The sequence below is a fragment of the Shimazuella kribbensis DSM 45090 genome (assembly GCF_000428065.1).
Classification (GTDB): Bacteria; Bacillota; Bacilli; order Thermoactinomycetales; family Thermoactinomycetaceae; genus Shimazuella; species Shimazuella kribbensis.
This window is the reverse complement of the sequence record NZ_ATZF01000002.1, coordinates 173,014-288,356: the sequence shown is the minus strand read 5'-3', so window position 1 is coordinate 288,356 and position 115,343 is coordinate 173,014. Positions and strand designations below refer to the sequence as shown.

The following is a 115,343-nucleotide window of genomic DNA, read 5'->3' as shown; positions in this document are numbered from 1 at the left end:
GAGTAAAAAGCAATATAAATTACTCTTTACTCTGCACACATAATTCACTTAAAAGATACACAGATGAACTCAGTGATCAAACTGGATTAGTTATGGAAGTATAATCGACACTCACTAAACGAGAGCGAATTTTCCTTGATATATAAGGACTTTTGGCTTTTTATTTTTGTTTATAGCCTCATTTGATCCACATTAGATTTACGCGCTATTAAGATCCTCTATAACCCTGTTTTTTTGACTCTAATGTTTTCATGGATTTAATCCCTTCTCTCCTCTATGTTTCTATCTATCCGATATAGTTACATCAAAAATATAAAAAATTCAAAAACGAAAGAGCGAGCGAGAGAACTCCCATTTAAAGCGCTTACATCAAATGAGGCCATTCTTTTTTGCCTGTTTTTCGTCTTAAACGGATGTTTACATACTTATATCTCAGGAGTATGATTACTTCAATTTCATAAAAACAATCTTTTCCCTATATGCGCTGAATCCTTAGGGAACGGGGGAACCACTAAGTATTACTTGGGGTGAATCTCTTTTATCATTACTAAAACTTTAAAAGAGTAGGGTGACTTTCTGCATCCGAATCCGTCAGCTAACCTCGTAAGCGTCCAGAAAGGAGGGTTATTAGTTGTGCCTAAAAACCAACAGGATAGCCACCTGTTGGTTTTTTGTGTTCAAAAAATGCTTTTTCTTTAAATTTTGATTGATTTTAGGTTAATTTGAAAAATCTAGTAGTGACAGATTTTATCCAATGGAGAGAAGAATACTTCCAATTAGGAGGGTGAACATGTTAGATATCACGATGATTTTATTATTGGCTGTAGTTTTTGTTTTATTGGTTGGATTTACACGCTGGTGTAGCAAGATCGAAGATGGAGGAGAATCATCATGATTTGGTTTATTGGTGTGATCACTGTGCTTGTATTTGTATATCTTGTCTATGTCCTACTTTATCCTGAAAAATTTTAAGTGAAACGAGAATGATGGAGGTCTTGGAAAATGGGTAACGCTGTACTTCAGTTTCTCATCGTAATCCTTTTACTCATAATAATCGCTATTCCATTAAGCAAATACCTTTATCTAGCTTTTGCAAAAGAAAAAACAAAGCTGGATAGGTTCTTTTTTCCATTTGAAAAGATCATATATCGAATAGCTGGGATCAAAAATGTAGAAGAAACGAATTGGAAAAAATATGTACTATCTTTGATCGCATCGAATATAGCTTTGATCGGAATTTCCTATTTGATTTTAAGATTTCAACAGTTTTTACCGCTCAACCCGGCCAAGATTGGCAATATGGAACAAACTCTTACTTTTAATACAGTCATTAGTTTTATGACCAATACGAACTTACAAGATTATAGCGGAGAGACTGGGCTTTCTATTTTATCGCAGATGATTTTTGTCACGATGATGATGTTTACGTCTGCGGCAACGGGATTGGCTGTTGGGATTACGATTATGCGAGCGTTATCCACCAAAGGGAAGTTAATTGGGAATTTCTATCAAGACTATGTTCGAGCGAATGTGCGTGTGCTATTGCCACTATCGGTTATTGTTACCCTACTTCTAGTGGGTCTTGGGGTACCACAAACCTTAGATGCTGGAACAACGGTTACAACATTAGCAGGCAAAGTACAAAACATTGCTTTAGGTCCAGTGGCTTCGCTGGAAGCAATCAAACACATTGGAACAAATGGCGGCGGTTTCTTTGGAGTAAATTCCGCACATCCATTTGAAAATCCCAATGTACTAACAAACATCATTGAAATTTTATCCATGTGGAGTATAACAGCTGCTCTCCCTCTCACCTATGGTCGTATGGTGAAAAGCAAAAAACAAGGTTGGATTATTTTCGGGACGATGTTTGCTGTGCTTATCGTCATGCTAGGTATCGTTTATCAATCGGAACAAACAGGAAATGCAGCATTAAACAAACTAGGATTTTCTCATGAACAAGGAAGTATGGAAGGGAAAGAAGCACGATTTGGGATTGCCCAAAGTAGTCTGTTTACTGCTGTAACTACTGCTGCAACGACAGGTACGGTAAATAGCATGCATGATACCTTAACTCCAATTGGAGGGTTAGTTCCCCTTACGTTGATGATGTTCAACAATATCTTTGGCGGGGATGGGGTTGGGTTTGTCAACATGTTGATGTATGCCATTCTTGCTGTTTTCTTAGCAGGACTGATGGTAGGGAGAACACCAGAATTTTTAGGAAGGAAAATCGAACCAAAAGAGATGAAGCTCATCGTTATTGCGCTTCTGATTCATCCCTTGTTGATCTTGGGTCCATCCGCAATCGCCTTTTTGACCCATCTTGGTACGGATGCTATTAGTAATCCTGGATTTCATGGGATCACACAAGTGATTTATCAATATGCGTCATCGGCAGCGAATAATGGCTCTGGATTTGAAGGGTTAGGAGACAATACCCCCTTTTGGAATATCTCCGCTGGGATTGTAATGTTACTTGGTCGATATTTATCTATCATCGCGATGTTGGCAGTCGCTAGTTCGTTGATGAAAAAGCAACCTGTTCCAGAAACGATTGGTACTTTTCGCACGGACAATGTGACTTTTGGCGTGATTCTAATCGGAACAGTGTTGATTGTCGGAGCACTGACCTTTTTCCCAGTACTTGTATTAGGACCAATTGCAGAGTTCTTGACAATCCGATAGACAGGGAGAGATACAAACAATGGCAGCTCAAACGAGAAAACAATCGCTGTTTCAAGTCTCTATTATCAGACAAGCGATAGTGGACAGTGTAAAGAAATTAAATCCACTGATCATGATGCGAAATCCCGTGATGTTTGTGGTAGAAATCGGTACTGTTATTACCCTCCTCATGATTTTGATGCCAAAATATTTTGGTGTGCAAGATCAACTTAGTTACACCATTGCTGTGTTTATTATTTTGTTATTTACTATCTTATTTGCTAACTTTGCTGAAGCACTTGCAGAAGGGCGTGGAAAAGCCCAAGCAGACTCCTTAAAAAAGACCAAGGCAGATACCATTGCCAAACGATTGAATAGCAAAGGAGAAATCGAACAAGTTTCCTCTACTGATTTACGCAAAGGAGATGTAGTTTTAGTAGAAACAGGGGACTTAATCCCTGGAGATGGGGAGATTATCGAAGGACTGGCTTCTATCGATGAATCAGCTATTACAGGTGAATCTGCACCCGTAATCAAAGAAGCGGGAGGCGATTTTAGTTCGGTAACAGGTGGAACTAAAGTAGTGAGTGACTCCATCCAAGTAAAAATCACTGCTGATCCAGGTGAATCCTTCTTAGATAAAATGATTTCTTTGGTCGAAGGCGCATCCAGGCAAAAAACACCTAATGAACTAGCGTTAAACACTTTGCTGATTACCCTGACGTTAATTTTCTTGATGGTGGTTGTAACACTCTTACCGATTGCAGGGTATGTGGGTGTGAAACTGCAGATCGCAACACTGATTGCTTTATTGGTTTGTTTGATCCCAACGACCATTGGAGGTTTGCTATCTGCCATTGGGATCGCTGGAATGGATCGTGTTACACGATTTAATGTATTGGCCATGTCGGGGAAAGCAGTCGAAGCAGCAGGTGATATTAACACCATGATTTTAGATAAAACCGGTACGATCACCTTTGGGAACCGGATGGCGGCTCAGTTTATTCCTGTTGGGGAAGCGACAGAAGGAGAAGCACAGGAAGGTGCTGTGCTTGCTTCTTTGAAAGATGAAACACCAGAAGGGCGTTCTGTGTTGGAACTTGCAAAGGAACAGGGTTTGGTAGTTGATCCAGCTCGATATGAGCAAGCAGCGTTTATTCCTTTTGCAGCTGAGACAAGAATCAGCGGTATGGATGGGAATGGGAATTCATATCGAAAAGGCGCGGTGGATGCGGTTCAAAAGCTTGTACAAGAGCAAGGTGGACAAGTTCCAGATGATTTAAAAGCGAAAAGCGACGAGATTGCAGGGAAAGGTGGTACCCCACTTGCAGTTTCCATTGGGAACAAAATTGTAGGACTCATTTATTTGAAAGATACGGTAAAACCTGGGATGCAGGAGCGATTTGCAGAACTGAGGAAAATGGGAATCAAGACCATTATGTGTACAGGGGATAATCCCCTAACCGCAGCTACGATTGCCAAAGAAGCTGGGGTAGATGATTTTATTGCAGAAAGTAAACCAGAAGACAAAATTCGGGTAATCCGAGAAGAACAAGCGCAAGGAAAACTAGTAGCAATGACAGGCGATGGTACAAATGACGCACCTGCACTTGCCCAAGCAGATGTGGGGTTGGCTATGAATAGTGGAACCATCGCTGCGAAAGAAGCTGCCAATATGGTTGATCTTGATTCTGATCCAACCAAAATTATCGAAGTCGTATCGATTGGGAAACAATTGTTGATGACTCGTGGAGCATTGACGACATTTAGTATTGCGAATGACATTGCGAAATATTTTGCGATTCTACCAGCGATGTTTATGATCACCATCCCGCAAATGAGTGCCTTAAACTTTATGCATCTTGCATCACCAACCAGTGCTATTTTATCGGCATTGATCTTTAATGCGATCATTATTCCTATCTTGATTCCGCTCGCCATGAAAGGGATCGCATACAAACCAATGCCTGCCGTCCAGCTATTACGTCGTAATTTACTTATCTATGGCTTGGGTGGTGTCATCGCCCCATTTGTTGGTATTAAGTTGATTGACTTGTTGATCGGGTTATTTGTCTAGAGGAGGAATAGGTGAGATGAAAGCAATTCGTTTAGCAATCGTGATGGTCGTTTTGTTTGGACTTGGATATCCACTTGCAATGACAGGGGTTTCGCAAGTTCTATTCCCTAAGCAAGCAAATGGGAGTATTGTGTACAATGACAAAGGAAAAGCGGTTGGTTCCGAGTTAATTGGACAGTCTTTTACTAATTCAAAGTATTTTCATGGGCGTATATCTTCTATTCACTATGATGCAGCATCTTCTGGTACACCAAACTATGCCCCATCCAATCAAGAGATGATCAAGCGAACCGAGCAAGCAGCAAAAGAATGGCTAGCAAAAAATCCAGAGAAATCGATAGGTGATATCCCATTGGATCTCATCACAAATTCAGGCTCTGGGCTTGATCCCGATATCAGCCCTGCTGCTGCTCGTTTCCAAATTCCTGCTGTGTCAAAGGCAACGGGAGTATCTGTACAGAAATTGGAGCAATTAGTGAAGAAACATACAGAAGGTAGAGTACTTGGTATTTTTGGTGATCCTCATGTCAATGTTTTGGCATTAAACATGGATTTACAAAAATGGATGCTATCTAAGGGGAAATAAAGGGATTGGTAAACATGAGCAGTTTACAAAGTGGAAGCCATTATAAGCGATTAAGTCCAGAAGAGATCTTAGCAAAAATCGAAAAAATGCAAAGAGGCCGCCTGAAGATGTACATTGGGGCGGCCTCTGGTGTTGGGAAAACCTTTCATATGCTTCGAGATGCTCATGATTTAAAGGAGAAAGGGATCGATGTCGTAGTTGGATTAATCGAGACACATAGTCGTGAAACAACTGCGGCAGAAATCAAAGACTTAGAAATTATCCCAAAGAAAACAATCCATTATAAAGGCAAAGAACTACAAGAGCTAGATGTTGAGGGTATTCTAAAACGAAATCCGGAAGTAGTTATCGTGGATGAACTAGCACATACCAATGTCCCTGGTTCTAAAAATAAGAAAAGATATGAAGATATCGGAGAGATACTAGAAGCTGGTATTCATGTGTGGACGGCAGTAAATATCCAACATCTAGAGAGTGTTCGAGATATCGTGGAACGTATTACAGGGATTCAAGTAAACGAACGAGTTCCGGATGCCATGTTACGAGAAGCAGATGAAGTAGAAGTCATTGATGTGAGCCCTGAGACCCTTCGCGACCGAATTCAAGAAGGAAAAGTATATAGTAAAGATAAGATTGAACGAGCCTTAAATCATTTTTTTCGTCGAGGAAATTTGGTTGCCTTACAAGAGTTATCATTGAGAGAAGTAGCAGATGATATTGATTTGAGGTTAGAAAAAGAACGAACGGAACTAGGGATTGAGCAACCAACGGGAACACATGAGAAAATACTGGTTTGTATTCAATATGGGCCAAATGCGGAGAAATTGATTCGCCGAGGCTGGAGAATTGCGGATCGGTTAAATGCGGAAATATCTATTTTGCATATCTACCCGTCAAAAATGAATGATCAACAGAAAAAAGAATTGGAGAAGATGAGAAAGCTAGCAGAACAGCTTGAGGCCACCTTTATTTTGCAAGAAGCAAAATCCAGAAAGGTAGCGGAACAGATTGTGGAAGTATGTGAACAGTATCAGATTACTCAAATCATCATGGGGATGTCTGCTCGCACAAGGTGGGAAGAGATTTGGAAAGGTTCGATTATTAATGTAATTATGCAACGTTTACAGTATGTAGATGTATTAATTGTATCAGATAGATGATCATTTTTGTAACGAACAATAGATTTGAAAAGAAGTGAGAGTCATGAGCAAACTAGTAGATGGCAAAGGGGTGATACCATGCATCAGGAGCATGAAAAGGGTCATTGTTTTATTTGGCCAACCATGAGGGAAGAGGAATTGGATTGTTTAGTAAAGCGATGGCTTATATCTTGCAGGAAAATGGATATGATACGGTTGAAGCAATGAAAGTCTAGGTTTTGTGGACGATTCAAGAAACTATGAGGATGCAATTTTTGTGCTAAAAACATTAAGATCCAAACCAGTCACACTCATAACAAATAATCCAAGTAGGGAGTTATGCAATAGGATAAGCATATTTGGATTAATTAGGGAAATTCTATCAATGATTGAATAAACTCATAAAAAGCATTCTGCATAAAACTTACAGAATGCTATTTTATGAGTTTATTTTATTTTTAATTGGTTTGAGAATAAGTATCAAATTCTTCCTTCATAGGGTTTTTATAACTCAATTTCTACAACTCCAGATGAGCAAATTTACTAATATTTTGTTCCAAAATCGCTCGATACACATGTCTGTTGTAAAGAACACAAAGGACGTTACAGCCAACTTGACAAATATACCCAAAATGATTCACAGCTTACAGATTCTTTAAGATTTCTTCCCGGCCTTCACCATAAAAAACTTAATTTATGCTCTTTTTCATCCCAATTGTGACTATCTGTAAACTATGATTCGGCGATACATGTTCATGTCCCCAAGTTTACGAAAATGGGATAATGCGGGGAATAAATTTGCTTCAATAATCCATACATGACCATGTTGATCGAACCCTATATCTAATCCATAAATACGATGGTGGGGGAATAATGACTGAAGGCGTTTGGCTGAAAGTAAAGCAACGTGTTTGATTTTGGACAAAAGGGCTTTTGAAGAAAAGTTTCTTAGGGTAGATGCTTGAATCGCGGTTTCCACTGGCAACATCTTCCCCTTACTTCTTGTATTGTTAGTAACGAAGTAGCCCTTGCCTGCGACTTTGGCCGCTCTTCCAGTCACTGCCCATACATTTGAATTCTTTTTGCGCTGCACAATTATCCTCATATCAAAAGGACGATCATTAATCTTTGGGAGAGGAATTCGACGTTGTATGATATATTTACGAGTACCGATTAATTTTTGTATATCACGATAAGCAGTTTCCAGTCCATATACCAATGTCTTGGAAGTCTCGATGTGTATTTGGAAATAGTGATTTTTCCACGGGGTTACTTGAATAACGCCAAACCCGCCTCTGCTATTGATTGGTTTCACAATCACGGAGCCATATTTTTTGATCATATTCTCAAAAGAAATCGGTGTCAGTTTATGTGTCTCTGGCAAGTGAGGCGCTAATTGGTTAGACTTTCTCATGAATGAATATTTAAATAACTTATTAGCTGCTGGCACTTTAACAGATGTGCTTATCTTTTTCATTGGTCATGTCCCTTTCGGGAAAAATATCCAATATTGATAAGATATTTTTCGAGAAGTTCCAAAAAAGCTTCCATATCCTTGTAGTTAATATCTCCGATGTTTGCAATCCGAAATGTTTTTAAGGATTCGATTTTACCAGGATATATTGTAAATCCTTTATGGTAAAAGTAATCATGCATTTGGTTGAAATCGTAACCATAACAATCTGGTTCAAGGACAGCAGTAACGATTTTTGAGTGATGTTTTTTGGGAACAAGATATGCCAGTCTAAGCCTCTCTAATCCTGTGATTAAAGTTTCCCATGACTTTGCATATCTCTCGTACCTTCCCATGATTCCTTCTTTGTTCAATTCGATAATTGCTTGTTTGAGTGCGTAGAGTGTTTGGACTGGTGGTGTAAACCTCATTTGATGGGTTTTTGCAAAATACTTATATTGGGCATACAGATTCAAGTAATAGCTTCTCGGTTTACTTTTTTGTAAACTTTCCAATTTACCTTTTTCAGCGATAACAAAAGCGATACCGGCCATACCTTGGACATTTTTGTTGGAACTTGCCCCTAAGAAGCTAATGTTCATTTCTTTCATTTGGATCGGAATGGCTCCAAACGAACTCATAGCATCAACAATGAAATCCAATTGATATTTCCTGCAAAGTTTTCCGATTTTCTCTATGTCATTTAAAAGACCTGTAGTGGTCTCATTATGAACGACTGCGAGATGTGAAAATTTACAAGAGGAAGTCTGTAAAAGAGTTTCTAGCGCAGTCAAATCAATTTGATTGTTGGGAGGGCTTTTAAATTCAACAAAGTTTAAACCATAAGTTTGGGCAATTTCACACATTCGCTTCCCATATGCACCATTATTGATAATAAGTACACTACCATCATTCACAACAGAACTTAATATAGATTCAACCCCTGCAGTTCCAGAACCGCCAAATAATACAGTTGTGTAATGTTCTGCTTCTGCTGCCAATCTAGTTAATTCAGTGGATACATTGTCCATCAGTTTCCCAAACTCGGCTTCACGAGGGCAAATATCAGGAATTACTTGTGCGTATTTCACACTGTCTGTAGTGGTAGCAGGGCCAGGATTCAAGAGGATATTTTTCTTTACGATTTGCATGTATTCTCCCCCTTAGTAAATAACTGAGGATCATTCTTAATAAAGTTCTGCAACCGTTCTTTTACTTCATATGGTTTGATTTTAGGTCGGCTCAATTGCTTTTTCGAACCTTTTGCAATACGCATGTACAGAAAAGTCAAACCTTTCGTTTTTTTCCACTCGCTGATGGATGCTTTTAATTCCTCAACGTTGTGGATATAAATTGATTTCTTGTAACCACAAGCAGCACTAATATCTACGAAATTAACATTATGTGATACTGTTCTTTGTCCTCCAGTCGAATCATGGGAATGGTTATCGAGGAGAATATGAAGCATGTTGTCTGGATGGTAGTGCCCATTTGTTGCTAAATTCCCCATATGCATGAGCAATGACCCGTCCCCATCGATGATAATAATGTCCCTATTTTTTTGGGAAAGTGCTAAACCTAATCCAAGAGAACTGACACACCCCATAGAGCCCACCATATATAGATGATTACAGGCATCATCGATTTCATACAGTTCCCGACCTGTTTTTCCAGTTGTAGCAATTAGGATGGCTTGGCTGTTTTGTAATGCATGTATAGCAGTTAATACTTCAAGCCTAGTAGGCATTTGATCAGTTCTGGTTTTCATTTTTTTTGTTTGATTTGAGCTAAATGAAAGTACTTGTTCCTTTAAAGGTTCTTCCTCAAAAGTTCCTTTTTTGACAACGAAAAAGAAAGGTTGATTTTTATTGATAAATTGATTAGCTTGTAATAGTTGGTGCTGGGCTTTTTTTATATCATCAGCCAGATACATCCATTTGACTTGCATCAATTCTAATAGTTGTGTTGTGATTTTTCCCATCAACTCATGTTGTGGTTCATCTTGTATGTCTGGTGCACCTCGTAGACTGACAAATCCAAGTAACGGAATCTGAAACGGATAGTTGAGGGATACTAAGGGAGAAACTGCGTTGGCAAGTCCAGAATTTTGCATGAAAACAACCGCTTTTTTCCCTCCCAAATAAGCACCAGATGCTATGGCAATCGCATCCCCTTCGTTTGCAGCTGTAATGTGCTCAAAATTGTTAATGGAATAATTAATTAAATTTTCTAAAAACGAACAAGGAACTCCGCTGTAAAAGTGAAATCCAAGTCTTTTTAGTTCTCTTCCAAATTTTTTTGTATCTAGCATATGATCACTCCTGCGGTGGAAGATACTTTTTCTCCGCCTCTTTAAGCTCCTCCACTTCTTGAAGCCTGAAAACCTCTTCTATCGTAACAACATTACGTTCTACATGAATCAGGCTTTTATCTTCGTAAATTTGCTTGGATATTTTCTGCATGGCGTTAATCGATGTCCTAAGATTATGATTGGCCCAGATGGCAAGGCTAATTCCTAATTCATGAAAGCGTTTTGTCGGAGTAGAATAGTATTTGGTGGGAACAATGACAATGGGGTGTCGATCACTCCACTCTTTCATAAATAATTCAATTTCTTTTGTATCTGATCGCATGCTATGAATCAGAATAGCATCTGCTCCTGCTTGATGGTAAGCTTCTGCGCGATGCAATGCCTCCTTTAAACCCCATCCTGCAATAAAAGCTTCTACTCTTGCCACAACAATAAAGTCTTTGTTGTTTTGTGTGTCCTTCATTGCTTTTAACTTGCCGCAAAATTCATTTATATCAGCAAGCTGCTGAGTTTTGCTGTTAATAAAGGAATTGGTTTTTGGAAACAGCTTATCTTCGATACAAACCCCTGCTATATTACGTTGCTCGAGTTTCTTTACCAATCTTCTAGCATTATTGAAATTTCCATATCCTGTATCTCCGTCCAATAAAATAGGAATGGTTGTAGCATCACTCATAAATTCTAATACATCTAACACTTGAGTCCATGAGGCTTCATTATTGTCTCTTACTCCCAAGGCAGCAGAAATAGATACCCCACTAGCCCATATTCCCTTAAAACCAGTTTCTTCCACTATTTTCGCAGATAAGCCATTATGAGCCTCCATAATAAATTCTAGGTTTTTCGAATCAATTAATTGTCTCAATTTTGCTGCTTTGTCCATTTGTTCCCCTCCTTTAAATGTATCTTATGATTCGGAGGATAAGATGGAATCAGCTAAAATACCATTACATTATATTTATTTTCATAAAGCATTTTCGATTTAAAGGATAGACACACGCTAATCATTCACTGTTCCATGGGGAATTTTCTATTTACCTTCTGGCTATTTTTTACTTGAAAGAAAAAAGATGTGATAATTTGAGAGAAATTATTCCTAATCCGCTCGTTATACATGCCTTCCGCGTCTGTTGTAAAGAACACAAAGGACGCTTCTCTCGGTTTTTAACAATACCAAGCAAGGATCACCGAGAAGAGGCTCGGGATCGAAAGAGCGACTTCCAGCTTAACGGTTGCAAGTGTTTTTCTTTCTATTTTTCTGTTAACTAAAGATGCCGGTGATCAGCCAAAAACAGTTTAAAAAATATAATCACATTTAATAATGTGATGTACAAAAGTATTTTCCTATGATATATTTTTAATAAATCCAAAGGAAGTATTTGGTGCTTCTTTTTTAAATTGTGAAGCATTTAATGCTTCAAGGAGATAGTTATGAAAAATGTAACGTTTCATCAATTGATAAAAAATAGCTATAGCAATCTATCATCTGGACAAAAAAAAGTAGCTGAGTACATTCTCAGTCATTTAGATAAGGCTGCATTTTATACCGCTGAACAGATTGGTAGAGAAGCAGTAGTGAGTCAGACCACTGTGATTCGTCTGTCTTATGCCTTGGGATTCAATGGATTTTCGGAAATGCAAGCAAGTATCCAGCAAGATGTAATTGGGCAGAATTTAGAATATTCAAAGGAATCAGAGGCTTCTCCAACAGATACAGTTGATCCATTCGCCAAAATTATAGAAAAAGATATAACTACTTTGCGTGAGATGGTATCCCATTTAAATCAAGAGGATTTATTGCAAGCAGTTGACTTACTGATACAAGCAGATCAAATACTGATAGTTGGTCGTCGTACTTCTTATGTTGCAGCTCATTGGTTTGCTTCTTGTCTGAGTGAAATTCGTGATCAGGTGATAATGAGCACAGATATCTCCCAAACTTTGCCCAAGTTACTTTCGTTAACAGAGCGATCAGTTGTATTTGTTATCTCATTTCCACGTTATAATCATGAATCGCTGGATTTAGCTAACTATGCCAAACAGCGAGGAATCAAATTAATTTCCATCACAGATCATATATTATCTCCATTTGGTCGCATTGCTGATCTTACATTTACAACCAAAACTCATCTAGAGTCTGGTTCAACTGCAATCGCTTCTATCCTTAGCTTACTAAATCTATTTTTAGCTGGAATTAAAATGAAGATGGAAGGTCAGATTCAATCGAGAAGGAAGCAGTTAGAGCAACTATACTCTAGGTTTGATATGTTTTTGGAGTAAATACAATCCGCTTAAGTTGCCATTTCTTTTCTAGTTACCGTTCCTATCAGCAAAGGGCACTCCTTAACTGGCCATTGTATTACATCATCTGTAAGGAGGTGAATGTATAAGGTAACTAAATTAACGTTTTGAGGTGAACAAATTGATAAAAGTAGAGAAAATTGTAATCCGAAGAATGAAAATGCAATTAAAATCTCCTTTTCAAACCAGTTTCGGCACACAAATAATGCGAGAATTTTTACTGTTAGAAGCATATGCAGATGGTTATGTTGGTTATGGTGAATGTGTTGTGAACAATGCTCCGTACTATAACGAAGAGACTGTGCAAACAGCTTCGCATTTGTTGAAAGATTTCTTGATCCCAATCTTTTTTGATCATTATGAGATCAAACATCCTGATGAAATTAGTCAAATGTTTTTACCTATTCGACGCAATTTTATGGCGAAGTCTGCCTTGGAAGGATCCATTTGGGATTTATATGCCAAACAGCAAAACCTTCCACTTGCTACCGTTCTAGGTGGAACCAAAAAGCAAATAGAGGTTGGCATAAGTATTGGAATTCAAGAAAGTCTAGATCCACTTTTTCACTTGGTTGAGGATTATTTAAATCAAGGCTATAAGCGAATGAAAATCAAAATTAAACCAGGCAAAGATGTAGAAGTATTACATGCTCTTCGTCAAAAATTCGGAAATATTGCTATGATGGCAGATGCCAACTCTGCTTATACGTTGAATGATCTATCGATTTTTAAAGAATTAGATGACTTGCAACTGATGATGATTGAGCAACCACTAGCATACAACGATATGATTGACCATGCTACTTTACAAAAACAAATAAAAACTCCTATATGCTTAGATGAAAGCGTTTGCGGTTATGAAGATGCCAAAAAGGCGATTGATTTAGGTAGCACCAAAATCATTAATTTGAAGATTGGTCGAGTGGGTGGACTGACAGAAACTCGAAAAATCCATGATTTATGTCAAGAAAAAGGAATTCCTGTTTGGTGTGGTGGAATGTTAGAATCCGGAATTGGTCGCGCTCATAATATTGCGATTGCTTCTCTCTCTAACTTCACACTACCTGGGGACACCGCAGGTTCATCTCGATATTGGTATGAAGACTTGATTCAGCCAGAGGTGAAAGTGGACAAGGATGGCACCATTGCTGTACCAACCACTTCAGGGATTGGTTACCTCCCAAATTTATCAATGATAGAAAAATATACAGTTATAAAAGAAGAGTTCATAAGAGGATAAACGAAATGGGGGAAGTAGTGCATGCAGTCAGCAACAATAAAAAAAGAAAAATCTTCGCGCCTCAAGAAAAGACCAGATGCATATGTATTACTCTTTATTGTCCTAGTTATTTGTGCAGTGGCTACCTATTTAGTGCCAGCTGGTGAATATGATCGTAAAGAATTAGGAGATAGAGAAATTACCGTTCCTGGAACATACCATGCAGTAGAAGCAAACCATATTGATTTTGTTGATTTTTTTGTAGCGATCCAAGAGGGTATGGTAAAAGGTGCTCCCATTATTTTTCTAGTTCTATTTACTGGTGGTGCCTTACATGTAATTGAAAAAACAGGAGCACTGAATGTTGGAATTTCTCGGTTAGTCCATAAGCTTAGGAATCATGAAACATTATTAATTGTTATCATATGCTTCGTGTTTTCAATATTGGGAACCACAGCAGTCATAGTAAACTCAGTAATTGCATTTATTCCTTTAGGAATTATGCTGGCTCGAGCCATGAAACTAGATGCCATCGTTGGGGTAGCATTGATATACCTAGGAACATATGCTGGATTTAATGCCCCTGTAACATCACCTGTAACCCTTGGATTATCTCAAGAAATTGCTGATCTACCTTTATTCTCGGGGATTGAATTTCGGATTATTATCTACCTAGCCGTGGTGGCTGTAACTATTATATATATCTGTATGTATGTAAAAAAGCTGAGAAAAGATCCATCCAAAAGTATTCTAGGAGCCAATGCATTTCCAGGAGCTCTTGGAAGCTCTGAAGAAAAATTGGATCAAAATGCACCATTTACAGCACGCCATAAATTCATTATTGCGTTTACAACCGTTGTGTTGACTGCCTTTATCGCTTGTACTTTTTACTTAGAGTGGGACACAAAAGAAATGACCGCCACCTTTATATTTATGGCCATCGGAGTTGGTCTTATTGCAAAAATGTCCGCAAATGAAATAGCAAAAACATTTTTGCAGGGATGCCAAAAGTTGGTTTATGGAGCATTGATTGTTGGTATGGCTCGTGCAGTTGTCGTGATTTTGGAAGATGGGAAATTATTAGATACGATTGTATATGGATTGGCAACTGTTTTGGAACCTCTCTCATCAGTAGCGGCTGCAATCGGAATGTTTATAGGAAGTGGATTAATACACTTCTTGATCTCTTCAGGATCAGGGGAGTCTGTCGTACTGATGCCGATTTTTGCACCATTGGCAGATGTTATTGGTATAACTCGTCAAGTAGCAGTGCAAGCACTGATGTTTGGAGAAGGATTTGTAAACTGTATTAATCCTACTTCTGGAGTATTGATGGCTGTACTTGCAACAAGTGGAATTTCTTATGGAAAATGGTTGAGATTTATGTTGCCGCTTACAGCCATTTGGGTAGTGCTTGGTATGATTTTCCTTGCAATTGGCGTTATGATAAATTGGGGACCTTTCTAAAACAATCCTGCCCGATTGTTTTAGAAGGCTTCACACTGAAAAAAATAAGAGGTTGTTATGATGGATAAAATTTTCGAGTACATGCATATCCACCGAGGAGATATTTTATCTGATTTGGAACTACTGGTCAAATCTGAATCCCCATCCTTTGATAAGAAACAGGTTGATTTATGTGGAGATATATTACAATTTTTGATTCGAAAACATTTAGGTGTCCAACCAGATGTGATTTTACAAGAAGGAACAGGGAATCATTTAAGGTCTGTGTATGGTCAAGGTGAAGAGCAGATTTTGATACTTACTCATTTTGATACAGTTTGGGATGTAGGCAGACTCTCTTATCGGATGGAAGGTAATAAAGCTTTTGGTCCTGGGATATTAGATATGAAAAGTGGTATTATCCAAGCTATTTGGGCAATAAAAGCTTGCAAGGAATTGGATATGCCATTGAATAAAAAAATTGTATTGATGTGCACTTCTGATGAGGAAATTGGTAGTCATACATCTAGAAGTTTGATAGAACAGGAAGCTAAGAATAGTAAAGTAACATTGGTCCCAGAGCCAGCAGTAACACAAACAGGAGCTCTTAAAACAGGGCGTAAAGGAACCAGTGTATACAAAATGACTATTACAGGTAAAGCCTCCCATGCTGGTAATCATCATGCTGATGGGATTAGTGCCGTTGAGGAGATGGCTCATCAGATTTTGTTTTTACAATCCCTTACAGATTATGAAAAAGGAACTACGGTTAATGCTGGAATTGCAAATGGTGGAAATCGTATCAATGTAGTAGCTGAAAAAGCAGAGATTCATATAGATGTACGTATGAGCAATTTGCTAGAGGCAAAGCGCATCTCACACATGATCCATCAAGCTAAACCTCATCTTAAAGGGATCACTTTGGAGATTGAAGGTGGTGTCAATCGGCCACCAATGGAGAGAACCCGTCAAACAGAGGAGTTATTCCATGTAGCCAAGGAATGTGGCGATGAATTGGGACTGACATTGACAGAAGCATTTGTAGGCGGAGGAAGCGATGGAAACTTTACCGCAGCTTTGGGTATTCCTACTTTAGATGGATTAGGAGCTATAGGGGATGGAATACATGCAGAACATGAGCATATATTGATTGATCAACTCCCGGTTCGAGCCGCTTTATTTGCAAAGCTAATAACGAAACTTTAAATGTAAATTTGTATAGAATAAATAGGATGTAAGGACAGGTAATTTTTCATTTGCCTGTCTTTTTTTTGTTACATAGTTGCTTTAGCTGTTGATTATCAGGTCTGTTGATTTACCAAAATTAGTATAAATAAGTGTCATAAGATCGCTCATGAACAATCAAACAAGTCCAGTATCCACTCAGAAGGAAACTTAGGGTGGAGAATCGCGGATCGCTTAAATGCGGAGATATCGATTTTGCACATCCACCCATTAAAAACTAGCAATTAATATCATTCTGAATTTGGTGACCATGCTGATTTTTTCGATCAACATGGTCACTTATCGAATGTCTTAATTCTTTATTTTTTACTCCTCATTCACCTAGAAACACATTCAGCTTACAGAGTTAATTCTTTCAGGGCAGAGGGCAGCCGATTTGGCAAGTGAACATCATGAAAGCATGAAAGAGAAAGTAGTACAATTTTTAAAATATAGGAGTGCATAGCATTTCTTATGTGATTATTTTTCTGTTTGGGGTCTCCCAATGAGACCATAGTACAACAAATGATCTAAATCTCGAAGCATGGATGGATTGGTTTGTGCAAAAAATCCCGGTTTCGCTAAAGCTTCTTTAAACATGTGAATATAAAACAGTATCGATTCCAACGAAACATCAGGATGAATAGAACCTTCTTTTTTTCCTTCGTTCACTAGCTTTGTGAAAAATGGGCGTGTTTTCTTTTGATAAAACTCTTCCATAAATGCTTTGACAACAACATTGTCCAAGTGACTTTGTAGTGAGTTTATCTGTATATTTTTCGCTGTTTCTTCTTGATCGATCATGATGCGTTTCATTTTTTTATGAAAAGGAATATCTTGCGATAGGATAGTTTCATACTCTGCTATCCTATTTTCCATGATAAAAAACAAGGTACTACGAATTAGTTGGTCTTTACTTTCAAAATAATTGTAGATGGTTACGGGTGAAACATTTGCTTTTTTGGCAACCTCTGCAATACTCATCTTTTTTGCACCGTAGTTACAGAGTAAATCAAATGCAGTTCTTAAAATTTGTTCTTTTTTCTTTTCCGTACGTAGTATGTATCCGTCCATACGCTCTCCACCTCGCAAATGAATGATTTGTATATTTATAATAATTTTTATTCAAAACATATTCTCTTTCTGTTTATTCTAGCATAAAATGAATAATACGTACTAAATTAATTCATTTCAATCAAAAGAGGTGCCCTTATGAGGGATAAAAACCGCATAAATAGTACAGATGACTCGAAATATATATCTGGTCCACGATCCTTATTTGGATGGCGTATGAATATGCTTCGATTCTATCGCAACCCTTTTACCTATTCCCGTTGGTTATATGATGAGTATGGAAAAATCGTTGCGCTGGGTCAAGGAGATAGTCCCACCTATGTATTTGCTTTTGGTCCTGAATATAACCAACAGATATTGACTGATCCTGATTTGTTTGAAATTAGTTCTTCTCTATTAAAGGTACCAGAAGATTCTCTACTTGGAAGAATGTTTTATAATAATTTAATTTTAATGACAGGAGAAAAACACAAAAAACATCGTCGACTCATGCAACCCGCTTTTCACCGACAACAAATTGTATCCTACTGCAACGATATGGTTCAACTAACTGATCTACTTGGAGATGATTGGGAAAAAAAAGCTCAAATCGAATTGAATCATGAAATGAAAAAATTGACACAGCGAATTGCTGTAAAGACCTTGTTTGGATTATATAACGAAGAAGAACTGGATCAAATGGGTGAGTACATTCATAAGATGACAAAATCTATGCTATGGATTACCCTTATTCCTGTTAATATTCCAGGGACTCCATATCACCAAGCCGTACACTGTGCGGAACAATTGGATACGAAAATTCGAGCAATGATTGCAAGAAAACGATTGGAAACAAATGCAACAGATGTACTTGCATCGCTCGTACAGGCTCGTGATGAGGATGGTACTCAGCTGAGTGATGAAGAACTTGTTGGTCATGCTTTTACCCTATATGTAGCAGGTCATGAGACAACAGCTAATGCCTTAACTTGGTCGATCTTTCTACTCAGTCAGCACCCGAATATCCTAACAAATCTCTTAGAAGAGTTAGATGGAGTACTAAAGGGAAGTGATCCAACTCTCGAAAAACTTGCTTCTTTATCGTTACTAGATGGTGTGATAAAAGAGAGTCTTCGTCTGTTACCTCCTGCAGGAATTGGCGTACGGATTACTTCTCGATCATGTGAGTTAGGCGGTTTTACGATCCCCAAAGGAACCAATGTCTTCTTCAATCAAATGATCACTCATCGGTTACCTGATCTTTACGAGGAACCTGATCGTTTTAAACCAGAACGCTGGAGTTCCATCAAACGATCACCATACGAATATCTTCCTTTTAGTGCAGGACAACATATGTGTATTGGTTGGAATTTTGCTACACAGGAAATGAAGGTAGTTCTGGCAAGACTTCTACAACGGTTTCGTTTCGCTTTGATTCCAGGTTCAAAGATTTCTCCTAATATGATGATGAGACCCATTCATGGAATGCCAATGAAAGTTGTTCTACAAGACGGTAATTTCAGTAAAACTTCAGTAAAAGGTAAAATAAATCAATATGTTAACCTTTCGTTCTAATGGAATATGGAATAGGGTTCGATTCCAACAAGAAAACCAGTACATATAGTTACAGTACTGGTTTTCTTTTAAGCCTTTATATTAACGAAAGATCGAACGATTGAGTTTGCTTTACGATTAGTGGCTGGTCTAATGATAAAAGAAAACAAAGTGAGAATCATTCAAAACGTAAGGGGGCAAGAAAATAGCCAAATAATATATCATGAATAATCAGTCAATTGTGAACTTGTTGTCCTGCACGAATTCTTCTTAGAGCCGTGCAGGACAAGGTCTCCATGTGGAGAGACGAGCACAGGATCAGGCGACGGGAACCACTTCACCGCTCTCGTCGAACGTCCACCAGTCGGGGCCTGTGAGCAACGGCTGACTGAAGGCGTCGGGGTCGTCCAGACGAGTCGAGATCGAACTCACACAACCGTACCATGTCATCTTCTCTACCTGGAAACAGTTGTTCTGATGGTCGATGATCAAAGAGAGACCTCCCCCCTTGATTGTGGTGGTGGTGCCGTAGTCGGGGATGACATCCTTGACGTCATCAGGGAAGAAATGGACGCAGCCGGTCCCGAAGGTGATGTCCACCGTGCTGGAGCTGTTTCCCTTGTCGGGCTTGATCTGAACCTGAATCTCCGACATTGAATGCCTCCTGTTATTAGACTCATTGACCACGGATTGGTCCACTAATACTACTGTGCAGCAGTGCTCTTTTTCGCAATGCTAAATGAGACTTATTTAAAATATAACATAGATTAAAACAAGGTTTATATAAGTGATTTCTTATTTTTATAAATCATTCTCATAACTTGAAAGAGAGGTGAGATCATGTACAAACCAAAGAAAATAATCAAACAACGAGAAGCAAAATTGATGTTTGATCATAATAGTGAAGTATTTTGGATAATTTTTAAAAAATAGGAAAATTCAATAATATTAGTTTCTTGGAATTGTATATTTTAATTCAGTAGGATATCCAAACTTTGAAAATAACCGTTTTTTCAGGAACATTGGTATATGTAAGCTTAGAGGATTACAAACAATTATCTTTTACAAAAAGTTGTCTAGTTTCGTGTTGACTATCCAATTGATAAGATCGAACAGGGTTGGCATAACAACGGGTATGTACAGGTGTCGGTCGACGATTTCATGCTGTTCGTTATCGCCCTGAAAACTACCCCTAGAGTTCTGCTCACCCCTCTCAAAAGCGGGTGGTCGGATGAAACTCTCTTCAATTCCAATGAGAGGGATCTACTGAGGCAATCTCCCACCTTGAAAGTTGCTGTAAATGTGGAGGCGATGAGACTTGCAAAAGGTCTAAGTCAAGTTCAACTTGGCAATCTAGTAACTGAGCTGGGACTACCGCTTAATCATACTCAGGTTTCCACGATTGAGCGGTGTGGGTACAAAAAGGGAGTGAGTGTTGATCGCCTAATGTTTTTGGCGAGGGCACTTTGCCCCGAAGTGACTGCTCAGCAGTGGCTACTCACTCCATCTAGCAGAGAGGGAGTAGATCAGCGGTTAGAGAACTCTCGTTGATTCCCTCTGGATTGAAAAAGATAACCATTTGATTTGATTTCCATTTAGGAGGAAAGATAAAAATTTCATTCAAACCTTTCTTATCCTTTGAGATCGTTTTTTAGAAGGAATACATTCGTATCAGGAATAAAGCGTTTATGAGTGAAAATATGATTGTGCAAACATTTAGGGTAAATTATGAGTTGTGATTGCGGAATTTGTTTTGCTGTTTGTACCACCAATTCTAATGGGTAAACAAAGTCATATTCTCCTCCGATTATCAAAGTCGGTACAGCAATTTCTTTTAACCTATCCCCGATATCAAAAGTATCCTCGGCTGCTAAAGTGACTATCATATCTGTATACTGTTCTGCTCGACCTAGAGGCTCTGTTATCCACATCGTTGTCCCCATCATACATTGACCAATTTTTGATTTTGCTAGTATAGGAGCAAGTGATTTAGACGCTTCACGATATCTACCTTTTATAAGCGATTCAGCATATTTTCTTTGAACTTCTTTTCCGATTTGTCCAAGTTTAAAAGCGGTTCCAGCAACAATTAATCGTCGCAGTAAAACAGAATGATCTACAGCTAATTGTAGTGCAATTGTTCCAGAAGTGGAGAATCCTAAAATATCAACTGGGCAGCTAAATTCACTTTGAATTGCCTCAGCATAATCTTCGGCTAGGTCTGCTATTGTTGTACCAGAGGGAAGTTCAGGTCTTCGACTAATGGAATAAACGGTAAAGTGTTGTGCATACGGTTTAAGCATTCGCAATTCTGCCCAACGCGCGATTCCCTTTGAATTTTCGTTCGATGGCATAATACCTCTTAAAACAACAAGAGGAGGACCTTCTCCAAAGCACAAATAAGGATACTTGCCTAAAATATATCCTTCTTGGATTACCATTTTTCGCTTAGGCATATTATTTTCCTTTCATGAGGCAGCTATTTCGATAGAAATGGCACTCAAATGTCTTTTGTTTGTATAAAGAAAAAGTAAAGTAATTCCATATCATTGATTTAACATTTGAAACAAATTTATATAATTGTTACACTTATGATATAAGGAAGACAATGAAAATACAATAGATTTTCGTATCTTTTATTTATAAAGAGAAGGTGGCATGATTAGTGGATAATCAGCAACAAAAGGGCGGAAAAAAGAAAGATGCTATTTTATCTGCGGCTATAAGCTTATTTCAACAATATCATCCAAATAAAGTGAGTATCCGTGATATTGCTACGAAAGCGAATGTATCTGTAGTAACCATATACAATCACTTCAATGGCAAAGAGGGTTTGATTTTCGAAGTTGTTAGAAAAGTAGTTGAACAGCAAATGGGAAGGTTTAAGAGGATCGTAGAGGGCGGCGAATCTTTTCCTGACAAGATACAGTCTCTTATTTTTAATCAGACAGAATCATTGAATGATTTTCATGCCGACTTTCTAGCATTTATTATGTCAGAACCTATCATACAAGAATATCTGATCGAGACACATCAGAAAACTAGTAGCCATATGCTTCAAAAATTGATAGAACAAGGGAAAGAAGATGGCTATATAAATTCCAATTTATCCATTTCATTAATCATGAATGTGTTTGAATTATTTAGAAGAGATCTTACTTCTAAAGATAGCCTTTTATTGAGTGATCCTAATGATTATGATAAAGTTTTTGAAATCATCATTTATGGGATTGCAGGAAAAGATAGAGAAGAGAAGTGAAAAGTATAAATAGAAGTATTAAATGAACACTTTTTAGTTTTATTTTTAAGGGTGAATATTACAACAGATAGAATGGACCTATACCAATTCCATCAATATGGGTTAAATAAATAACCTAGTATCGTAAGGGATGGGCAAAGCATGATTAGTGACAGCACATTTTTACCATCCAGCAAGGCCATTTACAACTGATTAACAGATACCACGCTCATGACCAAGGTCACGGGCGTGGTATTGATTTTGTTCAGGATAACGAAGCCTTTCCTTGCATGGTGATTGGCAAGGGGTAATTAGAGTCCAAAGTGCGGGAATAGACAATGCGTTGGTTAGGAACAATTCCCTGACAGTGTGTTAGAGGTAAAAACTTCTCCTGAAGATCCGGCTTGAGTGATCTTTTCCCGGCTCCAATTCGGGTAGCAAGATATAAAAGTAAAAATAGGATATGGGTTAGGGATATTCACCAATTTTTAAAAGGGGAAGTATAAAACCTCCAAAAGGCGGTTAGTTGTATACATTACAGATAACGGTGAAATGTCTCTCGTTTCTTGTTTATAACTTGATGTAATTCAGCTAATATCTGTCAATCAAAATTAATCCAGCGCCCTATAATCTAAGGCTTGATTTAAAACTAAGTACAGATGAATTTCTTGCACAAAAACAAAAAACCAATTTTAATTCAAGAACATATTGACAACAAATAAAAGATCTAATACATTGTATTCAATATATTAAACGAAATTCAATATATTGAATATGCCGAGCTGAAAGGAAGATCAACAAGTAATGGATGAAGTACATGAAAAGATCAAAAGTTTACGAATGGATCGTAAATTAACGTTGAAAGAATTAAGTGAAAAAACCGAGCTATCAAGCAGTTTTTTATCCATGATCGAACGTGGTTCTTCTTCGTTAACTATTACATCTTTGAAGAAAATTGCTGATGCGTTTGAAGTAGACATTTCTTATTTTTTTGACAAACCTATTAGCAGTACAAAGTTTTATGTGAAAAAGAGTGAACAAAAAAAGTTTCGTATTGAGGGTTCAGATACATCCTATATTCGACTTAGTGGTAATTTTTCAAGCCGAACCCTTGAACCGCTTGTTGTCGTCCTCCAGCCTAATCAGCAAAAAGATAACGATTATAGTCATGCTGGTGAAGAATTTTATTATGTATTAAAAGGTCTCGTCCGCTTTAAGGTGGATGGTGAAGAATTTGATGTAACGGAAGGAGAATCTATTCATTTCCCTTCCCAGATTCCACATGATTATGAAAATCCTTTAGAGAAAGAGTCGATTTTGTTATGTGTGTTAACACCTATTCTTTTTTAATAATGGAAGAAAGTTTAACTTCGCTAAAGCGATAAAATTTGCGATCTAAAGTATAGGAGTAATTGTGGTATTCCGCATTTGGACTCAACGGCATGCTGTGTTTTTTTAAAAAAATAAGTAGCTAGAGGTGAGAAGATGAGAGTAGCAACAGATGTCGGAGGAACATTTACTGATCTTGTGTATGTGAAGGAAAATGGTGAGGTTGGATTTGCTAAAAGCAGTACGACACCGCCTCGCTTTGAAGAAGGAGTACTAAATGTTTTAAAAGAAAGTCAAATTTCATTAGAAGAAATAGAAACATTTATTCATGGAACAACAGTGATTATTAATGCATTGACGGAACGAAAAGGGGTAAAGACAGGTCTTATTACAACAAAAGGCTTTCGTGATGTCCTAGAAATTGCCCGAGGGAATCGTCCTGATTTATTTAACGTCCGCTATCAAAAACCAGTACCTATTGTGCCGCGTTATTTAAGAAAAGAAGTAGAAGAGCGTTTGAATTATAAAGGTGAAATTGTTACACAGTTGGATAAAGAACAGCTAAAAGAGATTATAACCGAGTTTAAAAACGAAGAATTGGAAGCGGTTGCAATTGCTTTTTTACATTCATATCGAAATCCTGTTCATGAAAAAGAAGCCGTAGAGATGGTTAAAGAGCTTTGGCCGGAAGTTTCCATTACCGCTTCATATGAAATGACAAAAGAATGGCGTGAATATGAACGGACGAATACAGTCGTTATGAATTCATATGTGAAACCAATTGCCTCTTCTTATATTAATCGTTTAGAAGAGAAGCTGGCAGACAAGGATGTCACGGCCAAAAAGTATATTATGCAGTCAAACGGAGGAACCACTACATTTAGTTTGGCAAAAGAAGCCCCGATTAATATGGTCGAATCCGGTCCTGTTGCGGGAGTTTTTGGCTCTGCTATTTTAGGAGAAATTATTGGAGAGAAAAATCTGATTGCATTTGATGTTGGTGGAACAACAGCAAAATGTTCCTTAATCGAAAATGGACAGGTAAAAATCACTACGGATTACCATATCGAAAGAACAGAGAAATGGGCAGGGTATCCGCTGAAAGTTCCAGTCGTAGACATTGTGGAAATTGGAAACGGGGGAGGATCGATTGCTTGGCTTGATCCCGCCGGCTCGTTACGTGTGGGTCCACATTCAGCAGGTGCGGTTCCAGGTCCAGTTGCATATGGACAAGGAGGAGAAGAGCCAACTATTACGGATGCTAATTTAATTACAGGACGACTTTCTCCAAAGAACTTCACTTATCCGGTAGATTTGCAAAAGGTAAAAGAAGTAATGGAAGGGAAGATTGCAAACCATTTTGATTTGAAAGTAGAAGAGGCAGCACTCGGGATTATTCGTTTAGCTAACTCCAATATGTTAAATGCATTAAAACTTATTTCTGTCCGGAAGGGATATGATCCACGTGACTTTACGATGGTTGCGTTTGGGGGAGGAGGACCACTCCATGCCACTTTTCTTGCAAAGGAACTAGGTATTCGTAGAGTGGTTATACCTGTAGCTTCCGCAGTTTTCTCCGCATGGGGAATGTTAATGACCGATTTGCGTCAAGATTTTATTAAAACATATGTAAAACTGTTAGATGGTACAAATCTAGACGAGATGAATATAGAGTGGAGCCATTTGGAAGAACAGGCTATCAAGCAGTACGTACAAGAAGGAATGGAAGAAACAAATATTATTTTTTCCAAGTATGCTGATATGCGATATGTTGGTCAGGAACACACGGTAAAAGTGCCGATACCAAATGAAAACTGGAGTCCTGAAATGATTCAGCAAATCATTGCTTCATTCCATACACTGCATGAGAAAACCTATACATTCCAACTTCCTGAAACACAAGTGGAAGTTGTCAATCTTCACCTTACCGCTTTCGGACGTGTGAACAAACCGGAAATCAAAAAAATAAAAGAGACAACAGAGAAACATGCACCATTGAAAGAAATACGTAATGTTTTTTATGAAGAAACTGGTTGGGTGAAGACGAACGTATACAGCCGTAATGAATTAGCACCTGGAATGAAGATTTCAGGACCATCGGTAATTGAGGATCTTATGTCTTCTATCCTTTTGTATCCAACACAGGAGTTAGAAATAGATAGTTACGGGAATTTACTGATTTACAATAGGGGGATGGAAAATGCAAAATACGAAAATTGATCCATTCACACTGGAAATCGTAAAAGATTCACTAACCGCCGTCGGGGAAGAAATGTTTTATACATTAGGAAGAACATCGATGAGCCCCATTATTTATGAAGTTCTTGACTATGCAACGGGCCTTACAGATGCTAAAGGTGATTTGCTCACACAAGGAAACGGTGTCGCAGGTTTTATTGGAATGCTTAGCTTTATGGTAAAAGAAACAGTGAAAAAATTTCAAGATGACCTAAAGCCTGGAGATATTATTATCATCAATGATTCTTACAATGGTGGGGGTTCCCATCTATCCGATGTGGGTCTCGTTATGCCTATCTTTTATGAAGAGGAACTCGTAGCATTTTCTGCAAACAAAGCACACTGGACCGAGGTTGGAGGAAAAGATCCAGGTTCGTTTACAAATGATGCGACGGAAATTTACCAAGAGGGGTTGCAATTTCCTTGTGTGAAGCTCTTTGAGGAAGGTAAATTGAATCAAGCTTTAGTCGATATCATCCAAGCAAATGTACGTCTCCCTGAGCTCTCCCTAAGCGATATGTGGGCGCAAATCGCTTCCTTGAGAATCGGTGAAAGGCGCTTTCTAGAACTGTGTAGAAAATATGGAAAAGAGACAGTGCTACAAACAACAAAACATTTATTGGACCAAGGTGAGATCATTTCCAGAAGCATCATTCAATCCCTTCCTAACGGTGATTATTATGCAGAGGATTATATTGACACGGATGGACTTGGCAATGGTCCTTTTCAAGTTCAAGTAAAGGTAACGATTACAGATGACAATTTTGTATGCGATTTCAGAGGCAGTCATCCGCAAGTTCCTGGTCCAATCAATTGTTCATACACGACCTTAGTTTCGGATGTACGCACGGTATTTTTAGCCATCACGAATGATGATCAGCATATAAATGATGGTGTGTTTCGCCCATTGGAAATTATTACAGATCCAGGCTCGATTTTTTCTGCCGAACGACCTGCCCCGATGTCCGTATATTGGGAGAGTGGTTCGATGGGGGGAGACCTTGTCTGGAAAGCTCTGGCTCCTGTCATTCCGTCCAAGTTGCCTGCGGGTCATTTTCTTTCTGTATGTGCGGTAACACTATCTGGGAATCACCCAGATACAAAAAATCCATTTTTAATCGTGGAACCATCATTAGGTGGATGGGGAGCTGGGAATGATCAAGATGGTGCAAGAGGACAATTTTGTATAGGGGATGGTGAAACATACAATGTACCGGTTGAAATAGCGGAAGCTCGTTATGGAGTGATGGTGGATGAATATTCGCTAAATGCTGATGGTGAGGGTGCAGGTGAATTTATTGGCGGTGCAGGTGTTATTCGATCCTACCAAGCTTTAACGGACGGACAATTTGCGACAGTTACTTTTGGTCGTCATAAATATGTTCCGTGGGGATTCAACGAAGGGAAAGATGGTTCTCCGAATCAATTTTATGTTATGAAGAAAAACGGTGTGGTAGATGGCCCATATGGCGTTTATGCGCGATATCCATTAAATAAAGGAGATGTACTTAAATTGGTTACTGGTAGTGGGGGAGGATATGGACATCCGTTTGCCAGACCGATTACGAAAGTTGTGGAAGATGTCAAAAATGAATACATTACCGTACATCAAGCGAAAGAAGTTTACGGTGTAGTTCTTGATGAAGGAACATATGACTTGATGGGTCTCTCATCTGCTCGTAAAGAATGGGAAGAAAACATAGAGAAGCGCATTTAGTACTATACAGTTACATGAGCTGAACCTGCTTAAAGGAGGTGGAACAGCTGCTAGTGAGAGTATGGGTTTATTCTACAGGTAGGTGTGTATTACTTGGTTGAGACTAATGGAGTAAAAGGGAGTGACATGGCAGATGAATGAAAAAGTCAGGAGAGACACGGATCAAATAGTAAGAGTGGGAGAACTCTTTAACCACATGCCGTTTACAAAAAAGCATTTTTTTGTAGGTATTGTCCTCTTTATCATTTCAGTTATAGAAGCTTGGGAAATGATGTTGATTATTTTTATCAGCCCCAATATAGCAGGGGAATTTCAATTATCGGATCTACAAGTTGGGTCTCTTATCGGTTCTATTTATTTTGGGATGATTCCAGGAGCATACATGTGGGGGATTATTTCCGACAGGATTGGAAGAAAAAATTCCTTGATCATTAGTCTACTCGGATTTAGCATCGTTTCCGCAGTTAGTGCCTTTTCGGTAAATTTTGAAATGCTCTATGCCTTACGATTTATAGCTGGTTTAGCTTTAGGAGGAGTCATGGTAGCAGGATATCCGTATTTTGAAGAAATGCTGCCTGTAAAACAACGTGGCCGAGGAATTGTTTATCTTTCAGCAGGATGGCCTATAGGTACTTTGATGGCACTTGGTGTTACATCACTTTTATTAGATAGAGAAGGTCTGATTGGTGGATGGCGTGCTGTTCTTATTTTAAGTTCGCTTGTTGGTTTATGGGCTATATTGCTACGGAAAATTCCTGAATCTCCCTATTGGTTGGCAGGGAAAGGGAAACAGAAAGAAGCGAAGCAATCCATCACTTATTTAAGTAACGGACAGATTAAACTGGAAGAGAAGCAAACATTATGGATTCAGCCCATCGAAAAAGGAAATTACACCTCGATTTTTAAACGAAAACTGTTAAAGTTAACAACCTATCAAACCATTGTAAACTTTGCTTTTGCCTTTGGATACTGGGGTTTATATACATGGCTTCCGACCTTACTAGCACAACGTGGTTTAGCTTTATCTGATAGCTTAACATTTCTTGCATTGTCCACGGTTTTCCAAATTCCGAGTTATCTAGTTGCTTCTTCCTTAACAGGTCGATATGGACGTAAAAAAATCATGATTATATTTGTATTGTTAACTGTCATTTGTGGATTTGGATTTGCATTTTCATCCAGTATGGTTCAAATGTATGCTTTCTATTTTGGTTTATCGTTTTTCAGTTTAGGTGCATGGGGCGTTTGGAATGCTTGGTTCGGTGAAATTTACCCAACGAATTCTCGCTCTGCTGGCTATAGCTTCGGTGCAGCTGCTCAACGCTGGGCTAATGCGTTTGCGCCATCTATTATCGGTATGGTTATCGGTATGGGGTGGGCTTTTGGGCAGACGATTTCATTTGTACAAGCATTTGTGGTAATTACTCTTATTACCATTCTGTTTATTCCAGAAACGGAAGGTGAAGTTTTGGAGTAAAGGTGAGAGTGAAATTGGGGAGGAGAAATTCATAGTTGAGAACGTTACATTTACAAGAGGTGGAAGACATATTATATGGAGCCTGTATTTACGGAACAGGAGGAGGTGGAAGTCTGGATGAAGGTCTTGCATTAGTTCGTGAGTTGTACAAGGCAGGCAAACAGGTTACCATCCTGACTCTGGACGAAGTGAAAGATAATTGGTTGATTGCATCACCATATTATGTGGGATCTGTTGCTCCACCATCAAAAGAAGTTTCTAAACGGCTAGAAAATCTTCCAATCATTAAGGAGAATGTCTCAACAATTGCGGCTAGGGCACTACAGGAATACCTTGGCGAACCGATCCAAGCCGTCATAGCTACTGAGTTGGGAGGAAATACAGCTTGGGCAATGGAAACAGCAGCAAGCTTGGGTGTCCCGTTAATAGATGCTGATCCAGCTGGACGAGCTGTCCCTGACCTTGCTCATACTACTTTTAACATTTTTGATGTTTCCATTACTCCCTTTTCCTTAGCGAATAAATATGGAGACACAGTAATAGTGGAAACAGCAGTTAATCATGATCGTGCCGAACAAATTGCACGCTCATTTGCTACCATTTCAGGTAACTTTTCAGGGGTGTGTGATCATCCGATAAAAGGAGAGAAGTTAAAAAATTCTGTTATTTCTGGAACTTTGACACAAGCTGAACGGGTAGGAAGAGCCATGAGGTTGGCAAATGATCAAGGTGATTCCCCTGTAAATTCCGTTATCTTAGCTGGTAAAGGGGAACTTTTAATAGAAGGAATTGTATCGGATGCAACGTGGGTAGATACAGGTGGATTTATAGAAGGCAGTATAACTGTAAGATCGATAAATAATGATAGAAAAAATACTTCACTAAACATTTGGTTTAGAAATGAATATATGATAGCGAAACGTGGAGAAGAGATTGTATCCATCATTCCTGAACTAATCGTGATTCTTGACAGAAAAACAGGGATACCCATTCTTAACCCTAATTGTACAACGGAGATGGATGTAGCGGTAGTGACTTTTCCAGCACCGAAAGTGTGGGAGAGTGACAAAGGATTGACCATTTTTGGGCCTGAATATATAGGATTGGATCGAGATACCTATTTTAAAGCAAAAAAAGAAGACAGTTAGTTATCTTAAAGTATAAAAATAGCAGGCGAAAACTACTAGCGTTTAAGGAAAAGGTGGGCAACTTCTTTCGAGTTGCCCACTATAAAATTATTCCATTCATATAGGAACATATCATCTCGGGGGGATAATCCATGTTAGCAGCGGTTTCAAAATATATTTTCCTTTACGCTTCCCAAAGTAAAGGGTTAAATAAAGCAGCGAAAAAATGGGGCCTTAGATTTGGAGCTTCTCAAGTTGTGGCTGGAGATACGATCGATAGTGCTGTTAAAAAAGCTCAAGAGTTAAATAAAAAGGGCTTGATTTGTACAATGGATCATTTGGGGGAATTTGTTTCAAGTAGAGAAGAAGCGATAGAAGCAACAGAATATAACGTAAGGACGTTAGAAGCCATCGCCAAAGCTGGAGTGAATAGTAATTTATCTGTAAAAATGACCCAACTGGGATTGGATATTGACCGAAATTTTTGCGTTAGAAATATGCGCCAAATTCTAGAGACAGCCAAGCAACACAACAATTTTGTCCGAATTGATATGGAAGATTACGCGCATTGTCAAATCACGTTAGATATCCTGAGAGAATTACGTCAAACATATGATAATGTAGGAACCGTGATTCAGGCCTATTTATTTCGAGCTAACCAAGACGTGGAAGAGTTAAAAGGGACTTCTCTTCGTTTAGTCAAAGGAGCTTACAAAGAATATCCTGAAGTTGCTTATCAAGAGAAAGAATACATTGATGTAAATTATATGAGAATCATTGAAGCGCATTTGCTGAGCGGAAGCTATACGGCAATTGCTTCTCATGATTATCATATCATTGCCAAAGTAAAAGAATTCGCTCAAAAACATCATATTCCACGTGACCAATTTGAATTTCAGATGTTATACGGATTTAGAACAGATATCCAACTAAGCTTGGTTCAAGAAGGGTACAAAATGCGTGTTTACATTCCTTTCGGCAATGATTGGTTTGGATATTTTATGCGACGGTTGGCAGAAAGACCACAAAATGTAGCTTTTGCTCTTAAAGGACTCTTTTCCAAGAAGCCGAAGTGAAGTTCCATGTTCTTCTTTTTTTAGTAACATGTTTTTCATCATTCTTTATCAGTTGCTGGTTCTAGTTCTATGAATTAGAAGCCTCTCTGCAAAATTTTATCATTATCCGGATTTATTAATCCGTGATAACTCCAGAAATGGTTATAAACAATGATTTTAATGAAGAAATCGATGTGCATTTTTTAGGATACCAACCAATTTCATGCGGAAAGAGATAGACCATATAAGAGCTTCCGAATATCTGCATAACTATTAAAATTTTAGGTATTTTTTGTGATTCAACAATATCCAATCACTAACCAAAGAAAAAACTGTAATTTAATATAGAAATATAGTAACCAGTAGAATACCTTCTGCTGGATTTTTTGACTTTATTTTAGATAAGAAGATCATAGTGAAACCATAATATAATTCATTTTCGATATCTTGCTCTTTCATCCGTAAGCACTTACATTCCCTCCATGAGTGGGAGTATACTGTGTAAACGAGGTGATCATATGAAAGAAGAAGCGATGACAGATGGGAATTTATCAATGGAACAATGGCAAGCAATTATGGACAATGATACATCTTATGATAAGAAATTTTATTATGGAGTCCAAACTAGAGGAATTTTTTGTCGTCCATCATGTAAGTCACGACCACCCAAAAAGGAAAATGTAAAGATTTTCGAAAATCCACAACAAGCTTTAGATGAAGATTATCGCCCATGTAAAAGATGCAAACCAACTGACAAGCAGTTACCAGCTGAAGAATGGGTGGACCAAGTTGCAACATACATTGATACAAATTTTGCTGAACATCTCACGTTGCAAATACTAGCCGATTTATTTCATGGAAGCCCCTTTCATTTGCAACGAACATTCAAACAAATAAAAAGCATTTCTCCAACGGAATATATACAAGAAATAAGAATTTCAAAAGCCATGGAATATCTTACTGCATCCGGTTTTTCCGTGATGGATATTGCCCTTGCAGTAGGTATTTCCAATATGGCATATTTCGGGACCTTATTTAAGCAAAAAACGGGATATACTCCCACAGCATATCGCCAACTAAATAACTAAAAACTTGATGGAGGGATCAGAGCATGAACACATCAAAGAATAACCAACTGGTATATTGGACACATTTGATTCACGGAAATTGGGATATTTATCTTGCTGCAACGGAAAAAGGACTTTGTTATGTTGGTTCTCAAAATCAATCATCTGATGAGTTATTTTATTGGACTCTTCAACATCTTCCGAATTACGTATTGGTACAAGATGAAGAAAAAGTAAAACCTTATGCAAATGAATTGATGGAGTACTTTCAAGGAGAACGTCAAACCTTTACAATACCTGTTGACCTGCATGGTACACCATTCCAATTATCTATTTGGGATGCATTATGTAATATTCCTTATGGACAAACTTACTCTTATTCCGATATTGCAAATCATATTGGAAAACCAAACGCAGTACGCTCAGTGGGATCGGCTATCGGTGCAAATTCAGTTTTAATAGCTGTTCCTTGTCATCGTGTTATTGGTAAGAATGGTGCACTAACAGGTTATCGAGGCGGATTGAAAATGAAAATGAAATTACTGTCTTTGGAAAAAGAACGATCAAATGTAGAAAGGAAGACTACAAATGCCTAATTCTATAGAAGATCGTATTGCATCCTTGAACTGGAGTGTTATTCATCAAACATTAGATGATCAAGGCTATGCCAAAATTCCAGTTTTGTTGGACGAGCACGAGTGTCAAGAAATTATCCGTATGTATACAGAGGCATCCTATTTTCGAAGCACAATTAACATGGAAAGGTATCGATTTGGCAGGGGAGAGTATAAATATTTTCGGGCTCCTCTTCCTGCTATTTTGCAGCAATTACGAACAAATTTTTATAGTGAACTTGCAATAGCAGCTAACCGGTGGCTGAATTATTTAGGTAAAGATGCCATCTATCCAACCAATCATTCGGATTTTCTAGAGCAATGTCATCAAAAAGAACAGGTGCATCCTACACCACTCATTTTAAAATATGAAGCTGGTGGATATAATTGTTTGCATCAAGATTTATACGGAGAAATTTATTTTCCATTCCAAGTTTTATTTGCATTGAATCAACGAGAAAAAGATTATACTGGTGGGGAATCTCTATTAATAGAACAACGACCACGTGCACAAAGCAGGGGACATGTGATTACTTTGAAACAAGGAGAAGCTCTTATCTTTCCGACCAATCATCGACCTGTTTCGGGAACCCGCAGGTATTATAAAACTACACTTCGACATGGAGTAAGCACCATTCTGTCTGGAATGAGATATGGTTTAGGGATTATCTTTCATGATGCAAAGTAGAAATTAGCGATTCATCTTTAAATTCTAGATAGAGAAAGATGGTAGAACAACTCTCAATCTTTATAGAAACATATGACATTGAGTTCATATATGACGGAATATTCAGTTGTTGAAGTTTATGGGAAACTAGCAAGATATATGGAGCTGATAGAGTGAGTTGGAGGATTTGGTGTGAAAAATATAATTTTTTACAAATACCCAAAAACACTTATGAATAAAGGCACCGGATTCCTTTCTGGTTACAGTCATTCCCTCAATCCCTACACAGGTTGTACTTTTGGGTGTTCTTACTGCTACGTACGTCAAATGCCAGTGTCTACATTTAGTAAAGAGGAATGGGGAACGTGGATCAATATAAAAATGGGTGCGGCAGAACTCCTTCAAAAAGAGCTTACAAGAGCCAAGAAAAAAGGAAAGGTAACCATCTTTATGTCATCCAGTACCGACCCTTATCAACCAATTGAATTAAAGGAAGAGGTCACAAGGTCTCTATTGAAAGTAGTGGTAGAAAATCAGCCTGACTTTTTATTTGTGCAGACCAGAAGTCCTCTTGTTCATAGAGACATTGATTTGCTTCTTGGTTTAAAAGATCGAGTGCGAGTCAGCATGACGATCGAGACGGATCGAGAAGACATTCGAAAACATTTTACACCCAATGCTCCACCGATTTCTGCTAGGTTAAGAACACTAAAATTATTGGCGGATGCAGGTGTACCAACCCAAGCAACAATTGCCCCTGTCTTACCGAGTACCGAAGCTTTCCCAAACGAATTAGTGAAAGTAACAAACCGTGTGTGTGTAGATGATTATTTTATGGGAGACGGAAGTGGGGGGAGGCGTACGAATAATTTAGGTATTTCTTTGATGTACGAAGAACTGGGTTTAGCAAAGTGGTATAATCCTACTGCGTATCGGGTGGTATATGACAGATTGCGGAAAGTATTTGCTGAAGATCAGGTCTACTTGAGCCAGAAAGGTTTTTTACCTTAATGGAGGAGTTGTACGATTTTCATTTTTAGATCATTCTCTCGCCTTGAGTTTCGAATGAAGCTCGACTTGGTCATGCCGAATGAACTTGCGAATGCTTCGTTCTCATAGTAACCGAAGCTCAGGAACCACTCGTTAGGATCTTTGGTGACGAGAGTGATCTGGTCACTTTTGATCTCCACGAAAAAGCATTTAATCTCTAAACACTAAGAGATTAAATGCTTTTGAAATTATGATCATATACCGGAATCTATCTTTCGGACTAGAGTACGAACCGGACATGGAGTTGATGGTGAAAATACAGCATTTTTGCATATCCACTCCCTGAATTGTCAAACTCTAAAAAAGCTTTTCTGTTATCAAGACTTGTTTTTATACTAAAATATCTTATATAATACTCTTTTTCTTAAATAATCCTATTTATTATTAATTTTACATTTTTTAGTCATAATGATAATATTTGAAATAGAGATGCAGTTCTCTCTTTTGTCTACTAATCTTTTATGAAAGAGGTGAAAGTTATGTCTGCAGATGTAGGTCTTGATGTTAGTCTAGATGTACTTGGAATAGCAAATGCCATTAAAGATGCAATTAAATCGGATGATAATCGGTCGGGATTTGTGAAAAATTTAATGGAACAAACATTTTATGCTGCTGGTCAACAATACAATGTAATGGCTTTTAACTTGAGCCAAGAGTATGAAGATCATTTTAACGGAGTTAAATTTTATGCTTCAGCAACATATGATAGTGTCGTTTATGGAATTTGGGCTTTTGAAGATGGAGAATTTACCAATAAAGGAGATGGTGGATGGATAAATTGGGCTTTTAGAGGCTGGTTTGATCGTGATGGTGGTCATGTAAAATTTAGTCGCCCATAAATTCTTATTTTTTTTGTGTTCTTGCAATGGATCATTGAGCGTTGGATCATCTTGAGATACAACCGTCAAAAGCGTACTGAGTTATTACGAAAATATATCTTAACCCTGTTACCTAAAAAAACACATGATCTCTAAGTGCATAGAGGCCATGTGTTTTTTACTGTTATTCATCTAATTCGAAGAGAGGAAACGATATCATTCCATGATCTTTTTACCCGTTTTATTTTGATAAAATTGGAGTATTGGAGTTTAGGGAGCAAACGAACGAAAACCGGAATAGACCTTACTGGACATGGATTTTAGCCCATACCATACCTCTTATAGGAGGGAATCAAATGGGAGATCCACGCGATTCATAGGAAAATGCCCTTTTTGTATAAGGGCTTTTTCTTTTCTTTCAAGTTTTTATTTGATAATACAGATAAAATCATTTAACCTATAGATACAGTTGAACTCTCTGGAGGAATCATGAATAATGACCCTTATGTGGGGTATGTGTATGTCGCCATTTCTCTCGCATTCTTGGTGTGCTATCTTGCCATCTTCCTCGCGCATGTGTGTAGCGGCATCGAAAAGTTGGTGAAGTATTTTCGTCATCGCCGCTGATCAACAGATCGAGTTCGCCAAGCCGGGTGGTCTTTCCAATCAGGAAGGCCACCCGGCCCCGTTTTTTATCCAACGGTCGGGTAGCAGAGTTGTGATACCACTCTTCCGTCCCCTAAGTACCATACATGTAAGTTTCCCCGCAAAAAATTAGAAATATTAAAAACTACTCAATGGTTCATTTTTATTTTGATAGAATGAACTAGAAGGCAAATGAAAGGAGAATTCCTTTTAGGGGTAAAGGAAACGAGGACTGATTTTGGTATTATTCTCCAAACACCTGAAAACAGTTAATTCATACCAATTGGAATGGATGGTAATTTATACTTTCGCATAATACAGGCTTAGAAGCTCGGATTTCGATAAATATTGCCAAGTAATACAATCCCATCATTATCATTATTTCCATTCGTCTCAGAGGGAAATAGAGGCCTATTTTATTATAAGGAAATGACATAATAATTATAATTTTCATATAAATACACACAATTCAATTGAAAGATGGCCAGAGTTACATCAATCGTAAAATGAAGCTTACCAAGTATTCGGGAGTTGGTGAAGCAGCGGAAGGATCAGGAAAAGAAGATGTAATGAAGAAGATCTTCTGAGCGTTCACAAGGCGGTATCTTTGAACCCGTGTAAAGCACGTGGTAACTTAAGTACCACAGCTCAAATTATTAAATATAAATAATGAGTTCAGAAAAATCATGATGCTACTTTGCGGTCTATGGTAGGAACTCTGTCACTAGGTCAAGTAGAAAAAGAGGAAATATTTTTTTCCTTTTTTCACTTTTTAGCTAACACTTCGTTCTTTATACTAAAAAAACATAAAACAATATTTAAGGAGATTGACAGATGAAGATAAAGTTGATTGGTATGATGTTAGTGATAACGATCATGAGTTTGACAGGATGTACGATAAATATACCAGTAAAAACGAACACCTCAGAAACACAGGATAAAAATAGGAACAATACAGCTCCACAAGAAATTCCGATTGAAAATTCAAACCAGAATTCATCAAATTCGAATCAAGATTCTACACCAACGAACAAACCAGATGAAGAATTGGAACCACATATTAAAGTAGGGGAAGTAGACTCCACTGAGATGGATGCTGCATATGTAACAAGTGCCCAACTTATTGATATTCCCGAATCGATGAAGGTGGATGGAACTTGGAGCTTTCATGTTGATAGTATAAAATCCTCTTCTGTAGATTGCGATCCAGATTTGCATTATTGTGAAGCTTACTTTTCAATTAAAAAATTCAGTGAAGGAAAACCATACACATTGACCGTAGAGTTTGAGGGGCAGATTGACGGAGCCCAAGCATATTTAAAAGAAACAAAATCATTTGTTGCTCCTAAGCCATACAGCGACTAAACAACCATTTTTTCTCTGAAAAAGTGTAAAGGGAGTTCCCTTAAAAGGGAAAGTAATAGGCAGTGAACTTGCTGCAAACAAAAATGATTTTATATAATAAAAAATATTACAAGTTTTGATTTAACATTTTTTCATTTATGAACAAAAGGGATAACAGGGTGCATATTTGTTTCAATCAACACTGCTAATATATTAATAAGGATGAGGTTACACATGATCAAAAAAATCCACTTTATTTTTGTATTTGTTTTGTCTATGGTTGCAGTTTTGAGTTTCCAAGTGAATGAATCGTTCGCAAGCAAATCGGGTTGGGCTGAGTTTAATACCTATTATACTACTGGTAGTTTTTATCTTTCTAAAGGTACCTATACATATAAGGATGTGAGTTATGCTGATAAAGATAAATCTTCATATGATGTTTGCATTTACCAAGGTTCAAATCCAACAAACTGCAAAGCTCATTACACTGGTCGTTCCCAATCATCTCATAGCGTAAAGTATAATATTCCATCTTCGGGAAATTATAAAATAAGTTTTTTTAAAATAACAAGATATGGATATGGATTTATTAAAGTAAAAAATTATCAACTTTCTCGCTGACAATATAGGGATAGTGAGACGGTTTCTGCCTCTAGTCCGTCAGATAAATCACATTTTTTTGGGTAAATTGCATTTTGTCGCACGGTTGTTGGTTTTAGGACTAAACAAATCATTTATGTTTCATTCCATTCGCTACCCGAATCAATAAATGATGTTTCCTATATGGGCTGTTTTGATTGTTAGATTTGCTAATGAGTAAACATAATTGTTCTTATGTTTCTTTGATTTTGTGACAGATCCAACAGGAACCATCTTAATAGAGAAGAACCAGCTAAATATCGAGGCTGGTTCTTTGTTTTACATTAATAGGAAATATTCTTGCGGACTAGAACAGCAACCCTGTCATTGGGCCTTAATAGGGATAAGGAAACCAAAATGACTTTCAATCGCTTGTTCTAACTCGATAATAGTGGATTTTGAGTATCGACGAGTGATGTTAATATCACTATGTTCAGCGAGTTCGGCAACTGTTGCAATGTCTGCCTTATTTATTACTGGCAATAACATGACGGAGATAACGCTACGAATATCTTGCGTTACTGGCTTTATTTTTTCCATTAAAAGATGTTTATTCATGTGATTGTCGATAAGATTTGAACAATCTCCTTTTCAATAACAAAATCATCAACTGTATCGAGGTATTCTGGTTTAAACAGCTGATACTTTTTCATTTGGTAAAAGTCGATAAGTGCTTGTTTTAATGTTAGATCATACTTGATGGAAAACGAAGGTACCATAATACGGCGAAGAACTGCATCGTCTTGAACCATAAACAATGGAGCATTTATCCGGTTAAATATCCCTTTATCCATACCGGCTTCAAAGAAAACCTCTAGGTTTTTGTTGCGATTTTGTTGAGCTAGTAAAAGATTTTCAAACAAATATGGATAGGTTTCTTTGAGGTCGTTTAAAAACAAATCAGATACATAGATAACACATTTTAACGATTGTTCAAAAGTCTTCTGGAAGCGCTCGGTAAATGATACATTTTCATCTTGAACAATGGCATCTGCTTCAGAAAGGTAGTCTATATAATGTGCTACGACCGTATGTAAGATCTCGTCTCTTGTAGAAAAATTCTTATATAGTGTTGCTTTACTAATGTCCATGTACCTTGCGATATCATCTATTTTTAGTTGACTAAACCTGGTTTTTCTTATAATTGGTTTTATCTTTTCGATGTATTTGTCAGCACTTGCTGATTTTTTCATAAAAAGGAGCCTCCTTTCTCTACATTATCATTATATCAAATCAACATACATAATAAACATTTTAAACAAAGTAAACTAAAAACGATAATTTAGTTTACTTTGTTTAAAATGTATTGTATACTTTCTGTGATAAAACCACCAAGGGGGAGAGTAAGATGAAGACGATTTTAATAACAGGAGCTTCTTCGGGTATCGGAAGAGCAGCAGCCAACTATTTTTCGGAGCAAGGATGGAATGTGGTGGCCACCATGCGATCTCCAGAGAAGGAAACAGAATTGGATCGTTTGGATCGTGTCTTAGTGACAAAGCTGGATGTCGAGCAAAAAGAAACGATTCAAGATGCCATCACAAAAGGAATTGAACATTTCGGGAAAATCGACGTTTTGTTAAACAATGCCGGTTATTCTACATTTGGTCCATTTGAAGCTGCTACAGACTTACAGATGAAAAGGCAATTTGATGTAAATGTGTTTGGTGTTTTCCATACCATCCAAGCTATCTTGCCTCACTTCCGAACAAATAAAGAAGCCACGATTATTAACATTTCATCTATTGGCGGAAAAGTCGCCTTTCCATTTTTAACTCTTTATCATGCGAGCAAATGGGCTATTGAAGGGTTTTCGGAATCGCTTTTCTATGAACTTGCCGCTCACAATATCAAAGTGAAAGTTGTGGAACCAGGAAACGTTGCCACGAATTTTACAGGACGTTCCTTGGATGTGTTATCAGACGACTCATTAGAAACCTATAAATCCTATGTCGACACAGTAATGAAAAAGCAATTGGAAAGTTTTCAGACCAATGTCTCCAAACCAGAATTCATAGCTAAGGTGATTTATGAAGCTGCTACAGATCAAACAAACCGTTTTCGATATCTTGCTGGAGGAGATGCAGAGTTTCTGAATAACATGAGAAAAGAATCATCAGATGAGGATTTTATGACGTTTATTACCAATAACTTTCGATAAGACGTAGGTAACCTTAAATACGCTGTGAACTTGTTAGAGCCGTGATCGGAACACAATCACGGCTCTAACTATTGCCAGTAAGGGGAAGAGGGAGCAAAGACCAATTTTGGGGCCATCTCCCCATTTAATGGAAAATGACTGGAGGTCTTTAATGTTATCTCAACAGAAACGAAGCATATTCATTCGCCTTCCCAATAATGAGTGCGGAACGGGAATGCTTTTTTTTGCTTTGTTTGGATCAACCATGTTGTACTTATCTCAGTAATGAAAGCACATATGGATGAATTTTATCAAAAAAGAATCCTCCCTTTTTTCGAGAAGTTAATAGAAGAAGGAAAAAAGGAAGGATCTATGCATCCAGACATTTTGCTGGATTCGATTCTGTTTTATATTCAGATGTTTAAAGAAGCTTTCGCGAAACCAGGATTCTTTGCACAAACCGATCCATCCATGCTTCGGGATTTGGATCACCTGTTGTATTGCGGGATCGTTGGAAAATTGGAAATTGAAAAGTAGTGTGTAATGTTTTGTAACTTCTTCTTTGATTTTTTTCATGATGATTATTAAACCAAATCAGGTGTCTATCTGCCTCTGAAAGAAATAACTCTAAATTTCCGATCTAACATCGAGTATTATAATTCCGAGCGTTATCAATGGACACTAAATAAGATGACCCTTGATCAATGCAGAGTCATCTATAGCTGCTTAGGTTTTTTATTTTTGTCCACTTTTTAGGTCATCGTTCATGTATGGAGATTGATGGTTCTTTTATATATAGGAAATACATTATATGCGGGCCGGACAGTTGCGGTGTTTCTCTGGTTTACGAGAGTTACCACAATGCCCGGGGTTGCCCCCGCTGCCCTTCAGGGCAGCGGGGGCTGAGATCATTTGCCGTGCAGGCGCTCCAGTACTAGTGCCACGACATTGTACAGGTGGTCGTGGTTCATCTTCTTGCCGCGAGGTGACCCCGCGATACCAGCGTGCCCACCGGCCTCCGGTCCCCAGAGAGACTGGACGATCTCGCAGGCAGAGACCTGCTGTCCACCGTCAGCGAAGGACACGATAATGGCGCCGGTGGCGGTGTTCCGCGTTACCACTGCCGGAATGATCTGCTCCAGCCGGGGGCTGTAGTACGCACCGTTGCAGAACGGACCATCGGAAATGAACACCCGCATGGTACCAGCCTCCTCAAGCTCGAGGCATTGCTCGATGGCGGCTTCGTTGGCCTTCCAAGCATCGATGCACGAGAAGATGAACTCCTCGTCGCCGCTCAAAATGCGCTCAAGAGCAGTGATGTGCTTCTCCACCTCAGCAGTGACGTCGGTGACATTATCGATGTTACCAAGAGAGAAGAAGTGCTGGAGGTAGAACCCGTTGTACGCCATCACCAGACGGCGCAACTGCGGATCCACGATTTCGTGCAAGTGGTGGGGACCCTGCTCGTCCAAAAAAGCGATGGCCTTCCAGAACTCGGGGTTCTCCGGCTTGCGTCCCATCAGGGACGCGACTCCTCCGACGGTGTCACCATCGATGTGAGAGATAAGGATGATGTCCTTGTCTCCCAGCACGGGGACGTCGGTACGGGCGGATGGGGGCAGCTGCCCTGCGTACTGTCCGGTGTGGTGAGCGAGGGTCACCTTCGTGCCTTTGATGACCACGGTGCCGTACTCGGCCTCGACAGTGCCGGCGACCTCAGTGGTCGCGGCGAACTGCTTGGCAGCGATGGCGGTGCGAGCGAGAACAACCTTCACGGGAGACTCCTTGATCGAGGTGGCAATTTGCCCATAATTCTATGGTTTCATTATAACAAGTAGATGGAATTTTCACCAATATACGTTTTGTCTTGAAATGAAATAAATTGTGATGGGGTAGTACAGGATAGGTCACAAGACAAGCAGAATTATTTTTCTATAGAATCCAAGCGTTTTCAATGGCTGTGATTTGAAAAATTTTAGTTATAAGGGATATCTCCTACAAAATAACTAATTAGAGCTATTATTAAAAATGAATAAAATATATACAATATTACATGTGGATGGTAGGAGTTTCATGCATACGATTGCTTTGACTCAAAATGACAAACTCATCTGTTTCAGAGAAGATTCCGATGGCCAATTTACTGTTACAGAAAATGGAGTGGAGTGTGTTTATTCGATCGAAAGAATTGCTTTTTTCCTTTTTTGGTTAAGAGCAATTCTCGGGACAGAACAGACCGTAACAACTTCTTGTTTCTGTTGCGGTTTAAATGGACAGTTGATCCGTTATCCATATCAAACAAGGATAACGGATCAATATCATGTTTTCTAACTCATACAAAATGAAGGGGAAGTGCAAATTTATAGGAAAAGGGGAAGTTGCGAATTGTATGTTATTTCTCTTGGATTCCTGACTTTAATTGGATTTACCACTTATGTAATCATTCTCACACATCAACATAAAAAATCTCTAACGCTAATGACAGGTATGATGATTTCGATGGGTATAGCAATGGTATCCAGTTTGTTGCTAGGCACCATTCTTGGTGCACTTATTGGGGAAATGTTTGGAGCAACAGAGATTACTATATTTATTGGTATGTTAGTAGGTTTTTGTACAGGAAAACCAATCCATTTTATTGCTTCTTTAGATGGATTGCTGGCGGGAATCATGGGTGGGATGATGGGTGTAATGCTAGGTGTCATGATTCGAAATGAGTCACCAATTATCACACTTGCTTATCTTATTTTTGTCTTTACCCTAAGTTGTATTCTAATGATTTCGTTGATACGAAAAGAAATTTCAGATTCCTCCAAAGTTCAAGGGAAACTATTCCTTGGTCACCTCTATTATATGTGCCTCTTATTTACTATCCTTTTGGGTTTGACCATTCTTCTTATATTGGCGATATACCTGAATCCTACCTTACCTATCTATAATCCATCAGATCATATGCACATGCACTAAGAGAAAGATTTTCATTCAGGGAATTTTGAGATGTTCATGATTGATTAAGAATATCAAAATAGCTCACTAGGGCCATTTTCATGTTTTTGTTACTTGGTTATATTTATTACTGGAAGAAAAAAAGGAGTGGATAGAAAGAGATATGAATCAAGAAAACCAAGAGAAACAAAATGGAAATCGTTTGTACAATGTAATTTGGCGGTGGCATTTTTATGCAGCATTATTTATCACACCATTACTGATTACCCTTACACTAAGTGGCATTGGATATTTATTTTATACAGATGTAGAAAAGAAAGCTTACCATGACTTATTTTTTGGAAAAAGCGAAATAACAGAACAATTAACGATAGATGAAGGTATTGAAAAGACGGTAGAGCAATACAAAGGATATTCGGTCTCGAAAGTTATTTTATTAGATGATCCGTTTAATACACGCTTAACCATGACAAATGAAAATGGCGACCAAAAATATGTATTCCTGGATGATAGTTATGAAATAGTTGGTAGTCAAAGTGCAAAATATACATTTTCAAATATGATGAGAGAAACACATAGTTCTCTGTTTATTGGTGGAACGATTGTAAATTACTTAGTGGAATTAGCTGCATGCTGGGCAATCTTTATGCTGCTTACTGGTATTTATATGACATTTAAAGGAAAAGCATTAAGAAAGATTCCGAACCCAACGAAGCGGCAAAAAAGTAAAAAATTGCATGCCTTAGCGGGGACTATTATTACCATTCCTATGATAATCGTTATTTTTACCGGATTGCCTTGGTCCGCATTTATGGGCGATTTGATCTATTCAGCAGCTCAAAAGTATTCGTCTATTGGAATCCCAACATTAAAACAACAGCCGCCAACTTCGGATAGGAGTGAAATTCCATGGGCTACTCGTAAAAATGAGGCACCTACTTCCAGCAAATCTCATGCACATCATGGTGATATGTCTCCTAACTCAAGTATGTTAAGTGACAGCAGGATAAATGTGGAACAATTGATCCATAAGGTTGAGCAATCTCGCATTTCGAAACCTTATTCTATTCTTTATCCAGCGACTGAAGATGGCGTTTATACCGTATCGAAGGGTAGTAATACGGGAATCACTGGTTTAGACGTTAGCCCATATGAGGAAATGACGGCCTATTTCGATCAATATAGTGGAAATATGATTTCAAAAGTAAGCTATCAAGATTATGGCATTTTAGCAAAATGGTTTACATGGGGGATACCGTTACATGAAGGTCATTTATTTGGATGGCCGAATAAGCTGATGAACTTATTGGTTTGTCTTGCTTTTCTATTCGTTATTTTCTGGGGAATGAAAACATGGTTATCTCGAAAAAAAGAGGGGAAATTTTCGGCACCACCAAAAACATCAAGTAAACTTTCGATTGGATTTATTATCTTTATGGTTGTTTTAGGGGTAGCTATGCCATTATTCGGACTCTCACTAATCGCAGTAATCATTATGGAAGGGATTATTTCTCTCATCAAAAAGGTGAAAAATGGATCATAGTATCGAAAGTACTTCTTTTTCAATTGGACTGATCCAAATGGAACACTGTAATAATAGCAATAGAAAGTAAATCATCTAAAATGCATATGAACGCATGGGAATTAAGGGCATATGAGAAAAGGACTTCTGCCTACTATAACAGAAGTCCTTTTTTGTTAGCATTTCTTGCTTAATTTTAATGATCGTATATAAGGTCTATTCGTAACTTCATCTATCTCAATTTTTGCTTCTGCATAAAGTGAAAGTAACAAAGAATAGCCCTTTTGGGTCAAAATACGAATTGTCAGAAATTTAATTAGTTGTTGTTCTTTCTTTCATAGAAAGTGAGTGTAAAGCTCTGATTGGTAACACACTTATGTGAAAAAGGGTAAAACGGAAAGAGGCAAGAGGATTGGCAATCCCCTAATCTATTCGAATAAATGAACCGAATGAAATATGGATTCAACCAGAAGAACATAAGTAATATAAAAACGTCGTTTCTTCACGAGAGCCAAAGATAAGTTTAGCCGTTTTTATAGATTATACTTCTACTTTACAACCAATTTCACTAATGGAGTGATATTTAGTTGTTGTTTGTTTTTTTAATATATTTTCGAAAAGCATTAATCTATATTAAAATAGCAGTAATGACGACTATCGGCGGTCGTTCAAAATGAGAAGGAAACGTGACGCGATGAATCTTCAATCTATTCGCGAGGGCATCTATTTTGGTGCAGTGATGAGTGGAGACGAGCTGATTTCCATCAGTCTTGTTTCTCCGGAGGAGGAGTATTATGTTTTCTCCTCTGAGTTCAACCAAGAGTATTTGCCACATGTTCTTCTCAACCTGGAGGCGAATCTCCCAACGAAAAACGGGTCACTAGACTGTGCTCACCCCAATGTAAAGTCACGGCTCGACATCATGATGGAGATGGAACTGTTTATCCAACGGAACAAGGATCGTACGCTGTGGGGTTATAACTTGGCGTATGACCAAGTCCGTTTGGACAAACCAGTCTCGAACCTTCTCTTCGACAATGATCCTCATGATCTCAGCACGTTGGAATTGCTTCTAGGAAACCCCGAGTTTCCGAAGAAGCCGGACATTTACAGTGCTATTAAAAAAGCACGATTCCGACGTTCTCTAGGATTGTGGCTGGCTGATCGGATGGAAGAGACAGTGCAGCGATAGTCGTCACCGGATGGTGTGGACGGGTTACCCGACCGCGCTTTCCGGAGGCAAAAATAAGGGAAATTAACATAGAGAGAAAAGCTACTGATTATTTCTTCTGATTGGTAGCTTTTTTGTGGAAATGATATATGTTTCGTATCAAGTGTACAGATATGTGGTGGGGATTGTCCATGGGTAGAAAGTGGATTTGGTAAATCTTTGGTCAAGGGAAACTTTTTATGATATGGAAAGGAGATTGTCCGATTTCATTGATGATTTTGAGTAGCTTCCCAATGAAAAAATGGTGATTTACAATATCTCCTTATTCTAAAAAATTACAACATGAAACACAAAGCATGGGGGATTTTAAATGAATCGAAAGAAATGGTTTGTGAACGGTTTATTGGTGGTTATGTTTTTACTTGTAGCTTGCTCACAGAATGAATGGAGAAAGCCTGTGAATCTAAAGGAGTTTGAACAAACTGCAAAAAAGGAGTTAGAGGAACAATATAAGGAATCATTTGTTATAAAACCAGCCAAAAAGAAATGTATTGCTCTAACGAAGCAGGAAGAGAAAGATTGTAATAGAGAACTTTTTACCGCAGAAGCTTCACCTCAGTCCAATCCCGAAATTGTGTTTACTGTTAACTATCATCGCAGTTATGGGGGATCGTATTATAATGATTATTTGGAGCAATATATGACCTACGACCTCCAGCGACTTGTGCAATCACGTTTGAAGATCAAAAATATGATAATGCAAGTGAACGTATCGTATCATAGTACCAATAATAATCTTGTGAGTTATACAGGATCAGTAAAAGATTATCCAAATAAACTAAAGAAGATTCCCTCCCATACATCCTTCTATGTACATTTATTGGACGGGAATCAGAGCATAGAGCAGAAGGCGGAACAAATCTATCAGTTCTCCCAAATTTCGAAACTCCAGACAATGGAAACCAACATTACTGTTAACTATTATGCAACATTTCCACAAAATCATGAGAATCCATATAATCAAAATCCGTTAAGTTCGTTTTCATTTACAATGAATGATCTGAATTCAGTGCAATCCATTAAAGAAAAACTACAACAGCATCAATCGATGAATACTGAGAAGTAATGAATGGAGTAGGCTCCGAAATGAGCAAAGGAATAGATGGACTGATCAGTGAGATTTAATTATTACAAAAACACATCATATTGAATCGTATTGAACTTTCATACACCCATACTCGAGGGAATAACTGCAATCCATTACTCTAATATCCTAATCAAACAAAATCCAAAGTTACTTTAAGGCATACATCCTTATAAACGTTTCACACCAAAAGTGAAGTCAAGTACTAGACAAATCTGTGGAGAAATACATTATGTGTTTACTTTCCCTTTATTCAATAAAAACAGAACAACAACTTTCACCACGAAGGAATTTCATTTATACCTACAACAATATGTAAGGAGAAAGAAATATACTTAAACACTTTAGTAAAACAGATTGAATCTCTGGTTATAGAGGCACAATCTGTTTTATCACTATCTATTGTTATTTTTTTAAAATATGAAAATGAAATCTTTCCATAACCCTTCTATTGTTCATTTTAAAAAATATACTCTCTCTACTGTACGTGTTATGCATGTTTAGGTGAATATTCAGACTGTTCACCACCATATGTTAATATTATGATAAGGAGTATAATTCTAACTATTCATTTAACAAGAAAGATGTCGATAGTCACTGAAAGCAAATGAAATAGGAAGAAGAAAAAGAGGATGCCATCATTCTAGAATCAAAACAAAGCACTTAAATATATCAAAGAAACCAAAAGAAAAGTACTGGTTAGGAGAGATATATAATGAGTTCTTTGGTTCTCGGTTTTCAGGAAATGGAAAAAAAACAGCTTTTGCTCGTTGGCGGAAAAGGGTTAAATTTAGGGGAATTATCGAAGGTTCAAGGAATACTAGTGCCAGAAGGATTTTGTGTTACCACACTGGGATATCAAAAAGCCCTCGAACAAAACGAAACGTTTCAAGCATTGTTGGATAAATTAGCACTGCTAAAAGTAGAAGATCGTGATCAAATTGGCGAAATCAGCAGGAAGTTTCGGCAAATCATCGAGCAAATTGATATTCCCTCCGATGTTGTGAAAGCTGTTGCTCACTATCTTTCTCAGTTTGGCGACGAGCATGCTTATGCGGTGCGTTCCAGTGCAACTGCCGAAGATTTACCACATGCTTCTTTCGCAGGACAACAGGACACCTATTTAAATATTATCGGGAAAGATGAAATATTGCGACACATAAGCAAATGTTGGGCTTCCCTATTTACGGATCGGGCCGTAATTTACCGAATCCAAAACGGGTTTGATCACAGCCAAGTTTATCTATCTGTTATCGTCCAAAAGATGGTTTTCCCACAGGCTTCAGGAATATTATTTACTGCTGATCCGATTACTTCCAATCGAAAGCTGCTATCAATCGATGCTAGTTTTGGACTAGGAGAGGCTCTTGTCTCCGGCTTGGTATCTGCCGATTGCTATAAGGTCAAAGAAGATAAAATCGTTGATAAGATGATCGCAACCAAAAAACTGGCTATCTATGGACGGAAAGAAGGAGGTACAGAAACGCAGGAGATTGATCCTGATCTGCAAAAGACGCAAACACTTACCGAACGACAAATTTTACAGCTTGCACACATAGGCAGACAGATCGAAGCTTATTTTGGTTGCCCACAAGATATCGAATGGTGTCTGGTTGATGATACGTTTTATATTGTACAAAGTAGACCCATCACTACTTTATATCCCATTCCAGAAGCAAAAGATAAAGAGAACCATGTCTATGTTTCGATTGGTCATCAGCAGATGATGACAGAACCGATCAAACCATTAGGAATATCTCTCTTTCATTTTTTAACACCTGATCAACCACAAAACATAGCAGGAGGAAGAATGTTTATCGATTATACACATGATCTGGCTTCACCTATTAGCAGAAAAATTTTATTACATGCAATGGGACAATCCGATCCGCTCATAAAAGACGCACTTACGACCATCGTGAAGCGAAAAAAATTTATAAAGCCATTACCTAATGGTAAAAAGGTTCTGAGTCTTCGAAAAAACAATGCAGGTATGTCTTGGGGGTTTCTAGTACAAATCGCGAAGATCTACATCCAAAACGATCCAACAATCATTCCTGATTTGATAAAGAGTAGTGAAACATCGATAGAAGAGTTAAAACAAAACATTCAAATGAAATCAGGATTGGATTTATTTGATTATATTCTAGAAGATTACCAGCAATTGAGGAAGATTTTATTCAACCCACAAAGTTTGGGTGCGATTATGGTTGCTGTATATGCTTCATCATGGATCAATAAAAAAATGAAGAAGTGGTTAGATGAGAAAAATGTAGCAGACACGTTTTCTCTATCTGTACCAAACAATATTACTTCGGAAATGGGTTTGGCGCTATTGGATGTTGCCGATGTGATTCGTCCTTATCCAGAAGTAATTGATTATTTACAACATGTAAAAGAGGATAACTTTTTGGATGAACTGGTTAAGTTTGATGGCGGACAGGAAACCCAAGACGCCATCCATACTTATCTCAACAAATACGGAATGCGATGTACCGGAGAAATCGATATTACCAATACTCGTTGGAGTGAAAGACCAACTACACTCATCCCCATGATCCTCAGTAACATCAAAAATTTTGGACCGAATGCTAGCAAGCGGAAATTCGAGCAAGGACAACAAGAAGCCATGAAAAAAGAACGAGAACTATTAGATCGATTAAAGCAGTTACCGGATGGTAAACGAAAAGCCAAAAAGACAAAGCGAATGATCAGCCTAATCCGGAATTTCATTGGTTATCGAGAGTATCCAAAATACAGCATGATTAATCGCTATTTCGTTTATAAACAGGCTTTACTGAAAGAAGCTGAACAGCTTGTAGATACCAAAGTTATTCATGAAAAAGAAGATATATACTATCTCACTTTTGAAGAACTTCGCGAAGTCGTACGCACAAATAAACTGGATTACCAGATCATCGACAAACGAAAAGACGAGTACAAACGATATGAGAAGCTAACTCCTCCACGTGTTATCACGTCTGATGGTGAAATCATTGTAGGTGAATACAAACGAGAAAATCTCCCCGCTGAAGCTATTGTCGGTCTGCCGGTTTCTTCCGGAGTTATAGAAGGCAGAGCACGTGTCATCTTAAAGATGGAAGATGCAAATTTAGAAGAAGGAGATATACTGGTTACAACTTTTACCGACCCTAGCTGGACACCATTGTTTGTATCGATTAAAGGTCTCGTCACCGAAGTTGGCGGACTGATGACACATGGAGCTGTTATTGCACGTGAATATGGCTTGCCAGCAGTTGTCGGAGTAGAAAATGCCACCACGTTGATAAAAGATGGGCAACGTATTCGAGTAAATGGAACAAATGGTTATATCGAAATATTGTGATTGCTTCCGGATTTCATTAGTAGCACCGCTCCAGTGGTTTCCAGAGCGGTGTCTCACCATCTCTTGTCTAATGCAATCTTCTCCTTTCGATGGGTCCACTTCCAGTTGGTCAAGAGGAGAAATTCTCAGCTTCACCAAAACCTTCAATTAAACTTTCGATTGGATTTATAATCTTTATGGTTGTTTTAGGATTAGCTATGCCCCTCGTCGGATGTTATATTGGAATAATACCATTCAAAGTAGGTTGTTTTTTTGTATTGAGAATCAGCTGTATATGATATATTGAGAGCATTCCTAAATATTTTTAAGGGTGGAGCTCATGTTGACATACGAAGAGATCAAAAGACTTATGAGAAGGAGCATTGGTAGCAAGTTTCTTGGAAGAAAAGAAGCAAAAGAGCTACCAAATATCTTATGGGAAGGCGAAATTCCAAAAAATTTGATCGGCGGGAAAGGGATATTAGTGGCAACAGATAGGCGTTTGATTTTTATCAAAAAGGGAATTTTCTCACTCGAGGTTAAATATGTTCTATATGATGAAATATCTTATATGCAAGAAATTCCAGGGATAATGACGGGGGATATTGTTGTTTACTTCGGTGAGAAAAAGATTAAAATCACAAATGTAGAATTAGACATTCTTCCTATCTTTCTTGATCGGGTATCAGATTACATCAATGAGAATAATAAACTAAAATCTACAAAAGATCAGATAGCGTCACAAGACCAATCAGTAATAGACGAGAACAGAACAGAGACAGTTATACAACAATTAAAAGAGCTTGGAGAGTTGAAGAATCAAGGGATTTTAACGGAAGAAGAATTCCAATCAGAGAAAGCAAAAATATTAAATACAAAGTAATCGCCACTCATGCGGGTGGTATTTTTTGATTGTTCATATACAACATCACTTGTCCTAATTCATTATTCGTTTAGATCGATATTATGTCTAAATAAAGGCAGCCACATTGGTCACGCAAGATGACTCCCGCCAGTGTCACTATTGCCGGAAGGACTTCCAGACGATCGAAAAGCTGCTGGCCGGGTAGACTCCGTTTTGACGAGAAGGACTCTGAACATACTTCGAGGAGTGATGTTCAAAGTCCCCACTACAAATAAAATCCTATATAGTTGAAAATAACCCACATCAATATAATCAAAAAAGCAGGCTTATTTTAATGAAAGGACAGGTGAAACAATGATTGTAAAAGAAATTATCTGGGATCGTAGTTTGATAGATACATTTTAATTGAACATGTTCCATTACCTAGTTCTTTGGTAATGGAGAGGAAGAGGCAGCTATTATCATTGCACAAGCATAAACATAGATAGACTTAAAATTACATTGCTTACAATAAAAAAGGGGAAGGGTTGCTGGATCATGTTAATCTCTAAAAAAATTCAAGTAGGAAATCATATCCGAGTTGTTTCTCCATCCAAAAGCTTTTCTATTTTATCAAAAGAAACGATAGAAATCGCTATGCAAAGATTAAGAAATCTAGGATTTACTGTCTCAATTTCACAACATGCATCTGTAATGGATGCTTTTGGTTCCTCTTCTATAGAGGAGAAGATCAAGGATCTTCATGATGCTTTTGCTGATGAGACTGTGGATGGAATTATCACGACGATTGGAGGATATAACTGTAATCAATTATTAACATATTTGGATTATCAACTGATTAAGCAAAATCCAAAGGTACTTGTGGGGTACTCGGATATTACTGCTCTCGCAAATGCTATTTATGCCAAAACAGGCCTTGTTACGTATTCTGGCCCGCATTTTTCTACGTTTGGAATGAAAAAAGGAATGGAATATACCATTGATTATTTTCAAAAGTGTCTTATGAGGGGAGATTCATTTACTGTGAACTCTTCAACCGATTGGAGTGACGATGCATGGTATTTGGATCAAGAAAATAGAACTTTTCATGCGAATAGTGGTTGGAATGTTATTCAAGAAGGAGAAGCAGAGGGAGTGAGCATAGGAGGGAATCTATGCACATTAAACCTACTTCAAGGAACGAAATACATGCCATCTCTGGAAGATAGCATTCTGTTCTTAGAAGACGACTACCTTACCTTTCCAGATATTTTTGATCGAGATTTGCAATCTCTTATCCATCAACCAGATTTCGAAGGTGTTAAAGGCATTCTTATTGGGAGATTTCAACGTAAAAGTGTTGTAACAAACGAGCTCTTACAAAAGATAATAACTTCTAAGAAAGAGCTAAGTGGTTTACCCATACTAGCAAATGTAGACTTTGGTCATACCAGCCCCATGTTTACCTTTCCGATTGGTGGGAGGGTGAAAATGAAAGCGTGGAAGGAAGGGTCTAGCTTAGTTATTCAGCAGCACTAAGGTTAACGGTAGGTGTGTAAGAAAAGAGAAAATAAAGCATCAAAATGTAACTTATAGATGGAGGAGACAATGGTGATAGATAGTCTCTATTTGTACTATAGAAGATTTTCCTGAGTTTATTTATTTACATGGTTGTTCTTATACCATCTCTAGTTTCCCGCACGATTTATCGTGTGGTTACAAAAGTTATTCAAGCTATTATAGTAATAATGTCTAATGAAAATCCTATATAGATTATAGTAAAATAGAGTTGTCACAGTAAGGGTCAAACCATGTAGTAAGTTACACTGGCAGAGTAAAGGTTAGTCATTAATTGGTAACATCCTTTGTAACACAATGATATAAAAAAGAATAAAAAAAATATTAGAGGATTAGCAGTCCCCTAATCTATGCGGATAAATGAACCAGATGACATTAGGATAAACCAAAAAAATCATATCGACATTCACTAAACAAGAGCCAATTTTTCTTGATAAGATTTACACGTTCTTAAATTGAAATCCTGTCCTGACTGGAAGCAAAAATGACTTGCTGAATTAAATTTGCAAATCCATGATTTTAAGGAGATCGTCGAATTATCGATCTGGAGTAGGACAAGCACTTGCTCTATTCGTCAAGTTAGTTAACGAATGACTAAAGTTGGACAATTATGGAACTTAATAAAGGTGCTTCTCTTGATTTTAGAAAATCCATAACATGAAACTCAAAAAAGCATCCATCATTGATTATGAATGCTTTTTTGATGTTTCATTTGTATGTATTTCATCATGGTAGCAATTGCTTCATATTGTTTGGTTAATTGATCATTCAGTTTTTTTAAAGCACGCTGAAAGGATATTTTGACGCTTTCTAAGTTTCTTGTGTCGAGATCATCAAGTAGCTGCTTCATGTTTTCTATGAAGTAAACTGTTTTTCTCAAACTGCTGATCACGATGATTTTTCTTAATTCATGAGATGTAAATATTCGATATCCATTTTGGATATTTCTTTCTGATCGGATTAGTCCTTCTTTTTCCCAATGCCGAATGGCGGAAGAATTGACACCGCATATTTTTGCTACTTCCCCGATAGTCATCGCATCTGTTATCTTATTGTTTTTGTATTTAGAGAAATCGGTTTGTTGGATCATGCCCAAGATGGATTCCACTCTCTGTTTTTCCATGTGAATATCGTGTAACTGTTGATTGATTAGCCAAATTGCCTCTACTATATCCCCATGTTTTATTTTTTTCATTACTTCATAGGCAACAGGAATATCATATCCCTTTATCAGTGCACGAATGGTGGCAAAGGCTTGGACATGAGTAGGTGTATAGTATCTACGGTTGCTGATTGTTCTAGGAACATCAGGTATCAAGTCTAGCTCTTCATACCTGCGTAAGGTTGTTGTGCTGATATTTAGTTGTTCGGCAATCTGTTTTGGTGTAAAGATGCTATTCATCAGATTCTCCATTCTTTGAAGTATAAGCTTAAAGTACAGCAACAATATTAGATGAAAAAAATGCATGAAAATCAAGTGTTTTTGCTGATAAACCGAAAGATTGCGTAAATGTTGTACGATTATGATAGTAACATTTGAGGAGTGGATAGATAAAGTAAAATGGTGAAGCTGATGATGGGTAAGTGTTTGGGTTTAAGACATGTATGAAACTAGTGAAAGAGATTGATAAAGCTTTTACCAATTGGGAAAATCAGGTTTCAGAGAAAGGCGAACAGGATTAGGTGAAAGGATTATCTAAAAAGGAGTGTGAATAAAAATGAATTCAAAACAAGAAGCTGTAAAGACACCCGGTTTGATCGGCAATCGATTTATACAAACCATATTATTATCAAACATACTTTTGCAGATAGGGATATGGGTGAGGAACTTCGCTATATTGCTGTATGTTGCGGATAAAACAAACAACGATCCCTATGCAATATCGTTAATTAGCATAGCTGAATTTGCCCCAATTTTTGTATTTTCCTTTATTGGTGGAACATTTGCAGATCGTTGGATGCCAAGAAAGACAATGATTTGGTGTGATTTGCTTTCCTCCGTTTCTGTATTTCTGGTTTTGTTTGCGATACATTTTGGTACATGGGAGTCGGTATACTTTGTTACGTTTATCTCGGCTATTTTGTCTCAGTTCTCGCAACCGTCAGGAATGCGACTAATTAAAGAGCATGTTTCCGAAGATCAAGTACAGCAGATGATGGCGTTATATCAGTCGGTAATGGCTACTTTTTCGATTCTTGGTCCAATGTTGGGAACGTTTTTTTACAGCAATTTCGGACTGGAAATATCCATTACAGTAATGGGATTTGTATTTTTGTTTTCGGCTCTTGTACTTATACGATTACCAAAAGATAAGCTTAAACCTGCTTCGAAAATGGGAAAGAACCAATTTCGAAGCGAATTTGTGGAAGGTTTTCGTTATGTATGGAAGAGTCCCATGCTCAGAATGCTTGGAGTTTCATTCGCTTTGGCGGGTTTGGCTGTTGGCGTTATTCAAACGCTCAACTTGTTCATTGTTACAGAGAGATTAGGAAAACCGGAAGAATTTTTACAGTATATGTTGATGGTAAGCGGTGGAGCGATGCTGATAGGAGGCGGGGTTATTGCTGTTATCGCAAAACGCATCCAACCACAATATTTGTTAGCATTTGGAATGGTGACTTGTGCGCTTTGTACAATTATCATTGGATATTCAACTAGTGTTTCGATAACGCTGATCACACAATTTATAAATGGTCTCGTATTACCATGTATTCATATTGGGATTAGTACCATGATCTTAAAATGGTCGCATGCCTCCATTGTTGGTCGAGTGAATGGATTGCTTAATCCGATGTTCGTGGGCATGATGGTGTTATCGATGTCATGTGCTGGCGTTTTGAAAAGCACCTATTCGCTCGTATCTATCTATTCAGCTGCAAGTATACTTTTTTTACTTGGTGGGTTGGTTATGATTCCTATTATGAAAAATAAATCTTCTGATTCGTTAGAAAATAATTTAGACAGAGTCTAAACATCAACGAAGATTAGCATTCTATCTTGATTTTCCTTATAAAGCGGTGTGTTTCAGCAATAAAATAGAAAAGAAATTATCTAATTATATTTCTGCTGAAAACTTGCGGGAATTTATTTGACAAGAAAACGAAGTCTTAAAAACCTTCGTTTTCGTTGTATTATTAGCCTGTTAAGGGAAGAAAAGGAGGTTGCTAGAATATATTTAGCGGAATTTTGCGCATATGTTACGAATCTAGCATCCAAGTACATGTTTTATTTGTATGATAAGCAGGTGAATATCTTTTAAAACTAATAATAGAAGATGGATAATCTTAAAATGTCGGCTATTAATTCGCTAATCGAACTTTTGGGTTATAATGCGTAGGAGTATAATGGCATGTAAGGAGATAAAAATGCAGAAAGGATTTCTAAATGGTTACTATGGACAAAGAGAAACAGCAATTAAGTGTGGAAGTTGCAAGATTATACTACCAATCCGATTACAGCCAACAAGAAATTGCTAATAAATTGAATATCTCCAGACCAACGATCTCTAGATTGTTAAAATATGCGAAAGAAAAAGGGTTCGTTCAAATTAACATAGCGGATCCATTTGCAGATTTAGATAATATAGGAAATCTACTTCGTGAAAAATATCATTTAATAGAAGCACATGTTGTATTTTCACCAACACCAGAGTATACAGCCATTACAGAATACATTAGTAAGTATGCTGCTGAATATTTGGCGAAGTCTGTTACCAATGGTGATATCGTTGGTGTGAGCTGGGGGACAACGATGTATGAAATCGCCAGAAAAATGGTGCCTCAGACTGTAAAAGGCGTAGAGGTTGTTCAATTGAAAGGAGGTATTAGTCATTCCAGTGTGAATACATATGCAAATGAAACAATTACTTTGTTTTCGGATGCCTTTCAATCAACACCACGAAACTTACCGCTTCCAGTTATATTTGACAACGCTGTTACAAAAGAATTAGTAGAACAGGATCGACATATTCGCCATATTATTGAAATGGGAAAACAAGCGAATATTGCAATTTTTACGGTCGGAACAGTTCAAGACGAAACTTTATTATTTCGATTAGGTTATTTTGATAAACAAGAAATGAGTTTATTGAAAGAGCAAGCTGTTGGTGATATTTGTTCACGCTTCTTTGATGGTGACGGTAATATTTGCAGCGAGGAAATTAATCAGCGCACCATTGGTATTGATTTAGCAGAGTTACGCTTAAAAAAAAGTTCCATTCTTGTTGCTGGGGGCTCTAAAAAAGTACAAGCGATTGATGGTGCGTTAAGCGGAGGGTACGCGAATGTGTTGATTATAGATCAGCATACCGCAAAAGAGTTACTAAATTATAAAAACGTGAAAGATAGCAGGTTCTCTCAAAAGTAATGAAATAGAGAGGCCTTTTTTTATTGGAAGAGTAGATAATCTGATAAAAATAATAACGAAAGATAAAAATGGTAACAAGATAGTTAGTAGATAATATATTTTTCATAAAAAACCATGAACAAAATTTCAAACGAGTGTTTACATTTGTTCAATGCGAAGTTAGAATGAAGTTGGTATAAGAGATGAGGAGTAAAGAAAATGAACATTGCAAAGTTAATTGATCATACAGCTTTGAAACCGGATACTACAAAAAATGATGTCTTAAAACTTTTAGAGGAAGCGAAGAAATATAATTTTGCTTCTGTTTGTGTGAATCCTATCTGGGTAAAATTAGCTGCTGAAAAATTAGCAGGACATGATGTAGATGTTTGCACAGTTATTGGATTTCCTTTAGGTGCAAATACTACAGAGACAAAAGTATTTGAAACCAAAGATGTAATTGCAAAAGGTGCTACGGAAGTAGATATGGTAATCAATGTCGGAGCATTAAAAGATGGAGATTATGAACTTGTTGAAAAGGATATTGACGAAGTGGTACAAGCTGCAAAAGGAAAGGCACTTGTAAAAGTTATTATGGAAACTTGTTTGTTAACAGAGGAAGAAAAAGTTCGTGCTTGCCAAGTAGCTGTAAAAGCTGGTGCTGATTTTGTCAAAACTTCAACTGGATTTTCCACAGGTGGAGCAACTGCGGAAGATATTGCATTGATGCGCCGAACGGTCGGAGAAAACGTTGGGGTAAAAGCATCTGGTGGCATTCGCACGCGAGAAGATGCAGTGAAAATGGTGGAAGCTGGAGCTTCGAGAATCGGTGCAAGTGCAAGTGTTGCGATTGTCTTAAATGGAAAAGAAAGTGCTACAGATAATTACTAATTCATCAAAATCATGGGCAGAAATAGATTCATAAATGGTTGACGAATATAATTTTTTTAAAAAAATATGTAAGCGGATACAAAAAGGGGAGTAAATTTTATGAAGTATGTAATAGGTATTATCGGACTCATAATTATTTTAGGTATCACATGGCTTGCTAGTAATAATAGAAAAAAAGTCAAATATCGTCCGATTATCACCATGGTGATAGTGCAGTTTATTTTAGGTTTTGTTCTATTGAATACGAGTGTGGGAAATGTACTTATCACTGGAGTCGCAGATGGTTTTGGGCTATTGTTAAAATATGCTGGTGAAGGAATTAATTTTGTATTTGGCGGTTTGGCAAATCAAAAAGAATTTTCCTTCTTTTTAAGTGTATTAATGCCAATTGTGTTTATTTCGGCTTTAATTGGTATTTTACAGCACATAAAAGTGTTGCCGTTTATTGTGAAATATATTGGTTTAGCTTTAAGTAAAGTAAATGGCATGGGGAAACTGGAATCATTCAATGCTGTGGCTTCCGCAATTTTAGGACAATCGGAAGTGTTTATTTCCGTTAAGAAACAGTTAGGTTTACTTTCGGAAAGAAGATTATATACATTATGTGCGTCTGCGATGTCGACAGTTTCGATGTCTATCGTTGGATCCTATATGGTTTTATTAAAACCGCACTATGTTGTAACCGCTTTAGTGCTTAATTTGTTTGGTGGATTTATTATCGCTTCGATTATCAATCCATATGAAGTTACAGAAGAAGAAGATATGTTAGAGGTACAAGAGGAAAAGAAAAAGAGCTTTTTTGAAGTATTAGGAGAGTATATAATAGATGGCTTTAAAGTAGCTATTACGGTAGCAGCTATGCTGATTGGATTCATTGCTTTAATTGCTTTCATCAATGCTGTGTTTAAAGGAATAATTGGTATTTCATTCCAAGAACTCCTTGGTTATATCTTTGCACCATTTGCTTTTATTATCGGAGTTCCTTGGCATGAAGCAGTGAACGCTGGTAATATAATGGCGACGAAACTTGTATCCAATGAATTTGTAGCTATGACAAATTTAACTCAAGGAAACTTTAACTTCACAGAAAGAACCACTGCTATTATATCCGTGTTCCTTGTTTCATTCGCAAACTTCTCTTCCATTGGAATTATTGCTGGTGCGGTTAAAAGCTTACATGAAAAACAAGGAAATGTGGTAGCAAAGTTTGGATTGAAGTTACTTTTCGGAGCGACGTTAGTGAGCTTTTTATCCGCAACAATTGTTGGTTTAATCATTTGACACTCCACATGGCTGAAGCCATGGGATTCTTGGGACGGTAGCCTTCTGACTACTTCATTTACCAAGCTAACTCCGTGAGCCCCACGGTTGAAAAGAGTTTTTGTTGCTTTTGTCATAGAATAGACTTATTGCTTGGTTTTCGCTTTTCAGTCTAGCCATTTTTCGGTACGCATAGCATTTTACGTGCAAAACGCTTGGTTCGCACAACCTAATATACTATCCACTTTTCAAAGAGCAACTGTTGGTAGTTTAACAACAGAATATATGTTTGTAAAGTGTTTTTGGAAAATTTTTCAGACTTGTGAGAGATAGAAACCTCCATCGTCTGAGCTTGCTATTATCCCACGATTCAAACTGTAGGTTAAGACTATAAAAGGAGTGGTGATCGGATGAGAATGGTAGATATTATCGCGAAAAAACGTGATGGAAAAGAACTAACAAAAGAGGAAATTCAATTTTTTATTCAAGGGTATACGGACGGAACCATACCTGATTATCAAGCAAGTGCTCTTGCAATGGCTATTTTTTTTCAAGATATGTCTGATCGTGAGCGTGCTGATTTAACGATGGCTATGGTGGAATCAGGAGAAACAGTTGATTTATCCGCGATTGAAGGGATGAAAGTAGATAAACATTCCACAGGTGGAGTTGGCGATACAACTACATTAGTTTTAGGACCATTGGTAGCTGCTTTAGATGTTCCCGTTGCGAAAATGTCTGGACGAGGTTTAGGACATACAGGTGGCACCATAGATAAATTAGAAGCAGTAGAAGGATTTCATGTTGAAATTACGAAAGAGCAATTTATTGATATCGTAAACCGCAATAAGGTTGCCATTATAGGACAAAGTGGAAATTTAACACCTGCAGACAAAAAGATGTATGCACTCCGTGATGTGACAGGAACGGTAAATTCCATTCCCTTAATCGCAAGTTCGATAATGAGTAAAAAAATTGCGGCTGGTGCGAATTCAATTGTCCTTGATGTGAAGACAGGTGCAGGCGCATTCATGAAGACAGAAGACGATGCGAAAGAATTAGCACATGCAATGGTGCGAATCGGAAAAGATGTTGGTCGTCAAACCATGGCTGTTATATCCGATATGTCACAGCCTCTAGGTTTTGCGATTGGTAATGCTCTGGAAGTGAAGGAAGCAATAGATACATTAAGAGGAGAAGGTCCAGAAGACTTAACCGAATTGGTACTTGTATTAGGAAGTCAAATGGTTGTACTTGCAAAAAAAGCAGACACGTTAGAAGAAGCGCGTGAAATGTTAAAAGAAGTGATGAAAAACGGAAAAGCCATTGAAAAATTCAAAGAGTTTTTGCGTAACCAAGGTGGAGATAGCTCGATAGTAGATCATCCAGAAAAATTACCGCAAGCTAAATATGTACTGGATGTACCTGCTAAGGCATCAGGGGTTGTTTCTAACATGGTGGCAGATGAGATTGGTATCGCTGCAATGCTTTTAGGCGCAGGTCGTGCAACAAAAGAAGATGAGATTGATTTAGCAGTTGGCTTACTATTGCGTAAAAAAGTTGGCGATGCTGTAAAAGAAGGTGAACCATTGGTTACCATCTATGCAAATCGTGAAGATGTGGAAGATGTAAAAGCAAAGATTTATGAAAATATTTCGATATCAGACAAAGCGGAGGCTCCTAAATTAATTCATACCATAATAACGGATTAATAGGGTAATATCGGACTAGCCTGCTCAAAAAACAGAAGAGGATGGTCAATGATGGAATGGAAACAACTTATTGATGAAGCAATATCGGCGAGTAAACATGCTTATGTCCCATATTCCAACTTCAAAGTAGGAGCAGCGCTGCTGACTGCTGACAATACGATCTATCGCGGATGTAATATTGAAAACGCCTCCTACGGACTGACAAACTGTGCAGAACGGACGGCAGTGTTTAAGGCAGTTTCAGAAGGAGTAAAGAAGATCCAGGCGATCGCGGTTGTAGGAGACACAGAAGGACCGATTGCACCATGCGGTGCGTGCAGACAAATCCTTGCCGAATTTTGTGAAGATGATACACCGATCATTTTGGCAAACGTAAAAGGAGATTTTGAAATAACAACGATCAATAAATTGCTACCGGGATATTTTTCATCAAAAGACTTACAAAATAAGTAGACCTCCAGTGGGAAGCTTAGGATTATTCACCGTCTTTGTGGATTCTTTTTCTAACAAGTAATAACCAAAAGCAGTTAAGGGAAAATGCCTCTGTTACAACGGTTTCGTTGGTGACAGAGGCATTTTTTGTGTTAGTTGTCATCGGCGTCCAGGTCCCATGCTTCCCCTATGACGCCAAGCCGGCCTTGCTTCGCATCTTGCAACAGGCGACGCAGCCATTTTGCTTCGGTCTTGGCGTGCATGTAACAGCCTGCCATCAGATGCAGCACCGATTTTGGTACAGTATGGATGTGTTCCTCGTAGACAATGCGCATTTGCGCTGTTAGCTGCTCTGCTACTTCCAGCTTGTGCGTGATCAGCTCAGCAATTTTTGCTTGATCGCCATGGAAAGCGAATGGAAGGGAGGTGTACAACGGGTTTTCGAGCGTTGTATCCGTTGAAAATTGCTTTATCAGCAGCACCTGAAACAGCTTCCGTCCATGATCCGTGATACGGTAAATCGTGCGGTCTGGTCGATTGGATTCTTTCATGATGTTGACAATCTCAATGCAAGCATCTTTCTTGAGTTGGTCGACTGCATAATAAAGCGAACCGTCCTTGACTTTAATGAACTTGAGTAGATGACGTTCTTTTAGAAGCTGCCTGATTTCATAAGGATGCATATCTTTTTCAAGAAGGAGGCCGAGAATCAGAAGTTTCATAGACATGTTTGCTCACCTACCTCGACTGGAACGATGGACGTTCGCTATGTGCAGGATTGGTAGCGCTTTGCTTCCCTTGCCGCGTCTGATGAATACCGGCTTTGGTCATCATTATTGCGATGAAAAAAGCGGCAATGGGAAGCAGTATTTCCCATTGGAACACGACGATAATGGAGTCTGCGAGTGCAGCGAGTAACTGCTTCAACGCAGGAGCCGGGATTTGCTCTTGGAACTCGGGCTGCAACAAGCCACGGCCATCGCCGATGTGCTCCACGAACGGAGCAGGAATGCGGCTGTGCAAGCTGTTCGACTGGATGACGCCGAACACAGTGACACCAAGCGCAGAGCCGATCGTTCGGAAGAAAATGACGAGTGATGTCGCTGCTCCTTTATATTGCGGCTGAATGTCATGCAGAGCTGACATGTTGAGCACTGGGTAGTTGACGCCAATGCCGAGACCGATGACTACCATATAGGTGGTGATCATGAGATTTGACGTGTCCGCGCTCATCGTGCTCAGCAGCGATACACCAATTAGGACCACAAGGGTGGAGATGATCATAAGTGTGCGATAGCTGAATCTGCTCAAGAAGCGACCTCCGAATACGGAGCTGAAAACTACGCCAAGCATCATAGGTGTCATGATTGTACCTGCAGTACTGGCGGAGCCGCTTTTGACGCCCTGAATGAAGAGTGGGATATAGGATGCTCCGACCATCATGACGGCACCGTAAATGAAGCTGAGGATCTGGCTGGTAGTGAACAACTTGCTCTGAAATAGGGATAGTTTCACGATCGGATCGGAAGCAACTTTCGCTTCTACAAATAGGAAGAGTGCGACAAATACAGCAGATACAACAAATAAAGAGACGATCTGCCAAGAGCCCCAGGCATAATTTTTTCCTCCAAGCTCAAGTGCGAACATAAGGCTTAACACAGAAACCATAAGCGTTACGGCGCCTATATAGTCGATTTTCTGTTTGTTGTGTTTTTTCGATTCGTGATAGAACACCAGCAGCACAACCGTAGCGATGATGCCGATTGGCAGATTGATGAGAAATATCCATTTCCAGTTCAGGTAATCTGTGAAATATCCGCCAATGCTTGGTCCGAATACACTCGAAAGACCGAAGACCGCGCCTAACAGACCGTTCATTTTTCCTCGTTTCTCCGGCTGGAAAATGTCGAAGATGATTGTAAAAGCGATCGGCATCAACGCGCCGCCGCCGATGCCTTGCATCGCGCGAAATACGATTAATTGCGTCATATTATCAGCTGTTGCACAAAGTGCCGAGCCGATCATGAAAAGTATGAGGCCGAATACAAAAAACAGCTTTCGTCCGTACATGTCGGATAGTTTGCCAAAAATCGGTGTGAAGACGACGGAGGCAATCATGTATGCGGAAAACACCCACACGAACTTGTCGAGTCCGCCGAGTTCTTTGACGATCGTCGGCATTGCCGTAGAGACGATCGTCTGGTCGAGTGCGGTCATAAAAATACCGAGTAGCAGCGCCAGCAGCGTCCAGCTCGTTTTTGATTTCTGTTGGTTCATTTTCAAGTTCCTCTCTTTCACATCTGTATATAAGAAAATAAACTACTTCCAAATTCATTATACTCAAATTTGAGTATATAGCAATCTTATTAAATTTGACTTGAGTCATATCTTTTTTTAAAAAAACAAAAAGAGCCTTTAGTTATCAGACTCTTGATCGAAATTTCATTGATCCTGTGGCATTTTTTCTTCTTTGGTCTAAAGGTGAGATTAAAATAATTCGTACATAATGTACCCATTTCCCTCACGTTGTTAGCTACTTTGACAGGGATATCTTTGATTTTGTCTTTTTCTGTTGTACAAACAGAGCATCTATACTTGTGTTCATCTGGAATAGTGGTGGCATTATCCCCTTTAATCACTTCTACACATTCTCCACAAAAAAACTCTTCTTCATCCAAGGGATTAAGGATGGTAATAGGGGAACGCTCTCCCTTTTTGTGTATTTTTCGGCATTTGGAGCATAGATATTTTTCTTTTGACGCATTGGCTTTTGCATCCAAATAGTACTAGAAAAGAGTAATACAATTCAACCGATTATTTACCTTAATGTGTAGGTAGTCGGTTGAATTGTGTCTAAAATATGTCTCGGTGTGTGTTTTTCCCGAAATGCTACGGTGATCCCTCAATCTCCTTGCTTTACTTTTCAAGAGAGATTCCTCAAAAAATAAAAAGGCCTCTCTAAAATGAAGGCCATTGTAAAACAAATATTATTCTTTTTCAGAAGGATAAATGGTGTACATATCTGGTGGGAGTTCCATATCTGGAGAATTTCCAAGTTCGTATGAAAATCCTAGCTTATCTTCTGTATTTAAATAATAGTGTACATCTTCTCCAAAACTACCATCTTGGGTAATCTTTAAACTTTTTGTTTTATATTTTTCTAGCGTCGATAACAGTACTGTTTTATCAGCGATTTTTTCTTTGATATGATGCAGTCCTTCCCCAGTATCTCTCAAAAATTCCTCATAGATGGTAGGACCAGATACTGGTTGAATCAATTCGAATTGATTATTACTTACATTTGCCATGGCGATGATAAATTCAAATGGCACTTCCGCTAATGCCCCTTGATAATGCATGTAGTTAAGTGATTTTCCGTTCACTGTTACTACAATCCATGGACCAATGCCTAAGTTATCCACCCATGCTTTCATCGTTTTTTCGATATCAGGTGTTACTACAGCTATTTGTTGGATTTCTCTTTTTTGATTATAAGTTAATAATTGTTTGTTGTTCATTTTGTGATCTCATCGTTTTTTATTTTTGGTTTCACAGATGATGACGAACCAAAATAAAAAAGATGCAAAAAAGTACAGTTTGTTTTAATGTTTTTTGTGATGGAAGTATTTTATCAATTCTATTTTATAATGATTTTATAAGTATACGGAATAAAATCAGAGAGGAGCTATCAAAGTGAAAATAGATGATATATGGAAGGAATATTATCTTCCATTAAAGAAATTTATTGCTCAAAAGTTATTGGACTACAGGAATGTAAACTAGAAGATGTCGAATCATATGTGAACACTTATTTTCAGGAGTTATCAGGAAAGAACAAAAAGGTTATTGAGAAACACGGGCAGATATTTATTCCTATTGAGAATAGTTATCTTAATCATCAAATTAATTCAAGAAACTGTGGAATGCGACATTCAAGAACAAGGGTGATCATTTATGAGGAAAGTACAATCCGACTTAGATCGTAGAGGTGAGGTGATCGAGTGGATTAGGGATCATGCTCATTCCCTTATCACTATGGAGTCTGAAGATTCTTTAATTGATCTAGCAGCATTAGGTCCTATGGTATCTGATTCAAAAATCATTGGGTTTGGAGAGTCAACCCGAGGTGCCCGTAACGCTCATCAGCTTTACATCATCAAGCATCAAGCATTAAGATTTCTAGTTGAGTCTTTAAACTTCCGTTCGCTTGTCTTGGAAATGCACTGGGCTTTAGCTATCCAGCTAAATGAGTATTTGCGAACAGGTAATGGCGATCCTAGAATATTGCTCTCTAGAGCTTGGGGGCCTTTGCAAACAGAAGAAGTACTTGAAGTGATTCTGTGGATGCGATCATACAATCAACAAAATCCATCTGATAGTCTACAAATATTTGGTGGTTACTCAGGGCCAATCCATTTGGAAGCATTTGATGTTGTGTTTGACTATGTACAGTCAACCGCACCAGAACGGATGGAAGAGCTCAAAACCCACTTTTCGATACTCCGTCCTTCTCGTGACATGGATGAGCATGCTAAATGGTACTCCAAACAGCAAAACAAACAAGCTTTCATCGATCATGCTCAACAGGTCTATATACTTATATGTAATCTCCCTACTTACAACGGTTATGAACTCGCGATTCAGTATGCCCGTTTTATCTTGGAATTTTATGAACATCAAGGCATAGATAATCTTTCCATCGACCAACGATTTGCAAAAAATATCATCTTATGGCACAAACATACTGGTAACAAGATTGTCTATTGGGGTGGAATTGGACATACAGCTAATAATAACATGCTCAAGAGCGGATATAGTCAGGGCAGTTACCTTCGGGATTACTTTGGAAAAGATTATGTTTCTATTGGTTTAACTTTTCATTATGGATTAGGACAGAATCCTATTTCGTTCCCTCCCTCAGATTTTGTGGAAGCAGTTCTTAGTAAAGCTAAACTGGATATGTATATTCTGGACCTGCATGTGAAAAAGCCAGAATCGGTCAAAGCGTGGCTTAACACCCCAACAAAAGTACGTGCGATTGGCCCTTACTATGATCCCCAAACAGAACCTCCACATATAAATGGACTATTAAGTAGTTGGTTTGACATCCTTTTACACACACATGAGGTAACCCCTGCCATTTCATTAAAATAACTGGCGAAGTGGTGTGCAATGCCCGCGTGACTAATCACACGGGGCATTGTATTTAAATAGAAAAATAATAGGGTAAACTTCCGCATAAAAAATAGCAAATAAGCCGCTTTAAGGGAAACTGGGACGTCAGGGGACACTGAGCAATGTTAAATAAGTTAAACCAGCTCTAATATAAAAAAGCTGGTCTTTTTGTCTTATGGTTATAACTTACAAGGGAGATAATTTCTTATATAAATAAATATAATTCTACTTTGCGGTCTATGGTAGAAATCCTGTCACTGGGCCTACTAAACACGATTATGATCTGCTCTCCAGTTTTTTATCTCTTGTTTGATTTCTTTAGGAGTCAGATTTTCTTCGATAGTTTCCCTGCACAAATGGGGAAATTCTTCATCTGAAGCAAAACGTAAGGCAACGATTTGTTTTATTGTTAAATAAGAATCCATTTGCTTTCCGGTTAAGATGTAATGGCGTAAGCTCTCTTCAGCACGAATCGCACGATCTTGAACCTTCGTTGCAAACAGTCGTGCAAAGAAAAGTCCGATAGTTGTGATTAATGCGACCAGAAGAATAAGGGATGCAGGAATCCATGGCCCTTCATTAGTCATAGACCACACCCAATAAACAATAGCTGACAGAGTAGTTAGTAGAGCTAATGGGGCTAAAAAATAATGAAATACAGGAACTATCTGAGCGTGATTTTTATAATTTTGCATATTTCTCCACCTCTCATTAGAATTTATGTATTACAACATGTATCATATAACAAAACGACACTCATCGTTTGACAATGAGGGGATCCGTCCGAGATAAGTTCAAAAGCGGCACGATAGATTCATATATTTTCCAGAGTGGTCCCTCATGTGTGAATCGGTACCTTACCCTTAATTGGGAGTACATCAATTTTCTAGGAGAGTATTCATTCGCTTGCAAACCTACTTCTCTAGATTCTCTTCATCCATTGAACATGAATTAAGCCCAAAGACTAACTTATATCCCTAGAGGGGAAATTCCGCGTTTTGACGGCGGGACCCTTAGTAAATGAACATTGATTTATGAACACAGTTACTAACCACATGTAGAGCTAAGAAATGTTGATATGATTGACTTTTATCAAGGTATCCAGAAAACTGTACCTATTACTACAATTGCCTTTAGTTGGTCATAGAAAATCATTACAGAGATGACTTTCAAGTCGCACATCATAGTTTGTCCCATAAATATAAGTGACCTCTGTCTTTGCCTCCTGCCTTATTTCAATAATGATAGTGTACTAATTATAGCATTATCAATAAAGGAACGTTCAGGACGTGATTTCATCAAAACAGTAATCCCAATCAAAGAAACAACTAAGGTTTGCGCTAAGGCTTTGGCATCTAAGTCCCTATGAAATTCACCTGATTGTATCCCGTTTTGTATCATTTCTTGAAAAATGACAGAAAGATACATTTGGTGCTCCCTTGTTAAAATTTCAAACTTTTCATCATGCGGAGCAAGTTCTACCATGGTATTGATACAAAAGCATCCCTTATTCTGATTCCCTTGGCATTTTTCTTCGACTAAGTCCTCAAAAAACAAACGTATTGTATCTTTTACCGACTTGTTATATTGAAGTTTTGAACGAATGTTAGAAATATGTAATTTTGTATAGTTACGCAGTGCTGCTTCAAACAATTTTTCTTTGTCACCAAAGGCTGAATAGATGCTTGGTCGTTGCAATTCCATATTTGTAGTCAGATCAGTCAATGATGTAGCGTGATAGCCTTTCTTCCAAAAAACCTGCATCGCGGCATCTAATGCTTTTTCCTCATCGAATTCACGTTTTCGCCCCATACTATTTTCCCTCCTTTATTTTCTAATCAAGTTAACCATTCTCCCGATATTTTCATTAATAGATATTCAAATGTCTCGGATGAAAACGTACTGTTCGGTACGAAATATATTAACAAAAACGACCTTTGATGTCAAATCGGGAACATATATACTACCTATTCACCATGGAAATCGCATGTGATTCACTTGACACACGAATTAATATGATTTATTCTTTGGGGGAAATTTCATACTGATTAGTATGAAATTTAGGAAGGGGAAAAATAGTATGCGTGCCAAAAAAATATCAACCAATCTAATGAATCACAAAGATACGGAAACAATTTTTTTAACATCTGCTACCGAATCTGTTATCACACCTTATATGAAAGTATTATTAGCAATCGCTTGTGGGTTAGCTGTTGCAAATATCTATTATGCTCATCCGCTACTTGATTCGATAGCAAATGATTTTCATATTCATCCCTCCACCATCGGGATTGTAATTACTGTTACTCAAATCTTTTATGCTATAGGTCTGATATTCCTAGTCCCACTTGGGGATTTAATAAGCCCTCGCCGCCTTATTCTAAGTCAAATGTTTATGATGAGTGTTGCTCTAGTTGTCATTTGCTTCTCACCTTCTGAGATTATCTTTTTCCTCGGAATCGCTATCGTTGGGGTACTAGCGACGATTACACAAACCATCGTTGCATATGCATCCACTCTATCTTCTCCATCTGAACGTGGAAGTATCGTTGGTTTTGTGACTAGTGGAATTGTGATAGGTATTCTTTTAGCTCGAACCATTTCTGGTATCGTTTCAGATTTAGGAGGGTGGCGTGCGGTTTATTTTACGTCTGCTGGATTTATGCTTTTTATCATTTTCTTACTTTCACAAAAACTGCCAAATGAACCATTTAGGCAATCTTCTTTATCTTATCCGAAGTTATTGCGCTCTGTACTCTTATTATTTGCTGAGGAAAGGATTCTACTTATTCGAGGCACTTTAGCATTATTTATATTCGCTACTTTTAGTACCCTATGGACTTCCTTGGTGTTACCTCTGAGTGCACCACCACACTCTCTTTCCCATACGATTATTGGAGCTTTCGGCATCGCTGGAATAGCTGGAGCTATTGCAGCTGCGAAAGCTGGACAGTTTGCAGATCGAGGGTTAGGACAAAGAACCACAGGAATTGCGCTTTTGTTATTAGTTTTCTCATGGGCTCTCATCGACCTTATAAACTACTCTCTACTTGCATTGGTGATTGGAATCATTCTTCTAGACCTCGCTGTCCAGGCTGTACATGTTACCAACCAAAGTTTTATTTTGGCAGTACGTCCTGAAGCAAGAAGTAGACTTACTGCTGCATACATGACTTTTTATTCAATCGGTAGTGCCATAGGTTCAATAACCTCAACAAATATGTATGATAAATTTGGATGGAATGGTGTCTGTCTTTTGGGAGCTTCCTTTAGTGTCATCGCCCTGATATTTTGGGTAATTACTCGTAAATCAACGGATTAATTATAGTAGGGGTAGCGCTACATGCCTATCAAGGCAATAACAAAATTGGACTTATCTCGGATGACCCCCTTAATAACATGATAAATAAAGAAGAATTAACACAAGATTCAACAGAACCAGTTTATTTACACATTGCATCAGTTCGCAATCCAAACACAAAATCTCGTAACATTCGTTATCGAGTTGCAGCCTCCATTGGTTGGAATGTTTCTTTTACAATTATGTGGGATGCAACAGTTGTTAGTCCTCAGCAAATGCAAGCTGTTGTTAATGAAGCTGGGACACTTGTTGGGCTTGCTGATGGCAGAAGTATAGGATTTGGCAGATTTGAAATAGTGGAATTCGAGATGGATGTAAGTGTGTTAGATGTTTGAATCCATTGCCTTTAGATGAATGTCATATTTACCAGATTGTTTAATAATAAATCTAATGTTATTCTGATTGTGCTTAGAAGTATAGAAATGCCGATCACACCTATAGGAGTAGTGATGCATTCAGAATATCCGATGCTAGATGGTAACCAAGTAAAATTGGTACCCCTATCGAAGGAACATTCATCAGAACTTTGGGATTCAGTTGGTAACAACCCTGAGGTTTGGAAATGGTTGCGTCTTCCGACGGTTCCGAATTCCCAAGTCGAAATTGACCTTCTAGTACAAAAGGCGATTAACGAAAGGGATCGTGGTGAACGACTCCCATTCGTTGTAGTAAATCAATCTGGACAAGTAGTTGGAAGTGTATCCCTACTTGGATTCAACCAAGAAAGCGAACGAGTAGAGATTGGTTGGGTCTTTTTCGCCCAAAAATTTTGGGGAAGAGGGTATGCTTCTAAAGCCTTGAAGTTGCTAGTACATTATGCAATTCAAGAACTTAACGCCTACAGGATTCAGTTGACAGTAATGGAAGGGAACGACAGTTCGGAACGAATGGTTCTAAAACTAGGATTTAAAAAAGAGGGTATTCTAGAAGCCTATCTGAAAAAGGTCGATGGAACTCGGTGTGATGTAGGATTGTACCGAATTCTAAAACCAGAATGGCATCCAAATGAAATGTAAATTCTAAGCCGAAAAAGTGAGTTAGAACCTAAAGAGGTTCTAACTCACACTGCTTTTTTAACTTGATGGGCATGGGATAAGTCCAAGGTAAGTACAAAATACAGCCATACAGATAGAAAAAATGTAAATAATGCGGATGCAAACGAATTTAACGGTGCTTATTGGCTCTTCGATTAAGGTGTTTAGCATTTTCCGTATCAGATTGGTTTGTATCCAGAAATACACACCAATATATCACTGTGGCCACTTATGGAGTTATCTCGGATCACCATCTTCAAGGAAAACAACTGATAATAATAAAAAAGCGAGGATTTCCCATCACTTGTGATATACTCTGTTCTAACATCAAAACTCTCTCAATTGCCTGATCGGTTATCGCTGGTCAGGTTTTTTTGTTTTTCCCCTCTGTTTTTATGATGATATAGAAGATATAAATGCTCTTTCTGGATACCTTTGTCTTGGAAATATCCAGGTGTTTGATCAGCATGGCAATATCCCTCGCTTTCATTCATCTAAACAACCAATATGACTATCATGCTGGTTGTTAATGATCAGCCTTCCATGAATGAAAGAGGTATTCAGCTCTGTATTTAGGTGAGTGAATACCTTGCATGTATCATAAACAAATAAGTGAATTTGCTTTATAAGCAGTATCGACTGCCAGATTACGTTAATAGTAATATGAATATAATTTTGTAATGTAATAATCACAAAGCGTATTATATTGAATAGGATGCTTATACCTATAAAAAAGGGACAGGTGGTTTAAAATTGTCGTTAAAAGTTGATTATTCGTCTGTTAGACAAGCATTAGAACGAATTGATAGGGTAGTTCATCATACACCTGTGATGACTTCGAAAACATTAAACAATATCACAGGATACGAGATATTTTTAAAGTGCGAAAATTTCCAGCGAGGGGGTGCCTTTAAGTTTAGAGGCGCATACAATACTATCTGTCAATTAACGAAAGAAGAGAAAGAAAAAGGAGTTATCGCTTTTTCTTCTGGGAATCATGCTCAAGCCGTAGCTTTAGCTTCCAAATTGTTAGGCGTTCATGCAGTGAATTGTATGCCCTCAGATTCTCCTTCCATTAAAAAGGAAGCAGCTAAAGGATATGGTGGGGAATCTATTTTTTATGATCGGTTTCGCGAAAATCGAGAAGAGATAGCTAGTCGTTTCTCAGAAGAAAAAGGGATGAGTTTGATTCCGCCATACGATGATCCTAGAGTTATAGCAGGAGCAGGTACAGCGGCTCTTGAGTTGCTCCAAGAAGTAGAGTCGCTAGATACTATTGTTGTTCCTATTGGAGGTGGAGGGTTAATCTCTGGTACTTCTATTGCAGCACATGGTTTTAATAGCAAAACTCGCATTTTTGGTGTGGAGCCAGAAAGTGCTAATGATACATTGATTTCTTTAAGAAAGAGAAATCGAATAAGTATTGATCCATCTAATACTATTGCGGATGGTTTACGTGCAACTACTCCTGGCACACTTACTTTCCCGATTATTCAAGAACATGTAGAAGATATTGTCACGGTTACAGACGATGAGATTATGCGAGCCATTTATTTTGCTGTGACTAGACTAAAAATAATAATGGAACCTTCTGCAGCTGTTACTTTAGCAGCTTTACTAGCAAATCGTTTCCCGATACAAAAGAAGAGAATTGGTGTTATTGTTAGTGGTGGTAATATTGATCCTCTTTTACTTGCGGAAGTCTGCCAATTGAATAGTGAATTTTGACAAAAAACTCGAATCATAAGTGAATAATCTTTGATTCGGGTTTTTGCTCATACTAGACAGAATATTATACTTGTGTTCATGTTGTGTTGATTAACTAACATCTAGGAGGAGATATACCATTTTATGGGGTGAAACACCTGTTCATTGGGTAAGTTTGGTGTAGTATATTTCACAGAAGACAAGATGGGAGGGAGTATCCTTTGTGACAAGGAAATACAAAATGGACTGATCCTACTTGTGGATGTCATTTTGTATGAATTGCAAATAGTATGGACGACATGACTTGGCATTGTGTGCCTCCATATCGATTTTTATGAAGGTCTTTTTCTGTATAGAAAAATTTTATTTTTAAAAACACTTTACATAGGGTGAGGGGGTATGCTATATTTAAATCCAGAAAGGGGAAAACATTATGAAAGAGCTACAAACTCCTGATCATTCAGAAGAAATATGTTGCTCTAGTACAAGGGAGAGTCAACATTCTAAAAATGTAAAACATAATTTAACCTCTCGCCTGAATCGAATTGAAGGACAGGTTCGAGGAATAAAGAAGTTAATTGACAAAAAGACATATTGTGATGATGTAATAAACCAAATTTCTGCGGTCCAATCGGCTCTCCGTAGTGCAAGTAACGTTCTTATAGAAGGCCATTTACGAAGTTGTATAGTTGGATATGAAAAAGAAGATGATGAAATAATGGATAAAGTACTTCCGACTATGAAAAGACTAATGAAGTTATAACATAATAAAAGAAGCTATTGGAAACGAAGGTTATGATGTAAGCTAAGGCTTTATACCCTATAGGGGTAAAAAAATTTTCCGTCCATTATACCCCTATAGGGTATAAAAGATGAAAGGAGCCCCATTCATGGCAACACAGCAAAAGATGAAAATTACAGGTATGACGTGCGCAGCCTGTGCAAATCGTATAGAGAAAGGTTTGAAAAAAATACCAGGGGTGTCCGATGCCAATGTCAACTTTGCCTTAGAAACCGCTACGGTTTCCTATGATGATTCTAAAACGGATGTTAGCGAGTTGGAAGCAAAAATTTCTTCTCTCGGTTATGGAACAGTAAAAGAAACGGTAGAGCTAAAATTGACAGGTATGACGTGTGCAGCTTGTGCCAATCGTATTGAAAAAGGGTTGAACAAACTTCCTGGTGTATCCAAAGCAACAGTGAACTTTGCTTTGGAAACGGCCCATGTGGAGTATTCGCCCAGTGAAGTCCAAACAAAAGACATGATTCAAAAAGTCGAAAAGATCGGATACAAAGCACAGCTCAAAGAAGCAGCAGGAAATGACTCCGATCACCGGCAAAAAGAAATAAAAAAACAAACCCGCAAATTTATCGTATCCGGTTTGTTGTCCTTGCCTTTGTTATGGGCGATGGTCAGTCACTTTTCGTTCACTTCGTTTATCTGGTTACCTGACATTTTTATGAACCCATGGTTCCAATTGGTATTAGCTACTCCCGTACAATTTATCATTGGTGGACACTTCTATGTAGGAGCATACAAAGCGCTGCGAAACAAAAGCGCTAATATGGATGTGTTGGTCGCGCTTGGCACATCAGCTGCATATTTCTATAGTTTGTACCTGACTTTTGCTAACATTGGTCAAGAATCGCATCACCAAGTCGAATTGTATTATGAAACCAGCGCTGTGTTGATCACCCTCATTATTCTTGGGAAATTGTTTGAAGCACGTGCCAAAGGTCGTTCTTCCGAAGCAATCAAAAAATTAATGGGCTTACAAGCGAAAACGGCATTAGTGGTAAGAAACGGAGAAGAAGTACAAGTTCCGATTGAAGAAGTGGTAACTGGGGATGTACTGATCGTCAAACCAGGAGAAAAGATTCCTGTTGATGGAGAAGTGGTAGAAGGAACCTCTGCGGTAGATGAATCCATGTTAACCGGAGAAAGTATTCCGATTGAAAAACGCATTGGTGACGCAGTGATCGGTGCTACTATCAACAAAAACGGTCGTCTAATGGTGAAAGCAACCAAAGTGGGGAAAGATACTGCACTTGCTCAAATTATTCAAGTAGTAGAAGAAGCACAAGGCTCCAAAGCTCCAATCCAACGGGTAGCAGACCAAATCTCAGGAGTATTTGTTCCAATTGTAGTGGGAATTGCCGTTGTCACCTTCTTGATCTGGTATTTTGCTGTTGCACCTGGAGAGTTTGCAAGTGCACTCGAAAAAGCGATCGCTGTTCTCGTTATTGCTTGTCCTTGTGCCCTTGGATTGGCTACTCCTACCTCGATCATGGCAGGATCTGGCCGCGCAGCAGAGTGGGGAGTGTTGTTTAAAGGTGGGGAGCACCTGGAATCCACTCATCAAATCAATACGGTTGTCTTGGATAAAACAGGAACCATCACCAACGGAAAACCGGTCTTAACGGATGTTCGTGTTGCAGATGGCATAAATGAAAGCCACTTCTTGACTATGGTGGGTGCAGCAGAGAAAAACTCCGAACACCCATTGGCAGAAGCGATTGTAGAAGGAGTGAAAGAAAAAGGCATTACGATGCCGGATACAGAAGATTTTGAAGCGATTCCTGGTTACGGTATTCGAGCAGTAGTTGAGAAGAAAGAATTACTTGTTGGAACAAGAAAGCTGATGGCCAAACATGGTATTGATGTAGCTGCGATCGAATCGAAGATGGCAGAACTAGAAGAATCAGGGAAAACTGCGATGTTAGTAGCGATTGATGGTCAGTATGCAGGATTGGTAGCGGTAGCAGATACCGTCAAAGATACGTCCCAAGAAGCGATTCGCCGTTTGAAAGAACTAGGTTTAGAAGTAATCATGATTACTGGGGACAACCAGCGTACCGCTGGGGCAATTGGGCAAGAAGTGGGAGTAGATCGTGTATTAGCTGAAGTATTGCCAGAAGGAAAAGCAGAAGAAGTGAAAAAGCTGCAAGCAGAAGGCAAGAAAGTGGCGATGGTTGGAGACGGGATCAACGATGCACCGGCCCTTGCAACAGCCGATATTGGGATGGCGATTGGTACAGGTACCGATGTCGCGATGGAAGCCGCAGATGTAACTTTGATGCGTGGCGATTTGACTAGCATTGCTGATGCGATATTCATGAGCCGAAAAACGATGCGCAATATTAAGCAAAACCTATTCTGGGCACTGGCCTATAACGTGATTGGTATTCCGATTGCAGCCCTCGGTTTCCTCGCTCCATGGTTAGCAGGTGCAGCGATGGCCCTGAGTTCTGTATCAGTTGTACTCAATGCCTTGCGTCTTCAACGTGTGAAAAGATAAAGAAAAGTTACACAACCTATAATTAATCTATAAACCTATGGGATTTGTATCCGATAGGTTTTTTTGAAGTATCTAGAGGTTTTTCATTTTTGGTAGAGCCAGATACAGTTGCCTCTCATGAACCGCATATCAAATAAAATAATTATATTGCTCCAGCTCCTTAAGGCTGGGGATTTTTGCTTTGCTAAATCAATTTCATCATTTCTACACAATTGTTGTTTACGATAAATCCAGTTTCCAAAGGAGGTTGCATCATCATGTTTCGATCAAAGTGGTTTTCTTCTGTTTTTGTATGTATTCTCGTATTTTCTCTTATCTTAGTTGGATGTGCGGGGAAAAAAGAGGCAAATTCGACCGATCATTCCAACCATGGGATGAGTGATTCCAATACAAATCCATCTGCGACGAAAGGTCGCATCAATGTGAATACCAAAAATATTACTCGGATTAATCAAGATGATCCAATCCAAGTGGCGATAGAGACATCACAAATTATTTGGCCAGCGACTAGTGATGGGAATCGCCCCAGTGCAGTGTTAATCGGAGTTATAGGTGATTGGAAAGTGAATCTACCAGCTGTTACCTTGGTTCATCACCCAAATAATGGTCCGCTTTTGTATGCAGAAAAAAATCAAATTCCTAAAACGACTTTGCAAGAACTACAACGTTTAAAGCCGACTGGAAGTAAAATGAACAAGGGAGTTCAAGTTATTTTAGTGGGTGATTTTGCTGATAGTGTGCGAGAGCAATTAGAGAAACAAGGTTGGAAAGTAGACCAGATCAAGGGAAACGAACCTGCACAAATGGCAAATGAATTTGATGCGTACTATGCCAAAGTTAGTGGTGGGAAGTTCCCGAATGGTATCGTTGTTGGATCGATGGATTCATCTGATTATACACTTCCAGCAGCCAATTGGATTGCGCATATGCCGGAACCTCTTTTGTACGTCAGTAAAAATTCGATCCCACAAGCTACCATGAATGCATTGAAACAACGAAAAAACAAAGCGACCATTTATTTGTTAGGTCCGGAAAGTGTAGTTTCCAAAAAAGTAGAACAACAGCTACAAGCTTATGGCAAAGTAACTAGGATTTCAGGGGAGACACCAGAAGCAAATGCTATCGCTTTTGCTAGGTTCAAAGATGCTTCGACTGGTTTTGGTTGGGGTGTAAATCAACCTGGTCATGGTTTAACCTTTGTGAAGACGGATCAAGTAGATGCTGGGATAGCAAGTGCTCCATTTGCTCATTTAGGAAAACATGCTCCTATGTTGCTTTTGCAAGAAACAGAGTTATCTTCCTTAATCCATGGATATTTAATGGGTTTACAACCAAAATACAAGACAGAACCTACCGAGGGACCTTATAATCATGGATTTATCATAGGCACAGAGAAATCTATCCCATTTTCCTCGCAAGGGATGATTGATGAAATGTTAGAAATTGTCTCTGCTAGTGGGGAAGGACACGAAGGAATGGGACATTAAGAATAGCATAGACCTAGATAAATTTTGCTTTCTAGGTCTTTCCTATCTCCATTACCCTATGTTCTATTTGTGTATTTAGTAAAAAAAAATTTATTTTAAAAAATAATAAAAAAACCTTTACATAGGGTAAGGGGGTATGCTATATTTATAACCATAAAGGGGACCGCGAAAAGGAAAAGAGCAGTATCGCAGCTACATAAGAGATTAGAAATGAGTTGCTCTTAACACGAAAGGCATACCCCCAAATGAAATCATATTATCCAAATTCGATACTCATGGAGGGATCATCATGAAAAAAGAAGTATTACAAGTAAAAGGAATGGGTTCTCAGCATTGTGCCATGATCGTCAAAGGAGCATTGACCCCCTTTCATACAAATGTAGAAGTAGACTTACCAAATAAAACCGTGATTGTTGAATACGATGAAAAACATGTGAGTTTAGAGGTATTGAAAGCAGCAATTGAAGACAAAGGGTACAATGTAATTTGATCTTATACCCAATAAGGTAAAAAAATTTTAAATCCGATATACCCCTATAGAGTATATCGAGAATTAAATTAGTAATGTAAGGAACAAAAAAATGGATCAAAAGGAGAAACAAATGAGACAACCAAATGTAGTGATTTATACGATTCCGACCTGTTCCGATTGCCATGATGCCAAGCGCTATTTCCAAGAAAATGGAGTTGTGTTTACGGAAAAAGATTGTACTACAAATCCTGATTATCCTCAGGAGGTTTATGATCTAACAGGAAAACAAATTGTACCAACTATTGTCGTCGATGATCATGTATTCGTTGGTTTTTCTAATAACTATGAAGATATTAATCAAATTACGAAAAAATAAAATTATACATGAAAAAGTAGAAAGTATGGATGGGAGACAGCAACATGCCGTGCTGCTGATCTTCCAATCTTATACCCATTAATATAGGATAGGGTAGTATAGTAATAAAAATTATAAGAATAAGAAAGTTGGAGAAAACAATGTCAACAAAATCCGCATCATTACCAGATCCACGCAGGTGGAAAGCATTATTTTTACTGGCTTTGGCACAATTTATCGTAATTATGGACACTTCCATTATTGGGGTAGCTTTACCTGCTATAAAAGAGGCTCTCGGGTATACGCAAAGTAGCTTGCAGTGGGTATTTAATGCTTATGTAGTTGTTTTTGGGGGGTTACTCTTATTAGGTGGCCGACTGTCGGATTTATTTGGTCAACGACGAATGTTTATGCTCGGATTTACGATTCTTTCTATTGGATCTCTGCTAGCAGGTTTGGCTTGGTCTGAGGCATCGATGAATATCGGTCGTGCTGTTCAGGGATTAGGTTCGGCGTTTATCGCACCAGCAGCACTTACGATTTTGATGCATTTGTTTGGAGGTCAACCAAAAGAATTAACAAAAGCCCTAGGTGTTTGGGGAGCATCGGCAGCAGCAGGTGGTACAGCAGGAGTGTTTTTTGGAGGAGTTATTACCGAATGGTTAAGTTGGAACTGGGTATTTTTGATTAATATCCCAATTGGAATCTTTGCTTTGATATTTAGTATGATGGTCTTTCCTATAGGGACTCGTCGTAAGGGAAGCGTAGATATTGCAGGAGCTCTAGCCATTACTGCTGCACTGATCATCGCCGTATATGCGATCGTTTCTGCAGAGCATGTAGGATGGGGATCAACCCAAACTATTGGATTGTTGATTGTAGCAGCTGTATTGCTCATTATTTTCTTCGTGATTCAATCGAAAAAGAAAGAACCACTTGTTCCATTACACATATTTAAAGCGCCTAACTTATTGGCTGGAAATATCTCACTCGTGTTACTTGCAGGATCTTGGATCCCACTATGGTTCTACCTCAATCTTTACTTGCAACAAGTTCTTAAATTTTCCGCTTTTGCAGGAGGATTGGCACTTGTACCGATGACTGTTCTTATTATGGTCTTGATGGTTGGAGTTACTGGTCGATTGGTACAGCGTTTTGGAATGAAAAGTAACATTGTAATCGGAATGATTTTACTCGCAGTTTCCTTGTTCTTGTTTGCTACAACAACCCCAACAGATGGAAACTTTGTAGTAAATGTATTACCAGCTTCCTTATTAGGGGCATTGGGAATGTCTCTGGCTTATATCCCTGCTACGATGGCTTCGATGGCTGGTGCGAAACCAGAGGAAACAGGTTTAGCTTCCGGTCTTTCGAATACAAGTTATCAAATTGGATCCGCGTTAGGTTTAGCGGCGATTGTTGCAGTAGCAGCAACTTGGACACAAGGACAATTAAATCAAGGAGCAGTACAAGTTGTTGCCTTAAATACTGGATTTCATGCAGCATTTGTAGGAGCCGCAATAATAGCGTTAATCGGTGCATTCTTGACTTTGTTGTTCGTGCGTACACCAAAGAATACAAATTAATCAATAATTCCAGATAAAAACCTATCCAATACTGCGATAGGTTTTTATCTAAATCAGAATAAATCCTTTTATTGTATTTTGAAAAAGAGGGTTGACTTAAATAGTATAGGGGGGTATACTATTAATCATAAAGAGACAAAAAAAGAGGAAGATAATCGAAAGATTTGTCTTCTAACCAAATAAACGTGTAAAAAAAGGAGAGCGAAATGATGTCTAATGTAGAGTTGAAAGTAGAAGGTATGAGTTGTAATCATTGTGTAGTATCTATTGAAGGTGCATTGCGTGAGATTGGATCAAAAGGAAAAGTGAACTTGGCTAACGACACAGTAAAAGTAGAGTATGATGAAAAGAAAGTAAATTTAGAGCAAATTAAGGAAGCAATTGAAGATCAAGGATATGATGTGCTTTAATTAAAAATAATCATCTTAAATAAATCAAACAAGTATCAATGTATAAATGACGCCGGGTAGTGAGGTTTTACAAACGAAAATTAGGGCATTTCTGCACTTTTCATATAGGATAGGGGTCTATGTTATAATAAAGGAGAAGGAGTGAAACGAGATGAATAACCAAGTAGAAAAACTTTCGCATGTATCCTGTCATCTTCCCAATGAACGCAAAAGCCATCATTCTGATAAGATCAAGAAAAATTTAATAAATCGACTAAATCGAATCGAAGGACAAGTACGTGGTGTAAAAGGAATGATTGAAAAGGATACGTATTGTGATGATGTGTTAAACCAAATTGCTTCTATTCAATCCTCTCTAAATAGTGTAGGGAAGTTGCTCTTGGAACAACATATGAAAAGTTGTGTGATTGAACGTTTCCAAGAAGGAGACCAAGAAGTGATTGATGAGCTTCTAGTCACTATGCACAAACTGATGAAATAACGAATATAATAAAAATTCTCATATTATCGTATCAATCTGTCAACAACATAAGCAAAGAGGTTGGAATAATAGAAGATTATTCCAACCTTTTGTTCATTTCAAAGCGCTATTTTTCTACTTGATCAAATCTTAAGAAGCTTTGCATTGATAGCAACAATAACAGTACTTAAGCTCATTAATACTGCCCCAATTGCTGGACTAAGTAAGATTCCTTGTTTATACAAAATTCCTGCTGCTAATGGGATGGTTGCGATGTTATATCCAGCTGCCCACCAGAGATTTTGCACCATTTTTCTATAGGTTGCTCTAGAAAGTTCAATAATAATAGGAACATCTTTTGGATCGCTTTTAACTAAGATAACATCAGCTGTTTCTATTGCAACATCAGTACCTGTGCCAATTGCGATTCCTAGATCTGATTTTGCTAGTGCAGGAGCATCATTTACACCATCTCCAGTCATTGCAACGGACAAGCCCCTTCTTTTGATTTCCTCGATTTTATCAGACTTTTGATGAGGAAGTACTTCCGCATACACTTCAGAAATCCCCAGTTGTTTTCCAACGTAGTCAGCAGCTTGCTTATTATCTCCAGTTAACATAAAGGACTGAACGCCAACCTTTTTTAACTGTTGGAGGGCTTCCTTTGCACTTTCCCGTACCATGTCGGAGAGTGCAATCATGCCTTTTAATTCATTATTGACGATCACAAATACAACTGTTTTCCCTTGATCTGCTAATCGTTGAAAGTTCTCTTGCTTGAAAGAAATGTTTTCTTCTCTCAAATACCCTGGGCTCACTACCTTTACTTCCTTGCCATTTACTATGCCGTGTAATCCTTTACCTGTAAGAGATTCAAATTTGTCAGGTTTGATGATAGACAAATTCCTGTTTTCTAATTCCTTTACAATTCCCTTTGCAATAGGATGTTCGGATTGTGCTTCAAGAGAGCCAGCTAGCTTCAACAACTCTTCTTCTGTTAAGTTGGAATTCAATAGAATGTCAGTTACACCGAATTCTCCCTTGGTTAACGTACCAGTTTTATCAAATACAACAGCTTTAATTTTCCATGCATCTTCAAAGTGGACTCTATTTCGTATAAGCAATCCCTTCTTTGCAGAAATCGCGGTTGACACTGCTACTACTAACGGAGCTGCAAGTCCTAAAGCATGAGGACAAGAGATTACCATGACAGTTACCATACGTTCTAAAGCAAATGATAAACTAGCACCCAAGAACAGCCAAACGAGAAAAGTTCCTACCCCTGCAATCAAGGCTACATAAAATAACCATTTAGCAGCTCGGTTGGAAAGATCTTGTGTCCGTGATTTGGAAGCTTGTGCTTCTTTCACGAGATTAATTACTTGAGACAAGTACGTTTCATGCCCGATTTTTTTTACGGCTACCATCAAGGCACCTTCACCATTAATGGAACCCCCAATTGCTTCATCTCCGACTTGTTTTATAACAGGAACAGATTCTCCTGTTAACATAGCCTCATTGATGGAAGATTTTCCTTCTAGGATCTCACCATCTACTGGGATCTTTTCACCTGGTTTTACAAGTACATGATCTCCTGGTTTCAACACGGAAACGGGAACATCCTTCATATTACCTTTTTCATCGATGCGATGAGCTTCTGTTGGCATGAGTTTGACTAACTCTTCCAGCGCATTTGATGCGCCCATAATGGATTTCATTTCAATCCAGTGACCAAGAAGCATAATGTCAATTAGCGTTGCTAGCTCCCAGAAAAAATCCATTCCAGATAAACCGAACACAATGAACGTGCTGTATACATAAGCGACTGTAATAGCTAAAGCTATAAGTGTCATCATTCCTGGTATCTTTTGTTTTAATTCGTCGATTGCCCCTTTTAAAAAAGGATAACCTCCATAAAAGAAAACAAAAGTAGATAACAAAAATAAGATATAAATATCGAAAGGAAATTTCCAATCTACATTTAAAAAAGATTGAATCATGTGGGATAAAAGTAGAATCGGTATGGTTATTGCGATGGAAATATAAAAGCGCTTCTTAAAATCATCAATCATATGCGCATGGTGACCATGGCTACTATGATGATCATGATTTTTAGAAGAAGAGTGATCATCATGACTTTTGTGCTGATGATTTTTGTGTAGATGCTCATGATGTTCGTGATGTTGATGTTTCATGTGTTCATGATCATCATTATGCTGATGATCATGATGTGAATGCTTATTCAATGTAATCACTCCTCTTATTTTATGATCTTTAAATGTTATTTTCATAGATTAATGTAAATATTATCTAAATTATTATAAAGGTGAATCTATAGTTTTTTAAAATCATAAAAAGCTAGGAATAGAACTCAAAAATAAATTCTATAAAATGATCTCCTTTCTGATTTTTATAAGAATTTCGTCACATACATTGGTCTACACTACTGAACGCCATAATGAAAGATCAATTAATCATGCTTTTTCCTTTCATATAATATCGGGATTTTTAAGTTTATTTAGGTCCATTTGTTGCATTCTGATCCCAGACCATCTTACTTGAAAATTGTGTAGGTTTAATGAAGATATGGAGCTCTAATATCTATATTAAATTTATACTGTAAGAAACCTAAAGATTTAATAGAAATATTGTGATGGATGTATAGGCTTTTCATTTCATCTTTTTACAGTGAAGAGTGGAGGATGTATTTGAATAATCATTCCTTTTAAGAAAATAAAAATAAATAAATTCGATTTTTAAAGTGAAATGACTTGAGGGTCCACAACGGAAATTCAGTCATTTTTTTGTTCTATACATTTAAACATGAGTAAATAGCAATTTGTAATTATTTTTTTGAATCGTATGAAAAAAATGTGAACTTGGATTTCCTTCATTAATTCCTCATAATCTTCCGCTACGATAGTCGTGTGTTGGAAATAAAATCCTAACAAACTTGGAAAGAGGTGGTTTTTTACTGAGATGTTACAAAGAAGGTTTCCCTATCGATTTGGTTTTGCGACATGGCTGATTTTAATCATCCAGTTCATTGCGTTTTTTACCTTCTTCCTGTTTGTCCCATTTATCTCCACTTACTTTAGTAAATCCGTGGGATTCTCGGTTTCCTTCGTCGGTGTCATCCTTGCCATTCGGATTATGAGTCAGCAGGGGTTAATGGTAGTTGGTGGTTTTTTAGCAGATCGATTGGGTTATAAGCCCGTTGCTCTATGTGGTTTTCTATTACGAGGCTTAGGATTTATCGGAATGGGATTGGCTACCAATCCATCTTTGGTTTTGCTTGCTGCTGGATTAAGTGGACTAGGAGGAGCAATGTTTAGTCCAGCATTGAGGGCATCCCTCACGTCATTCACTCCATCTGAGCAACACAAAGATGCGTTTTCTCTATTAAATGTCATAGAAAATACAGGAACTGTATTGGGTCCACTTGCTGGTCTTTATTTTCAAACCGAACAATTTCTGCTGTTGTCTATTTTTTCGGGAGTACTTTTTGGATTGATGAGTGTGTTGGTTCTCTTTCTTCCCGATCATACCGTTTTGAAAAAACAGGACTCATGGATTCGAGAAAGTACAAAGATTTTTCGCCATAAATCTTTTCTGTTCGTTACGTTGAGTCTCATGCCTTTTCACTTTCTCTACCAACAGCTGTATTTAACTTTACCGATTGCAGCTAATCAGGCAACGGGTTCTTCTGGATGGATTTTTTCCTTTGTAACCATCTTAGTCGTTTTTTTTCAATGGCCTATATCCAGATTTTCAAACAACAAAAGCCTAAAACGTATTTTTATCTTGTCCTATGTGGTGCTGTTTCTTGCTCACATGCCAATCGTATTTGGAATTTCTGTTTGGACCATTGCATTGATTTTAGGAGGCCTTTCTTTTGGATCAATGATGCTCTTACCTGCTTTTCAAAGTTATGTTGCTCATATTGCTCCAAAAGAATCCTTAGCTGCTTATTTTGGTTTTTCGAATATGGCAATGGCGATTGGTGGGTCTCTAGGAAATCTTTTTGGTGGAATGCTTCATGATTATTTTGTGCGTCTACATAAACCAGAGTTTTTTTGGATTCTACTCAGTGTACTTACCATTGCACCAATAGCCGGTGCAGTAAGATTGAAATATATCCAACAGAAACAAAGAAATGCAAGATTATGGACGAAAATACGGCTTAATCGATCCGGAAATTAGTCTTTTAAACTTTTTATTTCAAGGAGGGTTTCCCATCCATATTTTATCTTCGCTTAAACTGGTGAACATCGAAAAAATTCGTTTGCACGAACCGACAGAAAAGGTTCGATCCATCACAACACTCAAAGCGATTCAAAGGGAGGGCAAGTTACGAAATCCGTTACTTGCAATGGCTATACCAGAAAATAAATATCTGATACTAGATGGTGCTCATCGTACTACTGCTTTGGGAATGTTGGGTTGTAAGCGGGTTCCGATCCAACTAGTAGATTCATCAGATGTAAAGCTGGATGCTTGGGAACATCTCGTATCATCAGGGAGTTGGCTGGAACAAGTGAAGCAGGATTCTACTCTCTGCTGGATATCCACAGTGCAAAAAGAGTTGCCCATCGTAGAAGTAGTAGAGTCAAGTGGTAGAAAGCATTTTGTGTATGCAAAAACGGGAAAGAGAGACTTACTAGCTAGACTTCACACATGGCATCGAATTGTCGCAACTTATAATCGAGATTACCAAGTAAATCGGTTCCCCAATGGAACTTGCTTACGCCCTGATTCGAATCAAGTCCTTGTGCGACACCCTAATTGTACGATTTCGGAATTGAAAAAGATTGTTTCAGTAGGTCAAACAGTACCAGCTGGAGTCACTCGTTCTATTGTGGAAGGTAGATTGTTAAACTTAGGAATTCCTCTCGATTTATTAAAATCACCTCTAGTAAATCGAAAGGAATGGAATCAACTTTGCAATCAGTGGTCAGAAAAATTGCGTCATTATTCAGAAAGTATATATCTATGTGAGGCTTAGAAAAAAGCATTTTAGGAGGATTACTTACATGATAGAGTTACAAGAAAAAAAAGATTCATCGATTCCAAGCTCCATTAAAGATTGTATTGGAAATACTCCTGTTGTACGATTGGAGAAATTATTTCCACAAACACATGTAAATGTTATGGCAAAGTTAGAATTTATGAATCCTGGAGGGAGCATGAAAGATCGACCTGCTCGATTTTTCATTGAACAAGGAATACAAGATGGTTTGATCCGGAAAAATACCCATTTAATTGAAAGTTCTTCAGGAAACCTTGGTATTGCCTTAGCAATGATGGCTCGAATTTATGATCTATCTTTTACATGTGTAGTAGATCCAAAAATCTCCAAAACCAATTTAAAAATGATGCAGACTTTAGGAGCAAATGTGGTTATGGTAAAGAATCCAGATGACCAAGGAGGATATTTGAAAACAAGAATTAACAAAGTAAAAGAATTAACCCAAAAAATCCCTAACAGTTATTGGATCAATCAATATGCAAATGAAAATAATTGGAAAGCGCATTATCATGGGATCGGAAGAGAGATTCTTCAACAAGTAGAAGAAAGGATCGATATCTTAATTGCTGCGGTAAGTACTACTGGAAGTATATTGGGGACAGCAAGAAGACTCCGTGAAAAATATCCCAAATTGAAAGTAGTTGCAGTAGATGCTGTAGGTTCCGTTATTTTTAATGCTCCTCCTGCCTCTAGAGAAATACCTGGAATTGGATCAAGTCGTGTCCCGGAAATCTTTCAGCCAGAAGAAATGGATGATGTAATTTGGGTGAATGATTATGATTCTGTACAAGGATGTAAGGTATTATTACAAAAAGAAGGTGTTTTCGCTGGAGGTTCTTCTGGATCAGTGATCGCTGCTGTGCAAAAACTGATTCCTTCACTGAAAGCTCCAACTAACATAGTCACCATTTTACCAGATAGAGGCGATCGTTATTTGGATATGGTCTACGATAATGTGTGGGTTTCCAAATTAAAAGCGTAAAACATTATATCTTTGCGAGCGAGAAAACCCCTAGCTTCAGCTATGGGGATGAAAGCTCACGTTAGGCGAGGGAAGGGTAATTTTCCCCTCTCGCAAGCCTGACGTTTTTTTACTCTTTAGATTAGATTGCTTGAATGTATCTAATAATTGTTATGAAATTAGCAATAGGTGATGAAAGTGAGAACAGTTCAAAGTAATCGAAATATCGTATATGACTGCAAATATCATGTTGTTTTCTGCCCGAAGTATCGACGGAAAGTTTTGGTTCCACCTGTAGAGGATCGTCTAAAAGCTGTTTTTCCAAAAAGCGATAGAATTGGAAGCAACGATTTCTAACATGAAAATCATGCCTGATCATGTTCACTTACTCATTCAATGCGATCCTCAATTTGGCATACATAAAGTAGTCAAGCATCTCAAAGGCTATACATCCCGAGTGCTAAGGCAGGAGTTCCCACACCTAAAATCAAGAATTCCTTCGCTATGGACAAACTCCTACTTTGTCGCAACGGTCGGGACAGCTACATTAGAAGTAGTCGAGCAGTATATCGAAAATCAGCAAAGAAGGTGAGCCCATGCACAAGGCATTTCTATTCCGACTTCGACCAACCAAAGAACAAACAACGTTAATAAACAAATCGATTGGGTGCAGCCGATTCATATTTAATCATTTTCTCGGTCAATGGAACGAAGCGTACCAAGGAACGGGAAAAGGATTGACCTACGCAAATTGCTCTAAACTACTCACGGAACAGAAACGAGAGCTCATTTGGCTAAAAGAAGTGGATTCCACTTCGTTACAAAACACGTTAAAACATTTTGCAGCTGCTTTTTCTCGTTTTTTCCAGAAGCAAAATGATGCTCCTCGGTTCAAAAGCCGAAAAAATCGAGTCCAAGCATACACCAGCCAATGCAACTACCCGAAAAACAGTCGTCCTACGATTGAAATCAATGGAAATAAAATCAAACTGCCAAAACTGGGTTGGGTGAAGTTTGTAAAATCAAGAGAAATCAGCGGTCGTATTTTGTCCGCGACCATTCGTTGTACTTCGACAGGGAAATATAAAGTATCGATTCTCTGCGAAGGAAGCTATATACGAGCTGTTCCAGCGCGAAAAGAAGAGATTGGGGTCGATTTGGGACTCAAAGACTTTGCGATCTTCGATGACGGGAGCAAAGTGAATCCTAGTCATTTTTTTCGCCGCTATGAACAAAAATTAGCACAAGCTGGGCAAGTCTTGTCACGACGAAAAAAAGATGGTTCCAATTGGCACAAAGCGCGAATTAAAGTCGCACGTATTCATGAAAAAATCACCAACGCACGCCATGACTTTTTACATAAACTGTCGACGAAACTGGTGAACGAAAACCAAGTCATCAGTATCGAAAACTTACAAGTGAAAAACATGGTCCAAAACCACAACCTAGCAAAATCGATCACAGATGCATCGTGGTCGGAATTTATTTCTATGCTGGAATACAAAGCCAAAGAATATGGGAGAACGCTAGTGAGAGTTGGAAAGTCATTCCCATCCAGTCAGCGTTGCTCTTCCTGTGGATACAAAAACAAAGAAGTCAAAAAACTCCATCTGCGAGAATGGACATGCCCAAACTGTAAGGAACATCATGATCGGGACATCAATGCAGCGAAAAACATCGTCCAAGAAGGTAGGAGATTAATCGCCGCGGGGCTCGCGGTCTGAGCTTGGTAAATTTCTTCGGAGTACCGAAGATTACCCAAGAATCCCCGCGTTCACGCGTGGGAGTGGTCAATGCATATATTTTACTGGATCTGGATGTTCGAGCATTCAGCTCTTTTTTCTTTTTATTTTGGATGAGATGGGTGAAAGAAATGAATAGAGCTATACTAATCGTTGATGATGAGGAAAAAATACGTGAAGTTTTAACTTCTTATCTTTCCAAAGAAGGATTTACTATTTTGGAAGCAGCCAATGGTAAAGAGGCCCTAAAAGTTATCGAGCAAGAAACATTGGATTTTATTATCCTTGATTTGATGTTACCAGATGTAACTGGAGAAATGATTTGCCAAAAAACACGGGAGCTATCACCTGTTCCGATTCTTATGTTGACTGCAAAAGTTTCGGAAAGAGATCGGATCAAAGGGTTATCAATCGGAGCAGATGATTATGTAGTCAAGCCTTTTAGCCCAAAAGAAGTAGTAGCGAGAGTAAAAGCAATTTTACGTCGATCTAGCCATGATTTACTCACTTCAAGAGTCAGTTTTCAAAATGGGGATCTTGTAATTGATATGGATAAGCAAATCGTTTTAAAAAATGGGGAAGTGGTCCATCTTACTCCTGCTGAGTTTAAATTATTGCTCGTACTGGCGCGTCACCCAGATCGTCCGTTTTCTCGGGAAGAATTGATCGAAAAAGTTTTTGGTTTTAGTTATGCAGGAGATGATCGTACCATTGACCAACATGTAAAAAATCTCCGTCAAAAAATAGAAAAAGATCCCAAAAAACCTTTCTATGTGATTGCTGTTTATGGTTTTGGTTATCGCTTTGTTGGAGGGAAATCTTAAAAACGATGAAAAAGCGATTAGCATGGACGTTTATTGCGGTAGCGTCTGGGATGGTGGGCTTAGCTAGTATTATTTATTTAATAGAAATGCATTATCATATTTCTCTTTTCCAAAAGAAATTTCCATTACCTGATCCTCACATTACTTATTACAATTACCACTTTGAGCAAGCACTGATTGAATCCACTATTTGGACGGCAGTAGGAACTATTTTGCTTGCTGTTTGCATTAGTTTTTATATAGCGAAACGTATGACTGCTCCTATGATTGAGATGAGGAAAATTGCGGAACAAATGGCATTAGGAAATTGGAATTCTCGTGTGAAAGTAGAGGGAACTGATGAGCTGGCACATTTAGGTCAGACATTAAATCATCTAACGGAGCAATTACAAAAACATGAAGTACTAAGAAGGAATCTAACATCTGATGTTGCTCATGAGCTTCGAACTCCTCTAGCCACATTGAAAAGTCATATGGAAGCATTTGAAGACGGGATTTGGGAACCGACGCCAGTACGAATTCATTCATGTCAAGAGGAATTGGAACGATTGATTCATCTAGTGGGTGATTTAGAACAATTAACTAACCTAGAATCTCCTGGATTTACTCTTCATAAACGGAAGGAGAATCTAGTTGAAATTATACAGCAGAGTGTTCGAACAATGGAGACCAATTTTATACTAAAAAATGTGGAGTTAGTTACGCAAATTCCTGAATGTGTTGTCGTATTTGCGGATCGAAATCGTATCGCGCAAATACTAATCAATATATTATCGAACTCTCTTAAATTTACCTCTTCTGGTGGTACTGTGATTGTGAAAGTAACAGAAGGAGACAATGATGCAACAATTCTGATTAGAGATACAGGAATTGGTATCCCGGACTCTGAAGTATCGAAGATTTTCGAAAGATTTTATCGAGTAGATAAATCAAGAAGTCGTAAACTAGGTGGAAGTGGAATAGGGTTAACGATTGTGAAAAAGTTAGTGGAAGAACACAAGGGTTCGATAAGGGTTGAAAGTAAAGTAGGGAAAGGAACAAGTGTCTTTATCTCCATTCCGAAGAAGGATTTATAGGAGAATCAAACAAGAAGAATCAAGTTTAGAAATTTCTCCATGTCGGGGATACAGACTCTAAAACAGTAAGATGTTCACCGGTTATGAAAAAAACAAAATTTATACTGTTCTAATAACGATTATCAAATACGAAATGATTTAGATTTCCTTGTGTTGAACAATGATGGTCAAAATTTGCATCATGCGTTTAGAACGCTACTTGAAAGAGTAGTGGTTCATCCACAGGGGGAAATGGATATATACTATACATTTAATGTGGAATAGGTTGTTGAAGCGTCTTTTGTTTTTCTATCGGTATGCATAGCAAGGAAGGCTTCATTGTTAGGCTAGAGGATTTGACGAGGTTTTGGAGATATTGTGAGTGTTAGGAGAAAAGGCTGTTAGCAAAACGTGTGAAGAGATTATTTAGATCGAGCCAGATTACAGAGATCCTGTATAGTTACTATTTCAAGTGATCTTGATATAGATCAATATACAGTTGATTATTTGTACCAAGTATCATGTAGTTAACATCTTTGTGTACCAATTTTCGCTTAACCAACTCTTTTTCTAACCAATTCATCGTCAAATTTTTTCTTGTTAAATTTTCGAATATAATTTCTCCATCTACAATCAATTCTATTGGAAAAGAGATGTCAGCTTTTTGCAATGCTAAGTCGTTGCAAGTAACTGGAAGATATATTGCTTTTTTTAAAACGGATAGTCCACCATCCATTTCCAGCACTGCGCATTCTACCTCATTCATATCAAAAATATCTTTTTTTCTTAGATTTTCAGTCAATACTTCTAAGCTCATATTGATTTTAGATAGATTTTTTTCAAGAATTTTTCCTTTATCGATAAGGGTAATAGGTTTTCCAATAATCCATTTTTTTAAAGTACGACTTTTTAAGGCAAGATGAGACAATAGAACGGAAATACCTACAAAGATGACAAAAGAAACGGTTAGATTAAAAAAGTTAAGCTTTGTTTCAAAAGCAAGGTTAGCTGCAATTGAACCTAAAGCGATATGAACAATATAATGTAAATAAGTCATATGTGAAATGACTTGTTTTCCAATTATATGAATGCTTATCATGAGTAAGCTTACAGATAATATGGTTCTTAGAATAGTTTCTAATAGATCAGACATTATTCACCTCAAATAAAAGTATGAGTTTTTAACACTCCTTATTTTCCCATTATCGCCAGAATCCTATTCACAATTAAGTCACATGACTGAGCTTCAATTATATCTAATTCAAAATTTCCTATAACTAATCTGGACTCCCATTCCACTCCATCAAGTTTTCACTTTGCATAGGAAAAATGGATATACATTATACATGTCATATGCACCCTTTGAAAAACGAAATATAGCTCTGTATTTTCTTAAGTTGAGAAATATAAATTTAAGGGAAATATGGTTGCATTGATCCGAATCCGACTCTCCTGCTACAAGTAGGAGAGTTTAGTTTTACAAAATACAAAAAGCGACCTAGTTTCCTAGGTCGCTGTCACTAACCATCATTTGGATTTCTCATAGTATTCTCACCGGAAACTAATTGCCGGGCAGTTGGATGTCGCACCAGCCGCTTACGTTGCATTGGCCATATTCATTATCACCCACAGCAATCACCGTGCCGTCCGATTTAAGACCGAGAGTATGAGCGCAACCCGCCGCAACCGCCACAATATCGCGCCAGCCGCTTACGTTGCATTGGCCAAATCGATTATTACCCACAGCAACCGCCGTGCCGTCCGATTTAAGCCCGATTGTATGATTACTACCCACCGCTATCGCCACAATATCACACCAGCCGCTTACATTGCATTGGTCATGCTTATTCAAACCCACAGCCTCCACTGTGCCGTCCGATTTAAGCCCAATGGTATGAAGGTAACCTGCCGCAACCACTACAATATCACACCAGCCGCTTACATTGCATTGACCATACCGATTATTACCCACAGCAACCGCCGTGCCGTCCAATTTAAGACCGATGGTATGCCAGTCACCCGCCGCGACCGCCACAATATCATTCCAGCCGTTTACATTGCATTCCCCTTCATTATTTCGGCCCGCAGCTACCACCGAACCATCCGATTTAAGCCCAATGGTACGACACCAACCCGCCGCAACCGCCACAATATTGCTCCAGTCGTTTACATCGCATTGATCATGCTTATTCCATCCCGCAGCCACCACAGTACCGTCCGATTTAAGCCCAATTGTATGAGCATTACCCGTATTCTTCGCCATATGAACATTACCAGCAGCGACCGTCACAATATCGAGCCAACCGCTTACATTACATTGACCATATTTATTGTCACCCACAGCCGTCACTGTACCGTTTGATTTAAGCCCAATGGTATGACGACAACCCGCTGCTATGGTATCTTTAGGCCACCGTTTTTGTTTCAGGTTTTTTTCATAACCATTCCGAATTTCAATATTCATTTCTCACCTCACTAATAAGTATGTCGGTTTAAAGCGGTATTCTATTTTTACATTAAGGAGATTTTCTATAGCAACATTTATTTTAAACAATGTTGCTGTAGAACTTTCTTTTAGGCTGTGAGAAGTATGGTTTACAGTAATACAAGTAACAGAACAAATAGGTGTGAGTAGTACAACTATAATAAGGTGTGAAATGGAAAATGGACCGATTTCTATTTTTAATCGGTTCGTTTCGTTATACAGGGAAGGAAGAAATCACTCGATTAAATTCTTTTGGTGCCTCTGTTATTGCTAATTTCGAATGCACTTCAAGCGATTGCCTACTTGATCAGAATACTTTTTGAGTATCTTGCATATCCCACGATCCATGTATTTCTTTTTCCGGCTTGATTCAAATAAATAGGTAGCATTCTTTTTCTCATGTTTTCTGTGTGCATAGTTAGTGTCTCTTTAAAGGAAAAGGGGAATGGAACGATACGATCCTTCTTTTGATTCACACGGATTTGACATTGCTGAAAATACTTAAGAAGAGCAATGAACCCTATTTTCATATGATTGGATTTGGAATCAATCAGTTTTTGTTCGCTCCCAATTATCGTGAACTGCTCAATCAGTTCCTGTTGTTGCCATTGTTGTTTCATCATGATGTCAACCTTTCAAAAGTTCCTAGAAGTACGAAAGTCGGTACTTATTTATGTTTTCGAGTAAACAGATCAGATTTTTCAAACAAGAAGTATCTAAAAATACCCGAAGTTCCAACTCCAAAATGAAAATAGGAACTTATTATGTTTAAAGTAAGAATAAGATTGTTTTAAAGGCTTTTATTCATTAAGATGAAAGTAAACGCAAAACAAGTCAGTTCGAGTGGAAAAATCCAAAGATCTGTCAAGCTGGATGAGCGATTCCCCATCAATCCGTGGGACTTTGCTCCCATCTGCAACATCATATCCATACATCATGAGAGTATCTTCTGCTGCATGTCCCTTTCCTGATCGAGTCGGAGGGGTTCGGAACACAGTTGATGAACTGATCGGAAAGCTCTTCGAGATCACTGCAAATAATCGTCTCCGGAGATTCTCTGGATTGGAGTAGAAGCTGATTGAAAAGATGTTTCAAAATTGAAAGTTGATTGGTTTAAGAAACGATAAACAGTATCCTTGGTTGGGTATTTGTAAGCTTTATTGAATCAAGAAAACAATAAAACATTGGAGAAGTATAACATGGTCTACCTTTACTTAATTATCGCTGTTTCAGGAGTCACTATTCTAGTTAATATGTACAATGCTCATAGAAAAAGAAACTTAGTTTTATCTTTATGGGATAGAAATACTAAATTAGATCATCCAATAAATTATCATGAAACGTTTAAATATTTTTATGAAAATGCAAAAAAGAGCTCTAAGGATGATTATCGTGTAGATGATATTACTTGGAATGACTTAAACATGGATAAAATATTCGAAAAAGTGAATTATACATTTACTTCTGTCGGGGAAGAATTCTTGTTTTACAGATTGAAAAAAGCTCATGAGGAGCATTTATTTAATGAAAAAATAATAGAAAAAATGAATCAAAACAGGGAATATAGGAACAAATTATCGCTAATTTTATCTAGTTTAGGGAAACTAACCTATGCAAATTCATCCCAATATTTTTCTGGTAAACTCGATTATAAAGTCGATAAAATATATTTTATACTCGGCGTTCTTCCTATTGTTGGAATGATAACCATGTTTTTTTCACTCCCGATTGGTTTATCGATATTCTTAGTAAGCACATTTGTGAACACTGCCCTTTTTTACCGTAATCGTTCTAAAAATGAAGTAAAGTTCAACAGTCTATTTTATTGTTTACATGTTATATCAACATCCAGAAAAGTAGCAAAGTTAAATAGTGATAATGAATGTATAAAGCAAACAAATAAATTAAAAAAGGCGACTTTTATTAGCCAATTCTTATTACAGGACGATGGTAACGGGAGTAATCTAGTACTTCAACTATTCACGTTTCTTAAATCTATATTCTTAATTGATTATTTTATTTTTCGTTACATATTAAATGTTTTAAATAACAATAGAGATATATACGAGACAGCATGGAGGAAAGTAGGGGATATTGACTGTTGCTATTCAATAGCATTATGGAGAAAAACACTACCATATTACTGCTTACCAAAATACGAAAATAATACAACACTAATCATACAAGATGCATACCATCCTTTATTGAATAAACCAGTTGGAAATGATTTTGACTTTCATAAAAATATTCTTCTTACTGGGTCCAATGCTTCAGGAAAGTCTACATTTATCAAAACGATAGCAATTAATATCGTACTATCACAGGCTTTAAATACTAGTACCAGTAAGAAGATCACTTTACGAAGAGGATTAGTTTATTCCTCTATGGCAATGTCTGATGATATTGAGAAAGGACAAAGTTATTTTTTAAGTGAAATATACGCATTAAAGAGGATATTTGATATAAGAGAGAACAATAAAGATATATTCACGTACTTATTTTTAGATGAAATTTTTAAAGGCACCAATACCATTGAAAGGATTGCTGCAGCTGAATCTGTATTAAATTATTTAAGTGATTATAATGAGACAAAAATTATGGCAGCAACCCATGATCTAGAACTTACCGATAAGTTATCAACAAAATATGACAATTATCATTTTAGAGAACAGATAATAAATGACGAGATTATATTTGATTATTTAATCAAAGTAGGTCCTTCCAAAACAAGAAATGCTATTGAATTATTGAGGATTACAAAATTCCCAGAAATCGTATATCGTGAAGCTTTAATTAAAGCTAAGGAATTTACTAACGTATGAAGAAAAGAGCCGATTAAAAATAAAAATCGGCTCTTTTTCCATTATATGGTTTCGCTGCCCCTCAGTAGCCATTTGCTGGTTCTACCCCTAATTGGACTCCACTCGAGTTGTAACTTGATTCGATCTTTGTGAATCAAAGAGATAGTCTCATTTTAAATCTTCTTGGTATTCCTTTTATATTGTTTTAAGATCTTATGGATAAATTTATTGAGATCAACTTGGCGTTCGGCTCTCTACTTCATCTGTTACTGGGCCTGTTATAGTGTCACAAGTAGAAAAAGAGGAAATAATTTTTTTCTTTTTACCCTTTTTAGCTATTGTTTTGTTCTTTATACTAAAAAAACAAAACAATAGCTAAGGAGATTGACCGATGAAGATAAATATGATTGTTATGATTCTAGTGATAACGATAGTGGGTTTGACAGGATGTACGATAAATGTACCAGTAAAAACAAACACCTTAGAAACGCAGGATAAAAATAGGAATAATACAGCTCCACAAGTAATTCAGAGTGAAAATTCAAACCAGAATTCATCTAAATCATCTCAACCTACTTCTCCTCCATCAGGTACAGAAGAATCATATTCTGAATTAAATAAGCAACAACTTATTCAGCAAGTAAAACAACTAGCTATTGAAGGTAAAACTATTAATAGTGACGGATTTAGTCTTGGTTCCTCCCGTGATGAAATCAACAAACAATGGGGAACTGAAGATGAAGAAGATGTCAATCAAATGTATTATGAGAACCGAAAAGCATATTTCGTATTAAAAAATGACAAGGTAGTCGAACTCTACAGTTCAGATGAAAAACTTCAAGATATCACCGAACAAGAGGTACAAAAAGCATTAGGTAAACCTGATCAAGTAGGGCAATATGAAGATGGAAATGAGCTTATTTACAAGGCTGGTGATAATAGTATTGCATTCATTTTCGGTAGCCGTATTGAAATTCTAGTTATTAGTTCATAGTATATTCAAAAATAGATATCACAGAAATGAATCGATATCTATTTTGTATCGGTTCGTTTTCCATCAGCAACCAACATTTTTACCCCCGTTAAAGATATAGCTAGTCTTTATGCGGTTTACCATATGTTCCTTCATAAATGTTTTTATTTCTTTATTAAATAATGACTATATTATGATTATTACTAAGTATTTATATGTAAATTATGTTTTTAGAAAAGGAGAAGCAACCAATGGTATCAAAGAAAATGCTAATATTCATTATGTTAGGAACTATATTTATTTTTTTGAGTATTTTGAGTTTATACATATACGGGAGATCATTATGGATGCCATATTATTTAAAAATAGTTGGTACTCAAACCGTTTCAGATGTAATCACAGAGATAGGTACAGAAAATAGGGAGAAGTTAGAAGATTATTTTAAACAAGCAGGAGTTGAGTATCCATCTAACAAAATTAAAATTGCACTTCTAGGATTTAAAGAAGAAAAAATATTAGAAGTATGGGCTCTCCAAGAAAATAAATGGCACTTTATTCACGCTTATCCAATCTTAGCTGCTAGTGGAGACACTGGACCTAAACTCCGAGAAGGTGACAAACAAGTTCCTGAAGGGATTTATCAAATAACGTGGCTTAACCCTAATAGTACTTATTATCTTTCTATGAAAGTAAGTTATCCGAATATTTACGATCGCAAAAAAGCTGAATTGGATGGACGAAATAAACTAGGAGGAGATATCTTTATTCATGGAAAGGCACTTTCGATTGGATGTTTAGCTATTGGAGATGAAGCAATTGAAGAGTTATTTGTGCTAGCACATGATGTTCATATTAAGAATATAAAAGTAATTTTGAGTCCTAATGATATGAGAGTTAAAAAGCCTCCATTTACTTATAAAGAAGGTTCACCTTGGTTGCTGGAGTTATACGAAAAGATCAATCGTGAATTAGAAGGTTTCAAACGATAGTAACCCTAGAATAAAATCTAGTTCTGCGGATAGTGCCTGGCTAGTTGTATTTAAAGTACTATTCTCTGTGTTCAGAAGTAATGGAAAAGGATCAAGAGTTACAAGTTATATATTTATGTGGTACAACCACCAAATGCAGATTGAGGGACTGTATCTGAAAATTTTTCTAATTCCCCTCTAATCCCAACTCATTGCTTCCATCTCATTAGCTTTGTCCTCTGTAGCTGGTTGTATATAACGGAATATTTTGAATATTATTAACCATAGTCACGAGAATTACACCTGTGGTTTATGTACATTAAGGAGTGCGCTACGTTCCAAAAGGGGGTTGTCCGATCGATCCTCCTAAAAAATCTTTTTTCAGCACTTTTCTTCTCATTTTGATTTTTACATATAAAAGAAACTTGTATTTATACCTCTTAAAGTAAAACGGTATATAAGTATATTATTGCAGGATTACAAAAAGAATTGTGATGGACTCCTTCCGAGTGATGGAAATCAACATGCGATCTATGAATTACTGGATAAAATGTTATGTTTAAGCGAAAGAGGTGATTTTACAGAAAACCACACGATCCTGATTTTAAGGATTGTGTGATTTTTGTGTTATTCAGGTTGATTTGGGGTAGAAGAACCTGCTTGGAAAGGAGTAGTAATTCCTTCATAGCCCAAATGCATGGTCATCCCAACTGTTGCATGGGTAAGGTTGTGACAATGATCCATCCAAATTCCTGGATTATCCGCTTTAAACGCAATTTCATACGTTTCACCAGGTGCTACATTTAGTGTATCGGTCCACCAAGGGCTTCCCGTTATGGATTTCCTATTGCGAGATAGTACGAGCATGGTATGGCCATGTAGATGCATAGGATGATCCACCGCTCCGCGATTTACAAAGGTTGTTTTTACTAGTTCTCCTTGTTTGACCATTAACATTGGTGTATCAGGAAAAACACGACCATTGATTGTAAATAATGCATGGATTTTTCCATCATAAAAGCCAAGCCTATTATCCAAAACAAGTAAGTAATTACGATCAAATTTACTTGTACTTATAAATGGAGTAGTTGTAGAAGTACCATAGTTCGATGGATCAAAAATAGGCGCTTTTGGATCAATAACTGGTGATTTTTGATTTTGGAGATTAGTAATAAAAAGTATACCAGGTGTTAATTTTCCTAGTCCGTCATGACTAGAAAGTCTAACTGGATTTTCAGGCATCGTAAACAGAATATCATATCGTCCACCAGCTCCTATTAACAATTGTTTATTTTTGATATTCGTAGGAGATTGTATGTTATTTCCATCAATAGACATGACCTTGAATGAGGAACCTGTTAATTGGAAAATTTGTGGTTCGTCACCTGTATTGATTAGTCGGAGCCGGACAGGAATACCTGGTTGAATTATTTGTTTTTCTAAGTTATCAGATAAACCAAAGGATGGAATGAGATCGGTACTTTGAGATGTTTGCCAAGCATGATAAACGACAGTAATATCTTTTGTAATCTGTTTTTCATGATCTTTAGGTAGAACTACCAAAGAACCAAATAATCCTTTTGAAACAGCGCTTGCAGACTGCTGATGCGAGTGATACCAATAGGTTCCCGTTTGCTTTGCCTGAAATCGATAAATATAAGTTTTACCAGGTTTAATGGAGTTTTGTGTTACACCAGCGACACCATCTTCAGCATTGGGAACATTATATCCATGCCAGTGAATGGTTACTCCTTCTGGAATATCTTTGTTTTTCAAAATAACTTCTACTAAATCACCTTGTTTAACTTGTAGCTCTGGACCTGGAGCTTTTCCGTTGAAAGTCCATGCATCTATGGTTTTACCAGAACGAAGTTTGAGTTTCTTTTTTTGAGCAACAAGGTGAAATTGATGATCAGGTTTTCCTTTTTGGGGGCCTTTGAAATCAGTAAGGCTCTGGGTTTTAGCAGATTTATTCTCATTCATCACATGATGGTGCTGGGAGTTTGTTTGCGACTCTTCGGATTGATTGATGCCCATGTTGTATTGCTTGGGAAGGGCAGATGCCTGTGTATAGTAAACAAACCAACTTCCTGCTACTAGTAACACGACTAAAATGGATGTGACGATTCGGGAGAGTCTTTTTTTTGTATTTGTACTATAGCCAGATTGTATGAATAATTTGTTTCGTCGATTTTGTAATGTCCATAATAGTGAGATTGCGATTGCGAAAATAAACCATATATAGAAGGAATGAAGGAAGGTCAGAGAAAAAGAATACTGAAAAAGCGAGAAATAGTAACCGATCAAAGAACTAAGAAGAGTGGCTTGTACAGGTACAACCAAATTTGCTGTGGTTAATGCAACTTGGTCACTTTCATCAAGTGGTATTTGGGAGTTATCTGCACTATCTTTAGAAATTTTTATTATATTTGGAAGTGTTAACAATAGAACAGAGAGCGTCGATGGGATGAGCAGAGGTAAAACAAGCATCATTCTTTCTTCAATAAACAACCAGCCATAGGTACTCAGCAACACAACCGTGATCATTTTCCCAACTGTGATGATGAGCGTGACATACACTACGACAAGTAAGCGATGAATACTTCGTTTTAAATTTAGTTTCGACTTGCGATAGGGAAGTCTGCTAAAACGATTTGTTACAAAAGCCCATAAGAGGATCAATAGCAACATAAGACTTTGATCAATACGATAAATAAGATCATACATGTATATAACCTCTTTCTATTTTTTTGAAAAAATCTATCTAGTAGGCTGAAGAGGCTTTTTTTGTTGGCCCCAAGGCTTAAATACAGAAATGATAACCATTGCTGTTAGAGAAATGAAATTGATTAGAATACCAATGAAAAGATATTCATTATTTACTACAAAAACGGGGTCTGCATTAGCTTGTGTGCCTTTATCAGCAAGGATCGTAATCGCTTTTAGAGTCCAAAATTTGATTCCAAGTATTCCAATTGCAATCGATATCACCGTTAGGATTTCTTTTACAATAATCCAATAAAAATCAAATAATCCCCATTTTGTCCTTACAGACAGATATATGCCTGTAATAACAGTACCTAATGCAGAGATAGGAACTAGTGACTTCTCCATGAAATGCATACCTATATAACTAGCATTCAATGTAGTAAAATTTGGATTGATTAGAGTTGCTATGCTTAGTACAAGAAATGCCATGATGTGACCAAGAAGACCTACAACAAAAAGAAGATGAAAAGAAAGCCACCACTTTCTTTCCACTACTGTAATTCGCTTCATATACATCTTCCTTTCTAAATGACCTGGTGGAATGATTTTATATTTTTCTATATTTACGCAAGACAAGAATATTTAAGAGAATGAAAATCAATGCAAATGTGATAAGCGCAAAGACATCAGTGGAAATATCAGACCATCCTTTTCCTCGGATCATAATGTCAGTTAATGCATCTGCACCATATCGAAGTGGCATGAACAGACTAAGATAACGAATTCCTGGATTCATGCCATCTAATGGAAAGAGACCAGAAAAAATAACTTGAGGCACAATTACCAAAGGAATAAATTGCACCATCTGGAGCTCGTTGTTAGCAAAAGAAGACAAAAGAGTTCCAAGGGTTAAAGCAGATATAGCTAACAATAGAGTAACAAGTAATAGATAGCTAAACGAACCGACCATCATCATATCCAGAACTTGGGTAGAATACCATGTAATCAAACATGCCTGGATCGTCATGAAGATTCCAAATCCAAATACATATCCGATTACTAACTCCCAGCGTCTCAAAGGAGTAGCCAATAACCGTTCGAGTGTTCCGCTAGTTCGTTCACGTAAAAATGATACTCCAGAAATAATAAAAACAAAGAAAAAGGAAAAGAAACCAATTAAAATAGGGCCATCTGCATCAAAGGAGCTCATATCTTTAGACCCGTGCAAATAAGTAACAGAAAGGATGATCCTTATCTCTGATGGCATTTTACTTTGCAGGCTAGTTTGTACGAAACGAAGAACAAATTTGTTTTTAGCAGGATCGCTGCCTTCCAACTTGATATTTATCGTTTGCATATTTGCAGTTAAGATAGCGTCGATCTCTCTATTTTTAAGTGCTCGATCGGCTTGGACTGTTGTTTTTTTATATAATTTTGCACCACTTGATTCTAGTTTTTTGGTAAGAGAAGGAGATAGACCTATTACATTTAATTTTGGTTGGTATTCCTCACCAGTTAATATGAAGGACATAAGGGTTAATATCATGATAGGCGCAACGATAATTAATGCAAGAGATCTTTTGTCTCGTATGAATTCACGTACTATTCTAAGAACTAATGATCGGATTCTCATTTTTTATCCCCTCCTCCATAGAACAAAAATGCTTCTTCCAGTGATGTGACTCCAATTTGTTGCTTTAGTTGTTGGGGTGTATCAACAGCGATTAATTGCCCTTTGTATATCATACCGAGTCGATCACAACGTTCTGCTTCATCCATTACATGAGTTGTTACGAGAATAGTAGTGCCAGATTGGCTTAATTTACGGAGTTCTTTCCAAATAGATTGTCTTAATATTGGATCAATACCAACTGTTGGTTCGTCCAATATAAGGATAGAAGGAGCATGTAATAGAGCAATGGCAAGCGAAAGTCGACGTCTCATTCCTCCCGAATATTTCTTTACTAGTGTTTTAAGATCGGAAGTGAGGTTCACAAGTTCCATCACTTCCATTATTCGATCTGTTTGCTTTGTACCCTGTAGACCATATAGGGAGGCGAAAAATTCTAGATTTTCCATTCCTGTTAATTCGTTATACAATGCATCGGCTTGTGCCATGTAGCCTATTTGATGAAACAGCTCTAGATCTGGCATTTTCTTTCCTAGTACATGAACTTCTCCTTTATTTGCGGTGTCAATGCCTGAAATAAGTTTCACCATTGTTGTTTTACCGGAGCCAGATGGCCCCAGTAGACAAAAGATTTCCGAATGGTTTATCTGTAATGATGTATTTTGTAAAACGATTTTTTTGCCATATTTCTTCTGGACTTCGTTTAGTTCAATGCAATTGGATTGCACCATAGCAGTACCTCCGAAAAAATGTATTAGTGTAATGTGTAAATAGTACACTTAAGAGAGAGATCCCAATACTTGAAAAGATAAGGATTTTCCTACGTTACGAGCTGTATTTAATAAGATACCTCTATTGTGGTTTGAAATGTTTTTGTATCTTCTATCATAGTTAACATGAGATGGGCGAGATCAGAGCGTGAAATGCCTTGAGCTTTGGCAAGGTGTTTATTTAGGGATGTACGATAATTAGTAGTAATGGGACCGTTTGTCAATCTTGGAGGGCGTATGATCGTCCAATTTACTCCACTTTTTTTTACTATTTCCTCCATTTGTTTCATGTCCGCATAAGCATACTTATACATAGGCTGAATGATCGAATAGATGACCCATTTCTGGTAAAAAGGTAGATCAGCTGGAATTTCAAGACCTGATGAAGATAGACAAATAAATCGATTCACATGATATTCTTGCATTAGCTGCAAAATATGGGAGCTTCCTCTGGAGTAGAGGGAAGTTGGTTCACGTTTCTTAACTCCTAAACAAGAGACAACCGCATCTTGTTTTTCCATGTATGATTGGATTGTAGAGACATCTAATACATCTCCTTTTACTATCTGTAATAATTTATGTTTCATTTTGAGTTCATGAGGATTTCTGACGATTGCAGTTACTTCATGCCCTGCTTCCAGAGACTGTTTTAAAACTTCTTTTCCAGTACCCCCAGTCCCTCCGAAAACGATAAGTTTCATATTGACTCCTCCTTATGCAGCTTCATCTCTTCTTCCATTAAAGTAATTTTGGCATGTGAAACTAACTGGTTAGTCTATTCACTACCGATTTTACAATCTGTTTTTGTCCTTCTAGTGATGGATGAATCCCATCTTCAAGCATCCAATCAGGGTCTACAGGGCTACCGAAACTGTCTTGAATATCAATTACAAATTCAGGGAACTGGAGAATACGTTCTCTGATATCCTGAAGGTCATCATTAGACCAACTTAATTGGAGTTGTTGGAAATAGGGGTTTGCACTAGCGCGGTTCTCTATAATTTGTGGTGGTGTCATCCATACCCAGGTAGCTTGTGTTTGTATTTGGGTAATATCTCTGATAGCAGATAAGTTTTTTGTGGTTTCGTCTACACTTACATAATTTTTTCCAACCGCATTTCCAATTCGCAAGACATCATTTCCGCCAACGAGACAGAATACCCAATCCGGCTTTTGCTGAATATATGTTGTAATATTTCGGAGTAGCTGACCACTGGTATAACCTGTAACACCATTGTTTATAAAAATGAATGAATCTTTTGGTCGATGCAAATGTAATATTTGTTTAAGGATTTCAAACCAAGAATTACTGTCATCTGTAATGCTATCTCCAATAGCCATTATTTTGGATCCAGCTAAAAAAGGAAGTTGATCTATCTGCTTGGCAAAAGAAGAATCATCTAGTAATTCTTGGGCTGCTTGTAATACATTTTGGTCGAATATTTTTTTTATTGCTAAATATGAATCTATTTCTAACCCAAAAAGGTTAGCGATTTTTTCTTTGTTCATATTTTGGATATAGTTTATTATTTTTTCAGGATGTTGGTATTGGACTAATTTTTCGAGTTGAGCGGTTTTTTTATCTCTCATTTAAAAATCCTCCATTATTTGTGTATTAGTGAACTACATAAATAGTACACTCGATCACCAGGATAAGTCAATCTGTTTTTTATTTATTTTTAAAGTTGAATCCATTTGTATTTGAATAGTGTTGCTGTAACTACGGATATACAAAAAAACCAACCCTGAGTTCTATTCTCATGGTTGGCTTGTTTTAAGTATAAGTATTCGTCATCCAATCTAGTAAATTTCCACCCGCTAATTCTCTTATATTATCTAAGTCATCAAATTTAATTATTTCACCATTTCGAATGGCTAGAACCATATCTAACAAGGGCTCTATTTCCATTACTTCATGAGTAGTAATCACAATAGTTTGTTCTGGAATATCCAGAAAAGCAATTAATCCTTTTATAATAGATGCTCTCATCATAGGATCAAGCCCAGTAAGTGGCTCATCAAGTAAGATAAGTGGGGCTTGTCTAGATAGAGCTAACACGATTTTAAGCCGACTCACATGTCCTTTTGAAAGAGAAGAAACTTTTTCGTTTGCATTTAACCTCATAAACTTTATCATGTCAGTTGCTTTTTCTAAATTAAAGTCTTTATAGATACGATTGTGGTAGGAAATGGTCTCACGAACAGTATAAAACGGATAGTATCCACTTTTTTCTGGTAAATATGCTATAGATTGTGAACTTCGACGTGTAATGTGATTACCATATAACGATATGTTACCTTTGCTAGGGAGAATCAATCCAGCCATTAATTTTAAAATAGTTGATTTACCAGAACCATTCGGTCCTACCATTCCGATAATTTTTCCTTTTGGAAGTTGGAAATGAATATCATGGATGATCTTTTTGTTGTATATCATTTTGGTAACATGTTCAAATGTAATTACAGGATCCACCATCTACTTGTCCCCCTCATTTAATGATTTAGCAAAGTATTCAACTAATCCTAAGGAAATTTCTTCTGTAGTAAAACCCATTTCTGTCATATCAGCAATAAATGTTTTGATTCGATCATGTTTTAAGTCAAGACGGAGTTGTTGCAATCGATCTCTGTTTTCAGTGACAAAGGTCCCTTGCCCTCGGCGAGCTTCCGCTAACGACTCTCGTTCTAATTCCATATAAACTCTTTGAATAGTGTTTGGATTAACTCCCATTTTCAAGGCCATTTCTCGAACAGAAGGGAGTTTTTCCCCTGGTTGAAGATCACCGCGTATAATTTGGCTGCAGATGTGTTGAATAATTTGCAAATAAATAGGAGTTTTACTAGAGAAATCTTTTCCCATCGTGTTTTACACCTCAACTTTCCGGTCTAGCATCCACCCCACAGTAAAAAAACAAGCAATTGTTAGGAGAAGACCGTACAACAAATCACTCCAGTATAATGGTTGTCCAAATATATTTTGAAACAAATGTAGAAAAGGGGAATTCGGTGCTAATTCGGTAGAAATTATTTTTGTTACGTCTAATAAGTTTATTGAGCCAAAATGAAAGATTGGGTTTGCTGTTGAAATTCCATGTAAAAGACGAATGAGTAGTAGACAACTTACAAATAAGACGAGGATAAATGTCCATCTCCATGCTTTCAGCTTGTCTCGAAGTAGATTTCCAATGAAGTAAAACAAAAATCCAAGGGAAGCGAGAAGTAGAGAACGAAATGGGATGAAAATAAACAGTTCAATGGCATGTTGCTTAAATAGTTGTGTAGTGACAGCCAAAAATGAGTTATTATTTGTTGTTGAAAAATCAAAATGCAAGGTTGTCCAGAAAAATGTGAATGTTAGTAGTAATGATAGAAACATAAGGATAACCCCTGCAAAAAATTTGGCGGAAAGTAAGATCCATCCTGATTGAGGGGATTGTAACCATAAGGAACCATGTATTTCTTCTTCGTACAGATTAAATAGGAGATATGCTAACAGATAAAAATGGTGCCAGATTATTAGAACAAATAGTGATAAACTTGCTATCCCGGAGTGAGAGCTATTAGCTAAGTAGATACCTCCTATCCCGATGGTTAATAAAACTAGTAAATTCACGATCCAAAATAGACGTGTGAGTCGAAATTCTTTCTGAAACAAAACCCACCAAACAGCCAATTTGTATTTCCCCTCTCTTACCCATTTCCTATTGATTTGGTATTTTTGTATTAGTGTTATAAGGTAATAGTACAGTTAGTAGGTAAAGAGAGTCAACAGACAGATGAGTGAACCTGAGTCGGGCAACAGATAGAAAGGAAATGACGAATCTATCCTACTACAGGACACTGGACAGCCAAGCAAGGTAGTTTGTTTAGATTTCTTCATTTTTTCTAGAAAAACAAGTCTTTTTTTCACGTTATAGAGCGTTTCCTTTTGCATGATACATAGTGAATCCCTACCCTATAAGATAGGATTGACTTATATAATAGTATTAAGTTAAAATGAACTTGTACACACGAGTGGATGACTATATGAATTTTATTTACAATGGAAGTGGAGTGTTATAGATTGCTTAATAAAGATGATTTTGTTCCTTTGTATATTCAAGTTTATAGCAAACTGAGAAGTCGAATTTTAAACGGAGAATACAAAAATGGAGAGGCAATTCCTTCTGAAACGGAATTAATGAAAGCGCTACAATCTACTAGAGGAACGATACGAAAGGCAATTGCTTTGTTAGTGAATGAAGGATTAGTTCAACAAATACAAGGGAAAGGCACCTTTGTTTTGTTAAGACCTATCAATTATACGATGACCAACTTCGGTGGTTTTACAGATGGGTTAAAAAATAGAAAAGAAACTCCTTCATCCAAGGTGTTGGAACAAAAAAAAGTCTCATTAGATGGAAAGGAATACTATAAATTAGTTCGAGCAAGAGGCGTGAAAAGAGATGACACAGTCAATTATTTGATGGTTGATATCTCTCATATACCTCTCTATTTGTTTCCAGGGTTAGATCGTTATGACTTTGAAAAGGAGTCTTTATACCATGTATTCAGAAATGATTATCATATTTTCCCAAAACGTGCAGAAATAAAACTAGTTCCAGAGGGGATTACGCCGCAGATCAGGGAACTATTGAAAGTTGATGAATCCGAAGTTGCGCTGATGAAAGTAGAGGGCAGCATTTTCGATGGAAATGATGTGGAGATAGAAAAGGTCAAAATTATTTGCGCACCTAGTGTGGAAGTGAAAATCATGACAAGTATCAATAATGATTTAAATTTTGCAGAGTAGAAACGGATTGTTTTGTCGGAATTTATTGGAGTGCTGATTATGGAAAGGAGGTGGCGTAAACAAATAAGATAAAGTAGATTTCAGCAAACATATAGTAGAACTGAGTCCATTTTTTAATGACATCAAGGAGGGATTTACCATGAAACAATCGCACAAATTAACCATTTTTTTAATTCCAATTGGCGTTGCAGTTAACTTTATATGCGGACAAATTATCTTATTATTAAAGCTTCCCATTTATCTTGATTCAATTGGAACGATTGCAGTCGGAGCCTTGTGCGGAGGGATTCCAGGTGCAATTGTTGGAGCGATCTCCAATATATTGAATTCTATTACGAATCCAACCAATATGGCTTATATCATTCTTAATGTATTGTTTGGATTACTTGCTGGTTTCTTAGCCAAGAGAGGTGTTTTTAATAGCCTATGGAAAACGACACTTTCAGCGCTCGCTTTTGCGATTGTAGGAGGAGGATTAGGTTCTAGAATTACCTATTGGTTCTTTGGTGGGCTTGGTGCTGGAACGACAGGTGCTATTACAGGAATTCTCATGCAAATGGGTTTTTCCGCGAATACAGGAGTATTTATCACAGAGTTTTTTGCAGATATTCTTGATAAAATTCCTACAGTAATCATTGTATTCCTTATATTACAACGGATTCCTGCCAAAACATTAGTCAAGCTCCCTCAAGGTAAGTTATTCATCAAAGAAAAAGCAGACACCAAAGGAATCTGACGATAAGGGAATGTTTGTGCTTTTAAATATAGTGAAAGGAACGTTCGAATGGATTATGAATTTGCCTATTCCTTTAAAAAACCGCAACTTACAAATAATTGGATATTAGATATGAATCCACTGAGCAAATTGAATCTACTCATCATCCTATTCATTATCCCGATTACGGTACAGAGTTGGAAATGGAATGTTATGATCATTATTTTCTATTTCTTAGTAGCGCTTGTAGCAGGTTGTTTCAAACGTTTCACTCGCTTGTATTTGCGATTTGGTTTAATGGTGGGTTTGTTACTCTTTGTGTTAAGGGCATTGTTTATACCAGGAGAAAATCTGCTATATAAACTCTGGTTTATCAACATCACCCAAGAAGGAGTAGATAGCGGCCTACAATTTTCTACTTTAGTCGTAGCAATATGCGGGGCGATCATCTTATATAGCATTGTCACTCGAGCGAAAGATTTCATGTATATGATAGAAAAGCTGGGAGCGTCACGAGTGATTTCTTATGTTATCCTTTCTTCTTTTCAATCGATAATTGATTTGGGAGAAATGTCAAAAGTGATTTTGGATTCCCAACGTGCAAGGGGAATTGAAACAGAGGGAAATATACGCCAACGGATTAAGGCATTTATTCCAATCTTAGGTCCATTGTTTTTAGGAGCAATTTCAAATGCAGAAGAAAAAGCAATTGCGATGGATGCGAGAGCATTTTCTATGCCGATTAAAAACACTCACTTATGTCATCTTCGATCCCTACCTGTTGGGGAGAAAGCAATTTTGATTGCCGCTAATATTGCTTTTATTGGATTTGTCGTTTGGAGGTTGATGGCATGAGTTATATCGAACTAAAACAGGTTTCTTATCAATACCCGCTTGCAAGTGAGTGGGCACTAAACGATGTTACTTATTCATTTGAAAAAGGAAAACTCTATGGAATTATTGGTGCAAATAGGGGTGGGAAAACAACTCTGTGCAACCTCGTGAGAGGATTTATACCGCATTTTTATCAAGGGGAACTGATGGGCCAAGTTTTGATAGAGGGAAAAGACATCCGGGAATGGGAAAATCATCAGTTATCTACAGAGATTGGATATATTTTCCAAAATCCATTTTCGCAGATTAGCGGTGTAAAAGAGACTGTTTTTGAAGAAATCGCCCTAGGACTTGAAAATTTAGGGGTAGACAAAGATGAAATGATCGAACGTACGATTCAAGTTGTCAAATGGTTGAAATTAGAAGATTTGATTAAGAAGAATCCTAATAATCTTTCTGGAGGTCAGCGTCAAAGGGTTGCTTTTGCATCTATTATCGTAATGAATCATGACATTCTGGTGATAGACGAACCTACTTCTCAGCTTGATCCAAGTAGTACAGCGGAAGTGTTTGAGATCATTCATATGTTGAAAGAGCAGAAAAAAACGATTTTACTTGTCGAACATAAGGTAGAATTGATTGCAGAATATGCAGATGAAGTTTTGGTGTTTGAGAAAGGCCAAATCGCAAGCTATGGGTCTCCAGCAGATATACTTTCACGTAAGGATTTAATGGAAAGAGGTATATCGATTCCATCTGTGGCACTGCTAGGTCATGAGATGCGAGAGAAAAATATGGCAATGGATTCCATTCCCATTACAAAATCACAAGCTCTTGAGCAGATTTTAAAAGGGGGAAAGAACGATGATTGAATTGAAAGACGTAACGTTCGCATACCCCAATGGATATATTGCAAATGAAAATCTTAATCTCGTGATCAACAATGGTGAACGAGTTGCTATCATTGGTCAAAATGGAGCAGGTAAAACCACCGCAGTCAAGCTGATGAATCGGCTAAACAAACCGACTACAGGTGATGTCATCGTTGATGGTAACAACACCAAAGAGAGAACAACAGCTCAAATTTCCGCCTATGTGGGTTATGTTTTTCAAAATCCCGATGAACAAATATTCAACAGTACCGTGGCGATGGAAGTTGAATATATGCTCAAATATAGAAAATTAGATCAAAAAGACATAGATCGACGCAGAGATCGAGCTGTTGAACTGACAGGTATCCAGGATTATTTAAAAATGAATCCTTTGGATGTTCCCTATTCATTGCGTAAGTTTATCACGATTGCTGTCGTATTAGCAATGGAAACGCCTTATATTATTTTAGATGAACCGACAGCAGGACAAGATTTACAAGGATTGAAAACGCTTTCTAATATGATGGATGCCCTGCAAGATGAGGGTAGAAGCGTTATTACCATAACTCATGATATGGAGTTTGTTGCTGACCATTTTACTAGAGTAGTGGCTATGGCAAATAAGCAGATCATCGCAGATGATACAGCAGATAATATATTTTGGAACGCTGAGGTAATAAAAGAAGCTAGGATCAAAGAGCCTCAGATTGGCGAGATTGCAAAAGAACTAGGATTAAAAGGGAATATCATTCATCGAAGAGATCTAGTAGATGCTCTAAGTCATCAGAAGAAAGCTTTTATTCGAGGTGGAAGCAATGAAAAGGAATAAAAAGGGCTTTTTGGATTTATTTCATGTGAAAAAGCCGATCATGGCAATGATTCATTTAAAAGGAACAAATGATGAGCAAAAGGTTGAGATTGCCAAAAAGGAGATTGATCAACTCATTCATCATGGCATAGATGCAGTAATTATTGAAAACTATTTTGGTAACGTGGAAAATGTAGAGGAAGTTTTGAAATATATTCATCATGAACGCAAAGAGATTATTTATGGTGTAAATGTACTCGATGATGATCGCAAATCATTTGAACTGGCTAATAAATATGGAGCCCATTTCATACAGATAGATTCGATTGCAGGACATTTGACAGTAGAAGAGGATAAAGGGTTTGATGAATTTATTAGTCAAATGCGTAGACAGAGTCAAGTGTATGTGTTAGGAGGTGTCCGCTTTAAATACCAACCCTATTTATCTGGACGCTCTTTAGAAACAGACTTAAGACTTGCTACACAACGTTGTGATGGGATCGTTGTGACAGGCTCAGGAACTGGTATTGAAACGGACTTCGGCAAAATACAGAAATTCCGAGCGATTATCGGTGATGATTTCCCATTGATTGTAGGAGCAGGTGTGACTGCTGAGAATGCCGCTGTTCAACTTTCTCAGACGGATGCTGCTATTGTTGGTAGTTATCTTAAGGATACTTACAAGGATGATGGCGACGTGAGTGTAGAGCATGTCCAACATTTTATGAAAGAAGTTGGGAAATGGAGGTAAGTATGGAACGAGAGTATGCTTTTTTTGTTGGAGATGTGGCCTTAGATGAATATTATCGAGCACCTTATTGGCCGAATATGAGAGATAAAGTATTAGTGGAAACGTTGGATAAACACATGGGTGGTATGATAGCAAATGCAGCTAGTGTGTATGCTGGTTATGGGGAATCTGTTCATTTTCTTGCTCTTCTTAATAGCGGAAATATTACACAGATATTACGTGAGGATCTTCGACAGAGAGGGATAGACGATCGTTATGTATTGTATGACGATACATTACCAGATGCTAAAAATATCATCATTCTCACGGAAGACGAGCATACCATTTTTATACCTACCTTAGGTATTCAACATTTTGAGATTACACCTGAGATCGTGGATGCTATGTGTAAAGCGAAATATGTTTACACAGCTATCATCGAGATCAGAAATTGGCATTGTGGTGATATGAATGCAATCGATATCATCAGAAAGATCAGGGCTAGTGGTGCAAAAATGATCTATGACCTAGATGTAGCTCATCTAGAACCTGGTGATGAAGAATTTTTAAAAGAGATGGACATTGTATTCTTTAATAAGAATGGTTTTGATGTATATCGAAATGACCTATCTTATGAAGAAGGAATCTCACGATTGCTAGATTACGGAACGGAGATAGTAGTGGTCACATTTGCAGAAAAAGGTTGCAAAGTTCATACTCGAGAGCAACAGATTGAGGTACCTGGAATTTCTGTAGAAACGGTGGATGTTACTGGTGCGGGAGATACGTTTTGCAGTTCATTTCTCTATGCTCTAAATCAAACAGATGATTTACAAGAAGTTGCTCGATTTGCTAATGCAGCGGCAGCAAGAGCTGTTACCATTATGGGAGCTCGTGGAGGCGTTGCTTCACATCAAACCGTGATCGATTTCTTGAAACAACATAGTAACAAGTGCAAAACAAACAACTAAATCATTCACTCCATAAATAGATCCGAGTTTAAGTTTCCTCCTCATCACCATCTTTCTAATGATGACCAAGAATCGGACCAAAATATCCCCTGATAAATTAGTCAGGGGATATTTCATAGAATTCCTATATACAGTTCAAGTGGAGTTCGATAAATAGCAGTATTATTTTGCAATCATTTCATATTCGATATTAAGGACTTTTACTCCAAAAAACCAAAAACGATGGGTAACTTGTAATCTTCCATATTCATCAATCCAAATAAGGAAATTTTCATTGAAAGGAAAACGAATAGAAAAGTTTTTTGTCATGATATAATGACCCTCGTCACCGGTTCCTCCTCTTCTTGGAACGGAAGTTATTTGTAGAGATCCATCTACACCGTGTTCCAGCCGATAGATAGTTGCTCGATTGAATTTAGGTATTGGCATAGTGAAGTGTATATAACGTTCGCCATTATGTTCATGATCAGAATAAATACCAGTAATATAAGTCTCACCTGTGTTCTTATAACTGCAAACCCAAGCATTTAATTTTCTATTCCAATATTGCTCATGATTAATCACACTAACAATTTTGCTGTCAAGCTGTATAATGCCCTCATGAGGAGAGGGTATATTTGATTGTTGTATTTTATTCGAATATGCTTTATGAAATTTTTCAAATAGCCAAGCGGACTTTGCCCACCGTGCTTGAATGGAAACATCATATAATGCTGTATTTTCAAGAAAAGATATTACTTTTGGATGTAGTAGATCTATAATAAGGTCACTTCTTTTGAACTTTTCCAAGTTAGATACAATACCAGCATGAGATACGATTTGATCTTCATATCCATTTCGTTGTAAGAAATCATTACCGATATAGGATTCTCCATTTATATTGGTTTGAGGGAGTTGGTATAAATTGTTTTTCTCTATCGGCTTTCGATAATACCATCCAAATATTCCTAATGTAAATCCAACAGCAATAGGGATTTCATGATACCATAGCCATTGTTCTGGATTGATCCATGTATATCCTTGTAATTGAAATACACCATTTATGATAGCCAAAATAGAGGTTGCAACTAATGTAAGTGCAGATAATCGAATGCAAAGATTGGTGATGAAATTCTTTTTTTCCATATGGAAGAATACGAATAAACAATAAGTGATCATACACAAAGTGTAAATCCATAAACCTATGTTTTGAGCCCAAGAATTGGTTGTAAGCATGCCAATTCCAACAACAAGAGTGCTTATCATGATACCTTTGACTGTCCATCGATAACCAGTTCCAATTCTTCGATCAAGGGGTAAAACACGTCCCAAAAGGCCAATGAACAAATTAGATAAAATGGCTGTAAAAAAAAGATATAGTGTAGTTGTCAACAGAATATGATCTGTTACTTTATCTTCAGTAAAGCAATACACACTGAGGGTAATTCCACCAAATAGAGCATGCAGAAAGCTTGTATCCACTGCATTTTCTTCGAGTACATACCCACCACGCTCCATAAAGCGTCGTACACCATACAAAAATAAAGCTAGTGTATATATTGTCCAAAGTATAGATAGCATCCCTGATGCCATATTTGTTGAAAATGAAAGCGCTATTCCTATAGTTACTGCTATGTAAGGGTGATAGGTTAAAAGGAGTCTGTGATAATTGGAATGATTCCCATTTCGTTTTATTGTAGGAATAAGTGATATAAGTACTGGTATCAAGAGAAATACAGGTATCAAAAGTACCTTTTCAAATCCATTTACAAAAAAGATACAGACAATCCATAAAAAAGTAGAAATTACTAGATTTTTAGAAAAAGTATTTTTCATATGATCCAAATTTCCTTTTCTTTTTTTCGAATATTTTATCACATAAAACAGATAAATAGGGTGAAAAGGTAATGAAAAATGATGTATTGAAATGCAAATGATACTTATAATTTCAAAATGATAGAATAGTATTTTATATCATGTATATGACAAATCTTTTATTCTGTGGTGATAACTGATTCCATCTATCAACTCTGAAATTAATAGATGTGTAATGCGACAAGAGAACCGTCCCCTTGTCGCGATAAAAAAGGAAAAGCAACCTAAATTTTTCATTGGTTGCTTTTCCTTTTGTGAATCTATACAAGAGGTCGATCGATAAGTGTTCCAAATATAAAATTATGAATATGACCATCATTAAAAGTTGTAGAACCTTTTGCAACATGAATGTGTTTCCCGTTTCCGATAGGTATAGCAGGACCTGTTGTAATAATAACTTGGTGTAGATGATTGAGAAAGTCTGTATTCGCTATTATTTTATGAACATGATTTCCGCCTTTTATCGGAATAGCTTGGCTTGTAACTCCTGCAAAGCGGTGATTATGCCTATCTTGTCCCTGTTCTGCTAACTTTGTACTACCTAAAAATTCATGTGTATGTCTTTGCTTTTTTGTACTCATGTTTCCACCTCGAATTATAGTTAACTTTGTCACTGGACATTATATTCTGCTTACTCCATATGGTTCTTTTTTTCTTATTTTTTTAAATACGCCTGAAAGTAGACAATTATTATTAAATAATATGGTGTATATCACCGCTTTTTTATTTACTTTTGAGAGTGATGATTTATGAGTTTGGCTATCTGTTTTGTTTTGCCATTTACTGGTCAATTTTTCGATGTGTATGAATACATGGTGATGCAATCTAGAATAATGTAAAGCTAGTTAAAAAATCGTTATAGGAGCACCAGTTATCAACCTGAAAATATGATTGTATCTTTGTTTCGGAGTAGGCATGTGTCGATTCAAACCTGTTCACAAACTCATATCCTATAAGTGAACAGGAGGTAATTAATCTATGATGAGCAATAATGAAACACTCTGCCGTAAGTTTGCTAAGATTATAGGTGGAAAAGCTGGTTTTGCGGGTGGGAAATGTGTGGTTACAATATCACGCGATCAAATAAAAGCAACAATTTTGGGCAAGAG

At 37.6% G+C, this 115,343-nt stretch carries 104 protein-coding genes, 2 pseudogenes and 1 riboswitch (1 of these 107 running past the window's edge); of the genes and pseudogenes, 74 read left to right on the top strand and 32 right to left on the bottom strand.

Annotation, left to right across the window (positions count from 1 at the left end; all coding sequences use genetic code 11):
• Positions 1 to 472 precede the first annotated feature (472 nt).
• A riboswitch (cyclic di-AMP (ydaO/yuaA leader) is annotated at positions 473 to 624 on the top strand.
• A gap of 267 nt (positions 625 to 891) precedes the next feature.
• From kdpF to A3GQ_RS26090, 6 genes and pseudogenes are all read left to right on the top strand, one after another.
• A complete protein-coding gene (gene kdpF / locus A3GQ_RS28460; RefSeq protein ID WP_083964099.1) occupies positions 892 to 972 on the top strand; it encodes a K(+)-transporting ATPase subunit F in 81 nt (26 codons plus the stop codon).
• Positions 973 to 1,002: 30 nt separating this feature from the next.
• The gene (gene kdpA, locus A3GQ_RS0104830; protein ID WP_028776096.1) at positions 1,003 to 2,688 is read left to right on the top strand and encodes a potassium-transporting ATPase subunit KdpA; all 1,686 of its coding nucleotides are present in this window, start codon (positions 1,003 to 1,005) and stop codon (positions 2,686 to 2,688) included.
• Positions 2,689 to 2,707: 19 nt separating this feature from the next.
• Positions 2,708 to 4,744 (top strand): potassium-transporting ATPase subunit KdpB, encoded by a 2,037-nt coding sequence (gene kdpB, locus A3GQ_RS0104825; RefSeq protein ID WP_028776095.1) that lies wholly within the window; start codon positions 2,708 to 2,710, stop codon positions 4,742 to 4,744.
• Between the two features lie 16 nt (positions 4,745 to 4,760).
• On the top strand, positions 4,761 to 5,330 hold the full coding sequence (kdpC, locus tag A3GQ_RS0104820; RefSeq protein ID WP_028776094.1) for a potassium-transporting ATPase subunit KdpC: 570 nt from the start codon (positions 4,761 to 4,763) through the stop codon (positions 5,328 to 5,330).
• Positions 5,331 to 5,344: 14 nt separating this feature from the next.
• Entirely contained in the window at positions 5,345 to 6,490 is a 1,146-nt protein-coding gene (gene kdpDN / locus A3GQ_RS0104815; RefSeq protein WP_028776093.1) for a KdpD-like non-kinase potassium sensor, read from the top strand.
• 98 nt (positions 6,491 to 6,588) lie between these two features.
• Positions 6,589 to 6,833: pseudogene (locus A3GQ_RS26090) on the top strand (GTP cyclohydrolase II); the annotation flags it as partial.
• A 357-nt stretch (positions 6,834 to 7,190) separates the two neighbouring features.
• On the opposite strand, the gene A3GQ_RS0104805 reads toward A3GQ_RS26090, so the two are convergent.
• Genes A3GQ_RS0104805 through aepX form a run of 4 tightly spaced genes read right to left on the bottom strand, consistent with a single transcriptional unit; the run spans position 7,191 to position 11,116 of the window.
• A complete protein-coding gene (locus tag A3GQ_RS0104805; protein ID WP_245596735.1) occupies positions 7,191 to 7,946 on the bottom strand; it encodes a YheC/YheD family protein in 756 nt (251 codons plus the stop codon).
• Positions 7,943 to 9,073: a 2-aminoethylphosphonate aminotransferase gene (locus tag A3GQ_RS0104800; RefSeq protein ID WP_028776091.1), complete on the bottom strand. Its 1,131-nt coding sequence runs from the start codon at positions 9,071 to 9,073 to the stop codon at positions 7,943 to 7,945. Before A3GQ_RS0104800 ends, A3GQ_RS0104805 begins: the two co-directional genes overlap by 4 nt.
• Entirely contained in the window at positions 9,061 to 10,233 is a 1,173-nt protein-coding gene (gene aepY, locus A3GQ_RS0104795; protein WP_028776090.1) for a phosphonopyruvate decarboxylase, read from the bottom strand. Before aepY ends, A3GQ_RS0104800 begins: the two co-directional genes overlap by 13 nt.
• 4 nt (positions 10,234 to 10,237) lie before the next feature.
• Positions 10,238 to 11,116 (bottom strand): phosphoenolpyruvate mutase, encoded by an 879-nt coding sequence (gene aepX / locus A3GQ_RS0104790; RefSeq protein WP_028776089.1) that lies wholly within the window; start codon positions 11,114 to 11,116, stop codon positions 10,238 to 10,240.
• 548 nt (positions 11,117 to 11,664) lie between these two features.
• On the opposite strand from aepX, the gene A3GQ_RS0104785 reads away from it, so the two are divergent.
• From A3GQ_RS0104785 to A3GQ_RS0104770, 4 genes are all read left to right on the top strand, one after another.
• The gene (locus A3GQ_RS0104785; protein WP_028776088.1) at positions 11,665 to 12,513 is read left to right on the top strand and encodes a MurR/RpiR family transcriptional regulator; all 849 of its coding nucleotides are present in this window, start codon (positions 11,665 to 11,667) and stop codon (positions 12,511 to 12,513) included.
• Between the two features lie 145 nt (positions 12,514 to 12,658).
• Positions 12,659 to 13,774 (top strand): o-succinylbenzoate synthase, encoded by a 1,116-nt coding sequence (gene menC / locus A3GQ_RS0104780; RefSeq protein ID WP_028776087.1) that lies wholly within the window; start codon positions 12,659 to 12,661, stop codon positions 13,772 to 13,774.
• A 21-nt stretch (positions 13,775 to 13,795) separates the two neighbouring features.
• Entirely contained in the window at positions 13,796 to 15,220 is a 1,425-nt protein-coding gene (locus A3GQ_RS0104775) for a YfcC family protein (RefSeq protein ID WP_028776086.1), read from the top strand.
• A 60-nt stretch (positions 15,221 to 15,280) separates the two neighbouring features.
• Positions 15,281 to 16,405, top strand: a complete 1,125-nt coding sequence (locus A3GQ_RS0104770; RefSeq protein WP_028776085.1) for a M20 family metallopeptidase — start codon at positions 15,281 to 15,283, stop codon at positions 16,403 to 16,405.
• Positions 16,406 to 16,903: 498 nt separating this feature from the next.
• Here A3GQ_RS0104770 and A3GQ_RS0104765 read toward each other — a convergent pair whose 3' ends face one another.
• Positions 16,904 to 17,497 carry a TetR/AcrR family transcriptional regulator gene (locus A3GQ_RS0104765; protein WP_028776084.1) on the bottom strand — a complete coding sequence of 198 codons (594 nt, stop codon included), beginning with the start codon at positions 17,495 to 17,497 and terminating at the stop codon, positions 16,904 to 16,906.
• 138 nt (positions 17,498 to 17,635) lie between these two features.
• On the opposite strand from A3GQ_RS0104765, the gene A3GQ_RS0104760 reads away from it, so the two are divergent.
• A complete protein-coding gene (locus A3GQ_RS0104760; RefSeq protein WP_028776083.1) occupies positions 17,636 to 19,051 on the top strand; it encodes a cytochrome P450 in 1,416 nt (471 codons plus the stop codon).
• 297 nt (positions 19,052 to 19,348) lie between these two features.
• Here A3GQ_RS0104760 and A3GQ_RS0104755 read toward each other — a convergent pair whose 3' ends face one another.
• Positions 19,349 to 19,684 (bottom strand): hypothetical protein, encoded by a 336-nt coding sequence (locus A3GQ_RS0104755; RefSeq protein ID WP_028776082.1) that lies wholly within the window; start codon positions 19,682 to 19,684, stop codon positions 19,349 to 19,351.
• 657 nt (positions 19,685 to 20,341) lie between these two features.
• Between A3GQ_RS0104755 and A3GQ_RS0104745 the strand changes: the two genes are divergently transcribed.
• Complete coding sequence (locus A3GQ_RS0104745; RefSeq protein ID WP_169818245.1) at positions 20,342 to 20,581, top strand: hypothetical protein; 240 nt, start codon at positions 20,342 to 20,344, stop codon at positions 20,579 to 20,581.
• 80 nt (positions 20,582 to 20,661) lie between these two features.
• Here A3GQ_RS0104745 and A3GQ_RS23420 read toward each other — a convergent pair whose 3' ends face one another.
• Entirely contained in the window at positions 20,662 to 21,486 is an 825-nt protein-coding gene (locus tag A3GQ_RS23420; protein WP_037463991.1) for an alpha/beta fold hydrolase, read from the bottom strand.
• A gap of 209 nt (positions 21,487 to 21,695) precedes the next feature.
• Between A3GQ_RS23420 and A3GQ_RS23415 the strand changes: the two genes are divergently transcribed.
• The 14 genes from A3GQ_RS23415 to A3GQ_RS0104665 all read left to right on the top strand — a co-directional run bounded on the left by A3GQ_RS23415 (position 21,696) and on the right by A3GQ_RS0104665 (position 38,037).
• Complete coding sequence (locus A3GQ_RS23415) at positions 21,696 to 22,289, top strand: TetR/AcrR family transcriptional regulator (protein ID WP_051271212.1); 594 nt, start codon at positions 21,696 to 21,698, stop codon at positions 22,287 to 22,289.
• 783 nt (positions 22,290 to 23,072) lie between these two features.
• Positions 23,073 to 23,618, top strand: a complete 546-nt coding sequence (locus A3GQ_RS0104730) for a helix-turn-helix domain-containing protein (protein ID WP_028776080.1) — start codon at positions 23,073 to 23,075, stop codon at positions 23,616 to 23,618.
• Between the two features lie 135 nt (positions 23,619 to 23,753).
• Positions 23,754 to 25,817: a hydantoinase/oxoprolinase family protein gene (locus tag A3GQ_RS0104725; RefSeq protein WP_028776079.1), complete on the top strand. Its 2,064-nt coding sequence runs from the start codon at positions 23,754 to 23,756 to the stop codon at positions 25,815 to 25,817.
• Entirely contained in the window at positions 25,798 to 27,552 is a 1,755-nt protein-coding gene (locus A3GQ_RS0104720; protein WP_028776078.1) for a hydantoinase B/oxoprolinase family protein, read from the top strand. Before A3GQ_RS0104725 ends, A3GQ_RS0104720 begins: the two co-directional genes overlap by 20 nt.
• A gap of 133 nt (positions 27,553 to 27,685) precedes the next feature.
• Positions 27,686 to 29,029, top strand: coding sequence for an MFS transporter (locus tag A3GQ_RS0104715; RefSeq protein WP_051271211.1), 1,344 nt, complete (start codon positions 27,686 to 27,688; stop codon positions 29,027 to 29,029).
• 35 nt (positions 29,030 to 29,064) lie between these two features.
• Positions 29,065 to 30,177: an S-methyl thiohydantoin desulfurase family protein gene (locus tag A3GQ_RS0104710; RefSeq protein ID WP_028776076.1), complete on the top strand. Its 1,113-nt coding sequence runs from the start codon at positions 29,065 to 29,067 to the stop codon at positions 30,175 to 30,177.
• A gap of 131 nt (positions 30,178 to 30,308) precedes the next feature.
• Complete coding sequence (locus A3GQ_RS0104705) at positions 30,309 to 31,232, top strand: proline dehydrogenase family protein (RefSeq protein WP_028776075.1); 924 nt, start codon at positions 30,309 to 30,311, stop codon at positions 31,230 to 31,232.
• Positions 31,233 to 31,729: 497 nt separating this feature from the next.
• Positions 31,730 to 32,299 (top strand): bifunctional transcriptional activator/DNA repair enzyme AdaA, encoded by a 570-nt coding sequence (locus A3GQ_RS0104695; protein WP_028776074.1) that lies wholly within the window; start codon positions 31,730 to 31,732, stop codon positions 32,297 to 32,299.
• A 23-nt stretch (positions 32,300 to 32,322) separates the two neighbouring features.
• Entirely contained in the window at positions 32,323 to 32,874 is a 552-nt protein-coding gene (locus A3GQ_RS0104690) for a methylated-DNA--[protein]-cysteine S-methyltransferase (protein ID WP_028776073.1), read from the top strand.
• Positions 32,867 to 33,580 (top strand): 2OG-Fe(II) oxygenase, encoded by a 714-nt coding sequence (locus A3GQ_RS0104685; protein ID WP_028776072.1) that lies wholly within the window; start codon positions 32,867 to 32,869, stop codon positions 33,578 to 33,580. The genes A3GQ_RS0104690 and A3GQ_RS0104685 overlap by 8 nt, the downstream gene beginning before the upstream one ends.
• Positions 33,581 to 33,751: 171 nt before the next feature.
• A complete protein-coding gene (locus A3GQ_RS0104680) occupies positions 33,752 to 34,570 on the top strand; it encodes an SPL family radical SAM protein (protein ID WP_028776071.1) in 819 nt (272 codons plus the stop codon).
• Positions 34,571 to 35,070: 500 nt separating this feature from the next.
• Complete coding sequence (locus tag A3GQ_RS23410) at positions 35,071 to 35,448, top strand: hypothetical protein (RefSeq protein WP_051271209.1); 378 nt, start codon at positions 35,071 to 35,073, stop codon at positions 35,446 to 35,448.
• A 1,458-nt stretch (positions 35,449 to 36,906) separates the two neighbouring features.
• Positions 36,907 to 37,437 carry a hypothetical protein gene (locus A3GQ_RS0104670; RefSeq protein ID WP_028776070.1) on the top strand — a complete coding sequence of 177 codons (531 nt, stop codon included), beginning with the start codon at positions 36,907 to 36,909 and terminating at the stop codon, positions 37,435 to 37,437.
• A gap of 213 nt (positions 37,438 to 37,650) precedes the next feature.
• The gene (locus tag A3GQ_RS0104665) at positions 37,651 to 38,037 is read left to right on the top strand and encodes a hypothetical protein (RefSeq protein WP_028776069.1); all 387 of its coding nucleotides are present in this window, start codon (positions 37,651 to 37,653) and stop codon (positions 38,035 to 38,037) included.
• A gap of 342 nt (positions 38,038 to 38,379) precedes the next feature.
• Here the strand turns inward: A3GQ_RS0104665 and A3GQ_RS0104660 are convergent, their stop codons facing one another.
• Together A3GQ_RS0104660 and A3GQ_RS0104655 are read right to left on the bottom strand one after the other, a co-directional pair.
• Entirely contained in the window at positions 38,380 to 38,613 is a 234-nt protein-coding gene (locus A3GQ_RS0104660) for a hypothetical protein (RefSeq protein ID WP_028776068.1), read from the bottom strand.
• Positions 38,610 to 39,248, bottom strand: coding sequence for a TetR/AcrR family transcriptional regulator (locus A3GQ_RS0104655; protein WP_028776067.1), 639 nt, complete (start codon positions 39,246 to 39,248; stop codon positions 38,610 to 38,612). Before A3GQ_RS0104655 ends, A3GQ_RS0104660 begins: the two co-directional genes overlap by 4 nt.
• 155 nt (positions 39,249 to 39,403) lie before the next feature.
• Here A3GQ_RS0104655 and A3GQ_RS0104650 point away from each other — a divergent pair, with 155 nt between their 5' ends.
• Positions 39,404 to 40,216 (top strand): SDR family oxidoreductase, encoded by an 813-nt coding sequence (locus A3GQ_RS0104650; protein ID WP_028776066.1) that lies wholly within the window; start codon positions 39,404 to 39,406, stop codon positions 40,214 to 40,216.
• A gap of 351 nt (positions 40,217 to 40,567) precedes the next feature.
• The gene (locus tag A3GQ_RS27635; RefSeq protein WP_169818244.1) at positions 40,568 to 40,732 is read left to right on the top strand and encodes a hypothetical protein; all 165 of its coding nucleotides are present in this window, start codon (positions 40,568 to 40,570) and stop codon (positions 40,730 to 40,732) included.
• Between the two features lie 371 nt (positions 40,733 to 41,103).
• Here the strand turns inward: A3GQ_RS27635 and A3GQ_RS0104635 are convergent, their stop codons facing one another.
• Entirely contained in the window at positions 41,104 to 41,970 is an 867-nt protein-coding gene (locus A3GQ_RS0104635) for a hypothetical protein (RefSeq protein ID WP_028776064.1), read from the bottom strand.
• Positions 41,971 to 42,268: 298 nt separating this feature from the next.
• On the opposite strand from A3GQ_RS0104635, the gene A3GQ_RS0104630 reads away from it, so the two are divergent.
• The 8 genes from A3GQ_RS0104630 to A3GQ_RS0104595 all read left to right on the top strand — a co-directional run bounded on the left by A3GQ_RS0104630 (position 42,269) and on the right by A3GQ_RS0104595 (position 52,686).
• On the top strand, positions 42,269 to 42,526 hold the full coding sequence (locus A3GQ_RS0104630) for a hypothetical protein (RefSeq protein ID WP_028776063.1): 258 nt from the start codon (positions 42,269 to 42,271) through the stop codon (positions 42,524 to 42,526).
• Positions 42,527 to 42,580: 54 nt separating this feature from the next.
• Positions 42,581 to 43,162 carry a hypothetical protein gene (locus A3GQ_RS25560; RefSeq protein WP_051271207.1) on the top strand — a complete coding sequence of 194 codons (582 nt, stop codon included), beginning with the start codon at positions 42,581 to 42,583 and terminating at the stop codon, positions 43,160 to 43,162.
• A gap of 142 nt (positions 43,163 to 43,304) precedes the next feature.
• Positions 43,305 to 44,684 carry a PepSY-associated TM helix domain-containing protein gene (locus A3GQ_RS0104620; protein WP_037463982.1) on the top strand — a complete coding sequence of 460 codons (1,380 nt, stop codon included), beginning with the start codon at positions 43,305 to 43,307 and terminating at the stop codon, positions 44,682 to 44,684.
• 652 nt (positions 44,685 to 45,336) lie between these two features.
• A complete protein-coding gene (locus A3GQ_RS0104615) occupies positions 45,337 to 45,855 on the top strand; it encodes a hypothetical protein (protein ID WP_156877545.1) in 519 nt (172 codons plus the stop codon).
• A gap of 349 nt (positions 45,856 to 46,204) precedes the next feature.
• A complete protein-coding gene (locus tag A3GQ_RS0104610; RefSeq protein ID WP_028776060.1) occupies positions 46,205 to 46,960 on the top strand; it encodes a hypothetical protein in 756 nt (251 codons plus the stop codon).
• A 733-nt stretch (positions 46,961 to 47,693) separates the two neighbouring features.
• The gene (gene ppsA, locus A3GQ_RS0104605) at positions 47,694 to 50,324 is read left to right on the top strand and encodes a phosphoenolpyruvate synthase (protein WP_028776059.1); all 2,631 of its coding nucleotides are present in this window, start codon (positions 47,694 to 47,696) and stop codon (positions 50,322 to 50,324) included.
• A 319-nt stretch (positions 50,325 to 50,643) separates the two neighbouring features.
• Positions 50,644 to 51,186 (top strand): PH domain-containing protein, encoded by a 543-nt coding sequence (locus A3GQ_RS0104600; RefSeq protein ID WP_028776058.1) that lies wholly within the window; start codon positions 50,644 to 50,646, stop codon positions 51,184 to 51,186.
• Between the two features lie 519 nt (positions 51,187 to 51,705).
• Positions 51,706 to 52,686 carry a S66 family peptidase gene (locus A3GQ_RS0104595; RefSeq protein WP_028776057.1) on the top strand — a complete coding sequence of 327 codons (981 nt, stop codon included), beginning with the start codon at positions 51,706 to 51,708 and terminating at the stop codon, positions 52,684 to 52,686.
• Between the two features lie 718 nt (positions 52,687 to 53,404).
• Here A3GQ_RS0104595 and A3GQ_RS0104590 read toward each other — a convergent pair.
• On the bottom strand, positions 53,405 to 54,127 hold the full coding sequence (locus A3GQ_RS0104590) for a MerR family DNA-binding transcriptional regulator (protein WP_028776056.1): 723 nt from the start codon (positions 54,125 to 54,127) through the stop codon (positions 53,405 to 53,407).
• Positions 54,128 to 54,443: 316 nt separating this feature from the next.
• Here A3GQ_RS0104590 and A3GQ_RS0104585 point away from each other — a divergent pair, with 316 nt between their 5' ends.
• From A3GQ_RS0104585 to A3GQ_RS0104560, 6 genes are all read left to right on the top strand, one after another.
• Positions 54,444 to 55,697: an MFS transporter gene (locus A3GQ_RS0104585; RefSeq protein WP_028776055.1), complete on the top strand. Its 1,254-nt coding sequence runs from the start codon at positions 54,444 to 54,446 to the stop codon at positions 55,695 to 55,697.
• Positions 55,698 to 56,119: 422 nt separating this feature from the next.
• Positions 56,120 to 57,091 carry a DNA-binding transcriptional repressor DeoR gene (locus tag A3GQ_RS0104580; protein WP_028776054.1) on the top strand — a complete coding sequence of 324 codons (972 nt, stop codon included), beginning with the start codon at positions 56,120 to 56,122 and terminating at the stop codon, positions 57,089 to 57,091.
• Positions 57,092 to 57,289: 198 nt separating this feature from the next.
• The gene (gene deoC / locus A3GQ_RS0104575; RefSeq protein WP_028776053.1) at positions 57,290 to 57,961 is read left to right on the top strand and encodes a deoxyribose-phosphate aldolase; all 672 of its coding nucleotides are present in this window, start codon (positions 57,290 to 57,292) and stop codon (positions 57,959 to 57,961) included.
• 99 nt (positions 57,962 to 58,060) lie between these two features.
• Entirely contained in the window at positions 58,061 to 59,242 is a 1,182-nt protein-coding gene (locus A3GQ_RS0104570) for a NupC/NupG family nucleoside CNT transporter (RefSeq protein WP_028776052.1), read from the top strand.
• 389 nt (positions 59,243 to 59,631) lie between these two features.
• Positions 59,632 to 60,933 (top strand): pyrimidine-nucleoside phosphorylase, encoded by a 1,302-nt coding sequence (locus A3GQ_RS0104565; RefSeq protein ID WP_028776051.1) that lies wholly within the window; start codon positions 59,632 to 59,634, stop codon positions 60,931 to 60,933.
• Positions 60,934 to 60,984: 51 nt separating this feature from the next.
• Positions 60,985 to 61,386, top strand: a complete 402-nt coding sequence (locus A3GQ_RS0104560; protein ID WP_028776050.1) for a cytidine deaminase — start codon at positions 60,985 to 60,987, stop codon at positions 61,384 to 61,386.
• 131 nt (positions 61,387 to 61,517) lie between these two features.
• Here A3GQ_RS0104560 and A3GQ_RS0104555 read toward each other — a convergent pair whose 3' ends face one another.
• The 4 genes from A3GQ_RS0104555 to A3GQ_RS0104535 form a co-directional block, all read right to left on the bottom strand.
• The gene (locus tag A3GQ_RS0104555; RefSeq protein WP_028776049.1) at positions 61,518 to 62,093 is read right to left on the bottom strand and encodes a PadR family transcriptional regulator; all 576 of its coding nucleotides are present in this window, start codon (positions 62,091 to 62,093) and stop codon (positions 61,518 to 61,520) included.
• Positions 62,094 to 62,103: 10 nt separating this feature from the next.
• Positions 62,104 to 63,642 (bottom strand): MDR family MFS transporter, encoded by a 1,539-nt coding sequence (locus A3GQ_RS23395; RefSeq protein WP_051271205.1) that lies wholly within the window; start codon positions 63,640 to 63,642, stop codon positions 62,104 to 62,106.
• Positions 63,643 to 63,731: 89 nt separating this feature from the next.
• Entirely contained in the window at positions 63,732 to 64,145 is a 414-nt protein-coding gene (locus A3GQ_RS0104545; RefSeq protein ID WP_169818243.1) for a hypothetical protein, read from the bottom strand.
• A gap of 207 nt (positions 64,146 to 64,352) precedes the next feature.
• Positions 64,353 to 64,883 carry a VOC family protein gene (locus A3GQ_RS0104535; protein ID WP_028776047.1) on the bottom strand — a complete coding sequence of 177 codons (531 nt, stop codon included), beginning with the start codon at positions 64,881 to 64,883 and terminating at the stop codon, positions 64,353 to 64,355.
• Positions 64,884 to 65,319: 436 nt separating this feature from the next.
• On the opposite strand from A3GQ_RS0104535, the gene A3GQ_RS0104530 reads away from it, so the two are divergent.
• Complete coding sequence (locus A3GQ_RS0104530; protein ID WP_028776046.1) at positions 65,320 to 66,519, top strand: erythromycin esterase family protein; 1,200 nt, start codon at positions 65,320 to 65,322, stop codon at positions 66,517 to 66,519.
• Between the two features lie 287 nt (positions 66,520 to 66,806).
• On the opposite strand, the gene A3GQ_RS0104525 is transcribed toward A3GQ_RS0104530, so the two are convergent.
• Both A3GQ_RS0104525 and A3GQ_RS0104515 read right to left on the bottom strand, forming a co-directional pair.
• On the bottom strand, positions 66,807 to 67,235 hold the full coding sequence (locus A3GQ_RS0104525) for a DUF6526 family protein (protein WP_028776045.1): 429 nt from the start codon (positions 67,233 to 67,235) through the stop codon (positions 66,807 to 66,809).
• Between the two features lie 535 nt (positions 67,236 to 67,770).
• Entirely contained in the window at positions 67,771 to 68,352 is a 582-nt protein-coding gene (locus A3GQ_RS0104515; protein WP_028776044.1) for a TetR/AcrR family transcriptional regulator, read from the bottom strand.
• A 298-nt stretch (positions 68,353 to 68,650) separates the two neighbouring features.
• On the opposite strand from A3GQ_RS0104515, the gene A3GQ_RS0104510 reads away from it, so the two are divergent.
• The 12 genes from A3GQ_RS0104510 (at position 68,651) to A3GQ_RS0104445 (ending at position 80,732) form a co-directional block, all read left to right on the top strand.
• Complete coding sequence (locus A3GQ_RS0104510) at positions 68,651 to 69,862, top strand: MFS transporter (protein ID WP_245596743.1); 1,212 nt, start codon at positions 68,651 to 68,653, stop codon at positions 69,860 to 69,862.
• A gap of 77 nt (positions 69,863 to 69,939) precedes the next feature.
• Complete coding sequence (locus A3GQ_RS23390; protein WP_051271203.1) at positions 69,940 to 70,236, top strand: hypothetical protein; 297 nt, start codon at positions 69,940 to 69,942, stop codon at positions 70,234 to 70,236.
• A gap of 87 nt (positions 70,237 to 70,323) precedes the next feature.
• Positions 70,324 to 70,917, top strand: coding sequence for a GNAT family N-acetyltransferase (locus tag A3GQ_RS0104500; RefSeq protein ID WP_169818242.1), 594 nt, complete (start codon positions 70,324 to 70,326; stop codon positions 70,915 to 70,917).
• Positions 70,918 to 71,688: 771 nt separating this feature from the next.
• Complete coding sequence (locus A3GQ_RS0104490; protein ID WP_028776041.1) at positions 71,689 to 72,663, top strand: pyridoxal-phosphate dependent enzyme; 975 nt, start codon at positions 71,689 to 71,691, stop codon at positions 72,661 to 72,663.
• Between the two features lie 412 nt (positions 72,664 to 73,075).
• A complete protein-coding gene (locus A3GQ_RS0104480) occupies positions 73,076 to 73,405 on the top strand; it encodes a metal-sensing transcriptional repressor (protein WP_028776040.1) in 330 nt (109 codons plus the stop codon).
• 127 nt (positions 73,406 to 73,532) lie between these two features.
• A complete protein-coding gene (locus A3GQ_RS0104475) occupies positions 73,533 to 75,941 on the top strand; it encodes a heavy metal translocating P-type ATPase (RefSeq protein ID WP_028776039.1) in 2,409 nt (802 codons plus the stop codon).
• A gap of 374 nt (positions 75,942 to 76,315) precedes the next feature.
• On the top strand, positions 76,316 to 77,428 hold the full coding sequence (locus A3GQ_RS23385) for a cell wall-binding repeat-containing protein (protein WP_051271260.1): 1,113 nt from the start codon (positions 76,316 to 76,318) through the stop codon (positions 77,426 to 77,428).
• A gap of 289 nt (positions 77,429 to 77,717) precedes the next feature.
• Positions 77,718 to 77,918: a heavy-metal-associated domain-containing protein gene (locus tag A3GQ_RS0104465; protein ID WP_028776038.1), complete on the top strand. Its 201-nt coding sequence runs from the start codon at positions 77,718 to 77,720 to the stop codon at positions 77,916 to 77,918.
• Positions 77,919 to 78,030: 112 nt separating this feature from the next.
• Positions 78,031 to 78,276, top strand: coding sequence for a glutaredoxin family protein (locus A3GQ_RS0104460; protein ID WP_028776037.1), 246 nt, complete (start codon positions 78,031 to 78,033; stop codon positions 78,274 to 78,276).
• A 140-nt stretch (positions 78,277 to 78,416) separates the two neighbouring features.
• The gene (locus A3GQ_RS0104455; protein ID WP_028776036.1) at positions 78,417 to 79,841 is read left to right on the top strand and encodes an MFS transporter; all 1,425 of its coding nucleotides are present in this window, start codon (positions 78,417 to 78,419) and stop codon (positions 79,839 to 79,841) included.
• A 209-nt stretch (positions 79,842 to 80,050) separates the two neighbouring features.
• Positions 80,051 to 80,251 (top strand): copper ion binding protein, encoded by a 201-nt coding sequence (locus A3GQ_RS0104450; protein ID WP_028776035.1) that lies wholly within the window; start codon positions 80,051 to 80,053, stop codon positions 80,249 to 80,251.
• Positions 80,252 to 80,402: 151 nt separating this feature from the next.
• A complete protein-coding gene (locus tag A3GQ_RS0104445; protein WP_028776034.1) occupies positions 80,403 to 80,732 on the top strand; it encodes a metal-sensitive transcriptional regulator in 330 nt (109 codons plus the stop codon).
• A 122-nt stretch (positions 80,733 to 80,854) separates the two neighbouring features.
• Here the strand turns inward: A3GQ_RS0104445 and A3GQ_RS0104440 are convergent, their stop codons facing one another.
• The gene (locus A3GQ_RS0104440; protein ID WP_028776033.1) at positions 80,855 to 82,906 is read right to left on the bottom strand and encodes a heavy metal translocating P-type ATPase; all 2,052 of its coding nucleotides are present in this window, start codon (positions 82,904 to 82,906) and stop codon (positions 80,855 to 80,857) included.
• A gap of 784 nt (positions 82,907 to 83,690) precedes the next feature.
• On the opposite strand from A3GQ_RS0104440, the gene A3GQ_RS0104435 reads away from it, so the two are divergent.
• The 7 genes and pseudogenes from A3GQ_RS0104435 (at position 83,691) to A3GQ_RS0104410 (ending at position 90,343) form a co-directional block, all read left to right on the top strand.
• Positions 83,691 to 84,914 (top strand): MFS transporter, encoded by a 1,224-nt coding sequence (locus A3GQ_RS0104435; protein WP_028776032.1) that lies wholly within the window; start codon positions 83,691 to 83,693, stop codon positions 84,912 to 84,914.
• A complete protein-coding gene (locus tag A3GQ_RS0104430; protein ID WP_083964096.1) occupies positions 84,868 to 85,716 on the top strand; it encodes a ParB N-terminal domain-containing protein in 849 nt (282 codons plus the stop codon). The genes A3GQ_RS0104435 and A3GQ_RS0104430 overlap by 47 nt, the downstream gene beginning before the upstream one ends.
• Positions 85,717 to 85,744: 28 nt before the next feature.
• Entirely contained in the window at positions 85,745 to 86,722 is a 978-nt protein-coding gene (gene sbnA / locus A3GQ_RS0104425; RefSeq protein ID WP_028776030.1) for a 2,3-diaminopropionate biosynthesis protein SbnA, read from the top strand.
• A 171-nt stretch (positions 86,723 to 86,893) separates the two neighbouring features.
• Positions 86,894 to 87,293, top strand: a pseudogene (gene tnpA / locus A3GQ_RS26085) (IS200/IS605 family transposase).
• 4 nt (positions 87,294 to 87,297) lie between these two features.
• Positions 87,298 to 88,425 carry an IS200/IS605 family element RNA-guided endonuclease TnpB gene (gene tnpB / locus A3GQ_RS0104420; RefSeq protein WP_028776029.1) on the top strand — a complete coding sequence of 376 codons (1,128 nt, stop codon included), beginning with the start codon at positions 87,298 to 87,300 and terminating at the stop codon, positions 88,423 to 88,425.
• A 149-nt stretch (positions 88,426 to 88,574) separates the two neighbouring features.
• Positions 88,575 to 89,267, top strand: a complete 693-nt coding sequence (locus A3GQ_RS0104415) for a response regulator transcription factor (protein ID WP_028776028.1) — start codon at positions 88,575 to 88,577, stop codon at positions 89,265 to 89,267.
• Between the two features lie 5 nt (positions 89,268 to 89,272).
• Positions 89,273 to 90,343, top strand: a complete 1,071-nt coding sequence (locus A3GQ_RS0104410) for a sensor histidine kinase (RefSeq protein WP_245596734.1) — start codon at positions 89,273 to 89,275, stop codon at positions 90,341 to 90,343.
• Positions 90,344 to 90,785: 442 nt separating this feature from the next.
• Here the strand turns inward: A3GQ_RS0104410 and A3GQ_RS0104405 are convergent, their stop codons facing one another.
• From A3GQ_RS0104405 to A3GQ_RS27960, 3 genes are all read right to left on the bottom strand, one after another.
• Complete coding sequence (locus A3GQ_RS0104405; RefSeq protein ID WP_028776026.1) at positions 90,786 to 91,475, bottom strand: DUF421 domain-containing protein; 690 nt, start codon at positions 91,473 to 91,475, stop codon at positions 90,786 to 90,788.
• A gap of 408 nt (positions 91,476 to 91,883) precedes the next feature.
• A complete protein-coding gene (locus A3GQ_RS0104400) occupies positions 91,884 to 92,786 on the bottom strand; it encodes an RCC1 domain-containing protein (RefSeq protein ID WP_156877542.1) in 903 nt (300 codons plus the stop codon).
• A gap of 320 nt (positions 92,787 to 93,106) precedes the next feature.
• Positions 93,107 to 93,430, bottom strand: a complete 324-nt coding sequence (locus tag A3GQ_RS27960) for a hypothetical protein (protein WP_245596733.1) — start codon at positions 93,428 to 93,430, stop codon at positions 93,107 to 93,109.
• Positions 93,431 to 93,650: 220 nt separating this feature from the next.
• Here A3GQ_RS27960 and A3GQ_RS26655 point away from each other — a divergent pair, with 220 nt between their 5' ends.
• From A3GQ_RS26655 to A3GQ_RS0104375, 4 genes are all read left to right on the top strand, one after another.
• Complete coding sequence (locus A3GQ_RS26655; RefSeq protein WP_156877541.1) at positions 93,651 to 93,878, top strand: hypothetical protein; 228 nt, start codon at positions 93,651 to 93,653, stop codon at positions 93,876 to 93,878.
• 128 nt (positions 93,879 to 94,006) lie between these two features.
• Positions 94,007 to 95,629, top strand: a complete 1,623-nt coding sequence (locus tag A3GQ_RS0104385; protein WP_037463972.1) for a MutS-related protein — start codon at positions 94,007 to 94,009, stop codon at positions 95,627 to 95,629.
• Positions 95,630 to 95,999: 370 nt separating this feature from the next.
• Positions 96,000 to 96,602, top strand: coding sequence for a DUF4309 domain-containing protein (locus A3GQ_RS25555; RefSeq protein ID WP_028776021.1), 603 nt, complete (start codon positions 96,000 to 96,002; stop codon positions 96,600 to 96,602).
• A 230-nt stretch (positions 96,603 to 96,832) separates the two neighbouring features.
• Positions 96,833 to 97,570 (top strand): L,D-transpeptidase family protein, encoded by a 738-nt coding sequence (locus tag A3GQ_RS0104375; RefSeq protein ID WP_028776020.1) that lies wholly within the window; start codon positions 96,833 to 96,835, stop codon positions 97,568 to 97,570.
• A 606-nt stretch (positions 97,571 to 98,176) separates the two neighbouring features.
• On the opposite strand, the gene A3GQ_RS0104370 is transcribed toward A3GQ_RS0104375, so the two are convergent.
• The 9 genes from A3GQ_RS0104370 to A3GQ_RS0104330 form a co-directional block, all read right to left on the bottom strand.
• Positions 98,177 to 100,276, bottom strand: a complete 2,100-nt coding sequence (locus A3GQ_RS0104370; protein WP_028776019.1) for a multicopper oxidase family protein — start codon at positions 100,274 to 100,276, stop codon at positions 98,177 to 98,179.
• A gap of 33 nt (positions 100,277 to 100,309) precedes the next feature.
• On the bottom strand, positions 100,310 to 100,828 hold the full coding sequence (locus A3GQ_RS0104365) for a hypothetical protein (RefSeq protein ID WP_028776018.1): 519 nt from the start codon (positions 100,826 to 100,828) through the stop codon (positions 100,310 to 100,312).
• A gap of 37 nt (positions 100,829 to 100,865) precedes the next feature.
• Entirely contained in the window at positions 100,866 to 101,891 is a 1,026-nt protein-coding gene (locus tag A3GQ_RS0104360) for an ABC transporter permease (RefSeq protein WP_028776017.1), read from the bottom strand.
• The gene (locus A3GQ_RS0104355; protein WP_028776016.1) at positions 101,888 to 102,619 is read right to left on the bottom strand and encodes an ABC transporter ATP-binding protein; all 732 of its coding nucleotides are present in this window, start codon (positions 102,617 to 102,619) and stop codon (positions 101,888 to 101,890) included. Before A3GQ_RS0104355 ends, A3GQ_RS0104360 begins: the two co-directional genes overlap by 4 nt.
• Positions 102,620 to 102,726: 107 nt before the next feature.
• A complete protein-coding gene (locus tag A3GQ_RS0104350) occupies positions 102,727 to 103,359 on the bottom strand; it encodes an NAD(P)-dependent oxidoreductase (protein WP_028776015.1) in 633 nt (210 codons plus the stop codon).
• 61 nt (positions 103,360 to 103,420) lie between these two features.
• Positions 103,421 to 104,248 carry an SGNH/GDSL hydrolase family protein gene (locus A3GQ_RS0104345; protein WP_028776014.1) on the bottom strand — a complete coding sequence of 276 codons (828 nt, stop codon included), beginning with the start codon at positions 104,246 to 104,248 and terminating at the stop codon, positions 103,421 to 103,423.
• 184 nt (positions 104,249 to 104,432) lie between these two features.
• Positions 104,433 to 105,134, bottom strand: a complete 702-nt coding sequence (locus A3GQ_RS0104340; protein ID WP_028776013.1) for an ABC transporter ATP-binding protein — start codon at positions 105,132 to 105,134, stop codon at positions 104,433 to 104,435.
• Complete coding sequence (locus A3GQ_RS0104335; protein ID WP_028776012.1) at positions 105,135 to 105,518, bottom strand: GntR family transcriptional regulator; 384 nt, start codon at positions 105,516 to 105,518, stop codon at positions 105,135 to 105,137.
• 6 nt (positions 105,519 to 105,524) lie between these two features.
• Positions 105,525 to 106,331 carry an LTA synthase family protein gene (locus tag A3GQ_RS0104330; RefSeq protein ID WP_028776011.1) on the bottom strand — a complete coding sequence of 269 codons (807 nt, stop codon included), beginning with the start codon at positions 106,329 to 106,331 and terminating at the stop codon, positions 105,525 to 105,527.
• Between the two features lie 390 nt (positions 106,332 to 106,721).
• Between A3GQ_RS0104330 and A3GQ_RS0104325 the strand changes: the two genes are divergently transcribed.
• The 7 genes from A3GQ_RS0104325 to A3GQ_RS25550 all read left to right on the top strand — a co-directional run bounded on the left by A3GQ_RS0104325 (position 106,722) and on the right by A3GQ_RS25550 (position 112,380).
• The gene (locus A3GQ_RS0104325; protein WP_028776010.1) at positions 106,722 to 107,450 is read left to right on the top strand and encodes a GntR family transcriptional regulator; all 729 of its coding nucleotides are present in this window, start codon (positions 106,722 to 106,724) and stop codon (positions 107,448 to 107,450) included.
• A 139-nt stretch (positions 107,451 to 107,589) separates the two neighbouring features.
• Complete coding sequence (locus tag A3GQ_RS0104320; RefSeq protein ID WP_028776009.1) at positions 107,590 to 108,186, top strand: hypothetical protein; 597 nt, start codon at positions 107,590 to 107,592, stop codon at positions 108,184 to 108,186.
• 48 nt (positions 108,187 to 108,234) lie between these two features.
• A complete protein-coding gene (locus A3GQ_RS0104315; RefSeq protein WP_028776008.1) occupies positions 108,235 to 109,020 on the top strand; it encodes an energy-coupling factor transporter transmembrane component T in 786 nt (261 codons plus the stop codon).
• Complete coding sequence (locus tag A3GQ_RS0104310) at positions 109,017 to 109,871, top strand: energy-coupling factor ABC transporter ATP-binding protein (RefSeq protein ID WP_028776007.1); 855 nt, start codon at positions 109,017 to 109,019, stop codon at positions 109,869 to 109,871. The genes A3GQ_RS0104315 and A3GQ_RS0104310 overlap by 4 nt, the downstream gene beginning before the upstream one ends.
• Positions 109,864 to 110,700: an energy-coupling factor ABC transporter ATP-binding protein gene (locus A3GQ_RS0104305; RefSeq protein WP_028776006.1), complete on the top strand. Its 837-nt coding sequence runs from the start codon at positions 109,864 to 109,866 to the stop codon at positions 110,698 to 110,700. Before A3GQ_RS0104310 ends, A3GQ_RS0104305 begins: the two co-directional genes overlap by 8 nt.
• The gene (locus A3GQ_RS0104300) at positions 110,687 to 111,430 is read left to right on the top strand and encodes a BtpA/SgcQ family protein (protein ID WP_037463967.1); all 744 of its coding nucleotides are present in this window, start codon (positions 110,687 to 110,689) and stop codon (positions 111,428 to 111,430) included. Before A3GQ_RS0104305 ends, A3GQ_RS0104300 begins: the two co-directional genes overlap by 14 nt.
• Before the next feature lie 2 nt (positions 111,431 to 111,432).
• Positions 111,433 to 112,380 carry a carbohydrate kinase family protein gene (locus A3GQ_RS25550; protein ID WP_028776004.1) on the top strand — a complete coding sequence of 316 codons (948 nt, stop codon included), beginning with the start codon at positions 111,433 to 111,435 and terminating at the stop codon, positions 112,378 to 112,380.
• A gap of 162 nt (positions 112,381 to 112,542) precedes the next feature.
• Here A3GQ_RS25550 and A3GQ_RS0104290 read toward each other — a convergent pair whose 3' ends face one another.
• Both A3GQ_RS0104290 and A3GQ_RS0104285 read right to left on the bottom strand, forming a co-directional pair.
• Complete coding sequence (locus A3GQ_RS0104290; RefSeq protein WP_028776003.1) at positions 112,543 to 114,195, bottom strand: YndJ family transporter; 1,653 nt, start codon at positions 114,193 to 114,195, stop codon at positions 112,543 to 112,545.
• A 299-nt stretch (positions 114,196 to 114,494) separates the two neighbouring features.
• On the bottom strand, positions 114,495 to 114,815 hold the full coding sequence (locus A3GQ_RS0104285) for a YmaF family protein (protein ID WP_051271199.1): 321 nt from the start codon (positions 114,813 to 114,815) through the stop codon (positions 114,495 to 114,497).
• Between the two features lie 397 nt (positions 114,816 to 115,212).
• On the opposite strand from A3GQ_RS0104285, the gene A3GQ_RS0104280 reads away from it, so the two are divergent.
• Positions 115,213 to 115,343, top strand: the 5' portion of a protein-coding gene (locus tag A3GQ_RS0104280; protein ID WP_028776001.1) for a DUF1259 domain-containing protein. Its footprint extends 262 nt past the window's final position; the window shows 131 of its 393 coding nt (coding positions 1–131); its start codon is at positions 115,213 to 115,215; the stop codon falls past the right edge of the window.

Excerpts from the sequence above, each read along its gene's own strand:
- kdpF (WP_083964099.1), top strand. The coding sequence starts at position 892 with ATGATTTGGTTTATTGGTGTGATCACTGTGCTTGTATTTGTATATCTT.
- kdpA (WP_028776096.1), top strand. The coding sequence starts at position 1,003 with ATGGGTAACGCTGTACTTCAGTTTCTCATCGTAATCCTTTTACTCATA.
- kdpB (WP_028776095.1), top strand. The coding sequence starts at position 2,708 with ATGGCAGCTCAAACGAGAAAACAATCGCTGTTTCAAGTCTCTATTATC.
- kdpC (WP_028776094.1), top strand. The coding sequence starts at position 4,761 with ATGAAAGCAATTCGTTTAGCAATCGTGATGGTCGTTTTGTTTGGACTT.
- kdpDN (WP_028776093.1), top strand. The coding sequence starts at position 5,345 with ATGAGCAGTTTACAAAGTGGAAGCCATTATAAGCGATTAAGTCCAGAA.
- A3GQ_RS0104805 (WP_245596735.1), bottom strand. The coding sequence starts at position 7,946 with ATGAAAAAGATAAGCACATCTGTTAAAGTGCCAGCAGCTAATAAGTTA.
- A3GQ_RS0104800 (WP_028776091.1), bottom strand. The coding sequence starts at position 9,073 with ATGCAAATCGTAAAGAAAAATATCCTCTTGAATCCTGGCCCTGCTACC.
- aepY (WP_028776090.1), bottom strand. The coding sequence starts at position 10,233 with ATGCTAGATACAAAAAAATTTGGAAGAGAACTAAAAAGACTTGGATTT.
- aepX (WP_028776089.1), bottom strand. The coding sequence starts at position 11,116 with ATGGACAAAGCAGCAAAATTGAGACAATTAATTGATTCGAAAAACCTA.
- A3GQ_RS0104785 (WP_028776088.1), top strand. The coding sequence starts at position 11,665 with ATGAAAAATGTAACGTTTCATCAATTGATAAAAAATAGCTATAGCAAT.
- A3GQ_RS0104775 (WP_028776086.1), top strand. The coding sequence starts at position 13,796 with ATGCAGTCAGCAACAATAAAAAAAGAAAAATCTTCGCGCCTCAAGAAA.
- A3GQ_RS0104770 (WP_028776085.1), top strand. The coding sequence starts at position 15,281 with ATGGATAAAATTTTCGAGTACATGCATATCCACCGAGGAGATATTTTA.
- A3GQ_RS0104765 (WP_028776084.1), bottom strand. The coding sequence starts at position 17,497 with ATGGACGGATACATACTACGTACGGAAAAGAAAAAAGAACAAATTTTA.
- A3GQ_RS0104760 (WP_028776083.1), top strand. The coding sequence starts at position 17,636 with ATGAGGGATAAAAACCGCATAAATAGTACAGATGACTCGAAATATATA.
- A3GQ_RS0104755 (WP_028776082.1), bottom strand. The coding sequence starts at position 19,684 with ATGTCGGAGATTCAGGTTCAGATCAAGCCCGACAAGGGAAACAGCTCC.
- A3GQ_RS0104745 (WP_169818245.1), top strand. The coding sequence starts at position 20,342 with ATGAGACTTGCAAAAGGTCTAAGTCAAGTTCAACTTGGCAATCTAGTA.
- A3GQ_RS23420 (WP_037463991.1), bottom strand. The coding sequence starts at position 21,486 with ATGCCTAAGCGAAAAATGGTAATCCAAGAAGGATATATTTTAGGCAAG.
- A3GQ_RS0104730 (WP_028776080.1), top strand. The coding sequence starts at position 23,073 with ATGGATGAAGTACATGAAAAGATCAAAAGTTTACGAATGGATCGTAAA.
- A3GQ_RS0104725 (WP_028776079.1), top strand. The coding sequence starts at position 23,754 with ATGAGAGTAGCAACAGATGTCGGAGGAACATTTACTGATCTTGTGTAT.
- A3GQ_RS0104720 (WP_028776078.1), top strand. The coding sequence starts at position 25,798 with ATGCAAAATACGAAAATTGATCCATTCACACTGGAAATCGTAAAAGAT.
- A3GQ_RS0104715 (WP_051271211.1), top strand. The coding sequence starts at position 27,686 with ATGAATGAAAAAGTCAGGAGAGACACGGATCAAATAGTAAGAGTGGGA.
- A3GQ_RS0104705 (WP_028776075.1), top strand. The coding sequence starts at position 30,309 with ATGTTAGCAGCGGTTTCAAAATATATTTTCCTTTACGCTTCCCAAAGT.
- A3GQ_RS0104695 (WP_028776074.1), top strand. The coding sequence starts at position 31,730 with ATGAAAGAAGAAGCGATGACAGATGGGAATTTATCAATGGAACAATGG.
- A3GQ_RS0104690 (WP_028776073.1), top strand. The coding sequence starts at position 32,323 with ATGAACACATCAAAGAATAACCAACTGGTATATTGGACACATTTGATT.
- A3GQ_RS0104685 (WP_028776072.1), top strand. The coding sequence starts at position 32,867 with ATGCCTAATTCTATAGAAGATCGTATTGCATCCTTGAACTGGAGTGTT.
- A3GQ_RS23410 (WP_051271209.1), top strand. The coding sequence starts at position 35,071 with ATGAAAGAGGTGAAAGTTATGTCTGCAGATGTAGGTCTTGATGTTAGT.
- A3GQ_RS0104670 (WP_028776070.1), top strand. The coding sequence starts at position 36,907 with ATGAAGATAAAGTTGATTGGTATGATGTTAGTGATAACGATCATGAGT.
- A3GQ_RS0104665 (WP_028776069.1), top strand. The coding sequence starts at position 37,651 with ATGATCAAAAAAATCCACTTTATTTTTGTATTTGTTTTGTCTATGGTT.
- A3GQ_RS0104660 (WP_028776068.1), bottom strand. The coding sequence starts at position 38,613 with ATGAATAAACATCTTTTAATGGAAAAAATAAAGCCAGTAACGCAAGAT.
- A3GQ_RS0104655 (WP_028776067.1), bottom strand. The coding sequence starts at position 39,248 with ATGAAAAAATCAGCAAGTGCTGACAAATACATCGAAAAGATAAAACCA.
- A3GQ_RS0104650 (WP_028776066.1), top strand. The coding sequence starts at position 39,404 with ATGAAGACGATTTTAATAACAGGAGCTTCTTCGGGTATCGGAAGAGCA.
- A3GQ_RS27635 (WP_169818244.1), top strand. The coding sequence starts at position 40,568 with ATGCATCCAGACATTTTGCTGGATTCGATTCTGTTTTATATTCAGATG.
- A3GQ_RS0104630 (WP_028776063.1), top strand. The coding sequence starts at position 42,269 with ATGCATACGATTGCTTTGACTCAAAATGACAAACTCATCTGTTTCAGA.
- A3GQ_RS0104620 (WP_037463982.1), top strand. The coding sequence starts at position 43,305 with ATGAATCAAGAAAACCAAGAGAAACAAAATGGAAATCGTTTGTACAAT.
- A3GQ_RS0104615 (WP_156877545.1), top strand. The coding sequence starts at position 45,337 with ATGAGAAGGAAACGTGACGCGATGAATCTTCAATCTATTCGCGAGGGC.
- A3GQ_RS0104610 (WP_028776060.1), top strand. The coding sequence starts at position 46,205 with ATGAATCGAAAGAAATGGTTTGTGAACGGTTTATTGGTGGTTATGTTT.
- ppsA (WP_028776059.1), top strand. The coding sequence starts at position 47,694 with ATGAGTTCTTTGGTTCTCGGTTTTCAGGAAATGGAAAAAAAACAGCTT.
- A3GQ_RS0104600 (WP_028776058.1), top strand. The coding sequence starts at position 50,644 with ATGTTGACATACGAAGAGATCAAAAGACTTATGAGAAGGAGCATTGGT.
- A3GQ_RS0104595 (WP_028776057.1), top strand. The coding sequence starts at position 51,706 with ATGTTAATCTCTAAAAAAATTCAAGTAGGAAATCATATCCGAGTTGTT.
- A3GQ_RS0104590 (WP_028776056.1), bottom strand. The coding sequence starts at position 54,127 with ATGAATAGCATCTTTACACCAAAACAGATTGCCGAACAACTAAATATC.
- A3GQ_RS0104585 (WP_028776055.1), top strand. The coding sequence starts at position 54,444 with ATGAATTCAAAACAAGAAGCTGTAAAGACACCCGGTTTGATCGGCAAT.
- A3GQ_RS0104580 (WP_028776054.1), top strand. The coding sequence starts at position 56,120 with ATGGACAAAGAGAAACAGCAATTAAGTGTGGAAGTTGCAAGATTATAC.
- deoC (WP_028776053.1), top strand. The coding sequence starts at position 57,290 with ATGAACATTGCAAAGTTAATTGATCATACAGCTTTGAAACCGGATACT.
- A3GQ_RS0104570 (WP_028776052.1), top strand. The coding sequence starts at position 58,061 with ATGAAGTATGTAATAGGTATTATCGGACTCATAATTATTTTAGGTATC.
- A3GQ_RS0104565 (WP_028776051.1), top strand. The coding sequence starts at position 59,632 with ATGAGAATGGTAGATATTATCGCGAAAAAACGTGATGGAAAAGAACTA.
- A3GQ_RS0104560 (WP_028776050.1), top strand. The coding sequence starts at position 60,985 with ATGGAATGGAAACAACTTATTGATGAAGCAATATCGGCGAGTAAACAT.
- A3GQ_RS0104555 (WP_028776049.1), bottom strand. The coding sequence starts at position 62,093 with ATGTCTATGAAACTTCTGATTCTCGGCCTCCTTCTTGAAAAAGATATG.
- A3GQ_RS23395 (WP_051271205.1), bottom strand. The coding sequence starts at position 63,642 with ATGAACCAACAGAAATCAAAAACGAGCTGGACGCTGCTGGCGCTGCTA.
- A3GQ_RS0104535 (WP_028776047.1), bottom strand. The coding sequence starts at position 64,883 with ATGAACAACAAACAATTATTAACTTATAATCAAAAAAGAGAAATCCAA.
- A3GQ_RS0104530 (WP_028776046.1), top strand. The coding sequence starts at position 65,320 with ATGAGGAAAGTACAATCCGACTTAGATCGTAGAGGTGAGGTGATCGAG.
- A3GQ_RS0104525 (WP_028776045.1), bottom strand. The coding sequence starts at position 67,235 with ATGCAAAATTATAAAAATCACGCTCAGATAGTTCCTGTATTTCATTAT.
- A3GQ_RS0104515 (WP_028776044.1), bottom strand. The coding sequence starts at position 68,352 with ATGGGGCGAAAACGTGAATTCGATGAGGAAAAAGCATTAGATGCCGCG.
- A3GQ_RS0104510 (WP_245596743.1), top strand. The coding sequence starts at position 68,651 with ATGAATCACAAAGATACGGAAACAATTTTTTTAACATCTGCTACCGAA.
- A3GQ_RS23390 (WP_051271203.1), top strand. The coding sequence starts at position 69,940 with ATGATAAATAAAGAAGAATTAACACAAGATTCAACAGAACCAGTTTAT.
- A3GQ_RS0104500 (WP_169818242.1), top strand. The coding sequence starts at position 70,324 with ATGCCGATCACACCTATAGGAGTAGTGATGCATTCAGAATATCCGATG.
- A3GQ_RS0104480 (WP_028776040.1), top strand. The coding sequence starts at position 73,076 with ATGAAAGAGCTACAAACTCCTGATCATTCAGAAGAAATATGTTGCTCT.
- A3GQ_RS0104475 (WP_028776039.1), top strand. The coding sequence starts at position 73,533 with ATGGCAACACAGCAAAAGATGAAAATTACAGGTATGACGTGCGCAGCC.
- A3GQ_RS23385 (WP_051271260.1), top strand. The coding sequence starts at position 76,316 with ATGAGTGATTCCAATACAAATCCATCTGCGACGAAAGGTCGCATCAAT.
- A3GQ_RS0104465 (WP_028776038.1), top strand. The coding sequence starts at position 77,718 with ATGAAAAAAGAAGTATTACAAGTAAAAGGAATGGGTTCTCAGCATTGT.
- A3GQ_RS0104460 (WP_028776037.1), top strand. The coding sequence starts at position 78,031 with ATGAGACAACCAAATGTAGTGATTTATACGATTCCGACCTGTTCCGAT.
- A3GQ_RS0104455 (WP_028776036.1), top strand. The coding sequence starts at position 78,417 with ATGTCAACAAAATCCGCATCATTACCAGATCCACGCAGGTGGAAAGCA.
- A3GQ_RS0104450 (WP_028776035.1), top strand. The coding sequence starts at position 80,051 with ATGTCTAATGTAGAGTTGAAAGTAGAAGGTATGAGTTGTAATCATTGT.
- A3GQ_RS0104445 (WP_028776034.1), top strand. The coding sequence starts at position 80,403 with ATGAATAACCAAGTAGAAAAACTTTCGCATGTATCCTGTCATCTTCCC.
- A3GQ_RS0104440 (WP_028776033.1), bottom strand. The coding sequence starts at position 82,906 with ATGAAACATCAACATCACGAACATCATGAGCATCTACACAAAAATCAT.
- A3GQ_RS0104435 (WP_028776032.1), top strand. The coding sequence starts at position 83,691 with ATGTTACAAAGAAGGTTTCCCTATCGATTTGGTTTTGCGACATGGCTG.
- A3GQ_RS0104430 (WP_083964096.1), top strand. The coding sequence starts at position 84,868 with ATGCAAGATTATGGACGAAAATACGGCTTAATCGATCCGGAAATTAGT.
- sbnA (WP_028776030.1), top strand. The coding sequence starts at position 85,745 with ATGATAGAGTTACAAGAAAAAAAAGATTCATCGATTCCAAGCTCCATT.
- tnpB (WP_028776029.1), top strand. The coding sequence starts at position 87,298 with ATGCACAAGGCATTTCTATTCCGACTTCGACCAACCAAAGAACAAACA.
- A3GQ_RS0104415 (WP_028776028.1), top strand. The coding sequence starts at position 88,575 with ATGAATAGAGCTATACTAATCGTTGATGATGAGGAAAAAATACGTGAA.
- A3GQ_RS0104410 (WP_245596734.1), top strand. The coding sequence starts at position 89,273 with ATGAAAAAGCGATTAGCATGGACGTTTATTGCGGTAGCGTCTGGGATG.
- A3GQ_RS0104405 (WP_028776026.1), bottom strand. The coding sequence starts at position 91,475 with ATGTCTGATCTATTAGAAACTATTCTAAGAACCATATTATCTGTAAGC.
- A3GQ_RS0104400 (WP_156877542.1), bottom strand. The coding sequence starts at position 92,786 with ATGAATATTGAAATTCGGAATGGTTATGAAAAAAACCTGAAACAAAAA.
- A3GQ_RS27960 (WP_245596733.1), bottom strand. The coding sequence starts at position 93,430 with ATGATGAAACAACAATGGCAACAACAGGAACTGATTGAGCAGTTCACG.
- A3GQ_RS0104385 (WP_037463972.1), top strand. The coding sequence starts at position 94,007 with ATGGTCTACCTTTACTTAATTATCGCTGTTTCAGGAGTCACTATTCTA.
- A3GQ_RS25555 (WP_028776021.1), top strand. The coding sequence starts at position 96,000 with ATGAAGATAAATATGATTGTTATGATTCTAGTGATAACGATAGTGGGT.
- A3GQ_RS0104375 (WP_028776020.1), top strand. The coding sequence starts at position 96,833 with ATGGTATCAAAGAAAATGCTAATATTCATTATGTTAGGAACTATATTT.
- A3GQ_RS0104370 (WP_028776019.1), bottom strand. The coding sequence starts at position 100,276 with ATGTATGATCTTATTTATCGTATTGATCAAAGTCTTATGTTGCTATTG.
- A3GQ_RS0104365 (WP_028776018.1), bottom strand. The coding sequence starts at position 100,828 with ATGAAGCGAATTACAGTAGTGGAAAGAAAGTGGTGGCTTTCTTTTCAT.
- A3GQ_RS0104360 (WP_028776017.1), bottom strand. The coding sequence starts at position 101,891 with ATGAGAATCCGATCATTAGTTCTTAGAATAGTACGTGAATTCATACGA.
- A3GQ_RS0104355 (WP_028776016.1), bottom strand. The coding sequence starts at position 102,619 with ATGGTGCAATCCAATTGCATTGAACTAAACGAAGTCCAGAAGAAATAT.
- A3GQ_RS0104350 (WP_028776015.1), bottom strand. The coding sequence starts at position 103,359 with ATGAAACTTATCGTTTTCGGAGGGACTGGGGGTACTGGAAAAGAAGTT.
- A3GQ_RS0104345 (WP_028776014.1), bottom strand. The coding sequence starts at position 104,248 with ATGAGAGATAAAAAAACCGCTCAACTCGAAAAATTAGTCCAATACCAA.
- A3GQ_RS0104340 (WP_028776013.1), bottom strand. The coding sequence starts at position 105,134 with ATGGTGGATCCTGTAATTACATTTGAACATGTTACCAAAATGATATAC.
- A3GQ_RS0104335 (WP_028776012.1), bottom strand. The coding sequence starts at position 105,518 with ATGGGAAAAGATTTCTCTAGTAAAACTCCTATTTATTTGCAAATTATT.
- A3GQ_RS0104320 (WP_028776009.1), top strand. The coding sequence starts at position 107,590 with ATGAAACAATCGCACAAATTAACCATTTTTTTAATTCCAATTGGCGTT.
- A3GQ_RS0104315 (WP_028776008.1), top strand. The coding sequence starts at position 108,235 with ATGGATTATGAATTTGCCTATTCCTTTAAAAAACCGCAACTTACAAAT.
- A3GQ_RS0104310 (WP_028776007.1), top strand. The coding sequence starts at position 109,017 with ATGAGTTATATCGAACTAAAACAGGTTTCTTATCAATACCCGCTTGCA.
- A3GQ_RS0104305 (WP_028776006.1), top strand. The coding sequence starts at position 109,864 with ATGATTGAATTGAAAGACGTAACGTTCGCATACCCCAATGGATATATT.
- A3GQ_RS0104300 (WP_037463967.1), top strand. The coding sequence starts at position 110,687 with ATGAAAAGGAATAAAAAGGGCTTTTTGGATTTATTTCATGTGAAAAAG.
- A3GQ_RS25550 (WP_028776004.1), top strand. The coding sequence starts at position 111,433 with ATGGAACGAGAGTATGCTTTTTTTGTTGGAGATGTGGCCTTAGATGAA.
- A3GQ_RS0104290 (WP_028776003.1), bottom strand. The coding sequence starts at position 114,195 with ATGAAAAATACTTTTTCTAAAAATCTAGTAATTTCTACTTTTTTATGG.
- A3GQ_RS0104285 (WP_051271199.1), bottom strand. The coding sequence starts at position 114,815 with ATGAGTACAAAAAAGCAAAGACATACACATGAATTTTTAGGTAGTACA.